Below are 101,607 nucleotides of genomic sequence, written 5' to 3'. Positions count from 1 at the left end.
GACGACGGCTCCGGTCAAACCCGAGACGACAGTTCCGGTCAAACCCGAGACGACGGCTCCGGTCAAACCCGAGACGACAGTTCCGGTCAAACCCGAGACGACGGCTCCGGTCAAACCCGAGACGACAGTTCCGGTCAAACCCGAGGCCACGGTGCTTCCTGATCGGTCACCTGCACCCGGCAACCCCTGGCCCAAGGTGGACCCATCATTTAATCCCCCGAAGAATGCCCCTGATACTGTGTCGCGGCTCCCCAGCGGTCGACGACCTTCCAATTCCAATTGGGCTGGACACACCTACGACTTCCGAAACACTCCCGAGACCCAACCGGAACTGCTGGAAAAATTTCCTGACGGCGTATATTTCGGAAAGGAGGGCTTTCCAGATTTCGGTCCCTATACGATTAAGACTGTACGACTGGACGGTGAGTTTACCGGCAGACGCGCAGACTACGCACTAGCGGACGCTAAAGCAGGATTTGGCCCCTCGAATCCGCGACCGAAGGGGTACGTGTGGCATCACCACCAAGATCGCCACACAATGCAATTGGTTCGCGAACCTGTTCACGATGGCGCTCGGCATGCTGGTGGAATTGCCTTGAGGCAGGGGCCGAAGGGTTCTGATAGGATTCGGTAGTATAAACATGCGACCGCATACTTGGGAGAGCGGATGAACATAGACGACGAAAAGAGTGATCTCACTCCGTGGACTGCGTCCGAGGTTGCTGACGTCGAGGGCGTTGTTGGTGCACTACCTGCGGCATACAGGAGATTCGTGCTCGAATACGGGCACGGATACTTTACCTCGCAAGGGCTGCCCAGGACGGACGCTGTTGTGGGGAAATTTATTGAACCGATGTTTGTTATGCATAAAACCGGATTTGCGGAGTGGATTCCCGCCTCGTACTACCCTGTTATCGGCGGAACCGGTGGAGGACTCGCAATTGAGAGGGGTACCGGTTGCATATACTTTGCAGACTATGATCTCGGTGCGGAACTGGGGCTCGAAAGTGAATCGAGTGAGGACATCATGTCAAAGTACTCGGATTCTTGGGAAGCACTCGAAGAAGAGATGCGATCGTGGCTTTACGGCTGACTTTGGAGGTGCTGCCGCACTTGTGGCGGAGGTCGCCCTGGCGGAGGATCTCGGAGATTTGGTACTTGGCCGCGACCAACGGGCGAGGCCATCTTCGCGCCGGGATCCAACGCGATCACTGCCATGTCGGTAGGCATGTCGAATCCGGTTCCACCTGTGGCGCTTCTGATTGCCCTTGTGGGCACCGGCACCGAGGTGATCACGGCAGCCAGGTCCGGGAAGAGTCAATCACAGGGCACGTGAATTGGCGCGGACAATCATTTCATTGTCGGCCGCTACGTCCGCTGCGATTGGTGACAGCGGATTCGGGGTGAAGAACCAACCCAGGCGATACAAGTCATCCTCCTCCAGTAGTGGCAATGTCGCAATATCTGGGACCGTTGCTCCTGCGAGGGGCCTCACAAGCGCGCCTGATAGTCGATTGAACCGAAGGAATTTTTGCAGCCAATCTTTTGAGATACTGAGCGCCATTTCATCATCACCGTGGACCCGAGTCGCAATGACTGTAGAGTTACCGAGCGTCCACAAGACCTGCGTGATTCCGTACAGTCGGCCAGGCCTGCTCTCAAACTCACTCTTAAGTGTTGGCCCCACTCCGCTGAAGGCGTGTCGGTGCTCCGGAGCTCCTGTGTGACCTACGAACACACGCCATTCAGGTAGGTCCTCGCCGTTAAACAACCTGATTCCGTCATTGGGTTCAATAGCTTCGGGGTGATCGACGTACGTGCGAAGCAATGCAACCTTCAGCGCCCACCTCCGAAAAGATACAGAGCTGCATTTAGCGGAGTAGGGGGCTAGCAGCCAGGGCTCGACTTCAGAATCAAGATCGTTCATCCACGTGTTGTTACAGGACGCGCAAACACACTTAGCGATAACGGAGAAGAGGTCCTCATCCCGCATCTTCACTAGTTCGTTCACGCCATCGAATCGCACGAATTCGCGACGCCCTTCCACCACAGGAAGAATGTTGATCTTGTGCTTCCATGAACGCCGAAAAATATGCTCCTTCGTGAGTGGCTCATTGCTGCCGCAAAATAGGCAGGTGCCGCTACGCTCAGTCATCCAGCAACTCTAACTCAGCCCCGGGGCACGGGGTCGGTGAAATCCATAAGCAGGAGTGTGCCCGTCCGGCGGGTTCCACCCGGGGAGAAATCTCTTCTGCGGCCAGACACTCGCGAGGACCGTTCAGGGTTTGGAGAGGTGCCAAGCGAGGGGCGGGCGGAGACGAAATCCCTCGGGGCCGAAGGGCGAACAGTTTCATAAGTTAGACCGTCTGCCAATGGGTGACCCAAACAGTCTAACACATCAAGGTCAAGTTTCGTTCCACCCCCTCGCCGGAGTCCTCTGTCAAAAACGACCGTTTTGACAGAGACCGTCGAGGACCTGGACTCCCAGGTGGCGGACTGTCATAAACCGTGTCAAAAATCTTGAGCGCGAACGCGTGTCATAACACCGAGTCGGAGGTTTGTGACACCGTTGAACCATGAACGAACAGACTCGCCGACGGATTGGCTACGCCCGCGTATCCACCGACAAGCAGGACGAGAGCTTGCAGCTTCGCGCACTCGATGCCGCCGGGGTTGACTCGGTCTACGTGGACCACGGTGTCAGCGGTGCTATGGTCTCCCGGCCCCGACTCAACGCCATGCTGACAGATCTCAGGCAGGGCGACACGGTGGTGGTCTACAGCCTGTCTCGGCTGTCCCGTGGGACTGCCCACCTTCTTGAGTTGGCCGACGGGTTCAGCCGGAGCGGCGTGGACCTCGTGTCACTCAACGAGGCCATCGACACCGGTACACCGATGGGACGGTTCACCTACACGGTGTTCGCGGCTCTGACGACCATGGAGCGTGAACAGCTCGCTGAGCGCACCCGGGACGGCCTGGAGGCCGCACGTGCGCGTGGGCAGCGCCTTGGACGCCCTCCGCGCCTCTCCCCCGAACAGATTCGCCACGGTCGCCTTCTGCACGCCGGTGGGGAGCCCTACAAGGTCATCGCTGAGTCCCTCGGATGCAGCGAGTCCACCGCGCGCCGCGCCCTCGCCCGGGAGTGAAGACCTCCTGCTCCGTCCCAGCGATTGACCAGGAGCCGCCTCGCTGGCGCTTGATCCACTTCTCAGCGTCCGAACGGGTCTCAAACGGACCAACGGCCTGTCGTCCGAAGGTGGGCGCGAGGTCCGCGACCGACGCGGCACCTTCGCCGACCGCGTAGAACTCGCGAGGACCGTCCGCGTCCTTCAGGCGAGTGACGGTAGGCATTAGGTACCGATTCCACATCTCGCGCCAGATCAGGAGCCCGACTGCAAAGCACACCCATCCGATTGCGGAGTCGAACGACCGGACCCCTTCCTTCGCCGTCACCGCTGCGATCGTGGCACCTAGGACGAAGGTCATGCTGAACATCACGAGTAGGCGACTAACATGAAGAGGCTTCTGCAGCCCCCAGTCGACAGCCGTTGCCACGGTGATCACGCCCAACGCTGGGACCGAGACCCACCAACGAGGAATCTGGAGTTCGTCCGCAGCCAGTGCGCCGACCACGATGCAAACCAGAGCCAGGGACGAAGCTGCGCGCGCGCACTCCTGCACCACCCAGCGGGTAGTCACCGGGGCCGGGGGCTCATGGCTGAGGCGTCGAACCTCGAGCGCTATAGACAGCAGAAGCGCCGCGACAAAGATGGCGCCGATGAGCTGTGCAACCACGTCGAGGACCCCTCCCCTACCCCAACAGACTCACGTGCGTCCCTGGGCCTTCAACTGCATCGCGGCGGTCCCACTAAGGTCCCGAGCGATTCCAGATACAGAAAAACCCGCAGTGACCTGCGGGCTTCTTTGCTCCCCCAACTGGACTCGAACCAGTAACCCTTCGATTAACAGTCGAATGCTCTGCCAATTGAGCTATGGGGGATTGAACTTTGACCGAGAAGAGACTTTAGCGCATACGCGCTCGGGGAGACCAATCGGCAGGTCAGAGGGCCTGCCGGAGGTCTCCCCGAGGGCGTCGACGATCAGTTACCGGCGGTGCAGGTGCCGGCCTTGACCTGAGCCGGGGTGCACGCGGTCGCCTCGGCACCGGCGGTGACACCGGCGCTCACGGCGGGCTTCTGGGTCGTCTGCGTCCGGGTCGCGGCCTGCGGGGTCGCGGCCGGGGTGGTGGTCGTCGGCTGAGCCTGCGTCGGCGTCTGCGTCGGCTCCTGGGTCTGCGTCTGCGTCTGCGTCGGCTCCTGGGTCTGCGTCTGCGTCGGGGTCGCCGGGCGCTCGGCCGGCTTGGTGGTGGTCGTCGTGGCCGCACCGGCACCGCCGGTCACGGTCGCACCCGCACCACCCGACACCGTCGCACCGGCACCGCCGGGCACCGTGGCACCCGCACCGGCACCCGCACCACCCGTGACGGTGCCGTTGCCCGCACCGGCACCGGCACCGCCGGTGACCGTCGCACCTGCACCGGCGCCGCCCGTGACGGTCGCACCGGCGTTGCCGTCAACCGCGACGCGGTTGCCGTTGTCGGCGCTCGGCTTCGCGACGGTCGCCTCGACCGAAGTGCCGACGGCCGCGTTCAGCGAGGCGGTGGTACCGGCCTGGATCGTCGCGCCCTTGAGCGCGGCGGCGGTCGGAACGGTCACGTTCGCGTCGACGTTGACGTTGCCGGTCACCTTCGCACCGGGCACCGCGGTCACCGGGGCGACCGTCGCCGAGGTCGGCAGCGGAGCCAGAACCGTGCCCGGGAAGACGGGCGCGGTCGTGGTGGTGGTCGTAGTCGTGGTGGTGGTGGTCGTGTAGATCGGGGCCACGACGCGAGCCTGGTCACGGACGGCGATCACGCGACCGGGCGTGACGGCCCACACCGGGTAGTACGGCTGGTCGTACGCCGGGTTGACGCGGCGGTACGGGTTGTTGCCCAGGTTGAGGCTGATCGACACCGAGATGATCGGCTGCGGCTTCGGCTTGGACCAGCTCGGGGGGTAGACCCAGAAGACCGGCACGTCGACCTTGAAGTCGGCGGAGAACCACGGCTGCGGGTAGTCCGGGCGCTGCCACGGACGCGGCTGGCTCGGGGTCCACGGCTTCACGCCGAGCTGGCGGCCGTAGAGGGTGTAGCAGGTCTGGGTCTGGACCTCGGTGCTCACGCTGCCACCGGGGGTGGTCGACGTCTGCTTCCACGAGCCGGTCTCGCAGATCTGCTGGTAGATCGCGATCTCCTGCGGCGTGTAGTTCCACGGCCTGTAGTTCGCCGGGCGCACCATCGGAGCGGGCGGGGCGGGCTGCGGCGCCGGGCGCACACCGGGGATGGAGGGCGCCGGCGGGTAGTAGACGGTGGTGTTGTTCGACGTCGACGTGATCGTGCCCTGCGGCAGGCCGGAGTTGGCCACGGCCTGCGCGGCGACGGTGTTGCCCACCATCGTGACGTCCTTGGGCGGCACGGCGATGCCGTCGGTCTGGAAGGCGCCCGGGTTCGCGGTGAACTGGTCACCCGTGACGGGCGAGAAAGCGACGGGGCTGTCACCCTCGGTCGACTTGCCGCATCCGGCGAGGAGGCCCGCGGCGGCCACGACGGCGAACGACGCCGCTCCGATCTTCTTCGTATTCATCTGGTTCCCATCCTTGGAAATGGAGACGGGGCACGAAGGCCGCCGCTGAACTGTAGGACTCAAGTCACACGCTCTATAGGGACCGTGCCACCGTTCGTTACAGCCCGGGCCAGGTATTTCGGGAAGTTCAGGGGAATCCCGGAGGTTCAGTACAGCGGGCGCACAGAGAAGACGTGGAGCTGTTGGGGCGCGCCCTTGGCCTTGAATCGGCGCGGTCGCACCTGGTAGCGGGCCCTATCAGCGATGGTGAAGACGGTCTCCGAGGCCAGCACTTCACCGCCGTTCGCCGCCTCCGCGACCCGCGCTGCGATGTTCACGTCGACACCGACGAGGTCGCCCTTGACCCGCCGCGGAGTGCCGGTGTGCAGGCCCGCACGCAATGTCGGCCGGTACCCCTCTGCCACCGCGATCGCCCCGACGGCCTCGATCACCTCGTACGCCGCCTCGATCGCTGTGACGCCGTCGAAGGCGACGAGGGCACCGTCGCCCATGGTTTTGACCACGACGCCGCCGTGCCTGCCGACGATCTCCTGGGTGGTCCGGTTCACGGCGTGCAGCAGCCGCACGATCTCGTCGTCCGTGCGATCAAGGGCCCACGTCGAGAACGCCACGAGATCGGTGAAAAGGATGGTGATGGGTTTCGGCGGCAGGTAATCGCGGTCACGGCGGCTGATCACGGCCTGCCATGTGGCGGTGGCAAGGTTTCCGAGCTCACGCGTCACTGTCGGCTCGTCGCCGACGATGCGGTCGACCAGTCTCGCGAGTCGCTCGGTCGACTCCGCGTCGGGCTGAAACAGGTCTTTCTTGGGCCCGCCGGGCAGGTTCTCCCGCGCCGCGCGCACGAGGCCGGTCATCGCCGCACTGCGGTTCGCCCGATGGGCGGCCTCCGCACCCCTGGCCAGTAGCTTCCTCCCCTTGCGGGGCGCGCCATCGGCACCGTCGTCGTCGGGCAGCTGGCGTGCTTCGTCGGCCATGCGACCGAGACTATCCGGGTACGCCCGCAGCTACGACGGTGCCCAGCGTCCACCCTGCGCGCCATACCGCGCCGCGCACACGTAGACGTCCAGTTCCGCAGCCGAGTTGAGCACCGTCTTGATGACGCGCCACAGCCCCCGCGCGGCCCGCCGGCCCGCGGGCGGACGGATCCCCAGGTTGAACTCACCGCTGCGCACGTCGTAGTGATCGAGCACTCCGACCCCCTCGTTCGATTCGAGTGACCTGAGCCACACGGTAGGCCGCATTCTCTCGCGGCGGGAGGAATCGGCGCACGACGCGCTGGACTCACCGCTGCTGGTTGCAGCCCGGATCATCGGCGCGGTCGAGGTAGACGTCCGTCGACGACATCGTGGGCGTGAGGAACCGGAAGTGCTGGATCAGCGCATCCGGCAATCCCTGAGGCGGCTGGGCGTACGTCGTGCCGTCGTAGGTGCTGCGCGCGTACAAGGCGAAGACGTCACCATGGTCGGCGTTGAAGCCGCCGTATACCTGCAGGGCGCGGGCGACCATGAGCTGGAAGGGCGACAGCCCGAACGCGGTGAGATCAAGGCTGGGGTCGAGCTGGAGGCGCGTCCCCTGCGGTACGCCGTCCATCGCCGAGCCATCAGACCGCGTGCCCGGGTACACGTAGTTGGGCGAGTTGCCCGGCATCGCGTACCGCAGTGCGTGGTCGATCACGCCCGCCTGCACGTCCTGCGGCGTGATCATCCCGGCGAGATAGGACAGATCTCCGCCCGAGTGACTCGGCCCCGCAGTGTGCCCCCCGGATCCGGTGTACACGCGGTAGCTCGCGGCCGCGTTCGCGGTCCGGCTCCATTGATTGAAGGCCTGGAACTCGTAGAGGCAACCGGTGGCGTCGTCGATGACCGCGAGGTGCGCGTCGCTGTCCTGGGTAGCTCGGTACGTCGACAGGAACGGGATCGAAAGCCGGCGATTGGTGTTGGCCACCAGGATGTCGGTGGTCGGCGTCCCGGGCGGCGCGTTGTAGACCGTGGTCGTCCAGTCCCGGCTGTTCATCGAGATGCCATTGCTGCTCGCGTTCACCGCGGCGACCCACCTGGGGCTCCGCGGGTCGACGGCGGCGTTGGGCGGCACGGGCTGGTTCCAGAAGGAATCGGCGGCGAAGTAGTTTCCGTTGTTCGACGGTGCGCTCGGAGTCGCCCGGGAGAACGAGGTGCCGAAGTGTGCGATCCCCGCGGTGTTGAGGTAGGTCGCGCGCACTCGGTGCTGTCCCGCGGACACCGTGCGCGGGATGTTGGTCGTGCCCCATTGGGGGGCCGCCCTGTCGATGACGAGTGCGTCATCGAGCCAGACGCGTGCGCCGACGTTGCCGAGCGTCGCCGACACGATGTAGGTGGCGGTCTCAGGGAAGGTGAGGACGCCGTTGTAGTCGACCGAGAAGTTGTCGGCGTTGACGCCGGCGAGCGGCGGGCCGGTGAAGGAACCGCCGGGGGCGTTCTCGCACTGCACCGCGACCGGGTTCCCGGTCGCCGAGGGGTTGTTGAAGTACCGGGCCTGGAACTGGTTGACCGGGCAGCCGGTCGGCGGGACCGTCGTGGTCGTCGTCGTGGGCACTGTGGTGGTCGGGACTGTCGTCGTGGGCACGGTCGTCGTCGGGACCGTCGTGGTCGGCACCGTGGTCGTGGGCACCGTGGTCGTCGGAGTCGGGGTGGGCGTGGGCGTCGGGGTCACAGCACCGTCGCGAACCGCCACACTCGCGATGTACAGGTTCCGATCGCAGAACCACCACCGGTAGTCGTTGGTGAATTCCAGGGTCGCGGGACTTGAGCCCGTCTGCGCACCGAGCCCGACGGAGTAGGTGTTCCACCCCGACGCGAGGGTGAGCGTGGCGAGGGTGACGCCTGCGCGCTTGACCGTCATCACGGGCGCCCCGCGACAGATCTCGCCGCGAGCGCGGACCTCCAGCTTCCCGCCGGCGTTCGCCGTGACGACAGGGATCGAGACGCCGCCGTTGCTCCAGAGCTTCATGACGGTGCCGGCGCGCCAGTCGGAGACCTGGCCGCCGGCGCCGGACGGGGTCACGGTCATGCCCGAGGGGCCGACGGTCGTGTCGGCGCTCGCCGTCGCGGCCAGGCAGGTCGCGGTCAGGGCCGCGACGAGCGCGGCGATCGTGATGCGGAAGGACCAGTTTCTCCTGGCCATGGCGGACTCCTCGGGGTGCTCGCTGTCTTGAAGCATCGTCGGAAGTCACTGAGTCACACCAGTCACATCCGCCCATTGAAGAGCATTGAACCACAATTGCAACAGCGGTAACACCGGAATGCACCACCGACTGCGCCTGCAACCCCGGGCCGATGCTGACACCAATGTCACGCAGTGCTACTGTATCGGCGCTGGTCAGGCCTGTAATCGTCGAGACATCTCGCAGTGATCGGGACAACCAGTTCGGGGGCAGTAGCTCAGTCGGTTAGAGCCGCGGACTCATAATCCGCTGGTCGTGGGTTCGAGCCCCACCTGCCCCACCAAGCTGACCTGCACGAGCCGCCCGGCTCGGCAGCTTCGCGAGGTTCGGATTCGGCCTCGTGGTTGCGAATTGGTTGCCTTCGGCCTCCGAAGTACTTTCGGGGCTTCTTCGCGCGCGGGACCAGGCCAGCGGCAGCCTCGTGCGTGCGTGGTCGGGGCTGGCGAAGAATGTGACCAGTCCTGCGGCTGGGGTAGGACGGTTTGCGGCGTCGGCTACCCCGGAGGAGATTCTCGCTGATCCTGTGGCCGCGGCGGGTTCGGCGTCGACGCATGCGCCTGTGGCGGTGCCGTTCGTCGGCTGGGCCTACGGAATCGTCGAAGCCCTCTCCAAACCCGGCGAACTCGCCCGCGAAGGTGCACGCGAATCCTTGGAGAAGAGCCTGGACGAGGCGACCGCGAGGAATCTGGAAGCGGGTGCGGCGGTCGCGAACACCGGCGAAGTGCAGGTGACCACCTCGGATGTGGATGTGCACGCCGACAACGGCGGATACATCACCTTCACCCTCCCTGACCTCGAAGGCGGAGAGCCCAAAGCCTGGTACATCATGGCGACCCCTGACAGTCCTGGTCACTTCACCGCTCAGGTGCCCACAGGTCCTGACGAGGAATTGGTCGAGCGGGCGGACGGGGCTGTTTTCCTGACCAACACCCGCACGGGTGAGACGGTACGGACGACCAAAACTCCGTGGGCGAAAGACGCACTGGGGCGGGAGCAACCCACGTGGTACAGCATCGAGAAGATTGACGAAACTACCTCGACGGTCACGCAGCATATTCAGCCGAACAAGGGCGCATTGTATCCGCTGATCGCAGATGGTCCCGATAACGGCAACGGCGCTGATGGTAAGCCAATCACGGTGCAGCGATTGCCCAATGGGCAAGAGATCGTCCACGAGAATGGTGTTGATAGCGTCATCGGCAATCCCAAGCCGGGTGAGGAGCGTGCTGCTGCGCCCGCTCCGAGGGTTGCGCCGAGTCAGACCAATACGCCCCAGACTTCAACCGCCGACAACGGCAACGGGACTACCACAGTCACCACCACGGATCATTCGGGGAAAACGAGCACGAGGGTCGCCCCGACGACCGAGGTGGACAACGCACTCGGGCAGCGCGCGGAGAACGAGCGCCAGCGGCAGCAAGACATCAACTCGCGGCTTCGGGGCCCGTGGCATCCCGCGCCCGCGCAGGACACGACGCAGGCGGAGTCACGCGACACACCGTCGACTAGCGCACCTGTTGACACGAGCTGGCGCAGTGTCACCAACCCGAACGCCGTGGCCCACGACCTCGCCAACACCGCTCTGCATGGCAGCGTCGCCGCACCTGCGACCAGCACAAGTTCAGGCACAAGTTCGGGTATCGAGTACGGCAAACCCGATGCCGGTCAGGAAGCGATCGACGCAGCGAACCGCATCAACTCGTGGGCGGTGCCCGCTCGGGAGAAGCTGCAACAGGAAATCGCCGCGAAGTCCGCTGAGCTACAGGCGGTGAAGGATCGCCCCATCGACTACTCCAAGGGGACAATCAGCATGCCGTACCCGGTGAATGCTGATCCGATTCCAATGGATGTGGCCAAGAAGATGGCGGACTCACAAACACTGGAACAGCAGCTCGCCGCACTCGTCCAGCGGTACCTGTCGATTCCCGTTGTCGATGTCACCAAAGCGATTACCCAGATCCTCCCGAACGGATCACGCAGCTACACCGCCCCACTGATCGGTGCCGACGGCAAAGCGGCTTCCTCCACCAAGGGCGAAGCGGTCCAGGTCGAGTTCGGCGGAGCCCGCAGCGGTCCGACCAATAACCTCGTCGGCAACGACGGCGCGTACATCCGAGGAACCTCCGTCCAGACCGAACACTGGGCGGACACCGGCAAGATCACCTCCCGCAACATCGACCCAGGCTCAGTGCAAGACCTCAGCTTCGAAACATCGATGACGATCCTCGACATCGTGGGCATCGCCGCTGGGGTCCCCGAAGCAGGACGCATCATCAGCGGACTCACACGCGGAGCCGCATCGAGAATCGGCACACGCCTCGGCGAAGGCGCAGCCGTCCAAGACGCCCGTGCGGTAACAGACCTCCCCAAACCCGACGCCGCTGCCGCGAAGGTCACCACCGCCGGTGAACCCCCTGTCGGAACTGCCCCGAAAACCGCCGACACACCACACGGCACACCTGCCCCGCCCGCTACCACCGGACCAGCAGACAGGCTCGGCGCGGAAGCAACCGCACCCACCAAACCCGCAGCACCGACCTCGCCCGCACCCGGACCGAACTACAAACCCTTCACCACCAGCCCCGCAGCCGAAGCCGCCGGAGCCGCCGCGAAGGTATCCGACACACCGAAGATCACCCCAACAACAGCCGCGACCCCCGAAAAGATCACCACCGACGCGGCGAGGACGATCGACACGCCCACCACCGGGGACAAGACCTTCACCACGATGCCCACAGCGGAGAAGGCGGGCGGGGACGCAGCGAAGACAGCTGAGGGACCGAGTAGCACCCTCGGGCGTGAAGTCAGCCACGGATCAGGCACGGCGCAGCACGATCCAGTTGTCTCGCCGCCACTTGACCTAAAGCCCCGACCGATAGCGCGCACGATCAACAAACTCGACGAGGCTATGGCTGGGTATCGTGCAGGAAGCCTAAGTTCCTCCGAGCTTGGTCGGATCTTCCACAGCATTAGTCCGAACTTCGGGCGGCGCGGAGCCGATGAGGTCTTGCAAGGACTGAGCCGACCACGGATCGGAGACGCAAACCCGGCTGTGCCAGGCGGTAGAATTAAACAGCGGCCGGGTGCTCAGCCAGGAGTGTCCCACGTATCTCCAGATCACGTTATCCCCATCGCAAAGATGATTGAGATGAAGGGCTTCGATCAGCTAACGGGACGGCAGGTATACGATCTCCTCAACTGGAGAGGCAACCTACAATGGCTAGACTCTGCGGAGAACGGCGTCAAGATGTCTCGATCCGCTGGACAGATGGCGGGAAGGTGGTCCTCTGATTTCATACGCCAGCAAATAGCGCTCGAATCCCGACTGAGGAGGCAGATACCTGATATTATCGAAGAAATGTTGCGAATCAATAAATCTGCCGCCAAGGGAGGCTAGCGTCGATGAATATTTCTGACCACCTCGCGATATCTCCTCTGCAGTTTTCTTTACGGGTTGCCGACAGCGCCGTCGGGTATCGAGAATTGGGGATTGGCGAGAGTGATATAAGGGCGGGGTTGCATAAGGACGCATTGATTGGTCGGCTTATGGAGCGCATGGAGTCAAGATATCCGAGAACCGCTGCGCTAGTCGGCGGTGCATTGGATGCGGCGATCATGGTCAATGAGGCAAGCGGGACTCCAGTCGCATGCTACCTGTTGTGCCCCGAGGCTGACTACGATGCCGATACCGCGCAGGTGTGGGTAGGGGGGCTACCCACACTGAGACCGGAGCTGAGTCTATTGCAAGGCGTGCCTGACGATATTGTTAATTTTGCCCAGCAAGTCCACGATGGATTTCTATGGAGTGGTGAGGGTTCAGGTCCATTTAGTTTGTCCACAGGGCTTCTGAGCCTCTCGATGTATACCGGCGGTGTTGATCCAAATTGGTTGGCAGATGAAGTGAACATGGGTGCGAAGGACTTGAATGTTGCGATGAGCAATATTGACTCCAGTGTTTACTACTGCTGGAAGAGTGGTGGCGAGTTGCTCGAGAATACGGAGATGATCGTGGTCGACATGTATGGCGATGATCAGCACATACGAATTGGCGGAAGCTTCGAAGAAGAGGCTGACACTCTGATGAGTTCTTCTATGGTTGGAGACCTGATTTGGTAACGCTCCACGGGTAGTAGTGTCTGCGAGAGCGTGTGGAGCCCAACGCCGGGAAGACCTTACGATCGACAGGAGCAGAAGCGTGACCGACGACACTGCGCTCGGAGAGATTGCCTACAGTGAGCCGGGAGGCTGAGAGGGCACGTACATTTTACCCTTTGTTGGACGCTGCTGTCGCAACGGCCGCGGCAACCGGCGCGCGAGGCAGTGACCGATCACTACTGCTCCATGTCTGACGGTGCGACTTCTTGATGAGCAGCCAAGGGCACCGCCGTTTCATGCCCGGCCAATCCCGCGGGCGATGTGTTCAACAGCCTTCACGAGCCGCCGCCTCTCACCGGCCTCGCCACTCGTTGACGGGTAAGCACCCGACTGCTTCCGCAACAGAGCCATCGACAGCTCAAAGGTGTCGTGGTATTTCCGCTTCCGGTCGTCCTCGTACTTCAAGGTGACAAAAAAGCTGTCGGGAACGGGCTCGTCGTTGTTGCATCGAGTCGAGCTTCATCGGAAGACCATAGCGGCAGCTCCGCGCGCGCAGTAGAGATTCCAGGCAAAGGACGCGCGCGTGGTTGCAACGTGGTCACGGGATGCGGAGCACGGCCCGCCGTCGCGTCGGACAGTCGCCCCAGCAACACCCTTCGCCACCTGCAATAACACGGATTCCTATGCGTCCTCTGGATTCTCAAGCACGGACGGATCCTGACTCATAGTCCGCTGGTCGTGGGTTCGAGCCCCACCTGCCCCACACCTCCCGCCCCCGCGGATAGTCGATGGAATCTCCGCGACATCCCCGACCCAACGCCGACTGTGACCAGGCATTCCGGAGCCGACTGTGTGCCCACTCTCACCATCGCCCCGGTGGCTCGCGGCACGGTCAGGGCACTGCATAATGATGGACGTGACGCAACAGCTGGAGCCCGAGTCCCCGTCGAACTCCGCGACTGCCGATGGGCATCGCGGCGCGTACGACAGCCACCGCGACGCCTGGGTCGCCCGTGAGGAGCAGGCCGAACGCCTGATCCCCATCATCGGCCGGCTCTACCGCCAGCACGGCGTGGTGTCATCGATCCACGGACACCGCCTGATCAACCTCTCCACCTCCGCAGTGATCTCGGCGCACGAGCGCGCCGAGGAGCTCGGCCACCAGGCCCTCACGCTGGCGCAGACGGAGAAGGTGTTGCGCGGCCTGCTGGAGATCGCCCCCGAGCCCGCGTCGATCGACATCGCGCGCCTGGCCGTGCTCGCCGCGGACCTCGAGTCCGACGAGGCCGTGCAGGAGCTCCTGCGCGCCGAGATCGCCAAGCGCAACGTTCCGGTCTCCGACGGTGACGGCGCCGACGTCGTGCTGTACGGCTTCGGTCGCATCGGACGTCTGCTGGCCCGCATCCTCATCAGCCACGCCGGCAACGGCCACGGCCTGCGCCTGCGCGCGATCGTGGTGCGCCGCAGCGTCAAGAACGACCTGGAGAAGCGCGCCAGCCTGCTGGCCCGCGACTCGGTGCACGGGCCCTTCGCCGGCTCGGTCTCGATCGACGCCGAGAACGACGTGATCATCGCCAACGGCACGCGCATCCAGGTGATCTACTCGGACGACCCGTCGACCATCGACTACACCGCGTACGGCATCAAGGACGCGCTGATCGTCGACAACACCGGCAAGTGGCGCGACGAGGAGGGCCTCGGCCTGCACCTCAAGAGCACGGGCGCCAAGCGCGTGTTGCTCACCGCGCCGGGCAAGGCGCCGCTGAAGAACATCGTGCACGGCATCAACGACAGCACGATCGAGGACGCCGACAACATCCTCTCCGCCGCGTCGTGCACCACGAACGCGATCACCCCGGTGCTCGCGGCCTTGGACGAGGCGTACGGCATCCAGCGTGGCCACGTCGAGACCGTGCACTCGTTCACCAACGATCAGAACCTGATCGACAACCTCCACAAGGGCGACCGCCGCGGCCGCTCGGCGGTGCTCAACATGGTGATCACCGAGACGGGTGCCGCGAAGGCCGTCTCGAAGGCGCTGCCGCAGCTCGAGGGCAAGCTCACCGGCTCGTCCATCCGCGTCCCCACCCCGGATGTCTCGCTGGCGATCCTCAACATCACCCTCGAGAAGCCGACCAGCAAGGAGGAGGTCAACGATTACCTCCGCCGCGTCTCGCTGCATTCGAAGCTGCGTCAGCAGGTCGACTACATCGAGTCGCCCGAAGTCGTATCGACCGACTTCGTGGGCTCGCACCGCGCCGGCATCGTCGACGGTCTCGCGACCATCGCCGACGGCAAGGACCTCGTGCTCTACGTCTGGTACGACAACGAGTACGGCTACTCCTGCCAGGTGGTCCGCGTGCTCGAGCGCATGTCCGGCGTGCACCCGGTGGTGATCCCGGCCCGCGCCGACGTCCGCGTCGAGGCCTAGGAACCGAATCCGTCACCGCCCCGGTGGAAGCCGTTGCTTCCAGCGGGGCGGCGTCGTTTCACGAGCAGTCGCAGCACCCGTCGCCGCAGCAGCAGTCCCCGTCGCAGCAGCAGTCGCCTGCGTTCTCGCCCGTGTCGACCGATCGCCTGCCCAGCTTCGTCTTCGCCTTCTGTGAACTCGCCGTAGGCGCGCCCGAGCTCTCCGACGATTCCCTCCCGGGTCAGTCGTCGAAGACGAAGCCGTCGGCCTCCGCAGCGGCGACCACCTCGCGCACGCGCGCGGGATCGGTCGCGATCCGGGCCATCTCCGAGCCCAGGATCACCAGCGTCTCCTTGTCGACGCTCCGGGCGGCGAACATCCCCGCCTCGCTGTCGAAGTCGATCACCGTGAGCATCCGCTCCGGCAGGATCCGCTCGGCGACACCCTGCCAGAAGTAGCCGTTCGGCTCGTGTCCGAGCGCGACGACGGCACCGTCGGACGGGGTGCCGCCGGCCACGAGGATCAGCGAGTACTCGCCCGGAACCGATTCGACCAGCTGCAGAGGCGCGATCCCGCCAGCGCGGCCGCCGCCGCGATTGGCGATCACCCTCCGCAGGCCGCGCCAGGCCGCGAGCACGGCGACGGAGCCGAACAGGATCGCGGGGTACTTCACCCACGGGTTAAGCGGATCGAGCAGCCAGAACAGCAGGCCGAGCGCGACGACGACCGCCAGGAGCTCGGCGATGTCGGCGACGGTGAACTGGCGGTCCTCGTCATCGGTCAGCACGAGGGGAAGGTTACTGCCCCTCGGGCCAGTAGTGGCTGTCGGGCAGCGCCCGCGAGCCGAAGATCGCCTGGCCCACCCGCACGCAGGTCGAGCCCTCCTCCACGGCGATCTCGTAGTCCCCGGACATCCCCATCGACAGCTCGACGGCTTCGGGCCAGTCCTGCACGGCCCGGTCTCGGACCTCCCGGAGCCGGCGGAAGCAGGCGCGCACCCGCTCCTCGTCAGAGGAGAACTCCGCGAGGGTCATGAAGCCGCGCACCCGCAACGACGCGAAGACGGGGAGTTCCGCGAGGAAGGCCGGCACTTCGGCGGGCGGCAGCCCGTACTTCTGCTCCTCGTCCGACGTGTTGACCTGCACGTAGACGTCAAGGCCGCGGCCCAGGGTCTGCAGCCGGCGGTCGAGCGCTTCCGCGACGCGCACGCTGTCGAGGGCCTGGAATTCGGCGGCGACGGCGGCGACGTCCTTCGCCTTGTTGGTCTGCAGGTGGCCGATCACGGCCCAGGAGACGTCCAGGTCGGCCATCTCCGCGCTCTTGCGCTTGGCCTCCTGCGGCTTGTTCTCCCCCAGCTCCCGGCAGCCCGCGGCAACGGCGAGCCGCAGCCGCTCCTGCGGCACCGTCTTGCTGACGGGGAGCAGCCGCACGTCCGACGGTGACCTCCCCGCCCGGGCAGCCGCGGCGTCGATGCGGCGCATCACGTCGGCGATGCCGGCCTCGAACTCGGCGACGGTCTGGGCGGGCGGGTACGAGCTCATGGATCGAGCCTATCGGCCGGGGACCGCCCGCCGGTGCGGGGCCGCGGCCGGTACAGTGGCGGCATGATGCGACTGGTTATCGCCGCAGGTGCCGGCTACGTGCTGGGCACCAAGGCCGGACGCCGCCGGTACGAGCAGATCAACCGCACCGCGAAGGCCATCGCCACCAGCCCGGCGACGAAGAAGGCCGTGGAGATCGGGCGCCGCAAGCTCGCCGAGCAGCTCAACCCCGATCCGAAGATGCGCACGATGCGCGAGATCGACGCCCAGACGGTGATCTACTCCCCCAAGACCGACCTGGACTAGAAGGCCGACGCGGACTAGAACGCCGAGTCGCCGACGGCCATCTTGAGCAAGCTCTGCCGGTAGCTTTCGAGCGCGACGAGGTCGCCGAACAGCCGGTTGTAATCACCGTCGGAATTGGGCGACATGCGGCGCAGCTTCGACTTGAGGTCGGCCACCTGCGCCCCGACCCACACCTCCTGCAGCCGCGCCATCACGGACTCGACGTACCGCGGCGACGGGTCGCCCGCAACCTGCATCGGCTCCACCGCGAGCTCGGTGACCAGCGGCTCCAGTACGGGCCCGTCGACGTGGCGCACCACCGTGTCCACCCACTCCGGACCGCCGAGGCCCGCCGCGATGCCGCCCGCGGACTCGATGGCCAGCCGCACCTGGCGGTACGCGGGGTCGGTGAACATGTCGTCGGAGAGCGCGTCGAAGACCATGCCCGCGAGTGCGGGTACCTGCAGCGCGGCCTTGAGTACCTCGCGCTGCACCCAGAGCACGGGGTCGGCCGGGTTGGGCCGTTGCGGCCCCGTCGGTCGGGCCTCGGGCACCGGGGCGGCCGGCGCGGCCTCGCGGATCCGGTTGTTCGACGGTGCCGGCGCGCCCGGACCGGGACGCCCTTCCCCGCGGCGGATCCGGGCGGACTCCTCGCGCACGCGGCGCAGCACCTGCGTCATGTCCTCCCAGCCGACCCAGCCTGCGAGCTGCCGGGCGTACTCGTCCCTCAGCGCCATGTCCTTGATCCGCGCGACGACGGGCACTGAGCGGCGTAGCGCGTGCACGCGCCCCTCGGCTGTGTCGAGGTCGAACTCCTGGATAAGCGTCTTCACGGCGAACTCGAACATGGGAACGCGCTGCGCGATGAGGTCCCGCACGGCCTCGTCGCCGCGCTTCTGCCGCAGCTCGCATGGGTCCATGCCGTCGGGCGCGACGGCGACGAAGGTCTGCCCGGCGATCTTCTGGTCGCCGTCGAAGGCCTTCATCGCGGCGGCGCGGCCGGCGGCGTCGCCGTCGAAGGTGTAGATCACCTCGCCGCGGAAGTAACTGTCGTCCATCATGAGCCGCCGCACGAGGGAGACGTGATCCTCGCCGAAGGCGGTGCCACAGGACGCGACGGCGGTCTCCACGCCGGCGGAGTGCATGGCCATGACGTCGGTGTAGCCCTCGACGACTACCACCTGGTGCCCCTTGGCGATGTGCTTCTTCGCGTGGTCGAGACCGAACAGCACCTGGGACTTCTTGTAGAGGATCGTCTCCGGTGTGTTCATGTACTTGCCGAGGTTGTCGTCGTCGAAGAGCTTGCGGGCGCCGAAGCCGATCACGTCGCCGCCGAGATTCCTGATGGGCCACAGCAGCCGACGGTGGAACCGGTCGATCGGGCCGCGCTGGCCCTGCTTCGACAGGCCCGCCGCCTCGAGCTCCTTGACGTCGAAGCCCTGCCGCAGTAGTGCCTTCGTCATCGTGTCCCAGCCCGACGGGGCATAGCCGCAGCCGTAGAACTGGGCGTCCTCCTCGGTGAACTCGCGCTCGGTGAGGTAGGTCCGGGCGATTTCCGCCTCCGGGGTGCGCAGTTGCTCGGCGTAGAACTTCTGTGCAGCCGCGTTGGCCGCGACGAGCCGCATGCGGGTGCCGCGGTCCTGCTTGGGTCCGGGTGCCCCGCCCTCGTAGGAGATCTGGATGCCCACCTTGTCGGCGAGCTGCTCGACGGCCTCCACGAAGGGCACGTGCTCGATCTTCTGTAGGAAGGAGATGACGTCACCGCCCTCGCCGCAGCCGAAGCAGTGGAAGAAGCCCTGCGTGGGGCGCACGTGGAAGCTCGGGGTCTTCTCGTCGTGGAACGGGCACAGGCCCTTCATCGACCCCACGCCGGCGGGGCGGAGCGCCACGTACTCGCCGACCACGTCCTCGATGCGCGCACGGTCGCGGATCGCCGCGATGTCACGCTCCGGGATTCTGCCGACCACGAGTTCGAGTGTACTGCCGCTCAGCCCTCGAGGACCTTCTGGTCCAGCCGCTCCAGGCGCGTCTCCGTCATCGACGCGATCTGGTCGACCACGACGCGCAGGCGCACGGCGTCGGAGTCCGCGGCCAGATAGGCCGGGGAGTACAGCGGATCGATGTTCGACGGTGACGCGCCCATCAGGTAGTCGGCCACGCGCAGGATCCGGTCGCGCTGCCCCTGCTGGATGGCCAGGTGCATCTGGTTCGAGTAGATGTACTGCAGCGCCATCGTTTTCAGCAGGATCACCTCGGCACGTACGGACGGCGGTACCTCGACGTCGGCTTCGTAGCGGCACACCGGCTCGTTGCCCGTGGCGGCCCGGGTCGCGTCGATCGCGGCGGAGGCGAAGCGGCCCACCAGCTCACTCGTCATCCGCTTGAGCGCCACCGAGGAGGTGAGGCCACCGTCGTACTTCGCGGCCGCGGCGACCACCTCGAAGGAAGCGAGTCGGGCGCCGGCCTCCTCCAGCTCGGCGGCCTCCACGCCGCGGAAGCTGCTCGCGCCGAAGCCGGAGAGGCTGCGCACCTCCGCGAGCGACGAGAGGGCGCGCAGGTCGAGGCGGCCCGAGAGAACACCGTCCTCCACGTCGTGCACGGAGTAGGCGACGTCGTCGGACCAGTCCATGATCTGCGATTCGAGGCACTGCCGGGTGCCGTGCGGGCCGTTCTCGCCGCCGCGCATCCAATCCAGGACGTACGCGTCGTCGTCGTAGACGCCGAACTTGCCGCCGGGCTCGCGGCGCAGCCACGGGTACTTGGTCGCCGCGTCGAGCGCGGCACGGGTGAGGTTGAGGCCGGCCGACTCCCCCGCGGCGTTCACCACCTTGGGCTCAAGCCGGGTGAGGATGCGCAGGTTCTGCGCGTTGCCCTCGAAGCCGCCGATGCTCGACGCGACCTCGTCGAGAGCGCGCTCGCCGTTGTGCCCATAGGGCGGGTGCCCGATGTCGTGGGCGAGGCCCGCGAGGTCCACGAGGTCGGGATCACAGCCGATACCGAGGGCGATGCCGCGGCCGATCTGGCTGACCTCCAGGGAGTGGGTGAGCCGGGTGCGGGGCGTATCGCCCTCGCGCGGGCCGACGACCTGCGTCTTGTCGGCGAGGCGGCGCAACGCAGCGCTGTGCAGCACGCGCGCGCGGTCCCTCGCGAAGGCGGAGCTGTGCCCCTCCCACCGCAGAGCCTCCCACTGCGGGCCCGAGAAGAGCGTGGGCTCCGTATCCGCTTCGAGCCCCGCCGTTTTGGGCTGCTCGGCGACGAGGCGTTCGACGTCGGCCGGCTGGTACGCGGCCGGCCCGGGCAGCAGCGGCACCTACTCGGTGACCCAGCCGCGCGCGAAGGCGAAGTCCGCGATCCGCTGGCGGATCGCGATGATCTGGCCGGCGGTCAGATCGTCCGAGGAGTCGAGCAGCAGCTCCGTGAGCTCGTCGACGAAGGACTGCATGTCGAGCGCGCCGGCGGCCGCGCGCGGCGCGGCGTCCCGACGGGGCGCCTGCTCGCGTCGGTCACCACGGTCACCACGGGAATCGCGATTGTCCCGGTTGTCGCGACGGGGCGCGGCGGCGGGGGCACCACCGACGACGGCGACGTTCACGGCCTTGAGTCCCTTGTCGCCCTTCTCCACCTCGAACGTCACCGCAGTACCCGGTCGGAGCGCCGACTCGTCGAAATCGATGTCGTTCACGTGGAGGAAGACGTCCTCGCCCCCCGCGTCCGGCGCGAGGAAACCGAAGCCGCGCTGCGTGTCGAAATGGACCACCTTGCCGTTCGTCATGCGTCGAGTATCCCATAGTGAGACGGTGCGGCCGGTTGGTGCGGCGCGTCGGACCTGCCGCGATCCCCCGGTACGGTGATCGCATGAAGAAAGCGGCAGTCGCCCTCGCGGGCTGCACCCTGGTGGCGCTCGCGGCGTGCACCTCCCCCAACACCGACTCCAGCACCGTGGTCGAGATCGACGGGAAGGCCGAGAGCGCGGCCGAGTACGTCAACGCCGGCTGCTCGCGCAACGGCGACAGCATCACCGTGGGCTCGGGCAGCGTGCAGACCGCGCGTGGCGTCGGCGCCATGCTCACCGAGGGCAACCCGCCCACGGTGAACAGCCTGTTCATCGCTACCGGCGGCAACGTGATGACGGTGTTGAACACGCCCGTGGGGAAGGTCGGCTCGGCCAAGGCCTCGAAGGCCGGCAACCGGTACACGATCACCGGCGAGGCCCGCGCCGCGGACCTGAGCACCAAGAAGTTCCGCGTCGAGATCACCTGCGGCTGATATGCGTCCGCCCGTCCGGTGTCGCGACCGGACGGGCGGAGCCGTCGAAGCCGGAGGTCAGCAGCCGGCGAGGCGCGCGGCCAGGTACTGCTGAATCTCCGCGAGCGGCACGCGCTCCTGCTCCATCGTGTCGCGCTCGCGAACGGTCACGGACTCGTCCTCGAGTGTGTCGAAGTCGACGGTGACGCAGAACGGCGTGCCGATCTCGTCCTGGCGGCGGTAGCGCTTGCCGATGCCCTGGGCATCGTCGAAGTCGACGTTCCAGAACTGGCGCAGCTGCGCGGACAGCTCGCGGGCCTTGGGCGAGAGCTTCTCGTCGCGCGAGAGCGGCAGCACCGCGACCTTGACCGGCGCGAGGCGACGGTCAAGCTTGAGCACCACGCGGGTGTCGGTGCCGCCGTTGGCCTTCGGCACCTCCTCCTCGGTGTAGGCGTCCACGAGGAAGGCCATCAGCGAGCGGGTGAGGCCGGCGGCGGGCTCGATGACGTAGGGCGTGTACCGCTCGCCCGACTGCTGGTCGAAGAACTCCAGCGACTCGCCCGAGTGCTTCGTGTGGGTGCCGAGGTCGAAGTCGGTGCGGTTGGCGATGCCCTCGAGCTCGCCCCACTCGCTGCCGGTGAACTCGAAGCGGTACTCGATGTCCACGGTGCCCTTGGAGTAGTGGCTCAGCTTCTCCTGCGGGTGGGTGAACAGGCGCAAGTTCTCCGGGTCGATGCCGAGGTCCGTGTACCACTTCAGGCGGTAGTCGATCCAGTACTGGTGCCACTCGTCGTCATCGCCGGGCTTGACGAAGAACTCCATCTCCATCTGCTCGAACTCGCGGGTCCGGAAGATGAAGTTGCCGGGCGTGATCTCGTTGCGGAAGCTCTTGCCGATCTGGCCGATGCCGAATGGCGGCTTCTTGCGCGCCGTGGTCATCACGTTCTTGAAGTTCACGAAGATGCCCTGCGCGGTCTCGGGCCGCAAGTAGTGCAGCCCCTCCTCCGACTCGATCGGGCCGAGGTAGGTCTTGAGCATCATGTTGAAGTCGCGGGGCTCGGTCCACTGGCCCTTGGTACCGCAGTCGGGGCAGACGATCTCCGACATCGGCACGGCGTCCGGGTCGATCTCCTCGCCCTTGGCGGCGCGCTTCTCGGCGTACGCCTCCTGGAGGTGGTCCTGACGGTGCCGCTTGTGACAGTTCAGGCACTCGACCAGCGGATCGTTGAACACCGAGACGTGCCCCGAGGCCACCCACACCTGGCGCGGCAGGATGATCGCGCTGTCGAGACCCACCACGTCGTCGCGCGAGGTGATCATGTTGCGCCACCACTGCTTCTTGATGTTCTCCTTGAGCTCCACGCCGAGCGGCCCGTAGTCCCAGGCCGACTTCGTGCCGCCGTAGATCTCACCCGACTGGAAGACCAGTCCCCTGCGCTTGCACAGGTTGGCGACAGTATCGACTTTGGTTGCTTTGGCCACGGCGCGCTTCATCTCCGACGGGTTGTGAGACCAGAAAAACGTACGCACCGACTCTACCGTTCGCGCCCCGGCCCGCGGCGCGATGGGACGCCTCCCGCCCGGCGGCTTGACGTGGCCGATCCCGCATATGAAAATGATTGTTGATAAGAGGAGGCACGCCATTCCCACCGACATCGTCCCGACCGCCCTCGTCGCCGACTGCCCCGTCGACCCCGAGGACCCGCCGCGCACGCAACCCGATCCTGACGTGCTCACCGCCACGGGCGACCTCCTGCGCGCCCTGGCCGCCCCGGTCCGGATCTCCATCGTCCTCGAGCTCATGCACTCCGAGCTGTGCGTGCATCAGCTGGTCGACGCCCTCGGCGTGACCCAGCCTCTCGTCAGCCAGCACCTGCGCGTGCTCAAGTCCGCCGGCGTCGTGCGCGGCGAGCGCAACGGCCGGGAGATCGTCTACCGTCTGGTCGACGATCACCTCGCACACATCGTGGTCGATGCGGTCGCCCACGCCACCGAACGGCCGGGGGCCTGACGGTGACCGTCCACGCCGCCAAGGGAACGGGAATCCGGGCGACGAAACAGCGTGGCGCGATCACGCAGGCGCTGCGATCGGTCTCGGAGTTCAAGTCGGCGCAGGAGCTGCACGAGCGGCTCCGCGCCGACGGCGAGTCGATCGGCCTGACCACCGTCTACCGGAACCTGCAGGCGATGGCGGACGCGGGCGCCGTCGACACCCTGCGGACGGACAGCGGCGAGGCTCTGTTCCGGCTGTGCTCGGACGAGCACCATCACCACCTGGTGTGCCGCGAGTGCGGGCGCACCGTCGAGGTGACCGACCGGGCCGTCGAGGCGTGGTCGGCGCGGACCGCCGCGGCCCACGGCTTCACCGACGTGACCCACACGCTGGAGATCTTCGGCCGCTGCGCGGACTGCTCCCGCCCCTGACCCGATCCGGGCGCGGCTCAGCTACGGACGGCCTGGGCGAGGAACGGCGAGAGCACGGCGGACACCTCGCGCGCCGCCTCCTCCGCACCCTCGATCGGCATCGTGAGGTGACTGAACGCGAGCCGCACGAGCACGCCGGCCGCGATCTGCGCGTCCGCCCGCCGCACCTGCGCCCAGCTCATGGCGAGGATCTCCGCGAGCCCCTCGGTGGCGCGCTGCAAGATCGGCGTACCGTCGATCGTGACGATCCCCATGAGGTCGCGGTGGGGGTTCGGCCCGACGATATTGATGACGACGGGGTCGCCCATCCCGATCTCGAAGACGCCACGCATGGCGTCGTCGACCGCGGCGTCGATCTCGCCCGGGTGCGCGTCGATCCGCTCCTGCACGTAGGCGAGGAGGCCGTCGACGAACCGAGTGACGTACGCGACGGCCATGCCCTTGCGGGAGCCGAACTCGTTGTAGAGGGTCTGCCGGCTGACGCCCGCCTGGCGGGCGACGGCGGCCATGGTGACCGCCGACCACTCCCGCCCGCTCAGGACTACGCTGACCGCGTCGAGCGCCTGATCCCGCACCGTTTGCTTCGGCGCGGCATCAGCGGCATCGCGCCCGACGAGGACGGTCATCGCGCGACCGCCGCCGCGATCTGCTCGGACAGCTCGCCGCGGACGGCCCGCAGCTCCTTCGGTCGACCCATCGCGACCGCGCCCGCGAGGCTGCCGCCGCGGTGGCACCGTGCGAAGAAGGGATCGCCGCTCGCCGTGTCCATGGGACCGTCCACCTCCAGCTCGTCGTCCGCCGCGGGCCATCCCGCGAACTGCAGCACCGCCCCGAACTGGTTCGACCAGCCCCACGGGACCGTGGGGGCGGGCACCCCGCCGAGGAGCACCTGCGCGACCGCGGTGCCCTGGTCCTGCGCCGCCGACCAGTTCTCGGCCCGATAGGTACCGCCTTCCAGCGGATGGGGCACCCGCGCGCAGTCACCGATGGCGTAGACGCCCTCGGCGGACGTGCGGTACTGCTCGTCCACCAGGATACCGTCGTCCACGCGCAGGGCCAGACGCTCGGCGAGGCCGGTGTCGGGGCTCGAGCCCACGGCGACCACCAGCAGGTCGGCGACGAGGGCGCCGCCGCCCGGCAGCGCCACGGACACCTGGTCGGGGTCGACGGTGATCTCCCCGGGCCGGACGCCGAGCAGCAGGTCGACGCCGGCGTCGCGCTGCAGGCCGGCGAGGCGCTCGCCGATCGACGGCGGCACGACGCGGGCGAGCGGCAGGGCGGCCGGTTCGACGACGGTGACGGCGTCGCCCAGCTTCGCGGCGGCCGAGGCGACCTCGGAGCCGATGAGTCCAGCACCGAGCACGATGACCCGGCCCGCGCGGCCCAGCTCGTCGCGCAGCGCAGTGGCGTCGGCGAAGTCCCGCAGGTACTTCACGCGGGGCGCGGGCGGCAGGCCCGGAAGCTCTCGGGCCGCACCGCCGGTCGCGAGGACCAGCGAGCCGTAGCCGAGGTCGGCACCGTCGGACAGCTCCAGGGTGCGGGCCGCGGCGTCGCCGCCGGTCACGGTGACCCCGGTGCGGACCGTGACGTCGATGTCCTCCCAGTGCGTGGCCGGCTTGAGGAGCGCCTTCTCGACGGGCATCCCCGCCAGCAGCACGTCCTTCGACAGCGTGGGCCGCCGGTACGGGAGGTGCGGGTCGCGCCCGAGGAGGGTCACGGCCCCGTCATATCCGCCGGTCCGCAGCGCCAGGGCCGCGGTGGCGCCCGCGACGCCCGTGCCGACGATCACCACACTGTCAGTGCTCATGCCCGGGACACCTCGACCATCTCGAAGTCGGCCTTGGCGGCGCCGCAGTCGGGGCAGGACCAGTCGTCCGGGATGTCGTCCCAGCGGGTGCCGGGCTCGATGCCGTCCTCGGGCCAGCCCTCGGCCTCGTCGTACTCGAAGCCGCACTGGAGGCAGCGGAACAGCTTGAAGGGTGCGTCACTCATGGTCGGTTCCTTTCTCGGAGGGGAGGATTCGCGCCGGATCAGACCGGTTCGAAGTCGATCTTGTCGCGGACCCCGCAGTCGGGGCAGTTCCAGTCGTCGGGGATGTCGGCCCAGGCGGTACCGGCCGGCCAACCCTCGCGGGGTGCGCCCGCCGCCTCGTCGTAGACGTACTGGCACACCGGGCATTTGAAGGAGCTCATGCGGCAGCCTGCTCTCCGGTCGCGGTGGCGCCGTACTTGGCCAGGACCTTGTCGCGGACGCGGGGGTGGATGTTGACCTTGGTGATGTCGCCGTCGTAGTGGTCGAGGACGCGATGGTCCATCAGGCGGCGCCACAGCGGCGGGAAGTAGGTCAGGCCGATCAGCGTGGCGTAACCCTGGGGCAGCGACGGGGCCTCCTCGAACGAGCGGAGGGTCTGGTAGCGGCGCGTGGGGTTCGCGTGGTGATCGCTGTGGCGCTGCAGGTGGTACAGGAAGACGTTGGTGATGATGCGATCCGAGTTCCAGGAGTGCTTCGGGGCGCACCGCTCGTAGCGGCCCGAGGCGAGCTTCTGACGCAGCAGGCCGTAGTGCTCGAGGTAGTTCACCGACTCCAGCAGGCTGAACCCGTAGATGCCCTGGATGATCAGGAACGGCAGGACATACCAGCCGAAGACCGCGGTCAGGCCGCCGAAGAGCACGACGGTCATGAGCCAGGCGTTGAGCACGTCGTTCTTCAGGGTCCACGGGCTCTTGCCGAGACGCTCGAGGCGGGTCTTCTCCAGCTCCCACGAGGACTTCAGGCTGCCCCAGACGCTGCGCGGCAGGAACTCCCAGAAGGTCTCGCCGAAGCGGCCGGACGCGGGATCCTCGGGCGTGGCGACGCGCACGTGGTGGCCGCGGTTGTGCTCGATGAAGAAGTGGCCGTACATGGCGGGCGCCAGGGTGAGCTTGGCGATCCAGCGCTCGTTCTCGGGCTTCTTGTGCCCCAGCTCGTGACCGGTGTTGATGGCGATGCCGGCGACGACACCCAGGCTGAGAGTGAGGCCGATCTGGCTGATCAGGCCGAGCCCGCCGCCGCCCGCGTAGACGCCGCCGAGCCAGGTCAGGTTATCCGCGGTGAGCAGGTAGCACATCATGACGAGCGAGGCGAGCTGCATGGGCAGGAAGATGAACGTGAGCCACTTGTAGTACGTGGAGTTCTCCAGCGCCTCCATCACCTCCTCCGGCGGGTTCTCGCCGTCGTCGCCGGCCTTGATGTCGACGATCGGAAGGATCACGTACAGCAGGATCGGGCCGATCCACCACAGCACCGGGGCGAGGTACATCAGGGGCGTGCTGCCGATGCCGAGCAGCGCGATGAGTCCCATGGCGAAGAACAGGGCGGTGGGGACGAACAGGCCCCACAGCCAGAGTCGCTTCTTGTGGTCCGTCCAGACGGCTTCCTTGCCGTCCGCGTCGATGTAAGCCAGGCCCTTCACGGTGCCCTCCTAAAGCTGTTCGCCCCGACGGGGGCTGTGACTGAGGTCATACGTTCTGGACTCAGTATTTGACACTATCAGCCGCTTTGTCAAGCAACTCGTGGACACTTCGCAGTGATATGTAAAGCCCCAGGTAGACAGGTGGATCGGCCTCGTCAATTCACCACGTTTTCAGTTGTGCACAATTGAATTGCGTGCCATCATCAAAGGGTGGAAGCGAACCGGACCCTGGACGAGCAGCTGTGCTTCGCGCTGTACTCCGCCGCGCGGGTGGCGTCGAACGCCTACCGCGAGGAGCTGTCGGCGCTGGGCCTCACCTACACCCAGTACGTCACGCTCCTCGCCCTGTGGGAGCGTGACGGCGTCACCGTCTCGGCGCTGGGCGAACGCCTGCGCCTCGACAGTGGCACCCTGTCGCCGCTGATCCGGCGGCTCGAGGGCGCCGGCCTCGTCGCGCGCCGCCGCGACCAGGCGGACGAACGGCTGGTCACAGTGCACGTCACCGACGCCGGGCACGCGCTGCGCCCCCGAGTCGACGCCGCCCGGAGCCGGGTCTACGAGGGCTTCAACCTGCCCGTCGAGGACGCGATCGCGCTCCGCGACCTGGCGAACCGCTTCTGCGCCGCGCACACCTGATCACCCCCGACGTTCCAGGAGGAACCACCGATATGAGCACCGTGTACACCGCCGAGGCCATCGCCACGGGCGCCGGCCGCGACGGCCGCACCCGTACCGACGACGGCCGCGTCGACCTGCAGCTGGCCATCCCGAAGGAGATGGGTGGATCCGGCGATGGCGCCAACCCCGAGCAGCTCTTCGCCGCCGGCTACGCCGCGTGCTTCCACTCCGCGCTCCAGATGGTCGCCCGCTCGCAGAAGATTGCGCTCGGCGACTCCAGCGTCGGGGCTCGCGTCGGTATCGGCCCCAACGGTTCCGGCGGCTTCGGCCTCACCGTCGCGCTCGAGGTCGTCATCCCCGACGTCGAGCACGACGCCGCCCAGGCCCTCGCGGACGCCGCGCACCAGGTGTGCCCGTACTCGAACGCCGTGCGCGGCAACGTCGACGTCATCGTGACCGTCGCGAACGACTGAACTCCCCCAACACTTCTCACAAGGAGACATCCATGCGTGCACTCATCCAGGACCAGTTCGGCGACCCCGCGAGCGTCCTGTCCGTCCGCGAGGTCCCGCTGCCCGAGCCGCGGCCCGGCCAGGTGCGGATCCGCACCCTGCTCGCCCCGATCCACAACCACGACCTGTGGACCGTGAAGGGCGACTACGGCTACAAGCCCGCCCTCCCTGCCGCTTCCGGCTCCGAGGCCGTCGGCGTGATCGACGCTCTCGGCGAGGGCGTCGAGGGCTTCACCGTCGGCCAGCGCGTCGCCACCGGCTCGGCCTTCGGCACGTGGGCCGAGTACTTCGTCGCCGGCGCCGCCGGCCTGCTTCCGGTCCCCGGGGAGATCTCCGATGAGGCCGCCGCACAGCTCTTCTCGATGCCCTTCAGCGCGATCAGCCTGCTCGACTACCTGAACGTCCAGCCCGGGCAGTGGATCGTGCAGAACACCGCCAACGGCATGGTCGGGCGCCTGCTGGCACAACTCGCCACCGCCCGGGGCATCAACGTCACGGGCCTGGTCCGACGGTCCGCCGCCGTCGACGAGCTCGCGACCTTCGGCGTGACCAACGTGATCGCCACCGACAGCGAGGGCTGGCGCGATCGCGCCAAGGAGCTCGCCGGCGAGGCGGGCTACGCGGGCGCCGTCGACTCGATCGGTGGCGCGGCGAGCACCCAGCTCGCCCTCCTGCTCGGCCAGCGCGGCACCCTCGTCTCGTTCGGCGCGATGAGCGCGATCAACCCGGGCGAGGGCGCAATGCTGGAGATCCCCGTCAACGTCGCGATCTTCAAGGAGATCGTGGTGAAGGGTTTCTGGGGGCGCACCGTGAGCCAGGAGATGGCGCCCGCCAAGCGGGCCGAGCTCATGGGCGAGGTCGTCCGCGGCGTCGCCGCCGGCACCCTCGCGCTGCCCGTCGACGGCGTGTACCCGATCGACGAGATCTCCTCCGCCGCAGCGGCGAGCGGCCGCCCCGGCCGCGTCGGCAAGGTGCTGCTACGCCCCTGATCACCACCGCCGGAGATGTGCGGTCATTCGTTCGAGCGATCGTTGGAACGGATGACCGCACATTCAGCCGACGAGGCGACGGCGCGCGTCGACGCCCTGGGCCAGGACGAACAGCACGAACTCCCGCAGCGCATCGCCCGCGAGCGTGCCCGCCGGGAACGAGTACGACAGCACCAGGTCGGCCGAGACCTCCCGCTCCATGAGCCGCAGCGAGCCGAACTGCACGCCGTCCGCCACGGCCCGCACGTCGGCGCGGAGTTCGTCGGTGAGCGCCAGGTCCCACGCCACCACCTGGGTCAGCGAGTAGACGTCCACGTCGCGGGCGAGGGCGAAGACCTGCACCGACGCCGGGGTCTCGCCGAAATCGACCAGCACGGCCTGATTCTCGTCGCGCCGCAGCACCACCCCGTCCGCGAGCGCGGATTCCAGCCGAGAGCGCAGCGCGTTGAGCCGGGGGTCCTGCGCCGTCACTGGGCGCCGCCGAAGCGGCGGTCGCGCTTGGCGTACTCGAGGCACGCGTCCCAGAGGTTCCTGCGGTCGAAGTCGGGGAACAGGGTGTCCTGGTAGACGTACTCGGCGTACGCGCTCTCCCACAGCAGGAAGTTCGAGGAGCGCTTCTCGCCCGACGGACGCAGGAACAGATCCACGTCCGGCATGTCGGGCTGGTAGAGGTACTGCTGGAAGGACTGCTCGGTGATGCGGTCCGGATTGATCTCCCCCGCCGCGGCGCGGCGCGCGAGCTCCCGTGCGGCGTCGACGATCTCGGCCCGACCACCGTAGTTGACGCACATCGTGAGCGTCATGACGGTGTTGTCCTTGGTGAGCTCCTCCGCGACCTCGAGCTCCTTGATCACGCTGGCCCACAGGCGCGGACGCCGCCCGGCCCACTTCACCCGGACCCCCATCTCGTGCATCTCGTCGCGACGGCGCCGGATCACGTCGCGGTTGAAGCCCATGAGGAAGCGCACCTCTTCCGGGCTGCGCGACCAGTTCTCCGTCGAGAAGGCGTACGCCGACAGCTGCTTCACGCCGATCTCGATGCAGCCGCACACCGTGTCCATGAGCACGGCCTCGCCCCGCTTGTGCCCCTCGGTTCGCGCCATGCCGCGCTCCTTGGCCCACCTGCCGTTGCCATCCATGACGAGGGCGACGTGGTTCGGCACCAGCTCCGCGGGGATCTCGGGCGGCGTCGCCCCGGAGGGGTGCGGGTCCGGGGGCCGGACGGTGACCGGCGCCTTCGGCACCGCCGTCTTGGACCTACCCCGCCGCAGTCCCGGCACCGTCGACCTCCCTCTCACCGGCCGTGAGGGCCGGGCTGTGCGGCGCGTGCCGCTCGATCATGGGCAGCGACCGCAGCTGCCGCCCCACGTGCCACTGTAGGTGCGCGGCGGCGAGCCCGTTGGCCTGCCTGCGCAGCCGCTCGCCCGTGGTCTCGGCGAGGTCGAAATCGGCCCGGGCGAGGGCCGCCATCAGGTCCAGCACGCCCTGCCCCGGCACCGCCGAGCCCGACGGGCGGCAGTGCACGCAGACGGCGCCGCCCGCGGCCACGTGGAAGGCACGGTGCGGCCCCTCGTCGCCGCAGCGGGCGCAGATCGTCAGCGTGGGCGCCCAGCCCGCCGACTCCATCGCGCGCAGCAGGAACGAGATGAGCACCAGGTCGCGGTCGCGCGTCCCCTCCGCGATGGCGCGCAGCGCGCCGACGGTGAGCCGGTGCAGCTCCAGCGCCGGGGCGCGTTCCTCGCCCGCCAGCCGCTCCGCCGTCTCGATCACGGCGCACGCCGTGGTGTAGCGGCCGTAGTCGCCGGCGAGGTCGCCCGAGTAGGCGGCGATCGAGTGCACCTGCGTCACCATGTCCAGATTGCGTCCGGGGTGCAGCTGCAGGTCGACGTGCGCGAACAGCTCCAGTCGGGCGCCGAACCGCGAGCGCGGCCGGCGCACCCCCTTCGCGACCGCGCGGACCAGGCCGTTGTCCCGGGTCAGCAGCGTGAGGATGTAGTCGGCCTCCCCCAGCTTGTGCTGCCGCAGCACCACAGCGCTGTCCCGGTACGACCTCATACCCTCCATCATTCCACCCCGCGCCGACACGCACCCCCACGCCGCGCCGCCGAACTTGTCGGTGGGGCGGCGCACGATGAGAAATCAGATTCGATTTCTTCGGGGGGAGGCGTCATGACACCGGGATGGCAACGATCATCGTCGGCACCGCAGCCGCGATCGTGACGATCGGCCAGAAGCGGCTCGCGGACAATCGGAAAGAATGGTGGGCGCGGTGTCAGTGGTGGTGCAACGGCTGCTCGGCCGCTGAGACCCGAGCGCTAGAAGCCGAGGCGGCCCAACTGCTTCGGGTCGCGCTGCCAGTCCTTGGCGATCTTCACGTGCAGAGACAGGAAGACCTTCCGCCCGAGCAACTTCTCGATCTCGCCCCGGGCGGCCGTGCCGACGGCCTTCAGCCGGGCGCCGCCCTTGCCGATGATGATCGCCTTCTGCGAACTCCGCTCGACGTAGAGCAGGGCGTGCACCTCGAGCAGGCCGGGCTTGCCGGTCTTCTCCTGCGCGGGCGTCTTCTCCCGCTCCACGACCTCCTCGATCACGACGGCCAGCGAGTGCGGCAGCTCGTCGCGCACGCCCTCGAGCGCGGCCTCGCGGATGAGCTCAGCCATCATCGTGTCGTCGTCGGTGTCGGTGATCTCGTCGTCCGGGTAGAACGCGGGGCCCGGCTTCATCTTCGACGCCAGCAGCTGCACCAGTTCCTCGACCTGCTCCCCCGACGTCGCCGACACCGGGATCACATCGCTGTTCTCGCCGAGGAACTTCGACACCGCCAGGAGCTGCTCGGCGACCTTGTCGCGGCCCACCTTGTCGATCTTGGTGACTACGCCCATCAGGGGCGTGCGGGGCGCCATGTGCCGCACCTGGTCGAGAATGAACTTGTCTCCGGGGCCGATCTTCTCGTCCGCCGGGATCGTCAGGCAGATCATGTCGACCTCGGAGTACGTGTCCCGCACGAGGTCGTTGAGGCGCTGTCCGAGGAGGGTGCGGGGGCGGTGCAGGCCCGGGGTGTCCACCAGCACCAACTGGCAGTCGGGCCGGTTGACGATGCCGCGGATCGTCGAGCGGGTCGTCTGCGGCCGCGAACTGGTGATCGCGACCTTCGTCCCGACCAGCGCATTGGTCAGCGTGGACTTGCCCGTGTTGGGCCGCCCCACGAAGCACACGAAGCCGGACCGGAAGTCCTCGGGGGTCTGGGTCTCTTCGGTCACGGACGGGCCTCTCCACGCTCATCGAACAGCGACACCGGAGCATCCGGCGTCACCTCGTGCATCGCCGCGACGCCGGCGTCGGATCCGTCGACGCCGCCGACCAGCACGGCCGCTTCGAAGCCCTCTGCCCCGGAGCTCAGCGCCGTCGCGACGGCCACCTGCAGCCCCGTCAGCGCCAGGGACATCAGGGCGACGGGGGCCCCTGCGTAGGTGCGGCCATCGAGGTCCCGGACCGCGGCACCGTGTCCGGCACCCGCCCGCGCCATCGCGCCGCGCGCCAGGGTCACCAGCTTGCGGTCCTCGTCGGATGTCTCGGTCACGCGGGCTCCTTCTCGTCGTTCGCGGCCGCGTCGTCGTCCGACGGTGCCGCCTCCTCGCCGTCGGCGCTGCGCACCAGGACCGTGGAGATCCGCACCCGGCCGCGGCGGTCGGTCGCGCCCTCGGCCTCCAGCAGCAGGCCGTGCGCCTCGACCTCTGATCCGGGCAGGGGCACACGGCCCAGCGCCAGGCCGAGGAGGCCGCCGACGGTGTCGACCTCGTCCTCCTCGATCTCCTTGTCGAAGAGCTCGCCGAGCGTCTCCAGGTCGAGCCGGGCGGACACCCGGAACACCCCGTCGCCGAGCTCCTCCACCGGCGCGACCTCGCCGGAGTCGTACTCGTCGGTGATCTCGCCGACGATCTCCTCCAGCACGTCCTCGATGGTGACCAGGCCGGCGATGGAGCCGTACTCGTTGACCAGGACGGCCATATGGTTGTTGGTGTGCTGCATCTCGCGCAGCAGAGCGTCGACCGGCTTCGAGTCGGGCACAAAGACCGCCGGGCGGGCCATGCGGCCCACCGCGATGGCGTGGCGATCGGCACCGTCGGGCAGGGCGACGAGGTCCTTGAGGTAGACGACGCCCCGCACGTCGTCGACGTTCTCCCCGATGACGGGGATGCGGGAGTGGCCCGAGCGCACCGCAAGCCGGGTGGCCTGCGAGACGGACTTGTCGGCCTCGATCCACACCATCTCGGGGCGCGGCACCATGACCTCGCGAGCGGCGGTGTCGCCGAGCTCGAAGACGGACTGGATCATCTTGCCCTCGTCCTCGTCCACCACGCCGCGCTGCTGCGCCAGGTCGACGAGCTCGCGGAGCTCGACCTCCGTGGCGAACGGGCCGTTGCGGTAGCCGCGGCCGGGGGTGATGGCGTTACCGAGCAGGATCAGCAGGCGGGTGATCGGCCCCATGAGGATCGCGATCGCCTGGAGCACCACCGCGGCCGAACAGCCCAGTGTGTACGCGTGCTGGCGGCCGAGAGTGCGCGGCCCGACGCCGATCAGGACGTAGCTGACCACCGTCATCACGGCCGCGGTGGTGACGGCCGTCGACACCGTGGACAGGTAGCGGTCGAGCACGAGGAAAACGAGGACGGTGGCCAGGACCTCGCACGCGGTGCGCAGGAGCACCACGAGGTTGACGTAGAGGGGCCGGTTGACGAGGACGCGCTGGAGGCGCTTCGCACCCGGACGGCCCTCCTCCACCAGGTCCTCGACGCGCGCCGGGGACACCGTGATCAGGGCGGAGTCGATCGCCGCGAACAGACCGCCCAGGAAGACCAGGGCGACGACGCCGACGATCAGCAGGATCGACGAGGACACGCTCAGTCCCGCCGCCCCAGGAAGCCGGTGCGGCCGAGCAGCTTCTCGTCGCGCGCGGACTGGCGGGCGCGCCGCTCCTGGTCGCGCTGCTGCGCGTAGTACTCGGCGAGGATGCTGTCCTGGAGCGCGAACATCTCACGCTCCTCGTCGGGCTCGGCGTGATCGAAGCCCAGCAGGTGGAGCACGCCGTGCACCGTGAGCACGTTCAGCTCGTGGCCGGTGGAATGCCCGGCAGCGGTGGCCTGCTCCGCGGCGAACTGCGGGCACAGCACGATGTCGCCGAGCGTCGCGGGACCGGCCTCGACCATGTCCGGGCGGCCGCCCGGGGTCAGCTCGTCCATCGGGAAGCTCATCACGTCGGTGGGGCCGGGCAGGTCCATCCACTTCACGTGCAGGTCGGCCATGGTGTCGAGGTCGACGGCGAGCATGTTCAGTTCGGCGCCCGGGTGCACGTCCATCGCGGCGATGGCGAATGCGGCCACGGCCACCACCTCCGCCTCGTCGACGTCGAAGCCGGACTCGTTGGCGAATTCGATGCTCATCGGCGCCCCGGGATGCGTCGCGCGCCCAGCTGCGGGCGCTTGGTGGCTTCGAGCTGTTCCTCGAACTGGGCGTACGCGTCCACGATCTCGGCGACCAGACGGTGCCGCACCACGTCCGAACTGGTCAGCTCGGCGATGTGGATGTCGTCGATGTCGCGCAGGATGTTCACTGCGGCACGCAGGCCGCTGGTGGCGCCGCCCGGCAGGTCCACCTGCGAGGCGTCGCCCGTGACGACGATCTTGGAGCCGAAGCCGAGCCGGGTGAGGAACATCTTCATCTGCTCGGCGGTGGTGTTCTGCGCCTCGTCGAGGATGATGAACGCGTCGTTCAGGCTGCGTCCGCGCATGAACGCCAGCGGCGCGACCTCGATGACACCGGCCTCCATGAGCTTCGGGATCGACTCCGTGTCCATCATGTCGTGCAGCGCGTCGTAGAGCGGACGCAGGTACGGGTCGATCTTCTCGTTCAGCGTGCCGGGCAGGAAGCCGAGCCGCTCGCCGGCCTCCACCGCGGGGCGCGTCAGGATGATGCGGCTGACCTGCTTGGACTGCAGCGCCTGCACGGCCTTGGCCATCGCGAGATAGGTCTTGCCCGTGCCGGCGGGGCCGACGCCGAAGACGATGGTGTGCTCGTCGATCGCGTCGACGTACTTCTTCTGGTTGACGGTCTTGGGGCGCACCGTCTTCCCGCGGCGGGAGATGATGTCGAGCGTGAGCACCTCGGCCGGCGACTCGCCGGAACCGTCGGTCATCATGCCGACGGACCGGCGCACCTCCTCGGGGCTCACGGCGACGCCGCTGCGCACGGCGGCGAGCAGTTCGGCGAGGACCCGCTCGGCCAGCGCGACGTCGGCAGGGCGGCCGGACAGCGTGATCACGTTGCCGCGGGCGTGGACGTCCGCGTCGAGCACGTTCTCCAGCGCTCGGAGGTTCGCATCCGCGGGGCCGAGGAGACCGAAGGTCAGCTCGATGGGGATCTCGACGGTGGACCGCGCCGGCGTCACTGCCTGGGCGGGGCTGTCGGAACTGGTGGGGTCTGGCACGCGGTGCGTCAATCCTTGTCTCGGCGGTGACCGCGCCTGACGGTGCGGATACGCCCAGTTTAATACCGCTCCCCCACGGAAGGCCCGTGGGTTTCGCCCGGGGCGGATCCCGCACCGGAGCGGGTCACCGCGCGGCGAGCTCCTCGATCGCGGCGAGGGTCGCGGCGTGGCCCTTCGAACCGGGCTCAAGGAAGTCGTCGTGACCCTCCTTCTCGATCATGGTCAGCGTCACGTCGCCCATGCCGTTCTCCTGCGCGCACTGCAGGAACCATTCGCCCAGCTGATACGGCACCTGCTCGTCGAGCCGCCCGTGCAGGACTCGCACCGGGGTGGTGAAGGGCATCTGCCCGACGGGGCTGGCCTCCGCGAACGTCCGCTTGAGCAGGCGCTGGTTCGCGTTCGGCCCCAGGTCGAAGAGCAGGCGCATGGACTGATCGCCGTCGCCGCGCTCGATGAGGTCGAGCACGCCGCCGCGGGAGATCACTCCCAGCAGGTCGGGCCGCTGCGCGGCGGCCCACACCGCGAGCGTGGCCCCGGCGCTGTGGGCGGCAACGATATGCCCTGAGCCCTTGGCCAGCTTCTCGGTGCCGTAATCGATGGCGGCCAGCACGTCCTGGCTGAGGATCGGCCACGTCACGCCGGGCTCCCCCACTCGCCGGTACTCGACGTTCCACACGGGGTAACCGCGGTCGTTGAGGTCTTTGGCGACCTTCGCCTCCATCTTCATCGTGTAGAGGCTGCGCCAGAACCCGCCGTGCACCAGCGTGATCAGCGGCTTGTCCTTTTCACCGGGGTAGAAGTGCCCGTGCTGCGATTCCTCGCTGCCGTAGAAGATGCGACGCGCCATCGTGTCCGAGCACTCCTTCGTCCCAGCCGCCGGCCGGCACCCCGCCGGTCCAGTCGATCAGTCCGGCGGCGTGCCGGACCATCTGTCGGTCATTACTCCCAGAGCCCCCAGGGCGACGGCGGCGGCAGTGGAGGTCCGCAGCACCGTCGGGCCGAGGAGCGCGGGCTGCGCACCCATCCCGACCAGGGCGTCCAGTTCCTCGGGGCTGATTCCGCCCTCCGGACCCACAACGATAACGATGGTGCGGGTTACTGAGAAGTCAACCTCGCCGAAAGGGACCGCCGAACCCTCGTGCAAGACAACTACATTCGCATCCATACTGGTGAGTAACGGAACGAGTTCCCGCGTCGTCACCAGGTCGTGTACCTCCGGAACATACGCTCGCCGTGCCTGTTTCGCGGCCGACCGCGCCACGGCGCGCCACCGGGCGACGCCCTTCTCGGCCTTGCCGGGGCCCTTGCCGCCGGCCCCGCCGCCGTCCCACCGGGAGACGCAACGGGACGCCTGCCACGGGACGATCGCGTCGATCCCCGCCTCGGTGGCGAGCTCGACCGCCAGCTCGGACCGATCGGACTTCGGCAGCGCCTGCACCAGCACCACGCGCGGCGACGCCGGGGGCACCGTCCAGATCTCGGCGCAGCGCACCGTTACATCGGCCTTGCCGACCGCGGTCGCGGTGCACCGGGCGAAGCCGCCGACACCGTCGGAGAGGACGAGCTCCTCGCCCGTGCGGACGCGTCGCACGGCCGCGGCGTGCCGGCCCTCGTCGCCGGCGAGGAGGTACTCCTGCCCAGGCCCGGGCAGCGACTCCGCGAGGAAGACGGTGGCCGCCACCTGCAGCTACCGTCCGGCGAAGGTGTCACGCAGGCGGGAGAAGATGCCGCCGCCCTGGTCCTGGCCGCCGCGCCGAGCGGCGTGCGGGCCCTCGCCCGGGAAGAGCGCCTTGAGCTCGCGCAGCTTCTCGGTCTGCTTCTTGTCCAGCCGCGCCGGGATCGCCACGTCGAAGTGGACGACGAGGTTGCCGCGCACCTGCGAGTTGACCTGGGGCATGCCGTGGCCGCGCAGCACCGTGGTGTCGCCCGTCTGGGTGCCCGCGGGCACGTCCACGGTGAGCTCGCCGTCAATGACGGTGGGCACCGTGACCTCGGCGCCCAGCGCCGCGTCGAACATCGGCACCCGCGCGGTGACGTGCAGTGTGCTGCCGTCGCGGGTGAGGTACTCGTGCTCGGTCTCGGTGACCTCCACGTACAGGTCGCCGGCGGGGCCGCCGCCGGGGCCGACCTCTCCCTGCCCCGCGAGGCGCACGCGCATGCCGTCGCCGACGCCGGCGGGGATCTTCACCGTGAGGTTGCGGCGGGTGCGCACACGGCCGTCGCCGCTGCACTTGCTACAGGGGTTCTCGATGACCTCGCCGGCACCCGAACAGGTGGGGCACGGGCGCGAGGTCATGACCTGCCCGAGGAAGGACCGCTGCACGGACTGGACCTCGCCCGCACCGTGGCAGGTGGGGCACGTCGACGGCTTGCTGTCGCCCTCGGTGCCGGCCCCCTGGCACTTGTCGCAGAGGATCGCAGTGTCGACGGTCAGCTCGCGGCTCACGCCGTTCGCGCACTCGTCGAGGTCCAGCTCCATGCGGATCAGCGCGTCGTTGCCCTCGCGGACCCGGCCACGCGGGCCGCGCCCGCCGCCCATGCCGCCGCCGAAGAAGGCCTCGAAGACGTCGCCCAGGCCGCCCCCGCCGAAGCCGTTGAAGCCGCCGCCACCGAAGCCTCCACTGCCCGGCGAGCTGTCCAGCGGGTCGCCGCCCATGTCCACGATGCGCCGCTTCTCGGGGTCGCTGAGCACCTCGTAGGCGTCGGAGACGTCGCGGAACTTCTCCTGCGCCGCGTCGTCGGGGTTCACGTCGGGGTGCAGCTCGCGGGCGAGCTTGCGGTACGCGCGCTTGATCTCCTGGTCGGAGGCCTTCGAATCGACCCCGAGGATGCGGTAGTAATCACGTGCCACGTCTGCGAAACCCTCTAACGAAATCGGCGACAGTCAGCGGACCTGATCGGACCGCGCTCAACCCATGATTCCACCACACCGCCTGATCGGACCATTCGCGCAGGTCACCCGGCCGCGAATCATGCGCGGACGGGCATCAGCGCTCCCCGAGCACCTCGCCGACGTACCGCGCGACCGCGGCGACGGAGGCGATCGTGCCCGGGTAGTCCATGCGGGTGGGACCCAGCACGCCGAGCCCGCCGAAGACCGCGCCGGGCGCGCCGTACCCGGTGGAGACGACGGACGCGCCGCGCAGGTTCTCGTCCTGCGTCTCCGAGCCGATCGCCACCGAGACCATACCCGGCTGCTGCCGCGCGGTGAGCAGCTTGAGGACCACCACCTGCTCCTCCAGCGTCTCGAGCACGCTGCGCAGGGAGCCGGAGACGGCGTCGAAGTCCGATGCGTTCCTGGTGAGGTTCGCCGTTCCGCCCAGCACCAGCCGGTCGTCGGCGCGCTCGACCAGGGTCTCCACCAACACCGTCGACACCCGGATCACCGCGTCGCGCAGGTCCCGCGGCGCGAGCGGCGCCAGGTCCGCGACGCCCATCGAGGCGTCGGGGATCAGCTTGCCGTGCACGGCCGCGCCGAACAGCTCGCGCAGCCGGGAGAGCTCCTCGTCGGAGGCGGGGCCGCCCAGCTCGACGAGCCGCTGCTCGACGCGGCCGGAGTCGAGGATCACCACGAGCAGCAAGCGCGTGGGAGCGAGCGCGACGACCTCGAGGTGACGCACCCGCGCGGAGCTGAGCACCGGGTACTGGATGACCGCGACCTGCCGGGTGAGCTGGGCCAGCAGCCGCACGGAGCGCTGCAGCACGTCGTCGAGGTCGACGCCGGTCTCCAGGAACTGAAGGATGGCGCGCCGCTCGGCGGACGACAGCGGCTTGATCTGCGCGATCCGGTCGACGAACTGCCGGTAGCCCTTCTCGGTGGGGATACGCCCCGAGCTGGTGTGCTGCTGGGTGATGTAGCCCTCCGCCTCGAGGACCGCCATGTCGTTGCGGACCGTCGCGCTGGAGACACCGAGCTGGTGCCGATCCACGAGCGCCTTCGAGCCGACCGGCTCCTGCGTCTCGACGTAGTCGGCCACGATCGCCCGGAGCACCTCGAAGCGCCGGTCCTCCGTCGTCGACATCGCGCCGTCCTTTCGAGTGTGAACTTCGAATGTCCAGCTTACGCGGGCTAGAGTCGAGCCGTGATCTTCAAGGGCGTACTCGACGGGAAGCCGTACCCCGATCACGGCCTCACCGCCCGCGACTGGTCGCAGATCCCACCGCAGCAGGTGCGGTTGAGCGCGATCGTCACCACCACGACTGTGCTGGCGCTGGACCGCCTGCTCTCCGAGGACTCCACCTTCTACGGCGACCTCTTCCCTCACGCGGTCGAGTGGAACGGCGACCTCTACCTCGAGGACGGGCTGCACCGCGCCGTGCGGTCCGCGCTGCGCGGCCGCGAGGTGCTGCACTGCCGCGTGTACGCACTCCCACCCGGAACGCCGCCGCGTCCTGCATCCTCGGGGAGGCACGGCAAGCACGCCCGCCAGGACTGAGAGGACTCCCCATGTCGCGCACCATCCGCCTGACCGGGTCCGGTATCGCCACCGCGGTGCCCGACGTCGTGATAGCCCAGATCGGCGTGGAGTTCCGCGCGGCCGACGTCGCGGGTGCGTTCTCCGGGGCCGGCGAGGCGGCGCGCGCGGTGGTCGCCGCGATCCGCGGGGCCGGCTTGGCCGAAGGCGACGTCGCCACGTCGAACGTGGGCCTCCAGCCCGTCGAGACGGGCCCCTGGGAGGACCGCCGGCTGGAGGGCTACGCCGCCAGCGAGTCGCTCACCGTGACCATCCGCGGCGTCGCCGACGCCGCCGCGGTGCTACAGGCCGCCGCCTCCGCCGCGGGCGACGCGGCCCGGATCCAGTCCGTCACCTTCGCCCTGTCCGACGGCGCCGCCCCCGCCTCCGCCGCGCGAGAGGCCGCGTTCGCCGACGCGAAGGCGCAGGCCGAGCAGTACGCAGCGCTGTCCGGTGACGCCCTCGGCGCCGTGCTCTCCATCGCCGACGATCCGTCGCCGGCAGGCCCGCGGGCGGAGGTGCACTTCGCGGCCAAGTCCGTCGCCGCGGCCCCGGCGGGTCCGGCGATGGAGGCCGGCGAGCGCCACGTCACGGCACGGGTCACCGTCGAATGGGAGTTGGTCTAACCGTCCGTTCGTTGCCGTAACCGGCGATCCGCTGCGGCCACGGTCGCGCCCTGGCACCGTGGGGACCATGGCGAAGACGAAATCCACTGTGGCACGACGCGCGCGCATCGCGGGGGCGGCTGCGGTCGCGGTCGCACTCACCGTCGGATCAGTGACGGCGTGCGGGTCGCCCGGCACCACCAACGACTCCCCGCGCGAGATCACCGCCGTCGGCACCGGCGACGCCTCCGGCAAGCCGGACGTCCTCACCGTGGAACTGGCCGTGCAGCACCAGGCGGGCGACGTGACCACCGCGCTCAACGACGCCTCGGCGAGCGCGCAGAAGGTGATCGACGCCGCCGGCGCGAACGGTGTCGACAAGAAGGACGTAGCCACCGCGAACGTGCGGGTCAATCCCCGCTACGGCACCGACCGGCAGATCACCTCCTACGAGGCGACGCAGTCGCTCACGGTGAAGGTCCGCAAGCTCGAGACCGCGTCGAAGCTGCTCGGCGACCTCGCGACCGCCGGCGGCGACGCGACCCGGATCAGCTCCGTCGGCTTCGACATCGAGAACGACGCCGCCCTTAAGGCCACGGCCCGCGACAAGGCCTTCGCCGAGGCCAAGTCCCGCGCCGAGCAGTACGCGAAGCTCTCGGGCGGCAAGCTCGGCGAGGTCCGCACGGTCACCGAGGGCGCGTCCGCCCGGCCCACAACGACCCGGCAGTTCTCGGCCCCCGACTCGGCTCCGGGCGTCGCCGCCGCACCCGTGCCGATCGAGTCCGGCGAGCAGTCGCTCACTGTGACGGTGACGGTGGTCTTCGCGCTGTCCTGACCGGCTCGCGCCGCTCAGTCGAGGATCCGGCGCACCACCCCGTCGGCCAGCAGCCGCCCGGCGTCGGTCAGCACGTACGCGTCGGCCTCGCGGCGGAGGTTCCCGACGACGACCTCCGCGTCGGCCCGGGCGGCCTCGTCGGGCCGCAGCACGGCGAGGGGGATGCCGGACCGCATGCGCACGCGCAGCATCACGTCTTCGACGTGCCGGTCCTCGTCGGTGAGCACCTCGTGGCCGGCGATCGGCAGCGCGCCGCCCGCGACGGCCTCGGCGTAGCGGGCGGGGTGCTTGACGTTCCACACCCGGGTTCCGGCCACGTGCCCGTGCGCGCCGGGCCCGGCGCCCCACCAGTCCGCGCCCTCCCAGTAGAGCTCGTTGTGCCGGCAGCGCCCCGCGTCCGAGCGGGCCCAGTTCGACACCTCGTACCAATCGAAGCCCGCGTCCCGCAGGGCTCGGTCGAGCATCTCGTAGCGGTGGGCGAGCACGTCGCCGTCGGTGTCGGGCAGTTCGCCGCGCCGGATCCGGCGGGCCAGCGCGGTGCCGTCCTCGACGATGAGTGCGTACGCGGAGACGTGGTCGACGCCCGCGTCGAGCACCGCGTCGAGCGAGGCCCGCAGGTCGTCGTCGGACTCCCCCGGCGTGCCGTAGATCAGGTCGAGGTTGACGTGGTCGAAGCCCGCGGCGCGGGCCTCCTTCGCCGCGGCCACTGCCCGCCCGGGCGTGTGGGTGCGGTCCAGGACGCGCAGCACGTGCGCGGCCGCCGACTGCATGCCGAGCGAGACCCGGGTGAAGCCCGCCTCCCGCAGCTGCGCGAAGAACTCCGGCGAGGTCGACTCGGGGTTCGACTCCGTGGTCACCTCCGCGTCCTCGGCGAAGGTGAAGTGCCGGCGGGCCGTGTCGAGCAGGGACGCGAGGCCGTCGCCACCCAGGAGCGACGGGGTGCCGCCGCCCACGAAGACCGTCGACACTTCGGCGTCGCCGAGCGCGCGGCGCGCCAGCGCCAGCTCCCCGTCGATCGCCTCGGCCCACGCCTTCGGAGAGGCCGAGGAACCCAGCTCGCCGGCCGTGTAGGTGTTGAAGTCGCAGTAGCCGCAGCGCGTCGCACAGAACGGAACGTGCAGGTACAGCCCGAACGGCGTCGCGGCACCGTCGAGCCGGCTGAGCTCAGGGGTCGAGGGCGCGGGCACGGGTCCAGTCTGGCAGGTGCGCCGACCACGGAGTTTCGTGCACCGGTGAGCGGAACCCGATTCCGCTTTTCCGCCCAGCCGGTGGCACAATGATCTCGATGGATGGACAGGGTGAGCTGCTGGCGTCGCGCCGGCACATCGATTACCTGCGGGTCTGCAGCAGCGGCTGTCGGGCCTGATTCGCGACGCCTCTGCCCGCGTCGATTCCCGGAAGCGCCACCAGCCCGGCGCACCACCCCATGAATCCCAGGAGTCTCCATGACGTCGATCGCCGACGCCCCTGTCCCCTCCGCCGCTGACGCCGCCCCCACGCGGCCGGCGCGCACGCGCCCCGTCAAGCGCAAGTCGGAGGGCCAGTGGAAGCTGGGGTACCGCACGCCGCTCAATCCCAACGAGCAGACCAAGCGCGACGACAACCCGCTCAACGTGCGCGCCCGGATCGAGAACATCTACTCGGAGCAGGGCTTCGACTCGATCGACAAGGCCGACCTCCGCGGCCGCATGCGCTGGTGGGGCCTGTACACGCAGCGCGAGCAGGGCTACGACGGCACGTTCACGGGCGACGAGAACATCGACCTGCTGGAGGCGCCGTACTTCATGATGCGGGTGCGCTGCGACGGCGGGAAGCTCGACGCGACGCAGATGCGCACCCTCGGCGAGCTCTCCACCGAGTTCGGCCGCGACACCGCCGACCTCTCGGACCGCGAGAACGTGCAGTTCCACTGGATCGAGATCGAGAACGTCCCGGAGATCTGGAAGCGCCTCGAGGCCGTCGGCCTCAAGACGACCGAGGCCTGCGGCGACTGCCCCCGCGTGGTGCTGGGCTCCCCGCTGGCCGGCGAGTCCTTCGGCGAGATCCTGGATCCGTCGCCCGCGATCGACGAGATCGTGCGCCGCTACATCGGCGACCCGAAGTACTCGAACCTGCCGCGCAAGTTCAAGACCGCCATCTCGGGCCAGCAGGACGTGGTCCACGAGATCAACGACGTGGCCTTCGTCGGCGTCGAGCACCCCGAGCACGGCCCGGGCCTCGACCTCTGGGTCGGCGGCGGCCTGTCGACGAACCCGATGCTCGCGCAGCGCGTGGGCGCGTGGATCCCGCTCGACGAGGTGCCCGACGTGTGGGAGGGCGTGGTCTCGATCTTCCGCGACTACGGCTACCGCCGCCTCCGCAGCAAGGCCCGGCTGAAGTTCCTCATCAAGGACTGGGGCATCGAGAAGTTCCGCCAGGTGCTCGAGGACGAGTACCTCGGCCGCAAGCTGATCGACGGTCCCGCGCCCGAGCAGCCGGAGCGCCCCATCGACCACATCGGCGTGCAGAAGCTGCGCAACGGCCTCAACGCCGTCGGCTTCTCCCCCATCGCGGGCCGCGTCTCCGGCACGGTCCTGAGCGGGGTCGCCGACGCCATGGAGCGCGTGGGCTCGGACCGCGCCTCGTTCACGCCGTACCAGAAGCTCATCGTTCTCGACGTGCCCGACGATCAGGTCGACTCCCTGATCGACGAGCTGGCGCCGCTGGGCCTGCAGGGCCGCCCGTCGATCTGGCGCCGCAACCTCATCGCCTGCAGCGGCATCGAGTTCTGCAAGCTCTCCTTCGTGGAGACCCGCAAGCGCTCGCAGGTGCTGGTCCCCGACCTGGAGCAGCGGCTCGCCGACATCAACGCCCAGCTGGACGTGCCGATCACGGTGAACATCAACGGCTGCCCCAACTCGTGCGGCCGCTCCCAGATCGCCGACATCGGCTTCAAGGGCCAGCTCGTGGACGACCACGAGGGGAATCAAGTCGAGGGCTTCCAGGTTCACCTTGGTGGAAGCCTCGGGCTCGACAGCGGGTTCGGCCGCAAGCTGCGCCAGCACAAGGTGCTGTCGACGGACCTCGGGGACTACATCGAGCGAGTGGTGCGGAACTTCGTGTCGCAGCGCGAGGGCGACGAGCGCTTCGCGCAGTGGACGCTCCGCGCCGCGGAGGAGGACCTGCGATGACCGCACGAGCGGACTCGGCGACACAGTCACCGTCGAACCCCCTGATCGGACGCGACGCGGACGAACTCCGCGCCCTCGCGGAGCGCGCGTCGAAGGAGCTGGAGGGCGCGGACCCCCTGACGCTGCTGCGGTGGACGCTGGACACCTTCGGCGAGGACTTCATCGTCGCGTCGAACATGCAGGACGGGGTGCTGGTGCACCTCGCCAAGCAGGTGCAGGACCGGCCGAAGGTGCTGTTCCTCGACACCGGCTACCACTTCCCCGAGACGATCGGCATGCGCGATGCGGTCGAGGCCATCTACGAGGTGGAGCTGCTCAACGTGACGCCCGCGCAGAGCGTCGGTGAGCAGGACGCCACCGTCGGCAAGGACCTCTTCGCGACCGATCCGGCGCAGTGCTGCAACCTGCGCAAGGTGGTGCCGCTGCGCGAATCGCTCAAGGGATTCCGCGCGTGGGTCACCGGCATCCGGCGGGTCGAGTCGCCCACCCGCGCGAACGCCCCGTTCATCTCCTTCGACGAGGGCTTCGGTCTGCTGAAGGTGAACCCCATCGTCGACTGGTCCGACGAGCAGATGCAGCAGTTCATCGAGGAGAACGGCATCCTGGTGAACCCGCTGGTCGACGAGGGCTACCCCTCGATCGGCTGCCAGCCCTGCACCAACAAGCCCGCCCCGGGTTCCGATCCTCGAAGCGGCCGTTGGGCCGGTTCGACCAAGACAGAATGCGGACTGCACGCCTCATGACGATCACAGAGCCCACGGAGCCCATCGTGTCCACTGGCGACCCCACGGAGTTCAGCACGCTCGACGCGCTGGAGTCCGAGGCCATCCACATCTTCCGCGAGGTCGCGGGCGAGTTCGAGCGGCCCGTCATCCTGTTCTCGGGCGGCAAGGACTCGACGGTGCTGCTGCACCTCGCGGTCAAGGCCTTCTGGCCGGCGCCGCTGCCCTTCGCGCTGCTGCACGTGGACACCGGCCACAACCTGCCGGAGGTGCTGGACTTCCGCGACCGGATGGTCGAGAAGTACAACCTGCGCCTGCACGTGGCCAAGGTCGAGGACTACCTGGCCGACGGCCGGCTCGAGGAGCGGGCCGACGGCATCCGCAACCCGCTGCAGACGGTGCCGCTGCTGGACGCGATCTCCGAGAACCGGTTCGACGCGGTCTTCGGCGGCGGCCGCCGCGACGAGGAGCGGGCCCGCGCGAAGGAGCGGATCTTCTCGCTGCGCAACGCCTTCGGCCAGTGGGACCCGAAGCGGCAGCGCCCGGAGCTGTGGAACCTGTACAACGGCCGGCACGCGCCGGGCGAGCACGTGCGCGTGTTCCCGATCAGCAATTTCACGGAGCTCGACATCTGGCGCTACATCGCCCGCGAGGACATCGAGCTGGCGTCGATCTACTACGCCCACGAGCGCGAGGTCTACTCGCGCGACGGGATGCTGATGACCTCCGGCGTGTGGGGCGGACCCCGCGAGGGCGAGGACGTGCAGACTCTGTCGGTGCGGTACCGCACCGTGGGCGACGGCTCCACCACCGGCGCGATCGAGTCGACCGCGTCGAACAACGAGCAGATCATGGCCGAGGTCGCTGCGTCGCGGCTCACCGAACGCGGCGCCACCCGTGGCGACGATCGCGTCTCCGAGGCCGCCATGGAGGACCGCAAGAAGGAGGGGTACTTCTGATGAGCGCACCTGTGAACGCCGCTCCCGCACTCCTGCGGCTTGCCACCGCGGGCTCCGTCGACGACGGCAAGTCCACCCTCGTCGGGCGGCTGCTGTACGACACGAAGTCGGTGCTCGCCGACCAGATCGACGCGGTGACCCGCGCGTCGGTCGACAAGGGCCTCGATACCCCCGACCTTTCGCTCCTCGTCGACGGCCTGCGCGCCGAGCGCGAGCAGGGCATCACCATCGACGTGGCCTACCGCTACTTCGCAACGCCCAACCGGTCCTTCATCCTCGCCGACACCCCCGGCCACGTGCAGTACACCCGCAACACGGTGTCCGGCGCGTCGACCGCGCAGGTCGTGATCCTGCTGACCGACGCGCGTAAGGGCGTCATCGAGCAGACCCGCCGGCACGCCGCGGTGCTGTCGCTGCTGGGCGTGCCGCGCCTGGTGCTCGCGGTCAACAAGATCGACCTGGTCGAGGACCCCGCGTCGGTCTTCCAGGAGATCTCCGCCGAGTTCCGCGCGCTCACCGGCTCGCTGGGCTGGACCGAGGAGTCCGTCCACGCCATCCCGGTCTCGGCGCTGCACGGCGACAACGTCGCCTCGCGCTCGGACCAGACCCCGTACTACGACGGCCCGTCGCTCATCGAGCACCTCGAGTCGATCCCGACCGACCCGGACACGAAGCCGATCGGCTTCCGCTTCCCGGTGCAGTACGTGATCCGGCCCCGCACGCCCGAGTACCCCGACTACCGCGGGTACGCCGGGCAGGTGGCCGCCGGCACCGTCGACGTGGGCGACGAGGTGCTCGTCCTCCCCGCCGGCACCCGCAGCCGGGTCGAGCGGATCGACACCGCGGACGGCGAGCTCGCCTCCGCGCACACCGGCCGCTCCGTGACGGTCATCCTCGCCGACGACGTGGACGTCTCGCGCGGCGACGTGATCGTCTCCGCCGCCGATGCCCCCGAGCCGCGGCAGCAGTTCGAGGCGACGGTGTGCTGGCTGGCCGAGAAGCCGCTGCGCATCGGAGCACGGCTGCTGCTCAAGCACGGCACCAAGACCACGCAGGCCATCATCGGCGGGCTGGACGCGGTCTTCGACGAGCAGAACCTCACCGTCGGCGAGGGCACCACGCTGGAGCTGAACCAGATCGGCCGCATCACGATCCAGACCGCGGAGCCGATCGTCGCTGACGATTACGACAAGAACCGGGAGATGGGCTCGTTCCTGCTCATCGACCCCGCCGGCGGCAACACCCTCGCCGCGGGCCTGGTCGGGGACGCCCTGGCCCACCTGGTCTGACGAGGTCGTATTCCGACAGTCGGGTTCCACGACGGTCCGCGGGAGGATTCCGCCCCGGACGGCCGTAGGACCCGACTTTCGGTATCCGCGTCAGAACATCTCGACGGCCCAGGCCCGGCGCGGGCTGAACAGCAGCAGGTCGGCGCGGGCGGCGGCCCCGTCGGACAGCTCGCGGATCGCGCCGGTGGCGACGCGCCGCGACACCGGCTCGTCGAAGAGCCACAACCGGCCGAGGTCGGCGATGTCGACGGCCAGGTCCGCGGGCTCGTCGGTGGGCGTGCAGGTGCCCGCTCCCCCGTCGGTGGAGATCAGGAACCGCCCGTGCGCCGGACCGGGGCCGGCGCCGTCGAACCCCGGATCGGTGACGTCGAGGACGAGCCGGCCCGGCGCGGCGTACGAGCGCGCCGAGAACAGGGCGGGCACATCGAAGGGCCGGATCCACAGGAAGTCGGTGCGATTCGCCAGCTGGACGGTCCGCGGGTCGGCGGGGACGGTGCTCACGAGGTCGTCCACGGGCCGCTGCGAGGCCTCGACCCACAGCACCCAGTCGATGCTCATCGCGAAGGACCAGAGGTCGCGCTCGGCGGCCGCGTCGACGCCGAGCAGCTCCGTGACCTTGAGCGTGGAGTCGGGCCGGCCGTCGGTCCACTTGGGCGCCACGGTGTAGGCCAGCACGCCCGCGACGTCGCCGCCGCGGCGCAGCACCACGCGCAGGGTCTCGTCGGGGCCGCCACCAGGCAGCACCCCCGCCGTACGGCGCAGGTTGATGTCGAGCTTCGAGACCTGCCCGGGGTAGTCGAGCAGCTCGCGGACGCGGATCGAGGCGGTGAGGTAGTCGTCGGAGCGGGCGTACCGCACCTCGTCGACGGGCGGCTGGGGCAGCCGAGCGCGGTCGACTGCGATCCGGACGTCGACGGTCTCGGTGGTCTGCCCGAAGCCGTAGCGGCCGTAGATCGCCTGCTCGGCGGCGATCAGTGTGGCCGCGGGCGCACCGCCGGCAAGGGCGGCGGCGAGGCACCCACGCATGTGCGTGCCGAGAATCCCGCGGCGGCGATGCGTGGGCAGCACCGTCACCGCCGAGATCGCGCGGACGGGCACCCGCGCGCCGCCGACAGCGGTCAGCTCCTGGTCGAAGGAGAGGAAGGTCCCGACGGTGCGCCCGCCGTCGACCGCGACCCGGTGGTCGAGCGAATCGAGCTGTGCCGACACCGCTTCCAGCCACTGCTCGGCGTCGGGCATCTTGCTCTGGAAGCCGATGGTCGCGCACTCCTGGAAGCCGAGGAGTTGCTCACGGGTCGTGACGCGCTGGAAGTCGATACCGCTCGAATCGGTCATACCGGCAACATTACCGACGCGCACAACCCTATTTCGGCGCGGCGATCTCCGGCACGTGGGTGGCGCGCACGTACACGACGTCGCCCTCCGCCAGATCCAGCGCGGTGGCATCGCCACGCGTGATCTGCGCCTGGAAACGCTCCCCTGTTGCGGCGTTCTTCAGCTCCACGCGGACCTCGAATCCGAGGTAGACCACGCGCTCGACCTCGGCGCGCAGCACACCCGCCTCCTCCGCCGTCAACCCGCCGGCGCGGGCCAGCTCCGGCGTGCGGCCGACGCGGATGTCGTGCGGGCGCACGAGCACGCCGTTGAGCTTCGCCACGGAGCCCAGGAAGGACATGACGAACTCGGACCCGGGCCGGTCGTAGACGTCCGCAGGGGTGCCGACCTGCTCGATGCGCCCCTTGTTGAGCACCGCGATCCGGTCGGCGATGTCGAGCGCCTCCTGCTGATCGTGCGTCACGATCACGGTGGTCACGTGCACCTCGTCGTGCAGCCGGCGCAGCCAGGACCGCAGCTCGTCGCGGACCTTCGCGTCGAGCGCACCGAAGGGCTCGTCGAGCAGCAGCACCTGCGGATCCACCGCCAGCGCGCGGGCAAGCGCCATGCGCTGGCGCTGGCCGCCCGACAGCTGCGCGGGGTAGCGGGTCTGGAAGCCGGTCAGCCCGACGACCTCGAGCAGGTCGTCGACCTTGGCCTTGACCTCCGCCGCGGGGCGCTTGCGGATCTTGAGCCCGAAGGCGACGTTCTCCCGCACCGTCATGTGCTTGAACGCGGCGTAATGCTGGAAGACGAAGCCGATGTCGCGCTGCTGCGGCGTCGCGTGCGTGACGTCGACGCCGTTGATCTCGACGAGGCCCGAGTCGAGCCGGTCGAGGCCGGCGATCGAGCGCAGCAGCGTCGACTTGCCGGATCCGGAGGGCCCGAGCAGCGCGGTCAGCGAGCCGTCCGGGATCTCCAGGGAGACGTCATCGAGGGCCGCGAAGTCGCCGTAGCGCTTGTTGGCTCCCACCACGTTAATCGTCATCGCGGTTCCTCCTGCGGGTCGCTTCGAGCAGGGACATCGCCACCAGCGCGACGAGCGCCAGCAGCATGAGTAGCGTCGCGGCGGCGTACGCCCCGAAGGTGTTGTAGTCGTCGTGGTTGCGCGAGCTCACCAGCAGGGTGAGCGTCTGCGAGATGCCGGGGAAGTTCGACGAGACCATGAGCACGGCGCCGTACTCACCCAGCGCTCGGGCGATCGTGAGCACCACGCCGTAGGTCAGGCCCCAGCGGATCGCCGGCAGCGTGATCCGCCAGAAGGTCTGCCAGGCGCTCGCACCGAGGGTCGCGGCGGCCTGCTCCTGGTCCTGCCCGATCTCGTGCAGCACCGGCTCCACCTCGCGCACCACGAAGGGCAGCGTCACGAAGGTCGTCGCCAAGACCATGCCGGGCAGCCCGAAGATGATCCGGAAGCCGAGGGACTCGATGCCGCCGAACCAGCCGCCCACGCCCCAGAGCATGATGAGCGCGACGCCCACGACCACGGGCGAGACCGCGAAGGGCAGGTCGACTGCGGCCTGCAGTGCGGCCTTACCGCGGAACTTCCCGCGGGCGAGGGCCAGCGCGACGAGCACGCCGAAGATCACGTTGAGCGGCACCACGATGGCGACGATGAGCAGCGAGAGCTGCAGCGCCGAGATCGCGGCCGGGGTGGTGATCCACGCCCAGAACTCGCCGAATCCTCGCTCGAACGACCGGTAGAGGATCACACCGATCGGCAGCACGAGCAGCACCAGTAGGTACAGCAGCGCGACGGAACGGAGGCTCAGCACCGTCTTCCTGGAGAGATTCATTCGCTGTTCTCCTCGCTGCGCCGGCCGGGGCCACGGCGAGAGACCGTCATGTCGCCGGTCATTCGCTGTTCTCCTCCCGCTTGGCGGTCCTACTACCGACGAACCGCATCACCGCCAGCAGCACGAAGGCGATGGCCAGCAGCGCGACTGACACGGCGGACGCGGCCACCTGGTTGTCGACCTCGAGCTGCTGCTGGATGTACTGCGAGGCGACCTGCGTCTCGCCGGGGATGTTGCCGCCCACCAGCACGACCGACCCGAACTCGCCGATCGCGCGGGTGAACGCGAGCCCGGCACCGGAGAGGATCGCGGGCAGCAGCGTGGGGATGACAATCTTCGCCGCGATCACCCGGTTGGGCGCGCCGAGGGAGGCCGCGGCCTCCTCGACCTCGCGGTCGAGCTCGATGAGCACGGGCTGTACCTGCCGCACTACGAAGGGCAGGGTCACGAAGGCCAGCGCGATGACGATCGCCGGCTGCGTCGCGTTCAGCGTCAGCCCGACGGGGCTGTCCGGCCCGTACAGCGAGAGCAGCACGATGGACGCGACGATGGTCGGCAGCGCGAAAGGCAGGTCGATGAGCGCGTTGACCACGCCCTTGCCGGGGAAGTCGTCGCGCACCAGCACCCAGGCGATGACGGTGCCCATCACCACGTTGATCAGCGTGACCAGCAGCGAGACCCACACGGTGATGACCAGCGTGGAGACCGCGTTCTTCGCGGTGAGCGCGTCCCAGAAGCCGGACCAGCCGTGATCGAAGGCCTTCGTCGTGATGGCCGCGATCGGCAGCAACACGATCAGCGAGATCCACAGCCACGCGACGCCGATGCGCAGCGGGTTGACGAGGCGCCGCATCACTTTCCGCCGTTCTTGTAGGCCGCGGCGATGGAGCCCTTGTCGCCGAACAACGCCGCGTCGACGGCGGCCCAGCCGGTGAGGTCCTTGCCGTTGTTCTTCGCGGCGGTCCCCTTGCCGAGCACCGCGCCGAGCTCATCGACGGTCCACAGGCGCTGCGGCTGGGCGGGGAACAGGTGCGCGGTCTCGGCGGCGATCGCCGGATCGCCGGCCCGGAATCCCGAGCGCGGGATGGCGCGCTGCGCCTCGGGCGAGAACAGGAAGCCAACGAAGCGCTTCGCCGCCTCGAGCGATTGCGCGGTGTTCACGACGGCCACGGGCAGGTCGATCCGGAAGGACTGCGGCGGGATGAAGTACTCCGGCTTGGGCTTGCCGTCCTTCTCGCTCTGCCGCTGCAGCAGCACGGCCTCGCTCTCGTAGCTGAGCAGGACGTCGCCCTGCCCGGACTCGAAGGCAGAGGTGGCGTCGCGGCCAGAGCCGGGGCTCACCGTGGTGTGGTCGCGGATGAGCTCTTTGACGAAGGCCAGCCCCTTCGCGGGCTCCTGCCCGCCGTTGGAGAGCGCCGCGTAGGGCGCGAGCAGGTTCCACTTGGCCGAGCCCGAACTGGCCGGGTTCGGGGTGACCACCTCGACGCCGGGCTTGAGCAGGTCCGCCCAGTCGTGGATGCCCTTGGGGTTGCCGGGCCGGACCACGACGGCGACGAGGGAGGTGAACGGCACGGACCGCCGCGGGTACGCCTTCTCCCAGTCCTTGTCGATGAGCCCGGCCTTGACGATGCGCGTCACGTCGGGCGCGACGGACATGTTCACGACATCGGCCGGCACGTGTCGCGCGACCTTGCGGGACTGGTCACCGGAGGCGCCGTAGGACTGCGAGAACCCCACGTCGGGGTTGGTCTCGCGGAACAGCGGGATGGCCACGTCGAAAGCGGGCTTGGGCGCCGCGAAGGCGACCAGGTTCACCCGCTTGTCGCCGCTGGAGATGTCGACGCCGTGCGGGTCGTCGGTGGAGCCGCCGCCGCACGCCGTGAGCATCACGGTCAGGGCGACCGCGACGATGCTCACAGCACGGCCGCGGAGGCTGGGTCGGATCACGTCTCGCCGTTCTCCTCGGGACAAGGTCAGGCGAGAATCCTACGGAGAGCCGTCAGCGGAGCAGTGCCCACGCGACGACGAGGAGCACCAACAGCGCGATCAGCGCGAGGGTCACCTTCGACTTGGGCACCAGCGCCCGCCATCCGCCGCCTGTCTCAGACACTCTCGTCATTCCCTTCTCCGGCGCGTTGACCTGCAATGTCTGCGCGCTCTGACCGCTCGAGGCGGGCGTTCAGCGCGTCGGCGACGCGACCGATGAGGGCGCTGAGGACGCGCACCACCAGCATTGCGATCACTGCGAGTACAACCATCACCAGGCTGACCTGCAGTACATAGGGCAGTCCGGTGAGCCACAGCTCCACGGAGTCCCACCACTGCGCGATCGCATGCACCCGACCAGCCTAGCGACCGCCGTGCGCGAACCCGCCACCGTGCCTCATCATGGTGTGCATGGCAGCGAAGAACGACGGCCCCACTACTGACGCGCTCGGCCCCGGCGCGCCCGACTCCGGTGCGTCCGGCCCGGCCCTGTCCGGTCCCGACGCGCTCGGCCTCGACGCGCTCGTGACCGACGCTCCGCCGATCGGCGACGCGGCATTCCCGCCCATCCACGACTACGCCTTCCTCTCGGACTGCGAGAACACCTGCCTGATCGCCCGCGACGGCAGCGTCGAGTGGATGTGCATCCCCCGCCCTGACTCCCCCAGTGTCTTCGGCGCGATCCTCGATCGCGGCGCTGGCTCCTTCCGGCTCGGGCCGTATGGCGTGAAGGTCCCCGTCGACCGGCGCTACCTGCCCGGCAGCCTAATGCTCGAGACCACGTGGCAGACCTCCACCGGCTGGCTGATCGTGCGCGATGCTCTCGTGATGGGCCCGTGGCACGACACGAGCACCCGGTCCCGCACGCACCGTCGGACCCCGACGGACTGGGACGCGGAGCACATCCTGCTGCGCACTGCCCGGTGTGTATCCGGCACCGTTGAGCTGCAGCTCAACTGCGAGCCCGCCTTCGACTACCACCGGGCCGGTGCCGAGTGGACCTATTCGGCCGACGGCTACGGCGAGGCCGTCGCGCGGGCGCGCACGGACTTCGGGAAGAACCCGGAGCTCAAGCTCACGACCAATATGCGGTTGGGGCTGGAGGGCCGGGAGGCCCGGGCGCACACCCGCCTCAAGGAGGGCGATGAGGTCTTCGTCGCCTTGTCGTGGAGCAAGCACCCCGTGCCGCAGACCTATCCCGAGGCGACGCAGAAGATGTGGGCGACCGCGGAGTCCTGGCGCCAGTGGATCAACCGCGGCCAATTTCCCGACCACCCGTGGCGCACCTACCTGCAGCGCTCGGCGCTGACCCTCAAGGGGCTGACGTACTCCCCCACGGGCGCGCTGCTCGCGGCGTCGACCACCTCCCTCCCGGAGACGCCGGGCGGGGTCCGGAACTGGGACTACCGCTACGCCTGGGTGCGCGACTCCACGTTCGCACTGTGGGGCCTGTACACGCTGGGTCTCGACCGCGAGGCCGAGGACTTCTTCTCCTTCATCGCCGACGTCTCCGGCGCCAACAACGGCGAGCGCCACCCGCTGCAGGTCATGTACGGGGTCGGCGGGGAACGCACCCTGCTCGAGGAGGAGCTCGGTCACCTCTCGGGGTACGACGGTGCGCGGCCGGTCCGGATCGGCAACGGGGCGTTCGACCAGCGCCAGCACGACATCTGGGGCACGATGCTCGACTCGGTGTACCTGAACACGAAGTCCTCCGAGCGGATCCCCGAGACGCTGTGGCCGGTGCTCAAGGAGCAGGTCGAAGAGGCACTCAAGCACTGGCGCGAGCCCGACCGCGGCATCTGGGAGGTGCGCGGCGAGCCGCAGCACTTCACCAGCTCGAAGGTCATGTGCTGGGTCGCGCTGGACCGCGGGGCGAAGCTCGCGGCGATGCACGGCGAGGACGACTACGCCCGCGAGTGGGCGGAGAAGGCCGAGGTCATCAAGGCCGATATCCTTGAGCACGGCGTGGATTCGCGCGGCGTCTTCACCCAGCGCTACGGCGCCCCCGCGCTCGACGCCTCCCTGCTGCTGGTGCCGCTGCTGCGGTTCCTCCCGTCCGACGACCCACGTGTGAAGGCGACGGTTCTCGCCATCGCCGACGAGCTCACCGAGGACGGGCTCGTGCTGCGCTACCGCGTCGAGGAGACCGACGACGGCCTGCACGGCGAGGAGGGCACGTTCACGATCTGCTCGTTCTGGCTGGTCTCGGCGCTGGTGGAGATCGGCGAGGTCACCCGTGCCCGGGCGCTGTGCGAGCGGCTGTTGGCGTACTCGTCGCCGCTGAAGCTGTACGCGGAGGAGATCGACCCGAAGTCGGGCAAGCACCTCGGGAACTTCCCGCAGGCCTTCACCCACCTGGCGCTGATCAACGCGGTGGTGCACGTGATCCGGGCCGAGGAGTCGGGGCACGACGCGTCCGCGTTCCTTCCCGCACATCACACACCCTGACGGAAGTAGCGTGCAGTCATGCACGACGACCGGCGGCTGACCGAAGAGCGGCTCGACAGATTCACCCGGGAGTTCCTGAACGGGGCGGTGTACTCGCACTCCGCCCCGGTCACGGTGACCGCGTGGGCGGCACCGGGCGAGCCGGTGCCCTTCGCCGAGGCCGTGGCGCAGGAGTACACGGCGATCACGCCCGGTACCCCGTGGGGCGCCCCGTGGTCCACGCTGTGGCTCCACGTCACGGGTCACGCCCCGCCCGACTGGTCCGATCTCACGGGGTCCGACGGTGCCGTGCACTCTCTGGAGCTCCGCGTCGAGCTCGGCTTCACCGGCGGCCCCGGCTTCAACGCCGAGGGCCTCGTGTACCGCGCGGACGGCACCGTCGTGAAGGGGATCTCGCCCTTCAACGCGTACGTCCCGTTGAAGCCCGGCGAGTCCGTGGACCTCTACATCGAGGCGGCCGCCAACCCCGACCTGGGCGGCGACTTCGTCTCCCCCACCCGCCTGGGCGACCGGGAGACCGCCGGCGACGGTCCGCTGTACCGCCTCGGCACGATCGACCTCGCGCTGCGGGACCTGACGGTGTGGGAGCTGCAGCAGGACGTCTGGACGCTGAACGGCCTCATGCACGAGCTGCCCTTCGACCTGCCCCGGCGGCACGAGGTGCTCCGCGCCCTGGAGCGGATGCTGGACGTGGTGGACCCGCACGACGTGGCCGGCACCGCAGCGGCGGGACGGGCGGCGCTCGCGCCCGCGCTCGCCGCGCCGGCGTACGCCTCGGCGCACCGGATCACGGCGGTCGGCCACGCGCACATCGATTCCGCGTGGCTGTGGCCGGTCCGCGAGACGGCCCGCAAATGTGCGCGGACCTTCGCGAACGTCGTGGACCTCATGGACCGCGATCCGTCGTTCCGCTTCGCCTGCTCCTCGGCGCAGCAGTTCGCGTGGGTGCGCGATAGTCACCCCGAGCTCTTCGGGCGGATCAAGGACAAGGTGGCAGCCGGGCAGTTCATCCCGGTGGGCGGAATGTGGGTGGAGGCCGACACCAACATGCCCGGCGGCGAAGCGATGGCCCGGCAGTTCGTCGCGGGGAAACGATTCTTCCTGCACGAGTTCGGGATCGACACCCCGGAGGCGTGGCTGCCCGACTCCTTCGGTTACTCCGCGGCGATGCCGCAGATCGTCGCCGCCGCGGGCTCCCACTACTTCCTCACGCAGAAGCTGTCCTGGAATCAGACCAACCGGATGCCGCACTCGACGTTCCTGTGGGAGGGCATCGACGGCACCGCGCTGTTCACGCACTTCCCGCCGGTCGACAAGTACAACTCGGACCTGTCCGGCGCGGATCTCGCACGGGCGCAAAAGAACTACCGCGAGCAGGGTGCGGGCACCCGCTCGCTCGTCCCGTTCGGCTGGGGCGACGGTGGCGGCGGCCCCACCCGGGAGATGCTCGCCGCAGCCTCCCGCACGGCGTCGCTGGAGGGATCGCCCACCGTCGAGATCGCCTCGCCCGCACAGTTCTTCGACGCCGCCGAGGCGGAGTACTCGCCCGGGGCGCCCGGAGCGCCGGCACCACCGCGGTGGTCGGGCGAGCTGTACCTCGAGTTCCACCGCGGAACCTACACCTCGCAGGCGAACACGAAGCAGGGGAACCGGCGCAGCGAACACCTCCTGCGCGAGGCCGAGTTGTGGGCGGCGACCGCCGCGGTCCGGACCGGGTTCGCCTATCCCTTGGAGCAGTTCGAGGAGATCTGGCACCTGGTGCTGCTCCAGCAGTTCCACGACATCCTCCCGGGCAGCTCCATCGCCTGGGTGCACCAGGATGCGGAACGGAATTACGCGGCGGTGGCGCAGCGGCTCGAACGGATCATCGCAGCGGCCCTGGAAGCGCTCGCGAGCAACGGCTCCCGCACGCAGCAGGTCGTGGCCGCCGGCAAGGGCCGGCTGATGTTCAACGCCGCGCCGCACGCCCGCGATGGGGTACCCGCCTTGGGCGCGGCGGTGGTCGAGGCACCCGAGTCCGTGCCACCGGCGCCCGAGGGCTCGGGCTTCCGGCTGGACAACGGCGTGATCTCCGCCCTGATCGACGCCCGCGGTCTGCTCGTCTCGCTCGTCGACGCCGTGACCGGCCGCGAGGCGATGGCGGCGCCGGGCAACGTGCTCCAGTTGCACCGCGACATCCCGAACCACTGGGAGGCGTGGGACATCGACTCGTTCTACCGCCGCAACCTCACCGACCTCGTAGAGGCATCGACGGTCGCGATCGACGGCGATGCCGTCCTCGTGCGCCGCATCTTCGGCGACTCGACGATCGCGCAACGAATCTCCCTGCGGGCAGGCTCCCGCGCCCTGGACATCGAGAACGATATCGACTGGCACGAGCGACAGAAGCTGCTCAAACTGGCCTTCCCGTTCGACGTGCACGCCGATCGCAGCGCCGCGGAGACCCAGTTCGGCCACGTCTTCCGGCCCACGCACTCCAACACGTCCTGGGACGCTGCGAAGTTCGAGATCTGCGCGCACCGCTGGGTGCACGTCGGCGAGCCCGACTACGGCATCGCCGTAGCGAACGACTCCACCTACGGCCACGACATCACCAGGCTCCCCGCTGATTCCAGCACCGCAACACCAGGCGCCTCCGGCACCGCAACACCAGGCGCCTCCGGCACCGTCGTGCGGCTTTCGCTGCTGCGCGCGCCCCGCTACCCCGATCCCGAGACCGATCAGGGCCGGCACCGCCTCGCGGTCTCGGTGCGGCCGGGCGCGACGATCGGCGACGCCGTGGAAGAGGGCTACCGCCGGAACCTGGCTCCGCGCGGCATCCCCGGATCAGCGGCGGTATCCCCGCTGGTCGCGATCGACCACCCGGGCGTGATCGTCGAGGCGGTCAAGCTCGCGGAAGACGGCAGCGGTGACGTGATCGTGCGCCTCTACGAGTCCCGCGGCACTCGCGCGTCCGCGACTGTGCACGCCGACTTCGCCCACCGGTCGGCCGTCCGCACCGACCTACTGGAGCGCCCCGTCGGCACTCCCGCACCGGCCGGTGAGACGCGACTCACACTGCGCCCCTTCCAGATCATCACTCTGCGCTTCCATCGCTGACGTGCTCAGCATCACCTGGATCTACCTCGAACACGGTGATAGTTTGAAGGTTCGCCACTATCAACCGTGACCCTTCGAACCAAGGAGGTCGAGATGCTCAGCGTGCTGGCATTGATCGCTTTCGTCGTCTTCCTCGTCTGGCTGACGAACGACCGTAACGGCCTGGACTTTCGCGCCCGGGACATCCATCGCGCCGTCGCCGATCGGGACAGCCACATCGACCCGCGAGGCGTGATCGTCTCCTGACGCCGCGGAAACACGTGGCGCGCGAGCGTGTGAGTGCGAGACGATCGCGCGGTGGACACCGTCGACGTGGTCGTCGCTCACAGCTCTCGCGCGACGCTGCGCGTCGGTGACACCTTCCTGAAGGTCGACGGCGATCCGGCGCACGCGCGCCGAGAGATCGACGCAATGCGGCTCGCGCCCGTGCCCACCCCGGACGTGCTCTGGCACGAACCACCGGTCCTGGCGGTGAAAGCCGTTCGCGGCACCGCGCTCGGCTCGCTCGACGGACCGGATTCCGCCCCCAGGTCGGCGTGGGTCGCCGCCGGGACCGCGATCCGAGCCCTCCACGATGCACCGCTTCCACCGTGGCACCGGCCGTCGGCCGCGCGACTCGACCGAGAACTCGGCACCGAGTGCGCCTGGCTCCTCGAGCACGGCGCGCTCCCCCACCGGGTCATCACACTGAACCGCGAGGCAGCACGTTCCGTGCTCCGCCCTTGGACGCCGGCATTCATCCACGGCGACCTCCAGGTGGAGCACGTCTTCGTCGCCGACGGCGCCGTGACCGGCATCATCGACTGGTCCGAGGCGGCGCAGGGTGATCCCGCGTACGACCTCGCGACTCTGACCCTCGGTCATCCTGATCGCCTGGAGGACGTGCTCACCGGCTACGGCGGCGAGGTCGATCGCGACGTCGTGCGGGGATGGTGGTCCATGCGCTGCCTGCTCGTCGCGCGCTGGCTCATCGAGCACGGCTACGCCCCGTCCGCACCCGGGTGCGAATTCGACGTCCTGCGACGCCTGGCCGACTGACGCGCCTACCGCGACGGTCGCGAGCGGCTACTGGAGCAGCCCGACGGTCAGCCCCATGCCCACGAACAGGACCAGCTGATACGCACAGTTGATCACCGTCAGCCTCGTGGGCTTCATCTCGAAGCCGTTGTGCTGCGCCAGCGTCGACAACGAGAAGCCCGCCCACGCCGCTCCCCCGACCGCGACACCGAGCCATGGGGAATCGCAGTCGAAGAAGCCGGCCGCGAGCGAGTCTGCCGCCGCCAGTCCGATCGCCGTCAGAACCAACGAGGCGACGAAGACAACCATCGGACCCTTGCCCGCGCCAGCTGAGATCTCTTTGGTGACACCAGTGAGCTTGCGCCACGTCCCGCCGACGAGCCCCCCATCGCTGTACCAGACGAAGGCGATCACGAACCCGACGACGGTCGCCGCGAGTACTGCGAGCCAGCTGATGGTCAGGTCCATACGAATCGCTCCTCCGTGGGGCACCGTCGTGCGGTCTGACTTGATAGAATCAAGTATGGTTGAAGAAGTCAATCGTCCGGTGCCGGCCCGCTCGTACGGCCAGTTCTGCGCTCTCGCGCGCTCGCTGGACGTGATCGGTGACCGCTGGACCCTTCTGATCGTCCGCGAACTGCTCCCCGGGGCGATGCGGTACGGCGAGCTGAAGACCTCGCTCTCGGGAATCGCGACGAACCTCCTGGCGGACCGTCTGCGCAGCCTCGAGGCGAACGGAATCGTCGAGCGTCACCTCGACGGAGCAGGTGTGGTCTATCGACTCACCACGTGGGGCGCCGAGCTCCGCGAGCCGATGGAGGCGCTCGGACGGTGGGGCATCCCCCTGCTCGCCTCGGGCCGTGGCGACGACGCCTTCCAGCCGCGATGGCTGACTCTCGCTGTCCCCGCTCTGCTGCGCGGCCGCACCGCCTCCCCTGCTGTGGAGGCCGGGATCGAGGTCGATGGTTTCCTCATGGTGGTGCGTGTCGACGAGGCAGGGCCGTCCGCCTTCGTCCCGGCGGAGCGGCCAAGCACGGTCCTGACCGCGTCGCCCGACACCGTCGTCGGCCTCGCCACCGGCACCGTCGGCGTGGACGAGGCGATCGACGGCGGCCATCTCGGGGGTGATGCGGCGCCGTTGCGGTCGATCTTCCCGGAACGTCAGTAGGGCGGCGGGCCGTCGAACGACGGTGCGCGGAACCGCGCCCGCGGTGCCCCGAGAGCGGTGACGAACTCACAGGAGCCGCGCGCCGGCGATGGACTACGCCGTCAGGCCGCGGCGCTCGAGCAGCGGGGTGATGTCGGGGTCGGCACCCCGGAAGTCCCGATATGCCTCCGATGCATCGACACTCCCGCCGCGGGAAAGCACCGCGGCACGAAGCTTCTCGCCGTTCTCGCGGGTCGGGCCGTCGTGCGCGGTGAACCAGGCCGAGGCGTCGGCGTCGAGCACCTCCGACCAGATGTAGCTGTAGTACCCGGCGCTGTACCCGCCCGAGAAGATGTGGTTGAAGAACGGTCCGCGGTAGCGGGGTGGTACGCCCGCCACGTCGAGCCCCGCATCGGCGAGTGCCGCCGCCTCGAAGGCCTCGACGTCGGCGACGACGGTGCCCGGCTCGATCGTGTGCCAGGCCAGGTCGATCACCGCGGCCGCGAGGTATTCGACGGTGCCGAAACCCTCTCCGCGCGTTCCAGGTTCAAGGACTGAGCGCCGCAGTCCTTCCGGCAGCGGCTCCCCCGTCTCGTGGTGTCGCGCGTAGCCGTCGAGGATCGTAGGCCAGGCGGCGAACATCTCGTTGAACTGCGAGGGGAATTCCACGAAGTCGCGCGGGACGCTCGTCCCCGAGAAGTACGGGTAGGTCACATCCGAGAGCAGTCCGTGCAGCGCGTGCCCGAACTCGTGGAAGACGGTGGTCACCTCGTCCCGGCTGAGCAACGCGGGACGACCCGCGGGCGGGCGAACGAAGTTGCACACGTTGATGATCACGGGCTGCGCGTCCAGCAGACCCGACTGGTCGACGAAACTCGTCATCCACGCCCCGCCGCGCTTGCTCGGCCGCGCGAAGTAGTCCCCGATGAACAGGCCGAGCGGCGCACCGTCGGGCCCCGAAACCTGCCACGCCCGCGCGTCCGGATGGTGCAGGACCAGATCCGTGCGCTCGGTGAAGCCGAGCCCGTACATGCGGGAGGCGGCTTCGAACACTCCCATCTCGATGACCGCGTCGAGAGCCAGGTAGTCGCTGAGCCGGGGCCCCTCGTCGGGACCGTCCCCCGCCTGCGCGCGCTGCTCGGCGAGGCGGGCGTAGAAGGGCCAGTCCCAGGCCTCGATCGGGTGGCCTGCCAGCGCCTCCAGCTCGGCGCGCTCGGCGGCGGCGTTCCGCGCTGCCGGGACTGCGAGGTCCCGCAGCATCCCGAGGGCCGCCTCGGCGGTGCCCGCGGTCTGGTCCGCGATCTGGTAGGCCGCGTGGTGCGGGTAGCCGAACAGCGTGGCCCGCTCGGCGCGCAGGCCGGCGACGCGGGCGATCAGCTCGCGGGTGTCGTTCTCGCCGCCGCGCGTGTTCCGCCCGGACGACGCCTCGTAAACCTTCCGCCTCGATTCGCGGTTCGTCAGCCGGGCCACGTTGGGCTGGTTGAGCGGGTAGCCCAGCGCCAGGAGGTATCCCCCGCGCCCCGCGTCCTCGGCCGCGGTTCGGGCGGCGGCGACGGTGTCCGCCTCCAGCCCGTCGAGCTCGGCCTCCGTCGCGAAGGGCACCGCGGACGCATTGGTCTCGGCGAGGGTGCGGCGGGAGAACTCGGTGGTGAGTTCGGCGAGCTCGGTGTTGATCTCCTTGAGGCGATCCTGTGCGGCGGCCTGCAGCCCGGCGCCGGCGCGGGTGAACCGCAGGTGGTAGCGCTCTAGCAGGCGCTCCTGCTCGGCGTCGAGGCCGAGATCCGATCGCCGGGCGTGGAGCTCCGCGATGCGGGAGAACAGCGCGCCGTCCATGAGGATCGCGTCGAAGTGTGCCGACCAGCGTGGGGAGATCGCGGCCTGTGCCGCCTCCAGCGCGTCGGTGCGGTCGGTGGACGTCAGCGAGAAGAAGACCGCGGCGACGCGACCCAGGTCCTGCCCCGCGCGCTCCATCGCCTCGACGGTGTTCGCGAACGTGGCGGGTTCGGGATTCGCGGCGATCGCCGCGATGTCCCGACGGTGCCGGGCGAAGCCCTCGGCGAACGCCGCCTCGAAGTCCGCGTCCGCGAACGAGGCGAAGTCCGGCAGGGCGAAGGGCAGGGTACTGGGGGCGAGAACGGCATCGACGGTCACCCCTCGAACCTACCGCTCCCGCCCGCGTCTACTGGCGGAGGAAGCGGGGAGAGCGCGGGAGGCACCTGAGCAATTCTGCGGATTCCACGCTGCCGCGGCCCGCACATGCTCGATCCACGAGCGATCCGATTGCTCTCCCGACCTTGAACACGACGGAGCCGGCATGGCGTTCGCGGTATCAGCACTGAGAACCCGCCGTCGCGGCCAGTGGTCGAGCGCCCTGATCAGTCGCCTGCTGCTCCGTGCCCTCGGCGCAGCCGACCTTGTTCGGTGCGCCCGCCCGGTGCCTGTCAGTCGGTAACAACGATGCCGAGGTGGGCCGCGAAGACCTCCGCCAGGCCGACCACCTGCAGAGGCGACATGGTGGCTCCCGCGATGCCCTCGAGCCCGCGGATTCGCTCGACCTGCAGTCCGCGAAGGTCGACGTGCTGCAGCTTCGCCCGCGTCACGTCAATCTCACCGGCGGTGCAATCCTCGAAGGACACCCGGTTCAACGTCGCGTCGCCGACGTCGATGCCGTCGAGCATGCAGCCCCGGAAGACCACGTCGGCAAGACCGGCACCGCGCAGGTTCACGAAGCCCAGCCGGACGTCGGTGAAGACGACGGAACGCAGTTTGGAGTCCATGAGCTCGACGGCACCGATCCGGGCGTCGTCGACCTCGACTTGACGGAAGGTCGAGCGCGAAGCCCGGAAACCCGTGGCGAACAGCGCGGTGATCCTCGTCTCGAGGAACGCCGATTCGGTGAAGACCGCATCACGGACCTCCCAGCCCGCAAGCTCACACTCGCTGAATGTGATCCCGCTGAGATCGCGTCCCTTGACCGTAGGGCCGGCGAAACGACGACGATCCTCGGTATCGCCCGGCATCAGCTCATCGCTGTTCCCCTCCTCCAGGTCGCCGAGCCGCATGGGCGAGATCTTCGGTGCGACGAGGCCCGCCATCAGCCGATCACCTTCGCCACGGCCCGCAGGCGGGCCTCGGCGTCGGCGGCGATGGACCTGACAACCTCGCGGGCCGGGCGCACCTCGTCGACCAGGCCCGCGGCCTGGCCTGCGTAGACGACGCCGACCTCGGGCAACGCACCGTCGTAGGCAGCGCTGACCGCCTCCTCTGTGCCGGAGGAGGCGTCGGCACCGTCACCGTCGTGCCAGCGGTCGGTGAAGTCGTTGGTGAGGGCGCGCCCGAACCACCGTGTGGGCCAGGGCTGGTGCCGCGCCTTGTCGAAGACATCTGTGTAGACGGTGTCGGCGCTCCGCGCCTTGAGCAAGGCCGGGATCGCGTAGTCGGGACCAACAGTCTCCGGCGACGCAAGCAGGACGGTGCCGATGAGCGCGCCCTGCGCACCGGCGGCGAGAACCGCCGCGAGTCCGGCGCCGGTGCCGATGCCGCCCGCCGCGAGCACGGGCAGATCCGTCGCACGCAGCACCTCCTGCAGGAGCGGCAGCGTCGCGATCCGACCCGTGTGACCGCCGGCCTCGCCGCCCTGCGCGACCACGGCGTCCACGCCCGCGGCCTCGACCTCGTGGAGGTCCTCGACCGAGTTGATCTGCGAGATCACCACGGCGCCGGCGTCCTTGACCCGCTGCACGAACGGAGCGGGGTCGCCGAACGATAGCGACACCAGCTTCGGCCGCGCGGCGAGCACCGAATCGAGCAGTTCCGGGCTCTCGGAAAGCGACCAGGTCTGCAGGCCGAAGGCGAGCGGCGCGTCCGCGCCCGCGGCGGCCCGGATGACCCGCAACTGCTCATCGATCCACGCGGGAGTGGCATAGCGGGCTGCGCCGATCATGCCCAGCCCGCCGGCGGCCGTCACCTGTCCCGCGAGCTCACCCCCGGCGCGGCCCCCCATCGGGGCGCCGAGGATCGGCAGGTCGAGGTCCAGGGTGCGCGTCAGCCAGGTGTTCCACACACCGACGAGGCTACGCCCGTGACAGGATTCCGCCCATGGCCGCCGTCGATCCAGAGATCCGTCGCATCCGTGCGCTCCGCCTCCGCGCCCAGGGACTCGTGCCCGGCGTGCGGGACTGGCGCACCGCCCCGGCCGTGGCACGCGGCATGCTCGCGATCCAGGCGCAGGACGGCGCCGCGGCGCGGTTCGCACTCTCGCTGCGCGCATCCGAGCACCCCGACGACGCGACGGTGCTCGCCGACCTCGCCGCGGGGCGGATCACCCGCAACCGTCCCGCGCGCGGCACCCTCCAGATCACCGCGCCGGAGGACCTGCACTGGCTCAGCGCCGCGCTCACGGTCCGCTCGCGGGCGGAGGCCGCCAAGCGCCGGCCCCAGCTGGGGATCACGGAGACGATGATGGCGGACGCCGAGCGGATCATCCGCGCGGAACTCGCCGGCGGCGCCTCCCGCACGCGGCCCGATCTCGTCGCCGCGTGCGCGGACGCCGGACTGCCGCTGGACAACTCGCAGACCGGCCACATCCTGCGGGATCTCACCGAGCTCATGGCGATCGTCTTCGCCGACCCCACGCCGAAGACCGACGTCTTCGCCCTCGCCGACGACTGGGTGGCGGAGCGCCGGGAGCCGGAACACGCTCTCGGCGAGGCGGTCTCCCGGTTCGTCGCGGCCCGCGGCCCCGTCACCCGCCAGGACATCGGGAAGTGGGCGTACCTCCCGATGGGCGCCGTCGATGAGGGCATCGAGGCCGCGGGCGGCGCCGTCGAACGGGTGATCCTCTCGGGCGGGCGGTACCTGCTCGCTCCCGGCACCGTCGACCTGACGGACGCGCAGGTCGACGAGGCGCTCGCACCGCCCCTCCTGCTGCCGGCGTTCGACGAGTACATCATCGGATACGGTTCCCGCGCAGCCCAGCTCGACGAGGCGTACCTCAGCCGGATCGTGCCCGGACGCAACGGCATCTTCAAGCCGATGGTCGTGATCGACGGCGAGATCGTGGGCGTGTGGTCCAAGAAGGCCACCTCCACGACAGTGACAGTGACCGTCGAGCCCTTCACCAGGATCACCGCGACGGCGAAGCGCCGCCTCGCCGGTCCAGTGCGCGACTACGGACGATTCCTCGGCCTCGACGCGACGCTCGTCTGAGGCGAGCCGGCACGGCCCCCATCGACACCCGGCGCCCGGAATCGGATCGGCGCGGGTCGGGTGCGCGGCGCCGGTCAGGTGGCAGGGGTCGCCTCAGGGGCCTTCACGTGAACCGCATCGACGAGGAGCCTCAGCTCAGGCTGTTCCGCAGCCTCTGCGAGGGCATCCCGCAGCACCCGCTCATGCGTCGGACGCGCCGCCTTGAGCAACTCCCAACCGGCCGGAGTGAGCTCTGTGTAGATCCCGCGACGATCGTCGGCGCACAGGATCCGCGTGAGCAGGCCCCGATCCTCGAGTCGCGTGACGAGGCGCGTCGTCGCACTACTGGATAACGCTGCGGCACGGGCGAGCTGACGCATCCGCATGTGCCAGCCGTCCTGGCGACTCAGGGCGTCGAGGACCGTGTATTCGACGACCGAGAGCCCGTAGCCCGCCTGGAGCGAGCGCTCAAGCTCGCTCTCGATGAGCGCATGCAGGGCGACAAGTGTGCGCCACCCCTGCGCGCGGATCTCCACCGCATCGTCCGCGATACCCATGGCCGGCAACCTTTCGTCGTGAACCCAAGCATAGCACCTTGCGACGATTACCCGCGTGTGCAACTATCTAATAGTTGTGTACGCAACTACTGCAGGCGCTGTTCATTGCGCACGCTCCGAATAACAACCCTCGTCTCGATAGGAACCTCATGCCCCTCGCGCTCCTCGCGCTCGCCCTCGGCGGCTTCGGAATCGGACTCACGGAGTTCGTCATCATGGGGCTGCTCCCCGAGGTGTCCGCCGACTTCGGCGTCACCGAGACCGTCGCCGGATACTTGATCTCCGGATACGCGCTGTCCGTCGCCATCGGCGGCATCATCCTCACCGCCGCGCTCGGTCGAATCAACCGCAAGCATGCTCTGCTCGGGCTCCTGGTCCTGTTCATCGCCGGCAACCTGATGTCGGCCGTCGCCGTGACCTACGAGTTCATGCTCGCCGGACGCATCGTCGCCGCGCTGTGCCACGGCGCGTTCTTCGGCATCGGTGCCGTCGTCGCGGCGGACCTCGTCCCCGAGAACAAGCGCGCCGCAGCCATTTCCATCATGTTCGCGGGACTGACGGTGTCGAACGTCCTCGGCGTGCCGCTCGGCACCTTCCTCGGGCAGGCCGCCGGCTGGCGTTCCACGTTCTGGGCCATCACCGCGATCGGTGTGATCGCCCTCCTCGGCATCGCCGCGCTCGTCCGGACGACCCCGGTGGCCGGGACTGGCACGAACCCGCTCGCCGAGTTCCGGATCTTCCGTAGCCGCCAAGTATGGCTGTCGATGCTGGTCACCGTGCTGGGCTACGGCGGCATGTTCGGCGCCTTCACCTACATAGCCTTCACCCTCACCGAGGTCGGCGGCTTCGCCTCGTCATCCGTCCCGTGGTTGCTCGTCCTGTTCGGCGCCGGCCTGTTCGTCGGCAACCTGGTCGGCGGCCGCGCGGCCGACCGGAACCTACCACTGACACTCACCGTCCTGCTTGCCGCACTGACCGTCGTGCTCGGCGTCTTCGCCCTCACCTCCACGTCCCAGGTCGCCACCGTCGTGGCCCTGATCCTGATGGGCGCCTTCGGCTTCGCGACCGTGCCCGGCCTGCAGATGCGCATCATGAACTACGCCGCCGACGCGCCTACCCTCGCCTCGGGCGCCAACATCGCCGCGTTCAACCTGGGCAACGCCTTCGGGGCCTGGGCGGGCGGCCTCACTCTCGCGGCCGGCTTCGGCTACGTCTCGCCGCTCTGGGTGGGCGCCGGCATCACCCTCGCGGGTCTCGTCGCGTACATCGTCGCCACCCGCGTCGCCGGCGGCGAGCACGCCACCACCCGGCCGGAATCGATCCCGGTCGCCGCGTGAACATTCCGGCCGCACGAGGAGCGTTCCACCGTCGGTTCCCCGCCCCTCGGGCCGGTCGTCAATCGAGGCGCCACGCCTCGTAGGCCCGAGGATCGTCGATCGGCTCGGTGTGGATCGTGATCCGCAGGTCCTCGAACAGGGCAGCGAGGTCGGCCTCGACCTCCTCCGTCACGTCGTGGGCGTGCTGCACGGTCCAGTCGCCGGGCACGAGCATGTGCAGCTGAAGGAAACGCTCGTGCCCGGACTCGCGGGTCCGGACGTCGTGGAAGTCGATGCCTCCGGCTCGGTGGCGGTCGAGCACCTCGTCGATCTGCGCCCGCTCCTCCCCCGGCAGCGCCGCATCCATGAGCCCGGCGCTCGACTGCCATACCAGGCGCGCCCCGACGACCAGGATGTTCACCGCCACCGCGATCGCGATGAGCGGATCGAGCGGCAGCCAGCCGGTGAGCGCGACCAGGAGCACGCCCACGATCACGCCGACCGTGGTCCACACGTCGGTGAGCAGGTGCTTGCCGTCGGCCTGCAGGGCCAACGAGCGGTGCCTGCGGCCGACCTGGATGAGGTAGTACCCGACGAGCCCGTTGAGCACCGTCGCCGCCACCGAGATCGCCAGGCCAAGCCCCACCTGCTCCAGCGCCTGCGGGTTGAGCAACCGATCCACCGCGGAGGCCAGGATGACCACGGCGGCCACCACGATCATCACGCCCTCGAGCACGGCCGAGAAGTACTCGGCCTTGGTATGGCCGAAGTTGTGGTCGTGGTCGGCGGGCTTCGCGACCACCTTGAGCGCGACGAAGGCCGCGACCGCCGCCACGACGTTCACCGACGACTCGGCGGCGTCGGACAACAGGCCGACGGAACCAGTGAGGCGCCACGCGAGGATCTTCAGGCCGATCACGACCAGCGAGGTCACGATCGAGAGCAGAGCGAAACGCGACAGGTCCTCGCGGGCCCGCGGCGCGGCCCCGGAAGGGGCGGGATCCGACGGTGCGGTCACCGTCGGAACACTACTTGCCCTTGGGCTTGTCGGCCGAGGAGTCGGACGAGAGCGCGGCGACGAAGGCCTCCTGCGGCACGTCGACCCGACCGATCGTCTTCATCCGCTTCTTGCCCTCCTTCTGCTTCTCGAGCAGCTTGCGCTTACGGCTGATGTCGCCGCCGTAGCACTTGGCGAGCACGTCCTTGCGGATGGCGCGGATGTTCTCGCGGGCGATGATCTTGCTGCCGATCGCGGCCTGCACCGGCACCTCGAACTGCTGGCGCGGGATCAGCTCCTTGAGCTTGACGGTCATCTTGTTGCCGTAGGCCTGCGCGCCGTCGCGATGCACGATCGCGCTGAATGCGTCGACGGCCTCGCCCTGCAGCAGGATGTCGACCTTGACCAGATCGGACTCCTGCTCGCCGGCCTCCTCGTAGTCGAGCGAGGCGTAGCCGCGGGTGCGCGACTTCAGGGAGTCGAAGAAGTCGAAGATGATCTCCGCCATCGGCAGCGTGTAGCGCAGCTCGACGCGGCTCTCCGAAAGGTAATCCATGCCGCCGAGCTCGCCGCGCCGCGACTGGCACAGCTCCATGATCGTGCCGACGAACTCGCTGGGCGCGATGATCGTGGTCTTGGTGATCGGCTCGTAGGTCTCCCGCAGCTTGCCGTCGGGCCAGTCCGACGGGTTGGTGACGATCAGCTCCTTGCCGTCCTCGCCGACCACGCGGTAGACGACGTTGGGGGCCGTGGAGATCAGGTCGAGGCCGAACTCGCGCTGGAGCCGCTCACGGGTGATCTCCATGTGCAGCAACCCGAGGAAGCCGCAGCGGAAGCCGAAGCCGAGCGCCACGGAGGTCTCCGGCTCATAGGTCAGCGCGGCGTCGTTGAGCTGCAGCTTGTCCAGGGCCTCGCGCAGCGCCGGGTAGTCCGATCCGTCCACCGGGTAGAGACCCGAGTAGACCATCGGCCGGGGTTCCTCGTAGCCCGTCAGCGGCTCCTCGGCGCCCTTGCGCGCGGTGGTCACGGTGTCACCGACCTTCGACTGGCGCACGTCCTTCACGCCGGTGATCAGGTAGCCCACCTCGCCCACGCCCAGGCCCTTCGAAGGCTTCGGCTCGGGCGAGACGATGCCGACCTCGAGCAACTCGTGGGTGGCGCCGGTCGACATCATCTGGATCTTCTCGCGCGGGACGATCTTGCCGTCGACCACGCGAATGTACGTGACGACGCCGCGGTAGGTGTCGTAGACCGAATCGAAGATCATCGCGCGGGCGGGGGCGTCGGCGTCGCCGACGGGCGGCGGGACCTTCTCGATCACGCGATCGAGCAGGGCGTCCACGCCCACGCCGGTCTTGCCCGAGACCCGTAGCACGTCCTCCGGCTCGCAGCCGGTGATGTGCGCGATCTCCTCGGCGTAGCGGTCGGGATCGGCGGCGGGGAGGTCGATCTTGTTGAGGACCGGAATGATCTCCAGGTCCTTGTCCATCGCGAGGTACAGGTTCGCGAGCGTCTGCGCCTCGATGCCCTGCGCTGCGTCGACCAGGAGGATCGCGCCCTCGCAGGCCTCCAGGGCGCGGGAGACCTCGTAGGTGAAGTCGACGTGGCCCGGCGTGTCGATCATGTGCAGGACGTACTCCTCATCGGAGCCGTCCTCACCCTTGATCGTCCACGGCAGCCGCACGTTCTGCGCCTTGATGGTAATGCCGCGCTCGCGCTCGATGTCCATCCGGTCGAGGTACTGCGCCCGCATGGCGCGCTCCTCGACCACACCCGTGAGCTGCAGCATCCGGTCGGCCAGGGTCGACTTGCCATGGTCGATGTGCGCGATGATGCAGAAGTTACGGATCCGGGCGGGATCCGTGAAGGTGGTATCGGCGAAGCTGGGAATCGGTCTCACTCCTCGGGCGGCTGGCCGGGTCCCCGGCACACGTCACCGTTCAGTTTCTCATGCCGCGCCGTGGAGTCGCACCGCGGTGACGGAGTGGGGCGACTTCGTGCCCGTTCACCCCCCGTCGCGGTAACGTCGAACGATATGAGTGATTCTGAATCCTCACGAACATCGAAACCAGCAGAGAACACACCGACACCGACGAGCTCCTTGAACCACCGAGTCTTCTTCGCCGCCGCAGGCTCGGTCCTCGCCCTCGCCCTGTGGGCACTCACCTCTCCCGAGACCGCGGAGAGCGTGATCAGCGGCGTGGTCGACTTCATCACCACCTGGTTCGGCTGGTGGTACTTCCTCCTCGCGACGGGCATCGTCGGCGTGGTCGTCTTCATCGGCCTGAGCCGCTACGGGCGGTACCGCCTCGGCCCAGAGGAGTCGCGCCCCGAGTACAGCCTCTTCACCTGGACGTCGATGCTCTTCGCCGCGGGCATCGGCATCGACCTGATGTTCTTCTCCGTCGCAGAGCCGGTCAGCCACTACCTGAACCCGCCCGTCGGCGCCGGGGAGACCAACCACGCCGCGCGCGAGGCGGTGACCTGGACCGTCTTCCACTACGGCATCACCGGCTGGGCGATGTACGCCCTCATGGGCGGGGCGTTGGCGTACTTCGCGTTCCGGCACAACCTGCCGCTCACGATCCGCGCGGCGCTCTACCCGATCCTCGGCAAACGCGTGCACGGCAGACTCGGCGACGCCGTCGACGTGGCCGCCGTGCTCGGCACCATCTTCGGCATCGCGACCTCGCTCGGCATCGGCATCGTGCAGCTCAACTACGGCCTGCACGAGCTGTTCGGCGTCCCGCAGGGCAAGGCCGCGCAGATCGGCCTCATCGTGCTGTCGGTCATCGTCGCGACGATCTCCGCCACGTCCGGCGTCGACAAGGGAATCCGACGGCTCAGCGAGCTCAACGTCATCCTCGCGATCCTGATGCTGGTCTACATCCTCGTCGCCGGGAAGTCCGACTTCCTGCTCAACGGCCTGGTGCAGAACACCGGCGACTACGTCTCGACCTTCCTCGATCGCACGATGGACACCTTCGCGTGGGGCCAAGTCAACCCCGAGGTCCCGGGCAACGACCCGTCGGGCTGGCTCGACGCGTGGACGCTGTTCTTCTGGGCCTGGTGGGTGGCGTGGGCGCCCTTCGTCGGCCTGTTCCTCGCGCGGATCTCGCGTGGGCGGACGCTGCGCCAGTTCGTCTTCGGCGTGCTGGTGGTGCCGTTCAGCTTCATCCTGGTGTGGATCTCGGTGTTCGGGAACAGCGCCCTCGACGTGGCCCGCGGAGACAAGGGTTTCGCGGAGGCCACCGCGTCGACGCCCGAGGTGGGCTTCTACTCGCTGCTCGAGAAGTACCCGGGCGCACCGCTGCTCCTGGCGATCGCCACCATCACCGGTCTGCTGTTCTACGTCACCAGCGCCGACTCCGGCTCCCTGGTGATGGGCAACTTCACGAGCAAGCTCGATGACCCGATGGCGGACTGTGCACGGAGCACGCGGATCTTCTGGTCCTTCGCGATCGGCCTGCTCACGCTCGCAATGCTGTTCGCGGGCAACGACGGATCGATCGTGACGCTGCAGAAGGCGACCATCATCATGGGCCTTCCCTTCTCGTTCGTGCTGGCCCTGGTGGGCATCGCGCTGCTGCGGGCGCTGCACACCGAGTCCTACAAGCACGACAGCTACCGGACCGCGCTGCCGAAGTCGCTCGCGGCGGGGCGCGGCAGCGGCGAGCCGGGCAGTTGGCGTCGCCGGCTCCTTGCGACGGTCCAGTACCCGGGCCGCGCCGCGACGCTGCGCTTCCTCGAGAACTCGGTGGCGCCCGCGATGCGGGACGTGGCAGCCGAATTCGCCGCCGAGGGCGTCTCCGCCACCGTCGACGAATCGGGCCGCAGCGAGTCGCTGCCGTCGCCGACGCTCAAGGTCGACCTGGCCGGCGAGCCGCACTTCGAGTACTGCGTGTGGCCCGTCTCCGCGCCCGCGCCGAGCTACGCGATCCTCGCGCAGCGCTCCGACGACCGCTACTTCCGCTGCGAGGTCTACCTCGCCGAGGGCTCGCAGGGGTACACACTGGGCGGCTACACCCGCGAGCAGATCATCGGCGACATCCTCGACCAGTACGAGCGCCACCTCGGCTACCTGCACCTGCGGCGCGCCGCAGGTGACCACCACGACGGCCACGACGAATCCGCCGACACTCGCACCGATCCCGACGCCGCGGCGTCCACGGAACCCGAAGGGACACCCGCATGACCGAACCCACCCTGTTCATCGACGGCGCCTGGCGCCGCAGCGAGGACGGCGGCACTCGCACGATCGTCTGCCCCGCCGACGGCACCGAGGTGGCAGTCGTCGACGAAGCGACCGCCGCCGACACCGAGGCCGCGATCGCCGCGGCCCGTCGCGCCTTCGACACCGGCCCCTGGCCGCACACCCCCGCCGCGAAGCGCGGCGACCTGCTGCTCGCCGTCGCCGACGCGATCGATCGCCGCCGCGACGAGTTCGCCCGCGCGGAGACCGCCGACACCGGCAAGCGGCTCTACGAATCCGAGTTGGACATGGCCGACATAGCCGCCTGCTTCCGCTATTTCGGCAAGCTCGCGGGGCAGGACAGCGGGCGCATCGTCGACGCCGGCTCCGCCGACGTCGCCTCGCAGATCGTCTACGAGCCCGTCGGCGTCTGCGGAATGATCACGCCCTGGAACTACCCGCTGTTGCAGGCCGCCTGGAAGGTCGCGCCGGCGCTGGCGGCCGGAGACACGTTCGTGCTCAAGCCCTCCGAGCTCACCCCGCACACCTCGATCCTGCTGATGAAGGTCCTGCAGGAGGTTGGCCTGCCAGACGGCGTCGCGAACCTCGTGCTCGGCGCGGGCGCGCAGGCCGGCGCGCCGCTGTCCACCCACCCCGACGTCGACCTGGTCTCCTTCACCGGCGGCCTCGTGACGGGCCGGGTCATCGCGGCGAACGCCGCCGGGACCGTGAAGAAGGTGGCGCTGGAGCTGGGCGGCAAGAACCCCAACGTGATCTTCGCCGACGCCTGCGCCACGCCGGAAGGCCTTGCGGCCGCAGTCGACAACGCCCTCAACGCTGCCTTCCTGCACTCGGGCCAGGTGTGCTCCGCGGGCGCGCGCCTCGTGGTCGAGGAGTCCGTGCACGACACCTTCGTCGACGAGCTCGTCCGCCGCGCCGAGGGCATCCGGCAGGGCCTGCCTTACGCCGAGGGCACCGAGACGGGACCGCTGATCTCCGCCGCGCACCGCGACAAGGTGCACGCCTACGTCGAGAAGGCCCGCGAGGACGGGGCGGTGGTCCGCACGGGCGGCGCCTTCGCCGCGGGCGACCAGGGCTCGGGCTCGCTCGACGCCGGCTTCTACTACCTCCCGACGGTGCTGGACCAGTGCGACCCGTCGATGGCCTGCGTGCACGACGAAGCCTTCGGGCCGACCGTCACCATCGAGACCTTCACGACCGAGGACGAGGCCGTGGCCATCGCCAACGACACCGAGTACGGCCTCGCGGGCGCCGTGTGGTCGGCCGATGGCGGTCGGGCCAAGCGGGTGGCGCGCCGGCTGCGGCACGGCACGGTCTGGATCAACGACTTCGGCCCGTACCTCCCCCAGGCGGAGTGGGGCGGCTTCGGCGCCTCGGGCATCGGGCGCGAGCTCGGGCCCACCGGCCTCGGCGAGTACCTCGAGGCCAAGCACGTGTACGAGAACCTGCGGCCGTCCGTGACCGGATGGTTCGCCGACCGGAAGGACGCGTAAGTGAGCTCTGAGGACGCACGAGACGAGGACGTCTTCGACTACGTGGTGGTGGGCGCCGGTTCGGCCGGCGCCGCCGTCGCCGCGCGCCTGTCCGAGGACCCGACGGTGACGGTCTGCCTGCTGGAGGCGGGACCGTCGGACGTGGGCGACGACGCGATCCTGCAACTGGACCGGTGGATGGAGCTGCTGGAGTCGGGCTACGACTGGGACTATCCGATCGAGCCGCAGGAGAACGGGAACTCCTTTATGCGGCACGCCCGCGCGAAGGTGCTGGGCGGCTGCAGCTCCCACAACAGCTGCATCGCCTTCTGGGCGCCGCGCGAGGATCTGGACTCCTGGGAGCGCGACCACGGCGCCGCCGGCTGGAGCGCGGACGCGGTGTACCGGCTGTACCCGACGATCGAGACCAACGACGCCCCCGGCGAGCACCACGGCCGGTCCGGGCCCGTGCACATCATGTCCGTGCCACCGAGGGACCCGTGCGGCGTCGCCCTGCTGGATTCCTGCGAGGAGGTGGGCATCCCGCGGGCCGAGTTCAACACCGGGACGACGGTGACCAACGGCGCCGGCTTCTTCCAGATCAACCGCCGGGACGACGGGACGCGCTCGTCCTCGTCGGTGAGCTACCTGCACCCCGTGCTGGACCGGGAGAACCTCACGATCCGCACCGGAGCGTGGGCGAAGAAGGTGGTCTTCGACACGAGCGGTGAGGTGCCGCGCGCTGTGGCGGTGAACATCGCCGTGGGCGCCTTCGGGCGGACGACCCGGGTGGGAGCGCGCCGCGAGGTCATCGTCAGCGCGGGCGCCATCGATTCGCCGAAGCTGCTCATGCTCTCGGGGATCGGCCCCGCGGATCACCTGCGCGAGACGGGAGTCGACGTGCTCGTCGACTCCCCCGGCGTCGGCGCGCACTTGCAAGATCACCCGGAGGGCGTGATCGGCTTCGAGACCTCTCGGCCCATGGTGCGCGAGTCGACGCAATGGTGGGAGATCGGGATCTTCACGCCCACGGAGTACGGCCTCGACCGGCCGGACCTGATGATGCACTACGGCAGCGTGCCCTTCGACATGCACACGCTGCGCCAGGGCTATCCCACGGCGGAGAACACCTTCTGCCTCACGCCGAACGTCACGCACGCGCGCTCGCGCGGCACCGTCCGGCTGCGGTCCCGGGACTTCCGGGACAAGCCCAAGGTGGACCCGCGGTACTTCACCGACCCCGAGGGGCACGACATGAAGGTGATGATCGCGGGTATCCGGAAGGCGCGGGAGATCGCCGAGGCCGGACCGCTCAAGGACTGGATCGAGCGGGAGTTGTACCCCGGCCCGGACGCGCAGACCGACGCCGAGCTCGCCGACTACATCCGGCGTACGCACAACACCGTCTACCACCCGGTGGGGACCGTGCGCATGGGCGCGGCCGCGGATCCTCTCTCCCCACTCGATCCCGAACTTCGAGTCAAAGGCGTCGACGGCCTACGAGTGGCGGACGCGTCGGTGTTTCCGGAGCACACCACCGTCAACCCCAACATCACCGTGATGCTGGTGGGCGAGCGGTGTGCAGAGCTCGTCTCGGGCAGCAGCTGACGTCGCGATCAGGACGATCGTGGCCGTCGGCAGCGGGACGTCCTGGGGGCCGTCACCGAGGACCAGGTCGGAGTCCACGGCGGCCAGGCGCAGGCCCATCGGAGAAGCGGTCGACGTCGGCGCGGGCGGTGCGGTCGACCGCGGCGTTGATGTCGCCGCCGGGCTCTGCGAGCGCGGCCCCGAACTCCTCCTAGGTCTGGGTGTCGGTCATGTTCAGGTGCGCGACCACCTCGCGCACGCGCCAGCCCTCGCAGAGGGAGTCGGCGGCCCACTGCGCGGAGGTGAGGTCCGCCAGCAGCGCGGCCATCCGAGTGCGCTCGGCGACGGTGGCGTCGTACAGGTCGGTGTCGGTACGGATGGTCATGGCGGTCTCCTCTGCTCGGAACTGGTCGTCACAGGTACATACGAGCGGGGCCGCCGGAATTCGTCGCGCGAGCGACCATCGCCGGTCCGGGCCTATCCTGAGGGGTATGGCGAACGACTTCACCCGTTTCGCGGCCGTGGCGGCCAAGCTCGCACGCGAGCACGGCCCCCGCCTCGCCGCGCAGGTCGTGAACAGTCCCCCGGTCCGCGCTGGCCGGGACGCGATCACCCAGGTGGTCACGCAGACCGTGAACCAGGCGCTCGGGCTGGAGGGTCCGGCGGAGCCCAAGGAATTCACGCCGGGCAGGCCCGTGACGCGCACGTTCACCCCGACCGCGCTGATGGCACGGGGTGTCTTCTACGCCCCGCAGCTCGACGGACAGGCCGACCCGGGCGAGATCGTGTGGACCTGGGTCGAGTTCGAGGAAACGACGGGGCCGAACGCCGGCCAGGGCAAGGACCGGCCCGTACTGGTCGTCGGGCGGTCGGTGAACAGCCTGCTCGGGCTCATGCTCTCCAGCCAGGAGCGACACATGGGCGATCCGGACTGGGTGGGCATCGGCTCCGGCCCCTGGGACACCGATCAGCGGCCGTCCTGGGTGCGGCTCGACCGCGTCCTCGACGTGCCCGAGGACGGCATCCGCCGCGAGGGCGCCGTGCTGGATCGGCGCCGCTTCGAGTCCGTCGCGCAGCGCCTGCGCGACGACTACGGCTGGAGCTGAATCAGTCCAGCAGCACCTCGACGACCTTGCGCGCGGTCGCCTTCGCGGAGCCGGGGTTCTGGCCGGTGACGAGATTGCCGTCGGAGATCGCGTAGGAGACGAACGGGAGCCTCGCCTTCTCGTAGAGCGCGCCGCGTGTTCAGCCCATGTAAGCAACGCATACATCGGTCAGGCGTGCAGGTGGGCCCGGAGGTACCGCCCCGTCACGCTCTCCGGCGTCGCCGCCACGTCCTCGGGAGTTCCCTCTGCGACGACGGTGCCGCCCGCGGCGCCACCACCCGGGCCGAGATCGATCACGTGGTCGGCGTTGGCGATCATGTCCAAGTCGTGCTCCACCACGATCACCGTGGCGCCGCGGTCGACGAGCCGCTGCAGCACGTCGAGCAGCACGCGCACGTCGCGCGGGTGCAGCCCCACGGAAGGCTCGTCGAGCACGAAGACCGCATCGGACTGGTCGCGGCCCAGTTCCCCGGCCAGTTTGAGCCGCTGCGCCTCACCGCCGGAGAGGGCGGGGGTCGCCTCGCCGAGCGTGAGGTAGCCGAGGCCGAGGTCGGCCAGGGTCCGCAGCTTCTTCGCGATCCGCGGCACTGGCACGACCTCGGCGGCCTCACGGACGCTGAGCGCCAACAGGTCCGGGAGGGCGAGCCCGTCGGGTTCCGGCCAGCGGACCGCGGAGGCCTCGGGGGCGTACCGTCGGCCCAGGCAGGCCGGGCATTCGATGTCGACGTCCGGAAGGAACTGCACGTCGAGCGAGACCTGACCCGTGCCGTCGCACCGCGGGCAGCGCAGCGAGCCCGTGTTGTACGAGAACGCGCCCGCCTTCAGGTCGGCCGCCTTCGCGGCCGCGGTCTTCGCGTACTCACGGCGGAGGTCGTCGAGCACGCCGCTGTAGGTCGCGACGGTCGAGCGCACGTTGACGCCGATCGGCGTGGCGTCCACAAGATTCACGCGCCCGAGTCCCGGTGCGTCGAGCGCGGTGACGTGCACGGGGAGCGGCTTCCCCGCCGCCGCGGCGGCGAGCGCCGGGACCAGGCCCTCCAGCACCAGCGTCGACTTGCCGGAACCGGAGACCCCGGTGACGGCGGTGACGCGACCGACCGGGACGTCGACGGCGAGAGCGTGCACCGTGTGGATCGGTGCGGTCTCCAGGTGGATCCGGCCGCGCGCGAAGACCTCGTCGCCGGGCGTGCGCGGTCTCGTGCGGACGGGTTCGCGGCCCGCCAGAAAGGGGCCGAGGACGGACTCCCTATCGGCCTCGATCTCGGCGACGGTGCCCTGCGCGAGGAGGCACCCGCCTTCGCTGCCCGAGCCGGGGCCGATTTCGATGAGGTGCTCAGCCTCGCGCAGCACGTCGAGGTCGTGGTCGACGACGATCACGGAGTTCCCGTCCCGCAACAGGTCCCGGACCACGCCCAGCAATCCCTCCACATTGGCGGGGTGCAGCCCGACCGACGGCTCGTCCAGCACGTAGAGCACCCCGGTCGTGCGGTTGCGGACCGCCCGCGCGAGCTGCACCCGCTGCCGCTCGCCGGTCGACAGGGTCGCCGCGGCGCGGTCCAGGCCGAGGTAACCGAGACCGAGCTCCAGGAGTCGCCGGGCGATCGACTCGAGGGTGTCGACGAGGATCGTCGCCATCGAGCGCATATCGGGCGGCAGGGGCCCGACGGTGCCGGGCGCCCACGCCACGACCTCGTCGAGTGTCATGGCGGTGACGTCGGCGAGGCCGAGGTCGCCGACGCGCGGTGCCCGGGCCTCGGGGCCGAGGCGGGTGCCGTCGCAGTCGCCGCACGGGCCCGCGTGCACGAACCGGTTGACCCGCCCGAGACCCGCCTCGGTGGTCGCCTTGTCGAGCGCCTCCTGCACGGCGGCGTTCGCGCTGCGGTAGGTGAAGTTGACCTCGAAGAGCTTGCCGTTCTTGCTGGAGACCGCGACCTTCCGCTTCTCGCCGGGGCCGTGCAGCACGATCTCGCGCTCCGCGTCGGTCAGCTCGGCGTAGGGCACGTCGATGCGCACGCCGAGGTCGGCGACGACCTGCGGCATGAACGAGAAGCCGAACATCGACCAGGGCGCGACGGCACCGTCGGCGATGGTCTTCGACGGCTCCGGCACCAGCGCGGCCCCGTCGATCGCGCGGACGACGCCCGTGCCCGAGCACGCGGGGCAGGCGCCGTCGGAGTTGAAGGCCAGCGCCTCCGCGCCGGGCGGCGAGAAGACGGCGCCGCACTCCGGGCAGGTGAGGTCGAGGCCGGCGGCAACGTCGATGGTCGGGTCGACGTAGTGGCCGTTCGGGCAGCGGTGGGAGGCGAGGCGGGAGAACATGAGCCGCAGCACGTTCAGCAGCTCGGTGCTCGTGCCGAAAGTGCTGCGCACGCCGGGGACGCCCGGTCGCTGCCGCAGCGCCAGCGCCGCCGGGACGTGCTCCACGGAGTCGACGGCCGCGCGCGGCGCCTGCGCCATGCGGCGGCGCGTGTAGGTCGACAGCGCCTCCAGGTAGCGCCGCGAGCCCTCCGCGTAGAGCACGCCCATGGCCAGCGAGGACTTGCCGCTGCCGGAGACGCCGGCGATCGCGACGAGGCGACGCAGCGGCACATCGACGTCCAGGGAGCGCAGGTTGTGCACCCGCGCCCCGCGGACAGCGATCCGCAACGGGGTGTCGTCGGTCATGCGGAGTGAATCATCATGCGAGGCGGGTGATCTCCACGACCACGTCGAGGTCGGACGCGCCACCGCCCGCAATGACGCCGCGCAGAGGCGGGACGTCCGCGTAGTCGCGGCCCACGCCGACCGACACGTGCCGCTCGCCGATCGGGACATCGTTGGTGGGGTCGTAGCCGCGCCAGTGCCCCGTCCACGCCTCGATCCAGGCGTGCGACTCCCCCGCGACCGTCGACCCGACCTCCGCGTCGCGCTGCGGGTGCAGGTATCCCGACACGTAGCGGGCGGGGATGCCGGCGCTACGCAGCAGGAGCAGCGTCAGGTGCGCGTAGTCCTGGCAGACGCCCTTGCGCTCGTCCCAGGCGTCGATCGCCGACGAGTGCACGCCCGTCGTGCCGGGCACGTAGTCCAGTTCCTCGTGCACCCAGCGGCACACCGCGAGCACGGCCTCGTCGAGCTCGAGGTCCTTGACCAGCTTCTTGGCTTGCGCGGTGAGCTTGCGGTGCTTGGGCACGTAGTCGGTGTAGCTGAGCAGCTCGTCGAACCGGTCGCGCACGCGGTCGGTCGCGAGTTCGTCCCAGCCGACTACCTCGCCCGTGTCGTCGGCGGCCTCGGTCTCCACGACGGAGGCGCCGGTGACCTCGAGCGCGGTGTGCGGGGCGTGCAGGTCGAAGGCGGTGACCGCGGTGCCCCAGTAGTCGGTGTACCGGTACGCGCGGGTGGCGGGCACCGTCTCCACGCGGTTGAGGATGACGTTCTGCCGCTGGTCGCTGCGCGGTGTCAGGCGGGCCTCGTTGTACGACGAGGTGACCGGCGCGTTGTAGCCGAAACCGGTGGAGTGCACGACTCGAAGACGCCAGCTCACAGCTCCCCCTCCAGGATGGTGTCAATGTCGCCCCGGGCGCGGGCGTCGGTCCACGCGACGTAGGGCGTCACGTGGAAGTAGCGGGCGGTGACCGCCTCGCCGGCGGCCTGCCCGAGGTCCTGCAGCGCGAGGAGCCGGCGCTGTAGATCCTCGAGGAGCTCGCCCGGGGCGAGGAACTCGAGCTCGCCGCGGGCGCGGCCGAGGAGACGCTGCGCCTCGGTACGGGTGCCGAGGCGCCCCTCGCGCCCGCCCTCAATGGCGCTCAGGCAGTCCTCCGCCGTGGTGAGCGCGTGGATCACCGACCGCGGGAACAGGCGGTCGACCAGGATGAACTCGACGACGCGGGTGGCATCGAGGACGCCGCGGTGCGTGCGCAGGTAGGTGTCGTGGGCGCCCGTCGCGCGGAGCACCGTGACCCAGGTGGGGGCATTCGCCCGGTCGCCGGCGCGCGAGAGGAGTAGGCGCACCGCCATGTCCATCCGCTCGATGGAGCGCCCCAGCAGCAGGAAGCGGTAGCCCTCATCGCGCGAGAGCGTCGAGTCGGTGAGGCCGGAGAACATGGCCGCGCGGTTCTTGATGTAGTTGAGGAACTCGTGCGGGCCGAGGCGTCGGGCCGCGCGCTCGCGCTCGGCGAGGCCGTTGTACGTGGAGTTGAGGCACTCCCACATCTCGGAACTCGTGACCTCCCGTGCGCCGCGGGCATTCTCGCGGGCGGAGGCGACGGTGGCGGCGATCGAACCGCTCCCCGGGTCGCGGTTGTACGCGACGACCTCGGTGACGGAACGCAGGTCGAGCGCCTGGTCGGCCGGCGGCTCGGGGATGCCCAGAACGCGGACGAGCTGCCGGGAGACCCGGTCCTCGTCAACGGTGGCGTCCTCGAGGAACTGGTGCACGGTCACATCAAGCATCCGGGCGGTGTCGTCGGCGCGTTCGGCGTACCGGCCGATCCAGTACAGCGCCTCGGCGTTACGGGCGAGCATCACGGACCTCCTCTCGTGCCTGTTGTTGCTGTTGGTCCTGCGAGCTGAGCTCGGGGCCCAGCTCCACCTGTTGCTGCTCGGCGAGGTCCCGGCTCGGGACCACCTCCACGCCTTCGAGTTCCGCCTCAGCGGCCGAGGACCGGGCGGCGAGGACCCAGGTGTCCTTGGAACCGCCGCCCTGACTGGAGTTCACGACGAGGGAGCCCTCGGGTAGCGCGACGCGGGTGAGGCCACCCGGCAGCACCCAGACATCGTCGCCGTCGTTGACCGCGAAGGGCCGCAGGTCGACGTGCCGCGGACGGGCCCGCTCGCCGATTTTGGTCGGCACCGTCGACAGCTGCATGACCGGCTGCGCGATCCAGCCGCGCGGATCCGCGGCGACCTTGCGGCGGATGGTCGCGAGCTCCTTCTCGCTCGCATCGGGTCCGAAGACGATGCCGTAGCCGCCCGAGCCCTCGACGGGCTTGATGACCAGCTCGTCGATGCGGTCGAGCACCTCCTCGCACTCCTCGTCGAGCCAGCAGCGCAGAGTGTCGACGTTCTGCAGCAGCGGCTTCTCGCCGAGGTAGTAGTCGATGATGTCGGGCACGTAGGTGTAGGTCAGCTTGTCGTCGGCGACGCCGTTGCCGACCGCTGAGCTGATCACCACGTTGCCGGCGCGGGCCGCGTTGAGCAGGCCCGCGACGCCGAGCACCGAGTTCGGGAGGAACTGCATCGGGTCGAGGAACTCGTCGTCGATGCGGCGGTAGATCACGTCGACCTGCTGTTCGCCGCTCGTCGTGCGCATGTAGACCACGTTGTCGCGGCAGAAGAGGTCGCGGCCCTCGACCAGCTCGACGCCCATTTGCCGGGCGAGCAGCGAGTGCTCGAAGTAGGCCGAGTTCGCCATGCCCGGGGTGAGCACGACCACCGTCGGGTCGGCCTCGTTGGAGGCGGCGGATCGGCGCAGCGCGCGCAGCAGGTGGGAACTGTAGTCGGCGACGGCGCGCACGCGGTGGCGCTGGAACAGGTCGGGGAAGACCTGCGCCATGGTCCGGCGGTTCTCCATCACATAGCTCACGCCCGACGGCGAGCGCAGGTTGTCCTCCAGGACGCGGAACGTGCCTTCGGCGTCCCGGATGAGGTCGATACCGGCGACGTGGATCCGCACCCCGTTGGGAGGACGGATGCCCGCGGCCTGCCGGTGGAAGTGGGCGCAGGAGGTCACCAGCCGCTTGGGGACGACGCCGTCGCGGAGGATCTCCTGCTCCGAGTAGATATCGTCCAGGAACATCTCCAGCGCCTGCACGCGCTGCTTGATGCCCTTCTCGAGGCGGTTCCACTCGGCGGCGGCGATGACACGCGGCACGAGGTCCAGCGGGAAGGGCCGCTCGCGGCCCTCCAGGGAGAAAGTGATGCCCTGGTCGATGAAGGCGGCGCCGAGCGCGTCGACGCGCGCCGCCAGGTCCGACTCGTCGGCCGAGGAGAGGGCGCCGAAGATCCGCTTGTACGGGGTGCGTACCGAGCCGTCGTCGGCGAACATCTCGTCGAACGCCCGGCCGAACGACGGAGCGTCGTCATAGCCCGCGAAGAGGGGCGCCTCGTCGGACAGTCGGGGGGCGGCGGCCTGCTTCCGGGTCGCGGACGCCGCGCGTCCCGAGCTGCCGGCCTTGGCCTGTTTTTGCGGGGTCACTCGGCCATCGTGCCGCACCGGCGCGGTTTCGGCAGCGCTCTCGTTCACGGCGTGGCAATGTGGGTGTCGAGCACCGTTCCCGCAGGCGGTGCCACGATTTGGGTTGTGTTCGAGCCGCTGGTAACCTGGTACGTCGGCAGTCAGTACCGGCTGCCCCTTTCGAGACAAGAGAGTTTGAACGCGTGGCCAACATCAAGTCCCAGATCAAGCGGATCAAGACCAACGAGCGCAACCGTCTGCGCAACCAGTCGGCGAAGTCGTCGCTGCGTACCGCCATCCGCCACTTCCGCGAGGCCGTCGAGGCCGGGGACAAGGCCAAGGCCGGCGAGCTCCTCGTGAGCACCAGCCGCCAGCTCGACAAGGCCGCCAGCGCCGGCGTCATCCACGCCAACCAGGCCGCCAACAAGAAGTCGGCGCTCTCGCTCGCTCTGAACAAGCTCTGATCTTCCGCTAGACGCGCGTATCACCGCGCCGCACCACCCCCCGGCACCACGCGGGCCGGGACTGGTACGGCGCGGTTTTCGCGTATCCGGGTGCGGGCACCGTTCGACGGTGCCGTCCTCCCGCCCCGCCGCTCAGGCGCCGGGTTCAGCCCGCGAGGGTGGCGACCTTGCGAACCGCGATCTCCAGCGCGTAGTCCGGATCGGCCGCCTGGCCCTTGACGTCGGCGTTGGCCGCGGCGACGGCCTGCAGCGCCCCGGCGACGTTCTCGGCGCGCCACCGTCGCGCGACCTGCGTCATCTTCTTCACCTTCCACGGCGCCATGCCCAGCTCCCCCGCGTCCCGGTACTGGTCGGGGGTGCGACCCAATCCGCGGATCCGCGCGACGGAATGCACCGCGTCCGCCAGCGCGTCGGCGATGAGCACGTGCGGCGTGCCGCGGTGCTGGGCCCACCGCAGGGCCTCGAGCGCAGCCGCGACCTGCCCGGCGACGGCCTTGTCGGCGATCTCGAAGCCGGTGACCTCGGCGCGGCCCGCGTAGTAGCGGTGCACCGCGGCCAGGTCCACCCGGCCGCCCGTGTCCGAGACGAGCTGCGCGATCGCGGCTGCCAGCTCGCGCAGGTCCTTGCCGACGGAATCCACCAGCAGGTCCACCAGCTCGTCGGAGACGCGAACCTTCTGCGCCCGGAACTCCGACTTGGCGAAGTCCGCCCGGTCGCGGGCCGAGGTGATCGTGGGCACCTCGACCAGCTCCGCGCCCGCCTTCTTCAACGCGGCCACCATCGACTTCGCGCGGCCGCCGCCGCTGTGCTCGATGATCAGGGTGATGCCGTCCGGCGGGCTCTTCGCCGCCTCGACGATCAGGTCGACGGGGGCCTTGCCGGCCTCGCCGGCGGACTCGAGGACGACGATGCGCTCCTCGGCGAACAGCGACGGGCTCAGCAGCTCCACCAGCTCGGACTGGTCGACGTCGCCGGCCCGAATCCGGGTGACCGGCACGGCGTCACCCGCCCCGCCGGGCAACCCCATCCCGCCGTCGCCCGCGGCCGCGCGCGCCGACTCGACGATCGCCGAGACCGCTCGCTCCACCAAGAGGCCCTCGGTCCCCACCACCACGTGTACGCGCGCGCTGTCCACCACGAGTGCCATACTTCCAGACCCCACCGACGGCGATGCACGCGACGACGAGCGCGACGCCCGTGCCCGCGCCGCCCGGCACGTCGATGACGCCGATCCGCGCACACCACCGCGCGACCGCGATCACCCACCAGAGCTCGGGCCCCGTCCCCCGCACCGCCAGCGCCGCCACGGGCGCCGCGATCGGCGCGGCCACGGCGGCCAGAGTCCCCATCACAGTGATGATCGGGATGACCGGCCCCGCCAGCAGATTCGCGACGACCCCTCCCAGCGGCACGCGCCCCGAGAAGGAGATCACCAGTGGCAGCGTCACCACCTGCGCCACGAGCGTCACGGCGAACAACCCGGCGAGGGTGTCCGGCACCCGCGCAGCGACGAGGCGGTCGCGCACGACGGGCGACCACAGCACCAGCCCGGCGGTCGCCGCCACCGAGAGCGCGAAGCCGATGTCGCGGGCCAGCGCAGGCTTTACCAGCATGAGCACGATGACCGCTGCGAAGAGCGCAACCAGTGGCTGCCGTCCGCGACGAAGCGCCAGCGCGGCCACCCCGACCAGCCCCATCACCGCGGCCCGCACCACGGACCCGGTGGGCCCCACCAGCCCAACGAAGGCCACGATCGCCATGGCCGTGACCGCGGCCCGCGCCGCGAGCGGCAGGCCCGCCGCCGCGCACAGGCCGAGGACGCACAGTGCGATGATCACGAAATTGGCGCCGCTGACGGCCGTCAGGTGAGTGAGGCCGGAGTCCTGGAAGTCGCCGCGCACCGTCGGCAGCGTCGCGGATTCATCGCCCAGCACGAGTGCCGGCAGGAGCCCGGCGGCGTCCACGGGCAGTGCTTCGGCGGCCACCGCCGCGAGCGCACGACGGACCGCGGAGGCGGCACGGAAGTACGGCGGTGCGCGCCCGAGCACCGTCGGGTCCCCCGAACCGACGAGGACCGCAGCCACCAGGCCCGGCCGCGTGCTTCGCAGCACTGTCGCGCGGATCGCGACGCGCTCGCCGGGGACCAGCGCGCCGAGGTCGTGCGTGGCACCGAGCAGGAGCACGCTCCCGCGCGCCGGGACCGCCGTGTCGGTGCGCACCGCGAGCGCCGTGGCGGGTACCAGAACCCGCGACGCATCGAGGTGCCCGCCCGGATCGCCGGACCGCTGCCGCGGCCACTCGTCGACCTCGAGCACGATCTCCACCGAGCCCGGAGCGTCGAAGTCCGCGATCGCCGCGCGCTCCCGATCGTGCACGCGCAGGGCGACCGAAACGGCGACACCCGCGCCCAGGCCCGCTGCAGCGGCCACCACGATGCAGACCATCTGCGCCGTGGGCCGCGGATCCCGCCGCCGCGCCACCACCGCGCCCGCCGCCACCGCAGCCAGCCCCGCGGCCGTCCACCACGCCGCCGCGGCCGAGATCAGGGCGACCGCGGCCGCGGCCCAACAGATGATCGCCGCGGGAAGCAGGCGCAGGTCCAGCTGCTCGCGCACGTCACACCGTGGCCATCGGCTTGATCTTGGCGAGCTTCGCGTCGCCGATCCCGCTGACTTTTCCGAGGTCGTCGACGGTGCGGAAGGGCCCGTTCTTGTCGCGGTAGGCGATGATCGCGGCGGCGGTCGCCGCGCCCACCCCGGGTAGCCGGTCCAGCTCGGTGGCGTTCGCTGTGTTGATGTTCACTGTGCCTGCCGCTGCAGTCCCGGTGCCGCTCGCAGCCCCTCCCGGCGTCCCCGCCGGCACTGCGGCCACCGCGGGTCCCGATCGCACGGAGCTGCGCAGCGTCACGCCGGCCTTCTGATCTACCACGCCGACGACCACCTGATCGCCGTCAAGCAGCGGCTGCGCCAGGTTCAGGCTCGCGGTGTCGGCGCCGCCGAGCGCCCCGCGGGCGGCGGTCAGCGCATCAGCGACCCTCGCTCCAGGCCGCAGGCGATGCAGCCCCGGCGCCCGGACCAGTCCCACGACCGCCACCACCAGCTCCGACAGAGCCGGGCTGGATGCGGTCGCGGCACCGGACGCCGCCGGAGCCGACGGCGCGCCTGCCGCAGCCGACGGCTCGACCGACGTCGACGCGCCCGCGAAGTCCACCACCGGGTACGGGGCTCCCCCGCCCTCGCGCGACGGTCCGAGCACCACTACTGCCGCTACGACGGCAGCGATCACCCCCACCACGACGAGGGCGACCGCGGCCCGGGGCGTCGTGCGCACCTTCTCGACGGTCGAGCGCCACCCCGTGGGTTCCTGCTCGTCCCAGAAGTCGTCGTCCTCCATCCGCACCCGGCGCGACGGCGCGAGCGCACCGTCCGACTCGACGTCCGGTCGTCCGCCGTCCCGCCGGTCCGGCGCGAACTCCTCCAGCCACGCCGGCCGCGCGAAGATCTGCTCATCCGCGACGCCGCTCCCGGCCGCCGCCCCTCGTTCGCCGTTCATGCGACGAACCTAGGGCGCGGGCACCGCCGGAAAGCCCCGCTGAGCGGGCGAACGAGCCCGCCTGTGGATAACCCCGAACCTGTGGAGGACGGCGTCCGCCGGGGCGGATCCGTCGGGCCGGTGTGCTAGGCCTCGTCCTCGTCGTCGACCAGCGCCGGAGCGACCGCGACACCCACCGCGCCGGGCCCGAGGTGAGCGGCGATCGTGCCGCCGAACCGGCCGATCACCAGCTCCTGGAGCCGCGGGAACTCCTCCTTGACCAGCGCAGCCACGTGCTCGGCGGCGTCGGGCGCCTCGACGTGATGCACGGCGACCCGCGCAGGCCGGTTCCCGAGGTGCTGGGAGGCGAGCGCCGCCAGCTGGTCGCGCGCCCGGGACACGGTGCGGGTCTTGCGCTCGGAGACGATCCGGCCGTCCTGCAGCCGCAGCACCGGCACGATCTGCAGCGCGCCGCCGAGCAGCTTCGCCAGCGCGCTGACGCGCCCACCCGCGCGCAGGTGATCGAGCGTCGCGACGCAGAAGAACCCCTCGGCACCGTCGAGCACCTGGCGCGCGGCCTCCGCGACCTCGTCGGCCGACGCCCCGGCGCGGGCCAGACGGGCCGCCTCGAGCACGCCGAAACCCATGGCCATGTCGATGCCGCGCGAGTCGATCACGGTGATCCCGGCGTCCATGAGCCCCGCCTGCGCCACCGACGTGGAATAGGTGGAGCTCAGGTGCGAGCTCATCGTGATGACGACGACCCCATCTCCGGCGGCCTCGGCGACAGCGGCGGTGAGCACCTCGCGGACCTCGCCGACGGACGGGCCGGACGTGGTCACGCCCTCCCTGACGAAGCGTTCCGCCTGGTAGCCGGTGCCGTAGTCGATGTACTCGCTCTCGCCCGACAGCACATGCAGCGGCAAGATGCGGATGTGCATCTCGGCGGCGCGTTCCGGCGCGATCGCGGCGGATGCGTCGGTCACCACGACGACGGTCATCGCGCACCCCCTTCGCCGCGCAGGGCGCGCAGCACCCGCTGCGCCACCTGCTCGTGCATCTCGAACGACCAGTGGATCCCGTCGATGTTATTGATCCCCAGGTCGAACGACCACTCGCACAGGTCACGCAGGGGGACGGCGGGCACGCCGGCATCGTCGGACCAGCCGCGGATCGCCCGTCGCGTCCGCGCCCACCCCGGGTGCGCGAAGGAGTAGGCCAGCGCACGGTGCGTCGGGGGCTCGAGCACCGCGACGGGGGCGTCGGGGCGCAGGGAGTGGATCGAGTCGTACGTCTTGCCGAGATAGTCGACGGTGACCTTCGGCGGGAGTGCCATCGGCCAGCCGACCGGCGAGAAGACCTTCTGGATCGTGGCGTAGCCGTCGCGGGCACGGGCGCGCAGCGAGGCGGGCCGCAGGTAGCGGATCTGCTCGCGCACGGCGGTGGGCAGCGGCGAGGGCAGCGAGTCCATGCCGCCCAGGGCCAGCACCGCGGCCTCGACGGTGGGGACCGCGGCCCAGACCCGGGGGTCCTGCGTCACGCACCACCAGCCGTCGCGGGTGGTCCACCCGACGCGCGCGAAGAGCTCGCAGCGCAGCCCCAGCTCGGCGGCCACCAGGTTGGGCCAGATCCGCGGGTCGGAGGCCGGCAGCGCGCCCTCGGGCCCGTAGAAGCCCAGGGAGTCACTGAGGACGAGCAGCGTGCCGGTCGGGGAATCGCTCACTGGACCTCGGGCGCCACGTCCGATGAGGCGTTCCACACGTCGAGCCGCCAGCGCGTCGCGTCGCCGTGCGCGGAGAGCTGCACCCAGCTGCAGTTTCCGAGGCCGCCAAGAACCGGCCAGTGGTCGACGGGCAGGTCCAGCAGCCGAGCCGTCAGGGCGGCGATCAGTCCGCCGTGCGCGACCAGGATCACGGGCCGCTCGCTCGAGCCCCACTCGGCGAGCCGGTCGCTGAGCTCCGTCACCAGCGGATACGAACGTGCGGCCACGTCCACCCGGGCCTCGCCGCCGGGCGGCGCCCACTGGGGGGCGTCGCGCCACCGTCGGCGTGCGCCGGGCATGTACGCGTCGACTTCGTGGTGGGTAAGACCCTGCCAATCGCCCAGCATGGTCTCCCGGAGCCGCATATCGGTCTCGACGGTGCCCCCGGTGACGGCCGCGAGCGCGTCCGCGGTGTCGCGGGCGCGGCGCAGATCGGAGCTGAGAATGGCGATGGGATCGCGATCGCCGAGCGCGCCGGCGGCCGCGGCTGCCTGCCGCCGCCCCAGGTCGGTGAGGTCGGTGTCGAGCTGGCCCTGCATACGCCCCTCGGCGTTCGACGCGGTCTGGCCGTGCCGGAGCAGGATGAGTCGGCGCACCGTCGGGGTCAGGCGCTCGACCGACGAGTCGAGCCCGTCCTCCACGTGCATCAGGCGTCCTCGCGGTCCCCGTCGGCGCCCGCGGAACCCTCGGTCGGGGCGTGCTCGCCCAGGCCCTCCACCTCGATGCGCGGGCAGTCCTTCCACAGCTTCTCGAGGGCGTAGTACTCCCGCTCCTCCTCGTGGAAGACGTGCACGACGATGTCGAGGAAGTCCAGCAGCGCCCAGCGGCCCTCACGGGCTCCCTCGCGGCGGGTGGGCTTGACGCCCGCTTCACGGAGCTGGTCCTCGACCTCTTCGACGATGGCGTTCACCTGCCGCTCGTTGCCCGCCGACGCGATGACGAAGGCCTCGGTCAGCACGAGTTGCTCCGAGACATCGAGCACCACGACGTTCGTGGCGAGCTTGTCGTCGGCCGCACGCGCCGCGATGGCGGCAAGGGTACGGGCCTGATCGGATGCGGTCATGATCCTCCTGGGTTCACGGTCTTGTCCGGTGCCGGGCGGCTCTGGTACAGAGCGCGCTTGGCGATGTACTGCACCACGCCGTCGGGCACGAGGTACCAAACGGGTCGTCCGGCGTCGGCGCGCGCGCGACATTCGGTCGACGAGATGGCCAGCGCGGGCACCTCCACGAGGAACAATCTATCCTTCGGCACGTCCGACAGGTGATCCGCGGCCAGCTGATAGCCGGGCCGCGAGACACCGACGAAGGTCGCGAGGCCGAACAGCTCCTCCCAGTCCTGCCAACTCAGGATCGACGCGAGGGCATCCGCGCCCGTGATGAAGAACAGGTCGGTGTCGGGGTTCTGGCGGTGCAGATCCCGCAGCGTGTCCACTGTGTAGGTATCCCCGCCGCGGTCGATGTCAACGCGGCTGACGGAGAAGCGCGGGTTCGAGGCGGTCGCGATCACCGTCATCAGGTACCGGTCCTCGGCGGGCGTGACCTCGCTCTTCTGCCACGGCCGGCCGGTGGGGACGAAGACCACCTCGTCGAGGTCGAAGCGGTCCGCCACTTCGCTGGCGGCCACGAGGTGGCCGTGGTGGATCGGGTCGAAGGTCCCACCCATGACGCCGACGCGGCGGCGCCCGGCGGTGCTGGACTCACGCATAACGGATCATCCTATGCATGCCGCCGCCGCGTCAGACGGGCAGCAGCCGCCCGATGACCTCGGCCAGCTGCCCAGCGGTGCGGCATTCATACATGTCGATCAGTCGCCCGTACTTGTCTGCGACCGAGTCGCCGCTCCCCCACGCGGCCTTCCGTTCGGGATTGAGCCAGAACGCGTGCCGGGCCTTCTCGACGAGCTCGTCGAGCTCCGCAAGCGCGGGATCGGTGTGGTTGGACCGGGCGTCGCCGAGGATGAGCAGCGTGCCGCGGTGGGTCACGGCGTCGGGGAAGTCGCGGACGAACGTCCGCAGCATGTTGCCGTAGTCGGAGCCGCCGAACCGCGCGACGTTGGTCTCCCGGATCACGCGGTCGAACATGTCGACGACGGTGTCGACGGTGAGCGTGCGCGACGGGTCGATGTAGTCGGTGATCTCGTCCACGGAGTCGACGAAGCCGAACACCCGGATCTTGGAGAACTCGGCGCTGAGCGCGTGCGTGAGCAGCAGCGTGAAGTTGGAGAATCCCGCGACCGAGCCGGAGAGATCGCACAGGAGCACGAGCTCGGGCTTGGTGGGACGGGGCCGACGGTGCGCCAGATCGATCGGCACGCCACCGGTCGACATCGACTTGCGCAGTGTGCGCCGCAGGTCGATCGGGCCGCGGCGGGCGCGCCGGCGCCGCACGAGCAGCCGGGTGGACAGCTGCCGGGCCAGGGGCCGAACGGTCTGCTCCATGCGGTGCAGCTCAGTGCGGGTAGCGGCGAAGAAGGCCACGTTCTCGGGCAGCTGCGGCGCCGCGTACTGCGCGACGGCCTCGGGGCCCCGCCGGGCAGCCATGGCGACGGACGTGAGCTCGGTGACGCGCTCGGTGAGCCCGGCGACGCGCGATCGCGCGACGCGGCGGGCGGACTCGTACTCGAAGCTGCCCGGCGCGGCGCCGTCCTCGCCGGCCGCGGCGAGCAGGCCGTTGGCGATGGCGGCGATGAGCGTCTGCGGGTTGAGCGCCTTGAGCGCCTGGTACGAGGAGAAGGCGGTGCCGGTGGCGGAGTTGTACTCGCCGAGCTGCTCGACGATCTGGCTGGCGATGCCGTCGTGGTCGCCGCCGGCCACGAGCGCGGCGATGGCCTCCTGACGCAGCGCCTCGCGCACCGCGTCCGGATCGGGTGGGGTGTCCGAGGCGGGCATCTTCAGCGGGTCGGGCTCCCCCGGCACTCCGGAACATCCCTGCCCGCCGGTGCCGGACGCGCCCGCGGCACCGGCGTTCGCGGCGCCGAAGCCGCCCCGCACCGGGAAGTACAGGTCGAAGATGACGTCAAAGGTCTTGCGGTGCATCTGCTCGCGCAGCAGCACGGCGGCGAGGCCCTCGCGGAGCTGGCCGCGATCGGTGAGGTCGAGCACCGTCAGCACCTCGGCGGCCGTGATCGCCTCGCCAGGGCCGATCGCCATGCCGCGTTCGCGGAGCGTCCGCACGAAGGCGTGCAGGTGCGTATCCAGAGGCGTGCCGGCGCCCGGAACCTGCACCGTGGTCATGACAGGCCCAGCGCCGCGGCGGCGGTCTCGATATCGACCTGGTGCTTGAGCACCACGCCGAGCGTCGAGCGGAGCGCCGCCTTGTCGATGGAGCCGCTGGCACTACCGGTGATGCCGAGCGCGAGGAGGGTGCGGCACCAGTCCAACGTCTCCGAGACCGACGGCTTCTTCTTCAGGTCGAGGCCGCGCAGCGTGGAGATGACGCGGAGCAGCTGCTGCGCGACCTCGGTCGGCAGGTCGGGGACGCGGCTGCGGATGATCGACAGTTCCAACTCGGCGTCGGGGAAGTCGATGTGGAGGTACAGGCAGCGACGCTTGAGCGCCTCCGACAGCTCGCGGGTGGCGTTCGAGGTGAGGAAGACCAGCGGCTTGCGGACGGCCGTGATCGTGCCCAGCTCCGGCACCGTCACCGCGTAGTCGGACAGGACCTCGAGCAGCAGGCCCTCGAACTCGAGGTCGGCCTTGTCGGCCTCGTCGATCAGTAGGACCGAAGGTCCGCCCTCCCGGACGGCCTGCAGGAGGGGCCGCGGGAGGAGGAACTCCTCGGAGAAGACGTCCTGCTTGGTGTCGTCCCAGTCGCCGTCGGTGCCGGACGACTGGATCCGCAGGATCTGCTTGGCATGGTTCCACTCGTACAGGGCACGGGCCTCGTCGATGCCCTCATAGCACTGCAGCCGGACGAAGCGGGCGTCGCGGGCCTGGGAGCAGGCGCGGGCCAGCTCCGTCTTGCCGACCCCGGCGGGGCCCTCCACGAGGAGCGGCTTGCCCAGCTTGTCGGCGAGGAAGACGGCCGTGGCGGTGGCGACCGACGGGATGTAGCCGGTCTCGCGCAGTGCGGCGGCGACGTCGTCGACGCTGGTGAACAACGCGGTGGGCGCGGGGGTCGTGATGTCGGTGCTCAGCGTGCAGCCTTCCGTTTGAGGACCTCCTTCGAGAAGCCCTTCGACGCGATCTCTGCACTCATCTTCACACCCTTGCGCACGACGAAGCCGGGCAGCGTGACCTTGAGGTCGATGTTCATCTCGCACAGCACATGCACCTTGTCGTCGCCGACGGGTGTGAGCTGGTAATACCCGCCTTGGGACCGCACGGCCATGCCCTCGCCCTCGGACTGCCAGGCGACCCTCGTCTGGGGCGTGAACTCGTAGCGGAAGCGCATGGTGTCGCTGATGCCGATCATGCCCGCCTCGACCTCGACGACGCTGGGATTCCCGGCCGCGTCGCGCTCGAGGACCGTCACGCGCTTGTGCGAGGACGACCACGCGGGCAGCGACTCCACGTCCAGCAGCGTCGCGTAGGCGAGCGCCGCGGGGGCTTCGATCTCGAACTCGACCTTCTCATTGATTGCCATCGCAACAATCTAGCGGTGCCGCCGGGCACTTCCGAACGGAGCCCGGCGGCGCTCCGTCAGGCCGCGGCCTTGCGCTTGAGGACCTCTTTGGTGAGGCCGTTCTTGATGATGTCCATCGCGAGCTTGATGCCCTTCTTCACCACGAAGCCGGGCGCCTTGACCTTGGGGTCGAGGTACATGGTGACCTTGACGTGCGTCTGGTCGTCGCCCTTGGGCGAGAGCTCGTAGATGCCGCCCTGGCTGCGCACGGCGGTGCCCTCGTTGCGGGTGTCCCACTTGCAGCTCACGTCGGTGAAGGCGTAGTCGAAGGTCAGGTTGTCGCTGAACATCAGCAGCCCGACGGACGCGTCCACCACGCTGGGGCGGCCGTTCGCGTCGCGCTCGATGACCTTGACGTTGCTGTGCGCCGACGACCAGTCCGGCAGGGCGTCGACGTCGGCGAGCGTATCGAGAACCAGCGTGACCGGGGCGTCGATGTCGAATTCGAGGGACTCGTTGATTGCCATGGCGACAACCTACCGGGCCGGGCGCCGAGTGTGAGCGGGTCGGGATTACCGGGGACGCACGTGTCCGTCGCCCCACGCGATCCACTTGGTCGAGGTGAGCTCGGGCAGCCCCATCGGGCCGCGGGCATGCAGTTTCTGCGTCGAGATCCCGATCTCGGCGCCGAAGCCGAACTGCTCGCCGTCGGTGAAGGCGGTGGAGGCGTTGACCATCACCGCGGCAGCGTCGACGCGGGTGGTGAAGGCGCGGGCGGCGGCAAGATCTCCGGTGACGATGGCCTCGGTGTGCCCGGTGCCGTAGCGGTCGATGTGCTCGATCGCCTGATCCAGCCCGTCGACGATCTTCACCGCGACGTCGAGGCTGAGGTACTCGTCGGCCCAGTCCGTCTCGGTGGCGGGCACCATCCCGGTCTCATCGCCGTGCACTACCACCCCCTCGGCCTGGAAGGTGCCGAGCAGGCGGGGCAGGAAGGTGTCGGCGAGCGCGCGGTCCACGAGCACGGTCTCCACGGTGTTGCACACGCTGGGACGGCGGGTCTTGGCGTTGAGCACGATCTCCTCTGCCATGTCGAGGTCGGCCGCGGGGTGGACGTAGATGTGGCAGTTGCCCGTACCGGTCTCGATGGTCGGCACGGTCGCGTCGCGCACGACGGCCGCGATCAGCCCGGCGCCGCCGCGCGGAATGACCACGTCGACGAGCCCGCGGGCGCGGATCAGCGCGGTGACGCTGGCGCGCGAGTCGGCGGAGAGGAGCGCGACCGCGTCGGGCGTGATGCCGCTCGCCTCCAGGGACTCGCGCAGCACGGCCACCAGGGCCGCGTTCGACGAGGCCGCCGAGCTGGAGCCGCGCAGCAACACGGCGTTGCCCGACTTGAGGGTGAGGCCGAAGGCGTCGACGGTGACGTTCGGCCGCGCCTCGTAGACGATGCCGACCACACCGAGGGGCACGGCGACCTGGCGCAGCTCAAGGCCGTTGGGCAGGGTGGACCCGCGCAGGACGTTCCCGACGGGGTCCGGCAGGCCGGCGACCTGCCGCAGGCCGGAGGCGATGCCGTCGACCCGGGCCTCGTTGAGCGCGAGCCGGTCGATGAGCGATTCCTCAGTGCCGGCGGCGCGGGCTCGCTCGACGTCCTCGGCGTTCGCCGCGAGGATCCGGTCCTTGTACGTCAGCAGCGCGTCGGCGGCGGCGTGCAGCGCGGCGTTCTTCTGCTCGGTCGTCAGCGTGATCAGCTGCTTCGAGGCGGCGCGGGCGGCGCGGGCCGCCTCCTCGACCGCGACGGTCGCGGCCTGCAGTTCGGCGTCCTGGGCGGTGGGCGTGCTCATGGTCCGAGAATACGTGGCGGGCCGGACTTGTCGGTCCGCGGTGTTAGGTTGCCGACGTGTCCCGCCGGAGAACCGCCCGCAGCCTGTCCCGGCGGTCGTGGCTCGCGCTCGTCCTGGTCACGGCGACCGCCGTCTTCGTCGCGATCGGCGCCTACCGGGACCGGTCCGGGGCCGAGCCCACCACCGGTTCGGCCGCCCCGTCGGCCACCGTATCCGACGGTGCGCCGCTCGCAGGGGTCCGGATCCTCGCCGCCCGCGAACGCGCGCCGCAGCCTTACCGTCGGGCCGCCTTCGGCGCGGCGTGGACGGACGATCAGTCGGCGCCGCTCGGCCACAACGGCTGCGACACCCGCAACGACGTGCTGGACCGCGACCTGAAGGACAAGACCTATGTCCGCACCTCCGCCTGCCCCCGTGCCGTCGCGACGGGGGTGCTGGTCGATCCGTACGGCGGCGCGACCATCCGCTTCGAGCGCGGCGCGAAGACCTCCGCCAAGGTGCAGATCGACCACGTGGTCGCGCTGGCCTATGCCTGGGACATGGGCGCGTGGTCGTGGGACGACGCGAAGCGCGCCGCCTTCGCGAACGATCCGCGGAACCTCGTGGCCGTCGACGGGCCCGCGAACGAGAACAAGAGCGACTCTCCCCCGGGTCGGTGGATGCCGTCGAACGAGCGCTTCCACTGCCAGTACGCGCGGCAGTTCGCGTTCGTCGCCCGCGAGTACGGCCTATCCGTGGACCGCTCCTCCGCCGCCGTCGTCGATCAGTCCGTGACGACCTGCTCCTGAACGCTCGCCCGCCCCGTGGTGCGCCCTGCCTCTCTTCGCCTCGCCCTCTCTTCGCCTCGCCGCAAACAAGCATTGCTGCTTGTTTTTTTCGTCATCGGCTGACAGAGTGTGGGCGTGCCCACTTCAGCCCCCGTGTTCGACGCGCTCGAGTCCACCTCGGCCGCCGTCGCCGCCATCGCGGATTCGCTCCCCGACTGGTCGATCTCCACGCCCGCCGAGGGTTGGACCGTCGCCCACCAGGTCGCTCATCTGGCCTGGACCGACGAGGTCTCCCTCGTCTCCGCCACCGACCCCGACGGCTTCGCGGCGATCCTCCAGGACGCGATGCAGGACCCGATGGGCTTCGTCGACGCCGGCGCCGCCGAGCTGGCTGCGGACACGGACCTGCGCGCCCGCTGGGACCGCTCCCGCACGGCGCTCGCCGTCGCGCTCCGCGCGGCCGATCCCGGCACGCCACTCCCCTGGTTCGGCCCGCCCATGCGTCCCGCCACCATGGCCAACGCCCGCCTGATGGAGACCTGGGCGCACGGCCTCGACATCGCCGACGCGGCCGGCACCGAGCTGGACGCCTCGGAGGCGCTCCCCCACGTCGCGAAGATCGCCTACAAGACCCGCGACTTCGCGTACACCGTGAACGGCGAGACCCCGCCCGCCGAGCCCTTCGACGTCTTCCTCGTCGCTGCCGACGGCACCGAGATCACCTTCGGCGCCGGCGACGCCGCGCAGCGCGTAACCGGCTCGCTCGAGGACTTCTGCCGCCTCGCGACCCAGCGCGTCAACCTCGTCGACACCGATCTCGTCGCCACGGGCGAGGACGCCGCCCACTGGCTCACCATTGCGCAGTGCTTCGCCGGGGCCCCCGGCACGGGCCGCGCCCCGCAGGAGGAACGTCAATGAGCCGCACCATCAGCATCGCCAACGTCTCGGGGTTCTACGGAGACCGCGCCGCGGCGATCGGCGAGATGCTCGCCGGCCCCCGCGTCGACTACATCACCGGCGACTACCTCGCCGAGCTCACCATGCTCATCCTCGGCCGCGACCGCCTCAAGGACGCGAATCTCGGCTACGCCAAGACCTTCCTGCGGCACCTCACCCCGCACCTCGGCCTCCTCGCCGAGCGCGGTACCAAGGTCGTCGTCAACGCCGGCGGCCTCAACCCGGGCGGCCTCGCCGCCGCCGTCGAGAAGGCGGTCGCCGAGTCCGGCACCGATCTCAAGGTCGGCTGGGTCGACGGTGACGACCTCCTCGCCCGGTCCGCCGACCTCGGAGTGCCGAACGCCGTGACCGCCAACGCCTACCTCGGCGCCTTCGGCATCGCCGATTGCCTGGCCGCCGGCGCCGATATCGTCATCACCGGCCGCGTCACCGACGCCTCCGTGATCCTCGGCCCCGCCATCGCCGAGTTCGGCTGGCAGCGCACCGACTTCGACGCCCTCGCCGGCGCCGTCGCCGCGGGCCACATCATCGAGTGCGGCACGCAGGCCACGGGCGGCAACTACGCCTTCTTCGACCGCCACCCGATCCAGCAGCTGCTGCACCCGGGCTTCCCCATCGCCGAGATCGCCGCGGACGGCTCCTTCGCCATCACCAAGCAGCCCGGCACGGGCGGCGTCGTCGAGGTCGGCACCGTCACCGCGCAGCTGCTCTACGAGGTCACCGGACAGCGCTACGCGAACCCCGACGTCACCCTGCGACTCGACTCCATGGTCCTCGCCCAGGCCGGCCCGGACCGCGTCACCGTCAGCGGCGTCCGGGGCGAGGCACCGTCGACCACCACCAAGGTCGCGACCACCACACTCGGTGGCTTCCGCAACGAGATCGCCTTCCTGCTCACCGGCATCGACGTCGAGCGCAAGGCCGCACTGCTGGAGGCGCAGCTGCGGGACTCGCTCGAGAGGAGTGGCGGCGCACCGTCGGACCTGCAGTTCCGCCTGGCCCGCACCGACCATCCCGACGCCCCCACCGAGGCGGCCGCGTCGGCCACGCTCACCGCGGTGGCGTGGGACGCCGACCCGAACCGGGTCGGCCGCGCCTTCAGCTCCGCCGCCGTGGAACTCGCGCTCGCCACCTACCCCGGCGCCTCCCCGATGGCCCCGCCGTCGAGCGGCGGCCCGTACGGGGTGTACCAGGCCGTGTACGTGCCGAACGGCGACGTCCCGCACCGCGCCCACCGGCCTGACGGCACCGTCGCCGACATCGCGGCGCCGGCGGTCGTCCAGGAACTCCCCGCCGACCCCTCCCAACCGGGCGGCGACGACGCACGCCCCGCAGGCCCGACGGTCCGCGTCCCGCTCGGCACGGTCTTCGGCGCGCGCAGCGGCGACAAGGGCGGCAGCGCCAACGTCGGCGTCTGGGCGGAGTCCGACGCGGCGTACGAATGGCTGCGCAGTAATCTGACCGAACAGGCTCTGCGCGAACTCCTTCCGGAGGCCGCGGACCTCCCCGTCCGCCGCTACGAGCTGCCCAACCTCAAGGCCCTCAACTTCGTCGTCGAGGACCTGCTGGGCAAGGGCGTCGCCCACGGCTACCGGTTCGACCCGCAGGCCAAGGGCGTCGGCGAGTGGCTGCGGGGTCGCTACATCGACCTGCCCGCAGGCCTGCTCCCCGCCGGCCACACCACCAAGGAGATCGCATGACCAGCCTGTGGGAGTCCGAGGAGCGGATCGCGCTGCGCAAGACGGTGACCGCGTTCACCGAGCGCGAGATCCTGCCGAATCTCGAGGACTGGGAGGCGGGCGGCCTGCTCCCCCGCGAGCTGCACACGAAGGCCGGCGACCTCGGCCTGCTCGGCGTCTCGTTCCCCGGGTCCGTCGGCGGCGGCGACGGCGACCCCCGCGACGCCCTCATCGTGTGCGAGGCCATGCACGAGGCCGGCGGCTCCGGCGGCCTGTTCGCCTCGCTGTTCACCTGCGGGATCTCAGTGCCCCACATCATCCTCGCGGGCACCGACGAGCAGAAGGCGAAGTGGGTCGCACCCGTCCTCGCCGGCGAGAAGATCAGCTCCCTCGGACTCACCGAGCCCGGCGGCGGCTCCGATCTCAGCCACCTCACGACCACGGCCCGCAAGGACGGCGATCACTACATCGTCAACGGCGCCAAGACCTTCATCACGTCGGGCATCCGCGCCGACTGGGTGGTCACCGCCGTCCGCACCGGCGGCGAGGGCGCGAGCGGCATCAGCCTGCTCGTGATTCCCAAGGGTCTGGACGGCTTCGAGGTGAGCGCCCCGCTGAAGAAGATGGGCTGGCACGCCTCGGACACGGCCGAGCTCTCCTTCACCGACGTCCGCGTCCCCACGGAGAACCTCATCGGCCCCGAGGGCAGCGGCTTCCTGCTGATCGGCGCCGCCTTCGTCACCGAGCGCCTCGCCCTCGCCGTGCAGGCCTACTCGCACGCGCAGCGCTGCCTCGACCTCACACTCGACTGGGTCCGCACCCGGGAGACCTTCGGCCAGCCGCTGATCAAGCGCCAGGCCGTGCAGAACACCGTGACCGAGATGCGGCGCCGCATCGAGGTCGCCCGTGTGTACAGCCGGCACGTCGCCGACCAGTACGCGGAGGCGATGGAATCCGGCGGCCCGGCGGCGGCCGCGGAGCTGGTGCCCCAGGCCTGCTTCGCGAAGAACACCGCCGTCGAGTGCGGCGAGTGGGTCGCGAACGAGGCCGTGCAGCTGTTCGGCGGCCACGGCTACATGTCCGAGTACGAGGTATCGCGGCACTACCGCGACGTCCGCATCCTCGGCATCGGCGGCGGCACCACCCAGATCCTGACCACGCTCGCGGCCAACCGCCTCGGCTACAAGTGATCCCCCACCCCGGCACCCACTCAGACACCTACAAGGGCAAAGGACTCCACTCATGACGGTGCTCCGCAGCACCCCGGCCCCCGACGCGGCCGCGTACCGCAAGACGATGCTCGACAAGCTGGCCGACCTCACGACCGAGTTCGACAAGGCCCTCGCGGGCGGCGGTGAAAAGTACGTCGAGCGGCACCGAAAGCGCGGCAAGCTCACCGCCCGCGAGCGCATCGACAGCGTGCTGGATCCCGCCTCGCCGTTCCTCGAGCTGATGCCGCTGGCCGCGTGGGGCAGCGACTTCCAGGTGGGTGCCTCCCTCGTCGGCGGCATCGGCGTGGTCGAGGGGGTCGAGGTGATGGTGGTCGCCAACGACCCCACCGTCAAGGGCGGCACCTCCAACCCGTGGACTCTGCGCAAATCGCTGCGCCTCAACGACATCGCCCGCGAGAATCGCCTCCCCGTGCTCTCGCTCGTCGAGTCCGGCGGCGCCGACCTCCCCACGCAGAAGGAGGTCTTCGTCCCCGGCGGCGCGATGTTCCGCAATCTCACGCAGCTGTCGAAGGCCGGGATCCCCACGATCTCCGTCGTCTACGGCAACTCCACCGCGGGTGGCGCCTACATTCCCGGCATGAGCGACCACGTCGTGATGATCAAGGAGCGCTCCAAGGTTTTCCTCGCCGGGCCGCCCCTGGTGAAGGCCGCGACCGGTGAGATCTCCGACGACGAGACCCTCGGCGGCGCCGAGATGCACTCGCGCACCTCGGGCCTCGGCGACTACCTGGCCAGCGACGAGCTGGACGCGGCACGCATCGCCCGATCGATCGTCAAGCGGCTCAACTGGCGTAAGCAGGGCACGGCCCCGTCGGCCGTGGTCAAGCCCCCGCGCTACGCCGCCGAGGGTCTGCTCGACATCGTCCCGGACGATCTCAAGATCCCCTTCGACCCGCGGGAGATCATCGCCCACATCGTCGACGACTCCGACTACGACGAGTTCAAGCCCCTCTACGGCGGCTCGCTGACCACCGGCTGGGCGAACCTGCACGGCTACCCGATCGGCATCCTCGCCAACGCCCGCGGCGTCCTGTTCTCCGAGGAGGCGCAGAAGGCGACGCAGTTCATCCAGCTGGCGAACCGCTACGACACGCCGCTCCTGTTCATCCACAACACCACCGGCTACATGGTGGGCGCGGAGTACGAGCGCGGCGGCATGATCAAGCACGGCTCGATCATGATCAACGCCGTCTCCAACTCGGAGGTGCCGCACCTCTCCCTCATCGCGGGCGCCTCCTACGGCGCCGGCCACTACGGCATGGCAGGACGCGCCTTCAACCCGCGGTTCCTGTTCTCCTGGCCCAGCGCACGCTCGGCCGTCATGGGCGCCAAGCAACTCGCCGACGTCGTCACCGAGGTCGCCGCGGCCTCCGCCGCCT

At 69.6% G+C, this 101,607-nt stretch carries 97 protein-coding genes, 2 tRNA genes and 1 pseudogene (1 of these 100 running past the window's edge); 38 read left to right on the top strand and 62 right to left on the bottom strand.

Features of this window, described 5'->3' with window-relative positions; translation table 11 throughout:
• The first annotated feature begins 151 nt into the window (after positions 1 to 151).
• On the top strand, positions 152 to 634 hold the full coding sequence (locus HNP44_RS20920) for an HNH endonuclease (protein WP_374758806.1): 483 nt from the start codon (positions 152 to 154) through the stop codon (positions 632 to 634).
• Between the two features lie 33 nt (positions 635 to 667).
• On the top strand, positions 668 to 1,093 hold the full coding sequence (locus tag HNP44_RS18780; protein ID WP_259142919.1) for a hypothetical protein: 426 nt from the start codon (positions 668 to 670) through the stop codon (positions 1,091 to 1,093).
• A 228-nt stretch (positions 1,094 to 1,321) separates the two neighbouring features.
• Here the strand turns inward: HNP44_RS18780 and HNP44_RS18775 are convergent, their stop codons facing one another.
• Complete coding sequence (locus tag HNP44_RS18775) at positions 1,322 to 2,155, bottom strand: hypothetical protein (protein WP_259142917.1); 834 nt, start codon at positions 2,153 to 2,155, stop codon at positions 1,322 to 1,324.
• A gap of 421 nt (positions 2,156 to 2,576) precedes the next feature.
• On the opposite strand from HNP44_RS18775, the gene HNP44_RS18770 reads away from it, so the two are divergent.
• Positions 2,577 to 3,146: a recombinase family protein gene (locus tag HNP44_RS18770; protein ID WP_259142915.1), complete on the top strand. Its 570-nt coding sequence runs from the start codon at positions 2,577 to 2,579 to the stop codon at positions 3,144 to 3,146.
• Between the two features lie 781 nt (positions 3,147 to 3,927).
• Here the strand turns inward: HNP44_RS18770 and HNP44_RS18765 are convergent.
• The 5 genes from HNP44_RS18765 to HNP44_RS18745 all read right to left on the bottom strand — a co-directional run bounded on the left by HNP44_RS18765 (position 3,928) and on the right by HNP44_RS18745 (position 8,840).
• Positions 3,928 to 4,000 (bottom strand) — tRNA-Asn (locus HNP44_RS18765).
• Positions 4,001 to 4,100: 100 nt separating this feature from the next.
• Positions 4,101 to 5,681 (bottom strand): hypothetical protein, encoded by a 1,581-nt coding sequence (locus tag HNP44_RS18760; protein WP_259142912.1) that lies wholly within the window; start codon positions 5,679 to 5,681, stop codon positions 4,101 to 4,103.
• Positions 5,682 to 5,827: 146 nt separating this feature from the next.
• Positions 5,828 to 6,655: an adenylate/guanylate cyclase domain-containing protein gene (locus HNP44_RS18755; RefSeq protein WP_259142910.1), complete on the bottom strand. Its 828-nt coding sequence runs from the start codon at positions 6,653 to 6,655 to the stop codon at positions 5,828 to 5,830.
• Positions 6,656 to 6,685: 30 nt separating this feature from the next.
• Entirely contained in the window at positions 6,686 to 6,871 is a 186-nt protein-coding gene (locus HNP44_RS18750; RefSeq protein ID WP_259142905.1) for a hypothetical protein, read from the bottom strand.
• A 91-nt stretch (positions 6,872 to 6,962) separates the two neighbouring features.
• Positions 6,963 to 8,840, bottom strand: coding sequence for a carbohydrate-binding domain-containing protein (locus HNP44_RS18745; protein WP_259142902.1), 1,878 nt, complete (start codon positions 8,838 to 8,840; stop codon positions 6,963 to 6,965).
• Positions 8,841 to 9,086: 246 nt separating this feature from the next.
• On the opposite strand from HNP44_RS18745, the gene HNP44_RS18740 reads away from it, so the two are divergent.
• The 4 genes from HNP44_RS18740 to HNP44_RS18725 all read left to right on the top strand — a co-directional run bounded on the left by HNP44_RS18740 (position 9,087) and on the right by HNP44_RS18725 (position 15,406).
• Positions 9,087 to 9,163, top strand: a tRNA-Ile gene (locus tag HNP44_RS18740).
• A 57-nt stretch (positions 9,164 to 9,220) separates the two neighbouring features.
• Positions 9,221 to 12,277: a hypothetical protein gene (locus HNP44_RS18735; RefSeq protein ID WP_259256921.1), complete on the top strand. Its 3,057-nt coding sequence runs from the start codon at positions 9,221 to 9,223 to the stop codon at positions 12,275 to 12,277.
• A 5-nt stretch (positions 12,278 to 12,282) separates the two neighbouring features.
• Positions 12,283 to 12,996 (top strand): hypothetical protein, encoded by a 714-nt coding sequence (locus tag HNP44_RS18730; protein WP_259142893.1) that lies wholly within the window; start codon positions 12,283 to 12,285, stop codon positions 12,994 to 12,996.
• A gap of 895 nt (positions 12,997 to 13,891) precedes the next feature.
• Complete coding sequence (locus HNP44_RS18725; RefSeq protein ID WP_259142891.1) at positions 13,892 to 15,406, top strand: glyceraldehyde-3-phosphate dehydrogenase; 1,515 nt, start codon at positions 13,892 to 13,894, stop codon at positions 15,404 to 15,406.
• Positions 15,407 to 15,626: 220 nt separating this feature from the next.
• On the opposite strand, the gene HNP44_RS18720 is transcribed toward HNP44_RS18725, so the two are convergent.
• Both HNP44_RS18720 and HNP44_RS18715 read right to left on the bottom strand, forming a co-directional pair.
• Positions 15,627 to 16,172, bottom strand: a complete 546-nt coding sequence (locus tag HNP44_RS18720) for an immunity 51 family protein (RefSeq protein ID WP_259142877.1) — start codon at positions 16,170 to 16,172, stop codon at positions 15,627 to 15,629.
• A 10-nt stretch (positions 16,173 to 16,182) separates the two neighbouring features.
• Positions 16,183 to 16,926, bottom strand: coding sequence for a YggS family pyridoxal phosphate-dependent enzyme (locus HNP44_RS18715; protein WP_259142875.1), 744 nt, complete (start codon positions 16,924 to 16,926; stop codon positions 16,183 to 16,185).
• 63 nt (positions 16,927 to 16,989) lie between these two features.
• On the opposite strand from HNP44_RS18715, the gene HNP44_RS18710 reads away from it, so the two are divergent.
• Positions 16,990 to 17,232: a hypothetical protein gene (locus HNP44_RS18710; RefSeq protein ID WP_068521248.1), complete on the top strand. Its 243-nt coding sequence runs from the start codon at positions 16,990 to 16,992 to the stop codon at positions 17,230 to 17,232.
• 14 nt (positions 17,233 to 17,246) lie between these two features.
• Here the strand turns inward: HNP44_RS18710 and dnaG are convergent, their stop codons facing one another.
• Genes dnaG through HNP44_RS18695 form a run of 3 tightly spaced genes read right to left on the bottom strand, consistent with a single transcriptional unit; the run spans position 17,247 to position 20,983 of the window.
• Positions 17,247 to 19,178: a DNA primase gene (gene dnaG, locus HNP44_RS18705; protein WP_259142865.1), complete on the bottom strand. Its 1,932-nt coding sequence runs from the start codon at positions 19,176 to 19,178 to the stop codon at positions 17,247 to 17,249.
• A 20-nt stretch (positions 19,179 to 19,198) separates the two neighbouring features.
• The gene (locus HNP44_RS18700) at positions 19,199 to 20,521 is read right to left on the bottom strand and encodes a deoxyguanosinetriphosphate triphosphohydrolase (protein ID WP_259142864.1); all 1,323 of its coding nucleotides are present in this window, start codon (positions 20,519 to 20,521) and stop codon (positions 19,199 to 19,201) included.
• Complete coding sequence (locus tag HNP44_RS18695) at positions 20,522 to 20,983, bottom strand: cold-shock protein (protein WP_259142862.1); 462 nt, start codon at positions 20,981 to 20,983, stop codon at positions 20,522 to 20,524.
• 83 nt (positions 20,984 to 21,066) lie between these two features.
• Here HNP44_RS18695 and HNP44_RS18690 point away from each other — a divergent pair, with 83 nt between their 5' ends.
• Positions 21,067 to 21,477 (top strand): lipoprotein LpqH, encoded by a 411-nt coding sequence (locus tag HNP44_RS18690; protein ID WP_259142860.1) that lies wholly within the window; start codon positions 21,067 to 21,069, stop codon positions 21,475 to 21,477.
• 57 nt (positions 21,478 to 21,534) lie between these two features.
• On the opposite strand, the gene HNP44_RS18685 is transcribed toward HNP44_RS18690, so the two are convergent.
• On the bottom strand, positions 21,535 to 22,938 hold the full coding sequence (locus HNP44_RS18685) for a glycine--tRNA ligase (protein WP_374758804.1): 1,404 nt from the start codon (positions 22,936 to 22,938) through the stop codon (positions 21,535 to 21,537).
• Positions 22,939 to 23,065: 127 nt separating this feature from the next.
• Between HNP44_RS18685 and HNP44_RS18680 the strand changes: the two genes are divergently transcribed.
• Together HNP44_RS18680 and HNP44_RS18675 are read left to right on the top strand one after the other, a co-directional pair.
• Entirely contained in the window at positions 23,066 to 23,467 is a 402-nt protein-coding gene (locus HNP44_RS18680; RefSeq protein ID WP_259142858.1) for an ArsR/SmtB family transcription factor, read from the top strand.
• Between the two features lie 2 nt (positions 23,468 to 23,469).
• Positions 23,470 to 23,880 carry a Fur family transcriptional regulator gene (locus tag HNP44_RS18675; RefSeq protein WP_374758803.1) on the top strand — a complete coding sequence of 137 codons (411 nt, stop codon included), beginning with the start codon at positions 23,470 to 23,472 and terminating at the stop codon, positions 23,878 to 23,880.
• A 17-nt stretch (positions 23,881 to 23,897) separates the two neighbouring features.
• Here HNP44_RS18675 and HNP44_RS18670 read toward each other — a convergent pair whose 3' ends face one another.
• The 5 genes from HNP44_RS18670 to HNP44_RS18650 are packed head-to-tail and all read right to left on the bottom strand — an operon-like array spanning position 23,898 to position 27,331.
• The gene (locus HNP44_RS18670; RefSeq protein WP_259256919.1) at positions 23,898 to 24,506 is read right to left on the bottom strand and encodes a TetR/AcrR family transcriptional regulator; all 609 of its coding nucleotides are present in this window, start codon (positions 24,504 to 24,506) and stop codon (positions 23,898 to 23,900) included.
• Positions 24,503 to 25,687 carry an NAD(P)/FAD-dependent oxidoreductase gene (locus HNP44_RS18665; RefSeq protein WP_259142854.1) on the bottom strand — a complete coding sequence of 395 codons (1,185 nt, stop codon included), beginning with the start codon at positions 25,685 to 25,687 and terminating at the stop codon, positions 24,503 to 24,505. The genes HNP44_RS18670 and HNP44_RS18665 overlap by 4 nt, the downstream gene beginning before the upstream one ends.
• Positions 25,684 to 25,872 carry a rubredoxin gene (locus HNP44_RS18660; protein ID WP_068521261.1) on the bottom strand — a complete coding sequence of 63 codons (189 nt, stop codon included), beginning with the start codon at positions 25,870 to 25,872 and terminating at the stop codon, positions 25,684 to 25,686. The genes HNP44_RS18665 and HNP44_RS18660 overlap by 4 nt, the downstream gene beginning before the upstream one ends.
• Before the next feature lie 38 nt (positions 25,873 to 25,910).
• Positions 25,911 to 26,072 (bottom strand): rubredoxin, encoded by a 162-nt coding sequence (locus HNP44_RS18655; protein WP_259142851.1) that lies wholly within the window; start codon positions 26,070 to 26,072, stop codon positions 25,911 to 25,913.
• The gene (locus HNP44_RS18650; RefSeq protein WP_259142849.1) at positions 26,069 to 27,331 is read right to left on the bottom strand and encodes an alkane 1-monooxygenase; all 1,263 of its coding nucleotides are present in this window, start codon (positions 27,329 to 27,331) and stop codon (positions 26,069 to 26,071) included. Before HNP44_RS18650 ends, HNP44_RS18655 begins: the two co-directional genes overlap by 4 nt.
• Positions 27,332 to 27,541: 210 nt before the next feature.
• Here HNP44_RS18650 and HNP44_RS18645 point away from each other — a divergent pair, with 210 nt between their 5' ends.
• Genes HNP44_RS18645 through HNP44_RS18635 form a run of 3 tightly spaced genes read left to right on the top strand, consistent with a single transcriptional unit; the run spans position 27,542 to position 29,450 of the window.
• A complete protein-coding gene (locus HNP44_RS18645; protein WP_259142847.1) occupies positions 27,542 to 27,967 on the top strand; it encodes a MarR family winged helix-turn-helix transcriptional regulator in 426 nt (141 codons plus the stop codon).
• A gap of 32 nt (positions 27,968 to 27,999) precedes the next feature.
• Positions 28,000 to 28,422, top strand: coding sequence for an organic hydroperoxide resistance protein (locus HNP44_RS18640; RefSeq protein ID WP_259142845.1), 423 nt, complete (start codon positions 28,000 to 28,002; stop codon positions 28,420 to 28,422).
• 32 nt (positions 28,423 to 28,454) lie between these two features.
• Positions 28,455 to 29,450, top strand: a complete 996-nt coding sequence (locus HNP44_RS18635) for a zinc-binding dehydrogenase (RefSeq protein WP_259142844.1) — start codon at positions 28,455 to 28,457, stop codon at positions 29,448 to 29,450.
• Between the two features lie 63 nt (positions 29,451 to 29,513).
• Here HNP44_RS18635 and HNP44_RS18630 read toward each other — a convergent pair whose 3' ends face one another.
• The 12 genes from HNP44_RS18630 to hrcA form a co-directional block, all read right to left on the bottom strand.
• Positions 29,514 to 29,921 carry a hypothetical protein gene (locus HNP44_RS18630; RefSeq protein WP_259142843.1) on the bottom strand — a complete coding sequence of 136 codons (408 nt, stop codon included), beginning with the start codon at positions 29,919 to 29,921 and terminating at the stop codon, positions 29,514 to 29,516.
• Entirely contained in the window at positions 29,918 to 30,730 is an 813-nt protein-coding gene (locus HNP44_RS18625; RefSeq protein WP_259142842.1) for an isoprenyl transferase, read from the bottom strand. The genes HNP44_RS18630 and HNP44_RS18625 overlap by 4 nt, the downstream gene beginning before the upstream one ends.
• A complete protein-coding gene (gene recO, locus HNP44_RS18620) occupies positions 30,708 to 31,505 on the bottom strand; it encodes a DNA repair protein RecO (RefSeq protein WP_259142841.1) in 798 nt (265 codons plus the stop codon). The genes HNP44_RS18625 and recO overlap by 23 nt, the downstream gene beginning before the upstream one ends.
• A 260-nt stretch (positions 31,506 to 31,765) precedes the next feature.
• Positions 31,766 to 32,710, bottom strand: coding sequence for a GTPase Era (era, locus tag HNP44_RS18615; RefSeq protein WP_259142840.1), 945 nt, complete (start codon positions 32,708 to 32,710; stop codon positions 31,766 to 31,768).
• Positions 32,707 to 33,030 (bottom strand): cytidine deaminase, encoded by a 324-nt coding sequence (locus tag HNP44_RS18610; protein ID WP_259142838.1) that lies wholly within the window; start codon positions 33,028 to 33,030, stop codon positions 32,707 to 32,709. The genes era and HNP44_RS18610 overlap by 4 nt, the downstream gene beginning before the upstream one ends.
• Positions 33,027 to 34,349: a hemolysin family protein gene (locus HNP44_RS18605; protein WP_259142837.1), complete on the bottom strand. Its 1,323-nt coding sequence runs from the start codon at positions 34,347 to 34,349 to the stop codon at positions 33,027 to 33,029. The genes HNP44_RS18610 and HNP44_RS18605 overlap by 4 nt, the downstream gene beginning before the upstream one ends.
• Before the next feature lie 2 nt (positions 34,350 to 34,351).
• Positions 34,352 to 34,891, bottom strand: a complete 540-nt coding sequence (ybeY, locus tag HNP44_RS18600; RefSeq protein WP_224646494.1) for an rRNA maturation RNase YbeY — start codon at positions 34,889 to 34,891, stop codon at positions 34,352 to 34,354.
• On the bottom strand, positions 34,888 to 35,946 hold the full coding sequence (locus HNP44_RS18595; protein WP_374758802.1) for a PhoH family protein: 1,059 nt from the start codon (positions 35,944 to 35,946) through the stop codon (positions 34,888 to 34,890). Before HNP44_RS18595 ends, ybeY begins: the two co-directional genes overlap by 4 nt.
• 112 nt (positions 35,947 to 36,058) lie before the next feature.
• Positions 36,059 to 36,781: an alpha/beta hydrolase family protein gene (locus HNP44_RS18590; protein ID WP_259142834.1), complete on the bottom strand. Its 723-nt coding sequence runs from the start codon at positions 36,779 to 36,781 to the stop codon at positions 36,059 to 36,061.
• Positions 36,782 to 36,838: 57 nt separating this feature from the next.
• Positions 36,839 to 37,615, bottom strand: a complete 777-nt coding sequence (locus HNP44_RS18585) for a 16S rRNA (uracil(1498)-N(3))-methyltransferase (RefSeq protein ID WP_259142832.1) — start codon at positions 37,613 to 37,615, stop codon at positions 36,839 to 36,841.
• A gap of 6 nt (positions 37,616 to 37,621) precedes the next feature.
• Positions 37,622 to 38,785, bottom strand: a complete 1,164-nt coding sequence (gene dnaJ, locus HNP44_RS18580) for a molecular chaperone DnaJ (RefSeq protein ID WP_259142830.1) — start codon at positions 38,783 to 38,785, stop codon at positions 37,622 to 37,624.
• Positions 38,786 to 38,921: 136 nt separating this feature from the next.
• Positions 38,922 to 39,956 carry a heat-inducible transcriptional repressor HrcA gene (gene hrcA, locus HNP44_RS18575; protein ID WP_259142829.1) on the bottom strand — a complete coding sequence of 345 codons (1,035 nt, stop codon included), beginning with the start codon at positions 39,954 to 39,956 and terminating at the stop codon, positions 38,922 to 38,924.
• Between the two features lie 60 nt (positions 39,957 to 40,016).
• Here hrcA and HNP44_RS18570 point away from each other — a divergent pair, with 60 nt between their 5' ends.
• The 3 genes from HNP44_RS18570 to HNP44_RS18560 all read left to right on the top strand — a co-directional run bounded on the left by HNP44_RS18570 (position 40,017) and on the right by HNP44_RS18560 (position 41,828).
• Positions 40,017 to 40,370, top strand: coding sequence for a type II toxin-antitoxin system VapB family antitoxin (locus HNP44_RS18570; RefSeq protein ID WP_259142827.1), 354 nt, complete (start codon positions 40,017 to 40,019; stop codon positions 40,368 to 40,370).
• 11 nt (positions 40,371 to 40,381) lie between these two features.
• Entirely contained in the window at positions 40,382 to 41,014 is a 633-nt protein-coding gene (locus tag HNP44_RS18565) for an SIMPL domain-containing protein (protein ID WP_259142825.1), read from the top strand.
• 67 nt (positions 41,015 to 41,081) lie between these two features.
• Entirely contained in the window at positions 41,082 to 41,828 is a 747-nt protein-coding gene (locus HNP44_RS18560; protein WP_259142823.1) for an SIMPL domain-containing protein, read from the top strand.
• Positions 41,829 to 41,842: 14 nt separating this feature from the next.
• Here HNP44_RS18560 and hemW read toward each other — a convergent pair whose 3' ends face one another.
• Positions 41,843 to 43,015: a radical SAM family heme chaperone HemW gene (hemW, locus tag HNP44_RS18555; protein WP_259142821.1), complete on the bottom strand. Its 1,173-nt coding sequence runs from the start codon at positions 43,013 to 43,015 to the stop codon at positions 41,843 to 41,845.
• 258 nt (positions 43,016 to 43,273) lie between these two features.
• Between hemW and HNP44_RS18550 the strand changes: the two genes are divergently transcribed.
• From HNP44_RS18550 to HNP44_RS18535, 4 genes are read left to right on the top strand one after another with little or no spacing between them, the layout of a single operon-like run.
• Entirely contained in the window at positions 43,274 to 44,998 is a 1,725-nt protein-coding gene (locus tag HNP44_RS18550) for a nitrite/sulfite reductase (RefSeq protein WP_259142819.1), read from the top strand.
• Entirely contained in the window at positions 44,995 to 45,741 is a 747-nt protein-coding gene (locus tag HNP44_RS18545; protein ID WP_259142817.1) for a phosphoadenylyl-sulfate reductase, read from the top strand. The genes HNP44_RS18550 and HNP44_RS18545 overlap by 4 nt, the downstream gene beginning before the upstream one ends.
• Positions 45,738 to 46,679, top strand: a complete 942-nt coding sequence (cysD, locus tag HNP44_RS18540; protein ID WP_224646480.1) for a sulfate adenylyltransferase subunit CysD — start codon at positions 45,738 to 45,740, stop codon at positions 46,677 to 46,679. The genes HNP44_RS18545 and cysD overlap by 4 nt, the downstream gene beginning before the upstream one ends.
• An 11-nt stretch (positions 46,680 to 46,690) precedes the next feature.
• Positions 46,691 to 47,968 carry a sulfate adenylyltransferase subunit 1 gene (locus tag HNP44_RS18535; protein ID WP_259142997.1) on the top strand — a complete coding sequence of 426 codons (1,278 nt, stop codon included), beginning with the start codon at positions 46,691 to 46,693 and terminating at the stop codon, positions 47,966 to 47,968.
• 90 nt (positions 47,969 to 48,058) lie between these two features.
• On the opposite strand, the gene HNP44_RS18530 is transcribed toward HNP44_RS18535, so the two are convergent.
• The 6 genes from HNP44_RS18530 to HNP44_RS18505 form a co-directional block, all read right to left on the bottom strand.
• Complete coding sequence (locus HNP44_RS18530; protein WP_259142815.1) at positions 48,059 to 49,303, bottom strand: GNAT family N-acetyltransferase; 1,245 nt, start codon at positions 49,301 to 49,303, stop codon at positions 48,059 to 48,061.
• Between the two features lie 28 nt (positions 49,304 to 49,331).
• Complete coding sequence (locus HNP44_RS18525; RefSeq protein ID WP_259142813.1) at positions 49,332 to 50,330, bottom strand: sulfate/molybdate ABC transporter ATP-binding protein; 999 nt, start codon at positions 50,328 to 50,330, stop codon at positions 49,332 to 49,334.
• Positions 50,320 to 51,138, bottom strand: coding sequence for a sulfate ABC transporter permease subunit CysW (gene cysW / locus HNP44_RS18520; RefSeq protein ID WP_224646470.1), 819 nt, complete (start codon positions 51,136 to 51,138; stop codon positions 50,320 to 50,322). The genes HNP44_RS18525 and cysW overlap by 11 nt, the downstream gene beginning before the upstream one ends.
• A gap of 58 nt (positions 51,139 to 51,196) precedes the next feature.
• The gene (cysT, locus tag HNP44_RS18515; RefSeq protein WP_259142810.1) at positions 51,197 to 51,991 is read right to left on the bottom strand and encodes a sulfate ABC transporter permease subunit CysT; all 795 of its coding nucleotides are present in this window, start codon (positions 51,989 to 51,991) and stop codon (positions 51,197 to 51,199) included.
• Entirely contained in the window at positions 51,991 to 53,025 is a 1,035-nt protein-coding gene (locus tag HNP44_RS18510) for a sulfate ABC transporter substrate-binding protein (protein ID WP_259142995.1), read from the bottom strand. Before HNP44_RS18510 ends, cysT begins: the two co-directional genes overlap by 1 nt.
• Positions 53,026 to 53,240: 215 nt before the next feature.
• Entirely contained in the window at positions 53,241 to 53,477 is a 237-nt protein-coding gene (locus HNP44_RS18505; protein ID WP_259142807.1) for a hypothetical protein, read from the bottom strand.
• A 58-nt stretch (positions 53,478 to 53,535) separates the two neighbouring features.
• On the opposite strand from HNP44_RS18505, the gene HNP44_RS18500 reads away from it, so the two are divergent.
• The 4 genes from HNP44_RS18500 (at position 53,536) to HNP44_RS18485 (ending at position 59,712) form a co-directional block, all read left to right on the top strand.
• Positions 53,536 to 55,575, top strand: coding sequence for a glycoside hydrolase family 15 protein (locus HNP44_RS18500; RefSeq protein WP_259142806.1), 2,040 nt, complete (start codon positions 53,536 to 53,538; stop codon positions 55,573 to 55,575).
• Between the two features lie 18 nt (positions 55,576 to 55,593).
• Complete coding sequence (locus HNP44_RS18495) at positions 55,594 to 58,674, top strand: alpha-mannosidase (protein ID WP_259142804.1); 3,081 nt, start codon at positions 55,594 to 55,596, stop codon at positions 58,672 to 58,674.
• Positions 58,675 to 58,740: 66 nt separating this feature from the next.
• Entirely contained in the window at positions 58,741 to 58,920 is a 180-nt protein-coding gene (locus tag HNP44_RS18490) for a hypothetical protein (RefSeq protein ID WP_259142802.1), read from the top strand.
• Between the two features lie 51 nt (positions 58,921 to 58,971).
• Complete coding sequence (locus tag HNP44_RS18485; protein WP_259142800.1) at positions 58,972 to 59,712, top strand: phosphotransferase family protein; 741 nt, start codon at positions 58,972 to 58,974, stop codon at positions 59,710 to 59,712.
• Between the two features lie 27 nt (positions 59,713 to 59,739).
• Here the strand turns inward: HNP44_RS18485 and HNP44_RS18480 are convergent, their stop codons facing one another.
• The gene (locus tag HNP44_RS18480; protein ID WP_259142798.1) at positions 59,740 to 60,159 is read right to left on the bottom strand and encodes a DUF1761 domain-containing protein; all 420 of its coding nucleotides are present in this window, start codon (positions 60,157 to 60,159) and stop codon (positions 59,740 to 59,742) included.
• A gap of 55 nt (positions 60,160 to 60,214) precedes the next feature.
• On the opposite strand from HNP44_RS18480, the gene HNP44_RS18475 reads away from it, so the two are divergent.
• Positions 60,215 to 60,859 (top strand): winged helix-turn-helix transcriptional regulator, encoded by a 645-nt coding sequence (locus tag HNP44_RS18475; RefSeq protein ID WP_259142796.1) that lies wholly within the window; start codon positions 60,215 to 60,217, stop codon positions 60,857 to 60,859.
• A gap of 93 nt (positions 60,860 to 60,952) precedes the next feature.
• Here the strand turns inward: HNP44_RS18475 and HNP44_RS18470 are convergent, their stop codons facing one another.
• The 3 genes from HNP44_RS18470 to HNP44_RS18460 all read right to left on the bottom strand — a co-directional run bounded on the left by HNP44_RS18470 (position 60,953) and on the right by HNP44_RS18460 (position 64,841).
• Complete coding sequence (locus HNP44_RS18470; protein WP_259142794.1) at positions 60,953 to 62,989, bottom strand: M3 family metallopeptidase; 2,037 nt, start codon at positions 62,987 to 62,989, stop codon at positions 60,953 to 60,955.
• 290 nt (positions 62,990 to 63,279) lie between these two features.
• Positions 63,280 to 63,933: a pentapeptide repeat-containing protein gene (locus HNP44_RS18465; protein WP_259142792.1), complete on the bottom strand. Its 654-nt coding sequence runs from the start codon at positions 63,931 to 63,933 to the stop codon at positions 63,280 to 63,282.
• Positions 63,933 to 64,841: an NAD(P)H-dependent flavin oxidoreductase gene (locus tag HNP44_RS18460; RefSeq protein WP_374758805.1), complete on the bottom strand. Its 909-nt coding sequence runs from the start codon at positions 64,839 to 64,841 to the stop codon at positions 63,933 to 63,935. The genes HNP44_RS18465 and HNP44_RS18460 overlap by 1 nt, the downstream gene beginning before the upstream one ends.
• 95 nt (positions 64,842 to 64,936) lie before the next feature.
• On the opposite strand from HNP44_RS18460, the gene HNP44_RS18455 reads away from it, so the two are divergent.
• Positions 64,937 to 66,046 carry a winged helix DNA-binding domain-containing protein gene (locus HNP44_RS18455; RefSeq protein WP_259172189.1) on the top strand — a complete coding sequence of 370 codons (1,110 nt, stop codon included), beginning with the start codon at positions 64,937 to 64,939 and terminating at the stop codon, positions 66,044 to 66,046.
• 74 nt (positions 66,047 to 66,120) lie between these two features.
• Here HNP44_RS18455 and HNP44_RS18450 read toward each other — a convergent pair whose 3' ends face one another.
• Entirely contained in the window at positions 66,121 to 66,582 is a 462-nt protein-coding gene (locus HNP44_RS18450; RefSeq protein WP_259142782.1) for a MarR family winged helix-turn-helix transcriptional regulator, read from the bottom strand.
• A 149-nt stretch (positions 66,583 to 66,731) separates the two neighbouring features.
• Between HNP44_RS18450 and HNP44_RS18445 the strand changes: the two genes are divergently transcribed.
• Positions 66,732 to 67,919, top strand: a complete 1,188-nt coding sequence (locus HNP44_RS18445) for an MFS transporter (RefSeq protein WP_259142779.1) — start codon at positions 66,732 to 66,734, stop codon at positions 67,917 to 67,919.
• A gap of 58 nt (positions 67,920 to 67,977) precedes the next feature.
• Here the strand turns inward: HNP44_RS18445 and HNP44_RS18440 are convergent, their stop codons facing one another.
• Both HNP44_RS18440 and lepA read right to left on the bottom strand, forming a co-directional pair.
• Positions 67,978 to 68,916 (bottom strand): cation diffusion facilitator family transporter, encoded by a 939-nt coding sequence (locus tag HNP44_RS18440; RefSeq protein ID WP_259142777.1) that lies wholly within the window; start codon positions 68,914 to 68,916, stop codon positions 67,978 to 67,980.
• A gap of 10 nt (positions 68,917 to 68,926) precedes the next feature.
• Positions 68,927 to 70,795: a translation elongation factor 4 gene (gene lepA, locus HNP44_RS18435; protein WP_259142775.1), complete on the bottom strand. Its 1,869-nt coding sequence runs from the start codon at positions 70,793 to 70,795 to the stop codon at positions 68,927 to 68,929.
• A gap of 135 nt (positions 70,796 to 70,930) precedes the next feature.
• Between lepA and betT the strand changes: the two genes are divergently transcribed.
• Genes betT through HNP44_RS18420 form a run of 3 tightly spaced genes read left to right on the top strand, consistent with a single transcriptional unit; the run spans position 70,931 to position 76,188 of the window.
• Entirely contained in the window at positions 70,931 to 73,090 is a 2,160-nt protein-coding gene (betT, locus tag HNP44_RS18430; protein WP_259142773.1) for a choline BCCT transporter BetT, read from the top strand.
• Entirely contained in the window at positions 73,087 to 74,601 is a 1,515-nt protein-coding gene (locus HNP44_RS18425) for an aldehyde dehydrogenase family protein (RefSeq protein ID WP_259142771.1), read from the top strand. The genes betT and HNP44_RS18425 overlap by 4 nt, the downstream gene beginning before the upstream one ends.
• A complete protein-coding gene (locus HNP44_RS18420; protein WP_259142770.1) occupies positions 74,602 to 76,188 on the top strand; it encodes a GMC family oxidoreductase in 1,587 nt (528 codons plus the stop codon). It begins immediately after the preceding gene.
• 190 nt (positions 76,189 to 76,378) lie between these two features.
• Here HNP44_RS18420 and HNP44_RS18415 read toward each other — a convergent pair whose 3' ends face one another.
• Complete coding sequence (locus tag HNP44_RS18415; RefSeq protein WP_310437697.1) at positions 76,379 to 76,552, bottom strand: maleylpyruvate isomerase N-terminal domain-containing protein; 174 nt, start codon at positions 76,550 to 76,552, stop codon at positions 76,379 to 76,381.
• A 106-nt stretch (positions 76,553 to 76,658) separates the two neighbouring features.
• Between HNP44_RS18415 and HNP44_RS18410 the strand changes: the two genes are divergently transcribed.
• Positions 76,659 to 77,273, top strand: coding sequence for a type II toxin-antitoxin system PemK/MazF family toxin (locus HNP44_RS18410; protein WP_259142768.1), 615 nt, complete (start codon positions 76,659 to 76,661; stop codon positions 77,271 to 77,273).
• A gap of 1 nt (position 77,274) precedes the next feature.
• On the opposite strand, the pseudogene HNP44_RS18405 reads toward HNP44_RS18410, so the two are convergent.
• The 5 genes and pseudogenes from HNP44_RS18405 to HNP44_RS18385 all read right to left on the bottom strand — a co-directional run.
• Positions 77,275 to 77,409: pseudogene (locus HNP44_RS18405) on the bottom strand (type 1 glutamine amidotransferase domain-containing protein); the annotation flags it as partial.
• A 32-nt stretch (positions 77,410 to 77,441) separates the two neighbouring features.
• Positions 77,442 to 79,937 carry an excinuclease ABC subunit UvrA gene (locus tag HNP44_RS18400; RefSeq protein WP_259142765.1) on the bottom strand — a complete coding sequence of 832 codons (2,496 nt, stop codon included), beginning with the start codon at positions 79,935 to 79,937 and terminating at the stop codon, positions 77,442 to 77,444.
• A gap of 13 nt (positions 79,938 to 79,950) precedes the next feature.
• Positions 79,951 to 80,793: a transglutaminase family protein gene (locus tag HNP44_RS18395; protein ID WP_259142763.1), complete on the bottom strand. Its 843-nt coding sequence runs from the start codon at positions 80,791 to 80,793 to the stop codon at positions 79,951 to 79,953.
• Positions 80,790 to 81,773, bottom strand: coding sequence for an alpha-E domain-containing protein (locus HNP44_RS18390; RefSeq protein ID WP_259142761.1), 984 nt, complete (start codon positions 81,771 to 81,773; stop codon positions 80,790 to 80,792). Before HNP44_RS18390 ends, HNP44_RS18395 begins: the two co-directional genes overlap by 4 nt.
• Positions 81,760 to 83,295, bottom strand: coding sequence for a circularly permuted type 2 ATP-grasp protein (locus HNP44_RS18385; RefSeq protein ID WP_259142993.1), 1,536 nt, complete (start codon positions 83,293 to 83,295; stop codon positions 81,760 to 81,762). Before HNP44_RS18385 ends, HNP44_RS18390 begins: the two co-directional genes overlap by 14 nt.
• 332 nt (positions 83,296 to 83,627) lie before the next feature.
• Here HNP44_RS18385 and rpsT point away from each other — a divergent pair, with 332 nt between their 5' ends.
• The gene (rpsT, locus tag HNP44_RS18380; protein WP_068572410.1) at positions 83,628 to 83,888 is read left to right on the top strand and encodes a 30S ribosomal protein S20; all 261 of its coding nucleotides are present in this window, start codon (positions 83,628 to 83,630) and stop codon (positions 83,886 to 83,888) included.
• A gap of 145 nt (positions 83,889 to 84,033) precedes the next feature.
• On the opposite strand, the gene holA is transcribed toward rpsT, so the two are convergent.
• From holA to HNP44_RS18315, 13 genes are all read right to left on the bottom strand, one after another.
• Positions 84,034 to 84,975, bottom strand: coding sequence for a DNA polymerase III subunit delta (holA, locus tag HNP44_RS18375; protein ID WP_259142758.1), 942 nt, complete (start codon positions 84,973 to 84,975; stop codon positions 84,034 to 84,036).
• The gene (locus tag HNP44_RS18370) at positions 84,890 to 86,503 is read right to left on the bottom strand and encodes a ComEC/Rec2 family competence protein (RefSeq protein WP_259142756.1); all 1,614 of its coding nucleotides are present in this window, start codon (positions 86,501 to 86,503) and stop codon (positions 84,890 to 84,892) included. Before HNP44_RS18370 ends, holA begins: the two co-directional genes overlap by 86 nt.
• 1 nt (position 86,504) lies before the next feature.
• The gene (locus tag HNP44_RS18365; protein ID WP_259142754.1) at positions 86,505 to 87,440 is read right to left on the bottom strand and encodes a ComEA family DNA-binding protein; all 936 of its coding nucleotides are present in this window, start codon (positions 87,438 to 87,440) and stop codon (positions 86,505 to 86,507) included.
• Positions 87,441 to 87,565: 125 nt separating this feature from the next.
• Positions 87,566 to 88,420 (bottom strand): DegV family protein, encoded by an 855-nt coding sequence (locus tag HNP44_RS18360; RefSeq protein ID WP_259142752.1) that lies wholly within the window; start codon positions 88,418 to 88,420, stop codon positions 87,566 to 87,568.
• A complete protein-coding gene (gene octT / locus HNP44_RS18355; RefSeq protein WP_259142750.1) occupies positions 88,417 to 89,142 on the bottom strand; it encodes a diglucosylglycerate octanoyltransferase in 726 nt (241 codons plus the stop codon). The genes HNP44_RS18360 and octT overlap by 4 nt, the downstream gene beginning before the upstream one ends.
• Positions 89,139 to 89,828 (bottom strand): histidine phosphatase family protein, encoded by a 690-nt coding sequence (locus tag HNP44_RS18350; RefSeq protein WP_259142747.1) that lies wholly within the window; start codon positions 89,826 to 89,828, stop codon positions 89,139 to 89,141. Before HNP44_RS18350 ends, octT begins: the two co-directional genes overlap by 4 nt.
• On the bottom strand, positions 89,828 to 90,244 hold the full coding sequence (gene rsfS, locus HNP44_RS18345; RefSeq protein ID WP_259142746.1) for a ribosome silencing factor: 417 nt from the start codon (positions 90,242 to 90,244) through the stop codon (positions 89,828 to 89,830). Before rsfS ends, HNP44_RS18350 begins: the two co-directional genes overlap by 1 nt.
• Positions 90,241 to 90,888: a nicotinate-nucleotide adenylyltransferase gene (gene nadD / locus HNP44_RS18340; protein ID WP_259142744.1), complete on the bottom strand. Its 648-nt coding sequence runs from the start codon at positions 90,886 to 90,888 to the stop codon at positions 90,241 to 90,243. Before nadD ends, rsfS begins: the two co-directional genes overlap by 4 nt.
• Positions 90,889 to 90,919: 31 nt before the next feature.
• The gene (locus tag HNP44_RS18335) at positions 90,920 to 92,416 is read right to left on the bottom strand and encodes a vWA domain-containing protein (RefSeq protein WP_259142742.1); all 1,497 of its coding nucleotides are present in this window, start codon (positions 92,414 to 92,416) and stop codon (positions 90,920 to 90,922) included.
• Complete coding sequence (locus HNP44_RS18330; RefSeq protein ID WP_259142991.1) at positions 92,413 to 93,306, bottom strand: AAA family ATPase; 894 nt, start codon at positions 93,304 to 93,306, stop codon at positions 92,413 to 92,415. The genes HNP44_RS18335 and HNP44_RS18330 overlap by 4 nt, the downstream gene beginning before the upstream one ends.
• An 8-nt stretch (positions 93,307 to 93,314) precedes the next feature.
• A complete protein-coding gene (locus HNP44_RS18325; protein WP_259142741.1) occupies positions 93,315 to 93,767 on the bottom strand; it encodes an SRPBCC family protein in 453 nt (150 codons plus the stop codon).
• Between the two features lie 56 nt (positions 93,768 to 93,823).
• Entirely contained in the window at positions 93,824 to 94,273 is a 450-nt protein-coding gene (locus HNP44_RS18320; protein WP_259142739.1) for an SRPBCC family protein, read from the bottom strand.
• 45 nt (positions 94,274 to 94,318) lie between these two features.
• Entirely contained in the window at positions 94,319 to 95,593 is a 1,275-nt protein-coding gene (locus tag HNP44_RS18315) for a glutamate-5-semialdehyde dehydrogenase (protein WP_259142737.1), read from the bottom strand.
• A gap of 83 nt (positions 95,594 to 95,676) precedes the next feature.
• Between HNP44_RS18315 and HNP44_RS18310 the strand changes: the two genes are divergently transcribed.
• The 5 genes from HNP44_RS18310 to HNP44_RS18290 all read left to right on the top strand — a co-directional run.
• Positions 95,677 to 96,381, top strand: coding sequence for an HNH endonuclease family protein (locus HNP44_RS18310; RefSeq protein WP_259142989.1), 705 nt, complete (start codon positions 95,677 to 95,679; stop codon positions 96,379 to 96,381).
• 114 nt (positions 96,382 to 96,495) lie between these two features.
• Positions 96,496 to 97,278 (top strand): TIGR03084 family metal-binding protein, encoded by a 783-nt coding sequence (locus tag HNP44_RS18305; protein WP_259142735.1) that lies wholly within the window; start codon positions 96,496 to 96,498, stop codon positions 97,276 to 97,278.
• Positions 97,275 to 99,017 carry an acyclic terpene utilization AtuA family protein gene (locus tag HNP44_RS18300; protein WP_259142733.1) on the top strand — a complete coding sequence of 581 codons (1,743 nt, stop codon included), beginning with the start codon at positions 97,275 to 97,277 and terminating at the stop codon, positions 99,015 to 99,017. The genes HNP44_RS18305 and HNP44_RS18300 overlap by 4 nt, the downstream gene beginning before the upstream one ends.
• Entirely contained in the window at positions 99,014 to 100,186 is a 1,173-nt protein-coding gene (locus HNP44_RS18295; RefSeq protein WP_259142730.1) for an acyl-CoA dehydrogenase family protein, read from the top strand. Before HNP44_RS18300 ends, HNP44_RS18295 begins: the two co-directional genes overlap by 4 nt.
• Positions 100,187 to 100,238: 52 nt before the next feature.
• A protein-coding gene (locus HNP44_RS18290) for an acyl-CoA carboxylase subunit beta (protein WP_259142728.1) crosses the window boundary here: on the top strand, positions 100,239 to 101,607 show its 5' portion. Its footprint extends 221 nt past the window's final position; the window shows 1,369 of its 1,590 coding nt (coding positions 1–1,369); its start codon is at positions 100,239 to 100,241; its stop codon lies beyond the right edge, outside the window.

This window comes from Tsukamurella ocularis (genome assembly GCF_024807615.1).
GTDB lineage: Bacteria > Actinomycetota > Actinomycetes > Mycobacteriales > Mycobacteriaceae > Tsukamurella > Tsukamurella ocularis.
Note: the sequence above shows the minus strand (reverse complement) of the source record. Positions and strands in the feature narration are given on the sequence as shown.

Excerpts from the sequence above, each read along its gene's own strand:
- HNP44_RS18780 (WP_259142919.1), top strand. The coding sequence starts at position 668 with ATGAACATAGACGACGAAAAGAGTGATCTCACTCCGTGGACTGCGTCC.
- HNP44_RS18775 (WP_259142917.1), bottom strand. The coding sequence starts at position 2,155 with ATGACTGAGCGTAGCGGCACCTGCCTATTTTGCGGCAGCAATGAGCCA.
- HNP44_RS18770 (WP_259142915.1), top strand. The coding sequence starts at position 2,577 with ATGAACGAACAGACTCGCCGACGGATTGGCTACGCCCGCGTATCCACC.
- HNP44_RS18760 (WP_259142912.1), bottom strand. The coding sequence starts at position 5,681 with ATGAATACGAAGAAGATCGGAGCGGCGTCGTTCGCCGTCGTGGCCGCC.
- HNP44_RS18755 (WP_259142910.1), bottom strand. The coding sequence starts at position 6,655 with ATGGCCGACGAAGCACGCCAGCTGCCCGACGACGACGGTGCCGATGGC.
- HNP44_RS18745 (WP_259142902.1), bottom strand. The coding sequence starts at position 8,840 with ATGGCCAGGAGAAACTGGTCCTTCCGCATCACGATCGCCGCGCTCGTC.
- HNP44_RS18730 (WP_259142893.1), top strand. The coding sequence starts at position 12,283 with ATGAATATTTCTGACCACCTCGCGATATCTCCTCTGCAGTTTTCTTTA.
- HNP44_RS18715 (WP_259142875.1), bottom strand. The coding sequence starts at position 16,926 with ATGAGCTCGTACCCGCCCGCCCAGACCGTCGCCGAGTTCGAGGCCGGC.
- HNP44_RS18710 (WP_068521248.1), top strand. The coding sequence starts at position 16,990 with ATGATGCGACTGGTTATCGCCGCAGGTGCCGGCTACGTGCTGGGCACC.
- HNP44_RS18695 (WP_259142862.1), bottom strand. The coding sequence starts at position 20,983 with ATGACGAACGGCAAGGTGGTCCATTTCGACACGCAGCGCGGCTTCGGT.
- HNP44_RS18690 (WP_259142860.1), top strand. The coding sequence starts at position 21,067 with ATGAAGAAAGCGGCAGTCGCCCTCGCGGGCTGCACCCTGGTGGCGCTC.
- HNP44_RS18680 (WP_259142858.1), top strand. The coding sequence starts at position 23,066 with ATGAAAATGATTGTTGATAAGAGGAGGCACGCCATTCCCACCGACATC.
- HNP44_RS18670 (WP_259256919.1), bottom strand. The coding sequence starts at position 24,506 with ATGACCGTCCTCGTCGGGCGCGATGCCGCTGATGCCGCGCCGAAGCAA.
- HNP44_RS18665 (WP_259142854.1), bottom strand. The coding sequence starts at position 25,687 with ATGAGCACTGACAGTGTGGTGATCGTCGGCACGGGCGTCGCGGGCGCC.
- HNP44_RS18660 (WP_068521261.1), bottom strand. The coding sequence starts at position 25,872 with ATGAGTGACGCACCCTTCAAGCTGTTCCGCTGCCTCCAGTGCGGCTTC.
- HNP44_RS18655 (WP_259142851.1), bottom strand. The coding sequence starts at position 26,072 with ATGAGCTCCTTCAAATGCCCGGTGTGCCAGTACGTCTACGACGAGGCG.
- HNP44_RS18640 (WP_259142845.1), top strand. The coding sequence starts at position 28,000 with ATGAGCACCGTGTACACCGCCGAGGCCATCGCCACGGGCGCCGGCCGC.
- HNP44_RS18635 (WP_259142844.1), top strand. The coding sequence starts at position 28,455 with ATGCGTGCACTCATCCAGGACCAGTTCGGCGACCCCGCGAGCGTCCTG.
- recO (WP_259142841.1), bottom strand. The coding sequence starts at position 31,505 with ATGAGGTCGTACCGGGACAGCGCTGTGGTGCTGCGGCAGCACAAGCTG.
- ybeY (WP_224646494.1), bottom strand. The coding sequence starts at position 34,891 with ATGAGCATCGAATTCGCCAACGAGTCCGGCTTCGACGTCGACGAGGCG.
- HNP44_RS18590 (WP_259142834.1), bottom strand. The coding sequence starts at position 36,781 with ATGGCGCGTCGCATCTTCTACGGCAGCGAGGAATCGCAGCACGGGCAC.
- hrcA (WP_259142829.1), bottom strand. The coding sequence starts at position 39,956 with ATGTCGACGACGGAGGACCGGCGCTTCGAGGTGCTCCGGGCGATCGTG.
- HNP44_RS18565 (WP_259142825.1), top strand. The coding sequence starts at position 40,382 with ATGTCGCGCACCATCCGCCTGACCGGGTCCGGTATCGCCACCGCGGTG.
- HNP44_RS18560 (WP_259142823.1), top strand. The coding sequence starts at position 41,082 with ATGGCGAAGACGAAATCCACTGTGGCACGACGCGCGCGCATCGCGGGG.
- HNP44_RS18550 (WP_259142819.1), top strand. The coding sequence starts at position 43,274 with ATGACGTCGATCGCCGACGCCCCTGTCCCCTCCGCCGCTGACGCCGCC.
- HNP44_RS18545 (WP_259142817.1), top strand. The coding sequence starts at position 44,995 with ATGACCGCACGAGCGGACTCGGCGACACAGTCACCGTCGAACCCCCTG.
- cysD (WP_224646480.1), top strand. The coding sequence starts at position 45,738 with ATGACGATCACAGAGCCCACGGAGCCCATCGTGTCCACTGGCGACCCC.
- HNP44_RS18530 (WP_259142815.1), bottom strand. The coding sequence starts at position 49,303 with ATGACCGATTCGAGCGGTATCGACTTCCAGCGCGTCACGACCCGTGAG.
- HNP44_RS18525 (WP_259142813.1), bottom strand. The coding sequence starts at position 50,330 with ATGACGATTAACGTGGTGGGAGCCAACAAGCGCTACGGCGACTTCGCG.
- cysW (WP_224646470.1), bottom strand. The coding sequence starts at position 51,138 with ATGAATCTCTCCAGGAAGACGGTGCTGAGCCTCCGTTCCGTCGCGCTG.
- cysT (WP_259142810.1), bottom strand. The coding sequence starts at position 51,991 with ATGCGGCGCCTCGTCAACCCGCTGCGCATCGGCGTCGCGTGGCTGTGG.
- HNP44_RS18510 (WP_259142995.1), bottom strand. The coding sequence starts at position 53,025 with ATGCTCACGGCGTGCGGCGGCGGCTCCACCGACGACCCGCACGGCGTC.
- HNP44_RS18500 (WP_259142806.1), top strand. The coding sequence starts at position 53,536 with ATGGCAGCGAAGAACGACGGCCCCACTACTGACGCGCTCGGCCCCGGC.
- HNP44_RS18495 (WP_259142804.1), top strand. The coding sequence starts at position 55,594 with ATGCACGACGACCGGCGGCTGACCGAAGAGCGGCTCGACAGATTCACC.
- HNP44_RS18480 (WP_259142798.1), bottom strand. The coding sequence starts at position 60,159 with ATGGACCTGACCATCAGCTGGCTCGCAGTACTCGCGGCGACCGTCGTC.
- HNP44_RS18475 (WP_259142796.1), top strand. The coding sequence starts at position 60,215 with ATGGTTGAAGAAGTCAATCGTCCGGTGCCGGCCCGCTCGTACGGCCAG.
- HNP44_RS18465 (WP_259142792.1), bottom strand. The coding sequence starts at position 63,933 with ATGGCGGGCCTCGTCGCACCGAAGATCTCGCCCATGCGGCTCGGCGAC.
- HNP44_RS18460 (WP_374758805.1), bottom strand. The coding sequence starts at position 64,841 with ATGGGGGGCCGCGCCGGGGGTGAGCTCGCGGGACAGGTGACGGCCGCC.
- HNP44_RS18455 (WP_259172189.1), top strand. The coding sequence starts at position 64,937 with ATGGCCGCCGTCGATCCAGAGATCCGTCGCATCCGTGCGCTCCGCCTC.
- HNP44_RS18450 (WP_259142782.1), bottom strand. The coding sequence starts at position 66,582 with ATGGGTATCGCGGACGATGCGGTGGAGATCCGCGCGCAGGGGTGGCGC.
- HNP44_RS18445 (WP_259142779.1), top strand. The coding sequence starts at position 66,732 with ATGCCCCTCGCGCTCCTCGCGCTCGCCCTCGGCGGCTTCGGAATCGGA.
- betT (WP_259142773.1), top strand. The coding sequence starts at position 70,931 with ATGAGTGATTCTGAATCCTCACGAACATCGAAACCAGCAGAGAACACA.
- HNP44_RS18425 (WP_259142771.1), top strand. The coding sequence starts at position 73,087 with ATGACCGAACCCACCCTGTTCATCGACGGCGCCTGGCGCCGCAGCGAG.
- HNP44_RS18415 (WP_310437697.1), bottom strand. The coding sequence starts at position 76,552 with ATGACCATCCGTACCGACACCGACCTGTACGACGCCACCGTCGCCGAG.
- HNP44_RS18410 (WP_259142768.1), top strand. The coding sequence starts at position 76,659 with ATGGCGAACGACTTCACCCGTTTCGCGGCCGTGGCGGCCAAGCTCGCA.
- HNP44_RS18400 (WP_259142765.1), bottom strand. The coding sequence starts at position 79,937 with ATGACCGACGACACCCCGTTGCGGATCGCTGTCCGCGGGGCGCGGGTG.
- HNP44_RS18390 (WP_259142761.1), bottom strand. The coding sequence starts at position 81,773 with ATGCTCGCCCGTAACGCCGAGGCGCTGTACTGGATCGGCCGGTACGCC.
- HNP44_RS18385 (WP_259142993.1), bottom strand. The coding sequence starts at position 83,295 with ATGTTCGCCGACGACGGCTCGGTACGCACCCCGTACAAGCGGATCTTC.
- HNP44_RS18365 (WP_259142754.1), bottom strand. The coding sequence starts at position 87,440 with ATGAACGGCGAACGAGGGGCGGCGGCCGGGAGCGGCGTCGCGGATGAG.
- HNP44_RS18360 (WP_259142752.1), bottom strand. The coding sequence starts at position 88,420 with ATGACCGTCGTCGTGGTGACCGACGCATCCGCCGCGATCGCGCCGGAA.
- HNP44_RS18350 (WP_259142747.1), bottom strand. The coding sequence starts at position 89,828 with ATGCACGTGGAGGACGGGCTCGACTCGTCGGTCGAGCGCCTGACCCCG.
- rsfS (WP_259142746.1), bottom strand. The coding sequence starts at position 90,244 with ATGACCGCATCCGATCAGGCCCGTACCCTTGCCGCCATCGCGGCGCGT.
- nadD (WP_259142744.1), bottom strand. The coding sequence starts at position 90,888 with ATGCGTGAGTCCAGCACCGCCGGGCGCCGCCGCGTCGGCGTCATGGGT.
- HNP44_RS18335 (WP_259142742.1), bottom strand. The coding sequence starts at position 92,416 with ATGACCACGGTGCAGGTTCCGGGCGCCGGCACGCCTCTGGATACGCAC.
- HNP44_RS18325 (WP_259142741.1), bottom strand. The coding sequence starts at position 93,767 with ATGGCAATCAATGAGAAGGTCGAGTTCGAGATCGAAGCCCCCGCGGCG.
- HNP44_RS18320 (WP_259142739.1), bottom strand. The coding sequence starts at position 94,273 with ATGGCAATCAACGAGTCCCTCGAATTCGACATCGACGCCCCGGTCACG.
- HNP44_RS18315 (WP_259142737.1), bottom strand. The coding sequence starts at position 95,593 with ATGAGCACGCCCACCGCCCAGGACGCCGAACTGCAGGCCGCGACCGTC.
- HNP44_RS18300 (WP_259142733.1), top strand. The coding sequence starts at position 97,275 with ATGAGCCGCACCATCAGCATCGCCAACGTCTCGGGGTTCTACGGAGAC.
- HNP44_RS18295 (WP_259142730.1), top strand. The coding sequence starts at position 99,014 with ATGACCAGCCTGTGGGAGTCCGAGGAGCGGATCGCGCTGCGCAAGACG.